We start from the raw sequence: 115,343 nt of genomic DNA on the forward strand, positions 1-115,343 counted from the left end.
CATGTCAGGGCCGCTCGGCGGGGCCCAAAAGCGGGCCCAGCCCGGTCGACCGAGCGCGGCCGGGCAGCAAGCACCATGTCCTCGTCGACGGGCAGGGCATCCCGCTCGCGGTGTCGTTGACCGGCGGAAACCGTAACGACGTCACCCAGTTGCTGCCGCTGCTGGCGAAGGTCCCGTCCGTGGCCGGCCTGGTCGGCAGGCCGAGACGGCGGCCGGACACATTGCTGGCGGACCGGGGCTACGACCACGACAAGTACCGTCGCCTCGTCCGGGCTCAGGGCATCAAGCCGGTGATCGCCCGCCGCGGCGTCCCGCACGGCTCCGGCCTCGGCGTCCACCGTTGGGTCGTCGAGCGGACGATCGCCTGGCTGCACGGATTCCGACGTCTACGCGTCCGCTGGGAACGACGCGACGACATCCACGAAGCCTTCCTCGGCCTCGCCACCTGCCTCATCACCCACCGACACGTCCAACGCCTTTGTTAGGACCTCTTAGCCCTGCCTCAGCAGTCAAACGCCTCGCCGTCGAGAGAATCGGCATGCCAGGCTCTGAGCCGAAGTGCCGCGCGCGTCTCCGACAGCTCCGTTGCAGCGTCCATGGCCGCGACTGAGCCAGCCACCTTCACTTCTCCTGCCGAGCTGCGTCAGTAGCGGCGCGGCAGGAGCGAGGCTGATGTTCGGGACTGCTGCACGGATAAGTGACACCTGACCTGGCTTACTGAGAGGCGGCCTGGAAGGATGTTGCAGTGCCCAAGCCGTATCCGAAGGAGTTCCGCGAGGACGTCGTGCGGGTCGCGCGCAACCGTGAACCCGGCGTCACGCTGGAACAGATCGCCGCCGACTTCGGCGTCCACCCGATCACGCTGTCGAAGTGGCTGCGCCGTGCCAACACCGATGAGGGCGGCAGGCCCGCGACAGCGTCGGGTGAGTCGGCCGAGCTGCGCGAGGCCCGCAAGCGCATCCGGCTGCTGGAGCAGGAGAACGAGGTTCTGCGCAGGGCTGCGGCGTATCTGTCGCAGGCGAACCTGCCGTCAAAATGATGTACCCGCTCGTCCGCGAGCTGGCCGCCGCCGCTGCCCCTCACCGGGTGCCGGTGGCGGTGACGTGCCGGGTGCTCGGGCTGGCCCGCCAGCCCTACTACCGGTGGCTGGCCTCACCGGTCACCGTTTCCGAGCTCGCCGGGGCATACCGGGCCAACGCCCTGCTCGACGCGCATCGCGGCGATCCCGAGTTCGGTCACCGCTTCCTTCTCGACGAGGCCCGGGCCGCCGGTGAGCCGATGGCTGAGCGGACCGCCTGGCGGATCTGCAGGGACAACGGCTGGTGGAGTGCCTTCGGCAAGCGCAGGGGCCGTGGGAAGAACGCCAAGGCCGGGCCGCCTGTCCATGATGATCTGGTGCGGCGGGACTTCACCGCAGCCGGGCCGAACCGGTTGTGGCTGACGGACATCACCGAGCACGCAACCGGCGAGGACAAGCTGTATCTGTGTGCCGTCAAGGACGTGTAATCCAGCCGCATCGTGGGCTATTCCATCGACGTCCGGATGCAGTCCAGCCTCGCGGTGAGAGCCCTTGAATCCGCGGTGGCCCGTCGCGGCCAGGTCGCGGGATGCACTGTTCATTCCGATCGCGGGCCGCAGTTCCGCTCACGGAAGTTCGTGTCCGTTCTCGCACGTCACCACCTGGTCGGCTCCATGGGCCGGGTCGGTGCGGCCGGCGACAACGCGGCAATGGAGAGCTTCTTCGCGCTGCTGCAGAAGAACGTCCTCGACCGCCGTACCTGGGCCACCCGCCAGGAGCTGCGTATCGCGATCGTCACCTGGATCGAACGCACCTACCATCGACGCCGGCGTCAGAGACGCCTGGCCCGATTGCCCCCCCGTCGAGTACGAGACCATCATGACGCCAGCCGCAGCCCTGGCTGCATAAACCCCACTGTCACCCAACCCTGCAGCAGTCCCTTCTACACGACCGTTGCTGTTCTGGGTGACACGGTGATCTACTGCATGCTCCGAAGTGGCTTTGGGGGGAACTGTGCGTGCAGGCCATTTTGCCGTGAATCGAAGGTCCAGTGCCGTGGGCCAGTGCACACGAGGCGGCCGTGACTCTCGCGCCTGCTGACGGCGGTCGCCGGAGCAGGCGGGGGTTCGCATATCAGGATGCCGTCACGTTGTTGGACTGCCTGGACATGCTTGAGGGGCAGTGGACGGCGATCTCGTGGGAGGACCTGGAGGACATCCTGTGTCATCGAGACGGCGCACCTGTGTACCGGCAGGTCAAGACGATCGAGGAAGCCGGGACGCGCCACAGTATCGCCAACGTCTGCCGACCGGAGGAGAAGAAGGCCGCAGACAGCAGCTACCTGGGCAAGCTGTTTCTGGGCAAGCCGCTGCCGGACGGCACTCGGTTCACCTTCATCGTCAACGAGACGCCTCAGCGGGACCTTTATGAGTTTGTCGCGGAACGTGATCGTCCTCGCGGCCCTGTAAGCGCGTCCGCCCGCGCGGACATCGTCAGGAGACTCGTAGGGATACAACTGCCGGACAGCAGGGACATCGGGTGGTGTGTCGACCGTCTGGACGTTCTGGTGGAGGCGCGCACCATCGACCAGGTCGAGGCCGAGGCCATGACGAGACTGGCACCACTGGTGGAAGCATGCCTGGGCGAGAAGCCGCTGTACGAGGAAGTCGAGGAGGTCATGATCTGGCTGATCTCCCGGTACATAGCCCGCAGCGCACTTGAGCTGCGACCGAAAACCTTCACTGTGGACGAGTTCGGCCGCGCCCTGGACGACAGCGTGCGCAGAGCAACTGGGCGACGGCGAGACGGTTCCACCGAACTGTTGATGCAACTCAAGTTCAAGCTGCGGGCTGCCGAAATACCTGAGCCCGAGGCGGAAGCCCAGCACGATGCCATGCTCGCCTACCGACGGACCTACCGCGCCAGTGTCGGTACCCGGCGCCGCGCGTACGACAATTTGGCCGATCAGATCAACGCCATCTGCACGCTCACGATGGCGAAGCGACGCGCCGGACGTCTCGACGCCGGCTCGGCGGCGTACTTCGAGACGCTGGTGGCGGTGAGCGAGCTGCCCGAGGTGACCAGCCGGCAGTTCACCCTCGCTGAGGCCCACGCAGTGCTTTCCGACATCACGGCACGCTGCCTGAACAGGTACGCCGATGCCTCATAAGATCGGCAGCAGCGCGGTGCCCCCGCCGTATCGCGCCTGGGACCCGGACGACTCCCCCGACTTTCACGCAACACGGCTGCTGCTGCTCATCTACCTCTGTGGTGAGGAGCCCGGTCCCTACATCGAGGGACGGACAAAGTTCGCCAAGCTTGATTTCTTCGTGCGCTACCCAGGATTCCTGGAGCGGGCCCACACCGCGATGCCGGAAGCCGTCGATACCGAAACCGCGTTTCTCGCCCCCGACTCGTCCGAGGTCGAGGCACCGATGATCCGCTACCGCTACGGGCCCTGGGACCAGCGCTACCGGCAGTTCCTCGCCTTCCTCGTTGCCAGGGACCTCGTGACCATCACAAGCCACCGGGTTGAACGAGTGAAACTCAAAGCCGCCGGCAAGAGGACCGCACAACGCCTCACCGAGGCGGCCCAGTTCCAGCCACTCGTGCGGCGCTGTCAGGCCATGCGAGGAAATCTGGCTGCGATGTCGGGTACTGACCTGAAGAACCTGATCTACGACCTGTTCCCAGACGAGGTCGGCAACGCGCCCTTCCGGCAGGAGATCCGGCCATGACAAAACCCGTGACCGCCCACCCCGACCGCGGGATCAGGATCGACTCCGTCAAACTCGTCCACAACACCGCAGAGATCGACGAGTACGCCTTCGGAACCGGCGGGCTAAACATCCTCAGCGGCCCACGCAACAGCTCCAAGACGACCACGCTGAAGATCATCGACTACTGCTTCGGCGACCGTGGCGGGATGATCGATGCTCTCGGCGCCGCCGTATCCGACGAGTACATCGAGGTCTCCACCGCGATACGGCTCAACGGCCACCCTCGCGTCCTGACCCGTCTCCTCCAGCACGGGCGCATGAACAAGGTGTACGTCGACGGAGACGAGCTGACCGACGCCGACTTCTCCGACTGGATCCTGCGCGAACTGGGCTGGCCCAACCTGCGCATACCCAAGGGCCTCCACCCGGCCACAGCCAGTGAACTGATGCCCCTTTCCTTCCGGAATCTGCTGCGCCACTTCTATCGCAACGAGGAATCCTGGACGACCTTCGCCAACAAGGAACAGGAATTCATCCGGCGCGGCGTCGTCAGCATGCTCCTCGGCTTCGCCCGCTCCCGCTACGACACCAAGGACTTCGCCGTCGCCCAGGCCAAGCGGCGCCTTGCCGTAGCCCAGACAGTAGAGCGCGACGTGCAGGACAGCACCTTGCAGGCCGTCACCGCCATCTCTGAACGGCTCGGCATCCCCATCGCCCGCGCCCTCGACCAAGTAGCGGCCGCACGGGAAGAGGTCACTTCCCAACTCGACGGGGTTCGCCAACGACGTCACGAACTGACGCAGGAAATCAACAGCCTCTTGCAGGGAACGTCTACTACCGAGACGGCAGCCGGATACGACTCGTCCCTGACGAGCTTGTACGAAGACATATCCAGGCGGCTGCAACTCGCAGTGGACGAAGTCGTCGCGCTCGAACAACTCGGCAGCGAACACGCCTACTCCGCCCAGACGGTCACCTCCGAGGTAACCCGCATGGAACGCCTCATCGCTTCCGTGGAGATCTTCGACGCCCTCCCCGTACGGCTATGCCCGGCGTGCGAGCAACGGGTCAACCCACACCGAGAGCACGACGAGAGCGCCTGCTACCTGTGCTTCCAACCGGTCAACGACGACCAGCGTCGCCGGCGGGCACAAGTGGAGATCCGGTCACTCAAGTCGGAACTCGCCGACCTCGAAGACGTCACCGCCCGCACTGCCGTCGATCTGCACACAGCCCGCGCCCGCCGAGCGGAGCTTCAAGAGGAACAGACACGACTCGCGCACCGCATCAATGAACAACGCGCCGCGCAGCTGGCGCCTTTCATGGCCACTCTCGAGAATCTGGCCGGCCAGATCGCCCAGCTCGAACAGAAGATGACAGCCTTTCCCGCTATCGAGGAAATCCTACAACGCCGCTTGGTAGCCAGTCAGGCCGTCACCGCTGCACAACAAGCCGTCGACGCGCTCGACCAAGAGCCAGCCACCGTTACCACGGCTTCGCTCACCTCTATCGAACGATGCGCCGTGTTCGCCGAGCGCATGAACGAATTTCTTCACCGCTACCGTGAACGTGGCTGGGTCAAGGGCGCCATCACCATCAATGACAGTGACCTCACCTTTTACGTCGGCACCCGCCCCTGGGATCAAGCCCTTGGGGCAGAGACAAAGGTGCTCTTCTTCTTGGCCTACAGCTACGCCACTCTCTTCCTGGCATCTGACCTCGACGAAGAAGCCGCTTTCCCCGGCCTGCTGCTCCTGGACAACCCATACCAGCAGGGCATCGGCAACACCGTGATCAACGACGTCCTGCGAGACCTGGCAAACGCTGCTCAGGCCACGGGCACCCAGGTCATCAGCACCCAGGCCGTTCCGGTACCGCGGGACCCGGCGAACACACACGTAATCCGCATGCCCACGGAGCATGAAGCGCCGTAGACAGACTTGCAGCAGTGTTGATGGCTTCGCGGTCGACCTGCCGGATACTTCCGGGTCCTGCGACGCCTCCGGCTGCGTTGACCGCGAGTTCCGGGCGCGATGCTCGGGCGTAGCCCTACGACGCCGAAAGTTGCTGAACCGTGTGATAGGCCCCATCGGTGCAGCTCAGAGGGGATCCCTGGTTGCCGTGGTCGAACGCGCAAAGAAGAGAAAGCGCGGAGCGACCGAGAGGTGACGCATTCGCCGCTCCTCTGCCGTGTCGCTCGCGGACTGGTGACGCCGTGCTGCGGGAGACATGCAGACCCGCCGCAGGTCAGTTGGCGCCAAGGTTGTCGTCCGTCACGTCGTAAGGGCCTTCGTCCAGGTCTTCGACGGCCCGCATGGAGCTGTCGGAAAGTTCGGGCATCTCGAAGGCGTATCGGCCCTTCATGTGGATGTGCCGATAGAGGAAGGGGGACAAGCTCCTGACGACTTCGTCGGGAACGGGCCGCAGGTGGCTGGCCTTCTTCTGAAGAAACAGGTCGATGTAGGCGGTGTTGAAGAGCACCACCATGTTGACGATCAGTCCGAGTGCGCTGAGTTGTTCCTCCATGCCGGTCTGGTAGCGGTGGATGCGGTCTTCGGTACCGTGATAGATCTTCGCGGCCAGCTCGTGGCGTTGGGCGTGGCGGAGGCTCTGTGTTTCGATCTGACGGCGGTAGTTAGGGTTGTCCATGAGATCCAGGATGTGTGCGGTCTTGAAGATCTTCCCGTAGTGGGCGAGCGCCTTACCCAAGGGGGTGGGGGTGCCGTTGCGGACCACCATGCGGATCGCGTCCGCGGATCGCACACGACCGAGGTGGACAGCTCCGACGAGACGGAGCATGTCGTCCCAGTTTCGTTCGATGAGTGCAGAGTCGATCTTGTTGCGGGTGGCATGCTGCAGGGGGCCATAGTCCTCGCCAGAGGCGGTGTCCATGCGAGCGAGGGTCATGCCGGTGACGTCGGCGGCTGTGGGGGTGTAGGTGTAGCCGGAGAGCGCGAGCAGGCCGAAGATGATCTCTTGGTGTGGCCCGGCCTCGGCGACGATCTTCCGTTGGCGGTTCTCATTTTGGGTGCTGGTGGCTTTGAGGGCGCTGGTGCGTCGGTCGTTGAGGACGTCGAGCACGTGCAGGCAGGTGTGGACGGATCCGGCAACGACCTTATCCGTGAGTCCCATGGCCTGATCCGACAGAAGAGTGAGGTGGGTGACGTGGGCGGTGCCGTGGGCAGACAGGCGCGCCTTGATGGCGGTCGGGGGCGCGACCATACGCTGGCCCTCTACGGATGCCATGTGGCCGCCGTCCCATGTGGCGGCAACAGAAAGCTGTGACTGCCGTGTCAGCAGGCGGTGGTTCAGTGCTTCCAGACGGTCCGGTCGCAGGAAGTTGTCGATGACGTAGGTGATGTGCCTTCGGTCCAGGGCAGGGAAGTTGCTGGCGACGGCCTCGACACCGACGTTGCAGCCGAGCGCGACCAGTGCGGCGGACAGAGTGATGTCAAAGTCGCGTTGGCGTGGGGTCGATCCGCCTGGTGTCATGAACACCTCGGTGCCCTTGGTCCAGGTGAGGACTTCCAGGATGAGTTGGGGAAGGTCGCCCTTGGGCAACCAGCCCGCGAGTTCCGCGGTCACTTTGCGCAGCCTGGGATCTGGCGAAAGAGGTGCCGTGGACAGGACGAGCCGACCGCCGTCACCGACTTCGACCTGTCGGTCTTTCGGCAGGCGCTCTGCGATCGCATGGGTCTTGGTGTGGAGCTCGTGGCCCAGTCGCTTCAAGTGGGCGACCGCATCCAAGGGAAGCCCCAAGCTCTTGGCCACTGAGACCCGCAACGCCGCCCACTCTGCCGACGACGGCAGGCCCGCTTCCGGGTTACCCCACTTCGATGCCCCCTCGACAAAGATTTCACGCCGCAGGAGGCGAGAGTAGAACCTCTCCACCACGCAGAACGCGTAGGCGGCGGTGTCGACCGTATCGGGCGCCAGGTGCGGCGCGTAGAGCGCCAGCTCTTTCCAGGACCCGGTCAACAAGCGCTCATCGACCTCGGCGCGGCTGATCGCGGGTCGGGCAATCAGGTCCGTCAAAGACCACAGGGCGTCCAGCACATGTCTGGCTTCCTGTGTGCCGGACCGGTACGGCAGCCCTCCGACGATGTGTGGCAGGTAGGTCTTCAGGAGATCGATCCGTTTGATCATTTTGGCGCGGCGAGCCTCCTCTGAGTCCGATCCCGCCGCGGGGGCCAGCTCGCCGGCCACCGTAACGGCTGCCTCGAACGCGGGCAGATCCTCGAGTTGGTCGAGGAATTCGCGCACCGTCAAGGTGTCTGCCGCAGGGGGGATGATCTCTCCCGTCGCAGTGTCAACCTGTTCGTGCCTCGCGTCGAGAAGGTCTTTGCCTACCTCCCTCATGACAGCGGCAGCATGGGCCAGGTCGGGGAAGATCGCGGAACGCTCCTTCTCGGTCTTGCGTCGCGCTCGTCCGATGAGGTCGTTGGCGATCAAGTGCACCAGCATGTCGACCGCGTCGTCCGCAGCAGTCTCGGTAAGGCGGCCCACTGCTGCGACGGTCGCGGCGCGCCGCTTCATCCTCTGCGTCTCTTGGTCTGCGGCGAACCGGGCGAGATGCGAAAGGCGTCGCGGGGAGAAGGCCCGGGTGTCGACGGGCTGCAGTTCTAGAGAGAGGACTTCGTTGTTCCGCTCGATGGCGCGCACGAGGTTCGCCCAGGCGGGCTTGCCGGGCCCTCGCTGCATCTCGGCCAGCGGCGACTTTCGTTCATCATCCGGGACTGCCGTCAGCCGATCGAGTTCGGACAGCTGGTCAGCGTACGGGGCCAAGAGCGCCTGCCACATACCTTGGTCGGCTTCCGCCCGTACCGATCGCACCAGGTCGGTGAGAGTGCGCTCGCCGGGCAGCTCGATACGTTGCTTCCGCAGCCAGTCAATTGCGCGCCGCAGGAGGGCCTTGACTCCTTCCTCCGTGAACGTGGCGCGGGACATCACCATGCTTTTCAGTGCGGCCTCGCCCTTGCTGTACGGCTTCCAGCCACATACCGACCTGATCTCCTGCGCATGCCGCCGCGTCAGCCCGTCGTGCGCGCCGTACACGGACAAGACCGCCATGCCGTCGCTGATGTCGAGCTGGGTCGCCAGGTGCTCCACGACCGGTCGCGGCAGGGAAGCAATCTCCTGGGGTTTGGGGAGCCGGCCCAGGGACCGCAGGCAGGTGAGCTGGATGGCGAAGCCCAACCGGTTCTGCGGCCCGCGTTTCTTCAGGATCAGTTCGGTCTCGGCCTCGGTGAGGTCGAAGAGAGCCAGCAGGCCGTCTGGCAGGTCTCCTTCGGGAATTGACGGGTAATCCCGGCCCAGGGGAAAGCTCGGGCTCGTGCTCATCTTGTACGCCTCGCTGCAAATCCGACTACGACGACGTGCAGATTCGAGGCATACGGTGCTACCAGTCAAACGGCTGCCTCCCCGGTACGGCGCCTAACACACGGTTCTGCAATCTTCGTCGTCGAAGAGATTTCGCCTGGTCCGATCCGGGGATACGCCGCTCCTGCGGCAGCTGGGACCACCTACGGTCCTCGGCCATGGAGAACGTATGGATCAAGCCGGGCGGGATTACCGATCCCGGCTACACCGACGATCAGCTCAGACGCGCGAGAACTTTCGCCGAGACGGACCTCCGGGCCTCACGGGCACAGCTGGCGGCTCGCTTCGGCCTCGGTGACGTCTGCGCCGAAATCACCGACGGGTCGCCTCCAGGCGCAAGCCTCGCCTTGGAGCAGCTGGCCCAGCAGCTCGGGTACGCGACAGAGACACTGGAGCGATACCTGCGGGTTACCCGCCTCGCGGGAACCGCACTGCGCGAACGTCTGCTCGCCTCTGCCGTCCAGGTCCCATGGAGGTGCGTGACCACCGCCTGCGTCACCGACTCCCAAGAGCGTTCCCGACGTGTCAGTTTGCTGCTGGAACGACTCGACAGCGCGGAACGGGCGGGATGGCCCATGGCTCTGGATGCGGCGCAGTACCGCAGGGCATTGAGCCTGGCGGCCGGAGCGGAACCGCCCGGTGAGATTGTTGCGCAGCTCGACCGAGAAGAGGTCCGGGAGGCGCTCCTGGCCGAGCTGACGAAGAGTCCGGCGGCGGTGCTGGCCGTGCTGCGGGAACCTGCAGTGCGGGAGGTCCTGAAGGACAAGGGCGTCGCCCGCTATGTCCGCGCACAGATGCGACCGGCTCCCAGCCCGGACGAAGCCCTGCTCGACGAGCTCATCGGCAGTGACGAACGCGACCCGCACGCCGACTGGACCATCCGCTACTTCGGCCTGGCCCACAAGGCCAGGGAAATCCTGCTGCTCGGTCCTGAGGACTTCGCGAACGTCAACGACCCCGAAGTGTGGGAGTCCGTCGAGTCCATCCGTGACTCGGTCACTTCCTGGGCCGACCGGGTCTTGCAACAGCGACCCCGTACCATCCGACTCCTGACAGGAAAGTAGAAATCCATGCCCAGCGCCGCAGGCCGCTATTCGAACACCGTGCGCGACGTCCTCGACCGTGAAGCCCTCCGCTGCATCCTCGCCGGCGGGAGCGAGAATGAGCAGTTTGCCCGGCTTCAGGGGATCGTCCGATCCAAGGTCAAGGTGCTGTCGGCCGAGTACCACGCGGTCTTCGACCGCGCGGTGAAGTCGATGTGCACCACGTCCTTCAACAAGGTCACCAAAGAGATCCGAATCGCTGCCATGGCCGGACCGCCCGGCCCAACGCCCACCGAACCGACCCTTCAGGGCCCCGGCTGCGGTGCCACCCCCACCGGCCCGGACGAGGCGAGCGTTCCCGGTCCACGCGCCGGAGTCACCGACGAAAGGGTCGTCGCGAAGGTCGTGCTCGGCGAGGGCGGCGAACTGACGGAGAAGACCGCCCGGCAACTCGTGTTGCAGGACCTCGACCGCATCATCGACGTTCTTCCCCCACTCGCCGAACGCGATTTCAGAGAGGCCGACCGGCTCGACCAGCAGGCCAAGGAGTCCACTCAAGGAGCAAAAAGGCACCGAGCCCGCGGAAACCGCATCATCGCCCTGGTTGAACGCTACGACCGCCTGATCGCCGGCATCGACAACCTCCCCGGCATCTTCACCGTCGCAGACCTGCTCACGGAAGTCGGGCCGCAGGCCCTCGGCCTGGACGAGGACGACGCCGAACTCCTCCGCTACGCAGGTGCCCTGTGACCGAGTCTGCCTGGCACAAGGAGATCAAGGGCTGGGGTGTGGCCACCGAGATTCCCCTCGGCAACCGCCGCGCCGACTGCCAACTACGCTGCGGCAAGCGGGCTGAGGTACAAGCCCGCCCGCTTCCCCCCGGCGAAGTCGCCGGCCGGGAAGCGCACGCCGACTTGTGGTTCCTGGATTGCCGTGCCGCTCACCGCTCGCGGCGCCTGATGGTCTGGAGCGACCCACAGTTCGGCACACTGTTACGCTGGGAGCGGGCCTGGCAGGGGTTCGCCATCTCCAAGCGCCCCATCTTCCTCAACCTTGAGTTCGATCTGCGAACCGGACAGGGCACCTTCCTGGAGGTGACCGGCTGGACCTTCGACGGATACCGTGCCACGGGCACCGGCCAGATCCACACCGCGGCTTCCCTCCAGTCATGGATGCGCTACGGTCTCCCGCTCGCGGGCCACCAGGCAGTGGCGCTATGACCCTCTACCTCCTCCTCCGCCAGCGACACCGCACCGTCACGATCGAACTCGACGGCCTCCTGCAACAGCTGCCCGCCGAGTACCACCCCACCGGTCCGCTGGTGGGACGCATAGTGACCACCCCGGCCTTCCACGCCCAGTGTGTGTTCGGCGAGTGTCCAGTGCCGGTAGCCATGCCCCTACACCGCCCCACCGCTCGCACCGACCCACGGCTGATCGTCGTAGACGACCTGTCCGAGGAGTGGGTCATGGGCTTCCGAGTCCACTACCAGCAACAGCTTTACCGCATCACCGGCTTCTACCCGCGATAGTCCGCACCGCCGTCGCAAACCCCGGCACAACGGAATGCCACACGCTCTGGAGCGCATCCTCAGCACCGGCCTCGCCACTTCGCCCATGCGCATTGCGTGCTACGTGCGCGCCCTGACGCACGTTGGTCCGTCAGGGCGTCGCGCAGCATCCGTCAGCAGTGGGAGCCCTCTGGGACTTCCGATCCCGTCAACCTGACGAACATGAAACAGCTGAATGGCCATTCGCATAGGTCAGCAGCCACCAGCCACTCATCGCGGCAGGTCACCGCGCTGGCTGGTCTCTTCCGCGACATCTGATCTGCAGGACCCGGCGACTCTGGATTGAGCGTCACCAGCCCTTGGCGTTGCATCGTCACTCGCAGGCTTGACGCCGCCTGACCTGCCCAACGTGCTCCTGACAACCCATCAGAACGAGCGTCAAATGAGCGTCACGAGCGTCATTTCAGCGTCAAGATATCGCCCGTAACGCCCACACCGCACATAATGCGCACACGCAAAACCGCAGGTCAGGAGCCCTTCGCGACCGGCTCCAGGATGGCAACGCACTCCACGTGATGCGTCATCGGGAACAAGTCGAACGCCCGAAGCGTCCGCACCCGGTAGCCGCCCTCGCGGAAGTACGCCAGGTCGCGGGCGAGGGCGGCCGGGTCGCAGGCGACGTAGGCGATGCGGCGGGCGCCGAGGGTGGAGAGGTGCTTGACCGTGGCCTTGCCGGCGCCGGCGCGGGGCGGGTCGAGGACGATCAGGTCGCATTCGGTGATGCCGGTGCGCGGGAGGATCTGGTCGACCTTGCCGTGTTCGATGCGGACGCGGTCCAGGTCCTTCAGGTTGTGGCGGGCGTCCTCGACCGCGCGCTTGCCGGACTCGATGCCGAGGACTGCGCCCTTCTCGCCGATGCGCTGGCCGATGGCGCCGGCGAACAGGCCGACGCCGCAGTAGAGGTCGAGGGCCGTGTCGTTCTTGCGGGGCAGGAGGCCCTGCATGACCGCGCGCACCAGGGTGTTGGCGGCCTGCGGGTGGACCTGCCAGAAGCCGCCGGAGCCGACCCGGTAGGTGCGGTCGTCGGCGCGTTCACGGACGAAGGCGCGGCCGTGCACGCGGTGGACGCCGCCGTCGCGCTCGTCGACGCGCATCACCGAGACCGGCTTGTCCAGCTCGACGAGCGGGAGCCGGGCCCCCGGGCGCGGAGTGAGGATGACCTGGCGGTCGTGGGAGCCGGTGGCGGAGATCGCCTCCACCGAGGCCATGCCCGGCCACTCCCGCTTCTCGATGCCCAGCTCCGTGACGCCGGGCGCCGCGATCAGGCAGCGCTCGACCGGCTCCACGTCGTGCGAGCGGTGCTTGCGCAGGCCGACCCGGCCCTCCTCGTCGATGGCGTACTGGACCCGGGTGCGCCAGGCGGGGACCTCGCCCGCCGGGAGCTTGTCGCCCTCGGCCGGCATGACCGTGCCGTCCCAGCCCGCCTCCTCCGGGGTGAGGCCCGCGAGGCGCTGGAGCTGCTCGGCGATGACCTCGCCCTTGAGGCGGCGCTGGGCGCCCGGCTTGGCGTGCTGCCAGTCGCAGCCGCCGCACTTGCCGGGGCCGGCGTACGGGCACGGTGCCTCGACGCGGTCCTTGGACGCCTCGATGATCCGCACCGCGTCGGCGCGCAGGAAGCGGGAGTCGCTGTCGCCGTCGGTGACCCGGGCGACGACCTTCTCGCCGGGGAGCGTGTGCCGTACGAAGAGGACCCGGCCCGCCTCGGTACGGGCGATGCAGTGACCGCCGTGCGCGACGGGGCCGACCTCGACCTCGTACTCCTCCCCGACCAGCGACAACGTGGGTTCGTTCTGCATGACGGGGTGGCTCCAGGGATCAAGGGGGAAACGGCCGGACAACGACCCACCAGTCTACGTGGGTGTCGTCCGGCCGTTCACCACGAGCGGGCGGGCAGGCAGGCGGCGGGGGTCAGCCCTTGGTGCTGGGCTCCTTGGGCCGGCGTTCCACCGGGCCGCGGCGCACCGAGCCCGGCGCGTTCCACTCGGCACGCTTCCTGGCCCGCTTCTTGGCGGCCTCGGAGGACTCCAGCTGGTACGGCACCGAGGTCACCATGACACCCGGGGTGAACAGCAGCCGCCCCTTGAGGCGCAGCGCGCTCTGGTTGTGCAGCAGGTGCTCGTACCAGTGGCCGACCACGTACTCCGGGATGTACACGCTGACCACGTCGCGCGGGCTCTCCCGGCGCAGGCTCTTCACGTAGTCGATGACCGGGCGGGTCACCTCGCGGTACGGGGAGTCGAGGATCTTCAGCGGGATGTCGATGCCGCGCCGCTCCCAGTCGTCCTTGAGCGTCTTGGTCTCGGCCGGGTCGACGCTGATGGAGAGCGCCTCCAGCTGGTCGGACCGGATCAGCTTGGCGTAGGCGAGGGCGCGCAGGGTGGGCCGGTGGAGCTTGGAGACCAGGACGATCGAGTGGACCCGGGAGGGCCTTATCGTCTCGTCGGACGGGGTCTCCTCGGCGGCGATCTCCTCGGCGACCCGGTCGTAGTGGCGGCGGATCGCGGTCATCGTGCCGTAGAAGATCACCATGCCGAGGAGGGCCACCCAGGCGCCGTGGGTGAACTTGGTCGCGAGCACGACGACCAGGACCAGTCCGGTGAAGAAGGCCCCGAAGGTGTTGATGGCGCGGGAGCGCTTCATGTGGCGGCGCTTGGCGGCGTCCTTCTCCGTCCGCAGATGGCGGTTCCAGTGCCGGACCATGCCGGTCTGGCTGAGGGTGAAGGAGACGAAGACGCCGACGATGTAGAGCTGGATCAGGCGGGTGGAGTCCGCCCCGTAGATCCAGGTCAGCAGGATCGCCGCGCCGGCCAGCAGCACGATGCCGTTGGAGAAGGCGAGCCGGTCGCCGCGGGTGTGCAGCTGGCGGGGGAGGTAGCGGTCCTGCGCGAGGATCGAGCCGAGCAGCGGGAAGCCGTTGTACGCGGTGTTCGCGGCGAGGAAGAGGACGAGCGCGGTGGCGGCGGCGAGGACGACGAAGAGGAAGCTGCCCTTGCCGAAGACGGCCGCCGCGACCTGCGAGATCACCGGGTCCTGGACGAAGGCGGAGCCGACCGGGACACCGTGGTTGATCAGGTCCCGGGCCGGGTTCTCGGCCATCTTCACGTCGGTGGCCATGGCCAGGGTGATGATGCCGCAGAACATGGTGACGGCCAGCAGGCCCATCATCGCGAGCGTGGTCGCCGCGTTCTTGCTCTTCGGCTTGCGGAACGCGGGGACGCCGTTGCTGATCGCCTCGACGCCGGTGAGGGCGGCACAGCCGGAGGAGAAGGCCCGCAGCAGCAGGAAGACGAGTGCGAATCCGGCGAGTCCCTGGTGTTCCGCCTTGATCTCGAAACCGGCGGTCGGCGCGTTCATGGTGTCGTTGAGAACGAGTCCCCGGAACGCGCCCCAGGCGATCATGACGAAGACGCCGGCCACGAACAGATACGTGGGGATGGCGAAGAGTTTTCCGGATTCCTTGACGCCGCGCAGATTCATCAGCGTCAGAAGCACGATGGCGACGGTCGCGCAGATCGTCTTGTGCTCGACGACGAACGGGATCGCGGAGCCGAGGTTCTCCACCCCGGAGGCGATCGACACCGCCACGGTCAGCACGTAGTCGACCAGCAGCGCGCTGGCCACGGTGAGGCCGGCCCTGGGCCCGAGGTTGGTGGTGGCGACCTCGTAGTCGCCACCACCGCTCGGGTAGGCGTGCACGTTCTGCCGGTACGAGGCGACGACGGTGAACATCAGCACCGCGACCGCGAGCGCGATCCACGGGCTGAAGTGGTACGCCGACACGCCCGCGACGGAGAGCACCAGGAGAACTTCTCCTGGTGCGTACGCCACCGAGGACAGCGGGTCGGATGCGAAGACGGGAAGTGCGATGCGCTTGGGGAGGAGCGTTTCTCCCAGCTTGTCGCTGCGCAGCGCCCGCCCGATCAGAATCCGTTTGGGCAGGTCGGTCAGTTTGGACACGCAGAGGATCGTAAGCGTTCCGTTCAGCGGCTTTCGCCGCCCCACCGCCACTACCCTGCAAACTCCTGCACTCGGCCGAAAAAGCCACGAAATCCTTAACGAAATCCTTGCACTCCGTCCGGGCTTCGAGACCGCGCGGGAAGATCACCGGAAGATCGTCGGAAGACCGCGGAACAGGGGCTCAGGAGTCGGCGAAAAGGGCGCTGTATCCGTTGAGCGCGGGCTGCCCGCCGAGGTGGGCGTAGAGGACGGTGGAATCGCGGGCGATCTCGCCACGGCCCACGAGATCGACCATTCCCGCCATCGACTTCCCCTCGTACACGGGGTCGGTGACCATGCCCTCGGTACGGGCGGCGAGCCGCATCGCGTCGAGGGTGGCGGCGTCGGGGAGGCCGTAGGTGCCCGCGTGGTAGCGCTCGTCCAGTTCGATGTCGGCCTCGGTCACCTCCCGGCGTACGCCGACGAGCCGCGCGGTACCGGCCGCGATCCGGGCGATCTGCGCGCGGGTGCGGGCGGGCTCGGCGGAGGCGTCGACGCCCAGTACGCGCCGGGGGCGTCCGCCCGCCTCCTCCAGCGCGGCGAAGCCCGCGACCATCCCCGCCTGGGTGGAACCGGTCACCGAGCAGACCACCACGGTGTCGAAGAACACGCCGAGCGCGCGTTCCTGCTCGGCGACCTCGTACGCCCAGCCGGCGAAGCCGAGCCCGCCCAGCGGATGGTCGGAGGCACCGGCGGGGATGGCGTACGGCTTGCCGCCGCTCTCCTCCACCTCGCGCAGCGCCTGCTCCCAGCTCTCCTTGACGCCGATGCCGAATCCGGCGCGCACCAGTCGGACGTCGGCGCCCGCCAGTCGGCTGATGAGGATGTTGCCGACCTTGTCGTAGACGGCGTCGGGCCACTCGACCCAGCTCTCCTGGACCAGGACGCAGCCGAGTCCGGCGCGGGCGGCCACCGCCGCGACCTGGCGGGTGTGGTTGGACTGGACGCCGCCGATGGACACCAGGGTGTCGCAGCCCTGCGCGAGGGCGTCGGCGACCAGGTATTCGAGCTTGCGGGTCTTGTTGCCGCCGTAGGCGATGCCGGAGTTGCAGTCCTCCCGCTTGGCCCAGATCGCGGCGCCGCCGAGGTGCTCGGTCAGGCGGTCGAGCCGGTGGACCGGGGAGGGGCCGAAGAGCAGGGGGTAGCGCGCGTGCCCGGGGAGGGACGGCACGGCGGACGGGTACGGGGCGGACGGCGAGGTGGACGGTGCGGCGGTCACGGGGGCTCCCTGGCTGGTGGGTAGAGGGTCTGTGCTTGCTCTGCTCTGTGCTGTGCTGTGCTGCTGCCTGGCTCGGGGGTACGGGGGCGGGTGGGGCCGCGGCTATGTGGAGGGCTCGTCCGGCCCGTCCGGGTCGTCGGCGAGTTCTTCGAGGGTCCGCCAGATCTCGGCGGTGATCCGGGCCGCCGCCCCGGCGTCGCCCGCCTCGCACGCCTCGATGAGCCGCTCGTGCAGCTCCGCGGAGCCGTGCGCGGTTCCGGCCGTGCCGAACCGCCGCCACTCCAGACGCCGGATCAGAGGGGTGTAGCGCTCGATCGTGGCGGTCACCGCGTGGTTGTCACAGGTGGCGACCAGGACGTCGTGGATCGTGTCGTCGGCGTGCAGCGCGGCCGCCACGTCGCCGCGGTCGACGGCCTTGCGGAAGTGGCGGTTGGCCGTGCGCATCACGGTGATGTCCGCGCCGACGAGGCGGGGCACCGCCACCCGGGCGGCCAGCTCGTGCATGGCCCGTACGACGGCGGCCGCGTCCCGGACGTCGCGCGGTACCAGCCGGGTCACCCGCGTGTAGCTCTGTGGCTTGGATTCGACCAGGCCCTCGGCACTGAGCCGGGCGAGGGCGTCGCGGACCGGGGCCCGGGAGAGCCCCAGCCGCTCGGCGAGATCGGCGTCGCGCACGGGGGCACCGGGCGGGAGGTCGCCGCGGACGATGGCGTCGCGGATCGCCTCGTAGGCGGTGTCCCGCAGCAGTGTCCGGCGGACGGGGCGCAAGGTCTCCATGAACTGACATGTTAGATGTCTGTCGGTCCCGTACTCAAGGGCCGGCACCGTAAGTCCCGCGAGGCCGGTACGGGGAGTCGCCGGGCCGCCGCCCGGGGGCGCGGGACGCGTCGAAGCCCCACTCGGATGAGGCATCGCATCCCGGTCCGCATAAGCTCATCCTGGGCAACGGGACAGACCGTTGCCCCGTTGTTTGCCCGGCAAGCTGAGAAAGAAGTGTGAGCAGGGTGTTTTCGCAGGTCAGCCGGACGACCAGGACTGCGAGGTAGGCGCAAGGTGCACATCGTCATCATGGGCTGCGGGCGCGTGGGGGCCGCCCTCGCGCAGACCCTGGAGCAGCAGGGGCACACGGTCGCCGTGGTCGATCAGGACCCCACGGCGTTCCGGCGCCTCGGATCGGGCTTCGGCGGACGGCGGGTCACGGGGGTCGGTTTCGACCAGGACACCCTCCGCGAAGCGGGCATCGAGGAGGCCGGCGCGTTCGCCGCGGTGAGCAGCGGCGACAACTCGAACATCATCGCCGCCCGGGTGGCCCGCGAGATGTTCGGCATCGAGAATGTCGCGGCGCGGATCTACGACCCCCGGCGCGCCGAGGTCTACCAGCGGCTGGGGATCCCCACCGTCGCCACCGTGCGGTGGACGGCGGACCAGATGCTGCGGCGGCTGCTGCCCTCGGGCGCGGAGCCGCTGTGGCGCGATCCGAGCGGTGGGGTGCAGCTCGCGGAGGTGCACACGACCCCGTCCTGGATCGGCCACAAGATCAGCACGCTCCAGGAGGAGACGGGCGTCCGCGTGGCGTTCCTCACCCGGCTGGGCGAGGCCATACTGCCCACGTCGCAGACGGTGCTGCAGGAGGGCGACCTGGTCCACGTGATGATGCGTACGGACGAGATCGCGAAGGTCGAGGCGGCCTTCGCCGAGGGGCCCGAGGAGGGCGGTCACTGATGCGTGTCGCGATTGCCGGGGCCGGTGCGGTGGGACGTTCCATCGCGGGCGAGCTGCTGGAGAACGGCCACGAGGTGCTGCTCGTCGACAAGGCGCCGACGGCCATCTCGGTGGAGCGGGTGCCGATGGCCGAGTGGCTGCTGGCGGACGCCTGCGAGATCACCTCGCTCGACGAGGCGGCGCTCCAGCGCTGCAACGTCGTGATCGCCGCGACCGGCGACGACAAGGTGAACCTGGTCGTGTCGTTGCTCGCCAAGACGGAGTACGGCGTACCGAGGGTCGTCGCCCGGGTCAACAACCCGAAGAACGAGTGGCTGTTCAACGAGGCCTGGGGCGTCGATGTGGCGGTCTCGACGCCGCGGCTGATGTCGGCCCTGGTCGAGGAGGCGGTGAGCGTCGGCGATCTGGTCCGGCTGCTGCGCTTCAGCCACGGTGACGCCAACCTCGTCGAGCTGACGCTGCCGCCGGAGTCGGCGCTGGCCGGCACCCAGGTCGGGGACGTGGCCTGGCCGGAGGACACCTCGCTGGTCACGATCATCCGGGGGCAGCGGGTGCTGACGCCGAGCACCGAGGAGACCCTGGAGGCCGGTGACGAGCTGCTGTTCGTGGCCGCGCAGGCACGCGAGGAGCAGCTGGAGGACCTGCTGTCGGTGCGCCGGGGCGATTCCGGGAGCTGAGACGACGTGAAAGGGGGCCCGCGACCGTGTGACACGGTCGCGGGCCCCCTTTCACGTGGCTTCGCGTCGCCGATCCGTCCGCGCTCAGAACTCCTGGTTGCGGGCGGCGGCCGCTGCCTCGGCGGCGGCCTTGCGCTTCTTCTCGGCCTGCTCCTCGGCCTCCATCTCGGCGAAGACGTCGATGGGCGGCGGCGCCTTGGCCAGGAAGACCCAGGTCAGGTAGACCGCGAGCAGGAACGGCGGGATCTTCAGGGCGACCAGGACCCAGCCGAACTGGGTGGTGTCGGCCCACAGGTAGAGCGGGAAGAGGATCGCGCACTTGGCGAGGAGGATCAGCCCCCAGGCGTAGCTGGCCTTGGCGTACGCCTTCTTGCGGCCCGGGTTGCGGGTGCGCCAGGAGAGGTTCTCCTTGAACACCGGCCCCAGGATCAGGCCGATCAGCGGCATCCCGGCGAGCGTGGTGATCAGATAGGCGAGGGCCAGGCCGAGCGTGTAGAGCATGCCCGGCAGGTAGAAGTCCTTGGCGTTGCCCGTCATCCTCGCGAAGACCACGCCGAAGGCCACGCCGAAGACACCGCTGAAGGCGTGCTTGACGGTGTCCTTGCGGATCAGCCGTACGACGACCAGGACCAGGGAGACCGCCAGGGCCGCGACGGCCGAGGCTGTCAGGTTCTTGTTGATCGTGAAGACGGTGACGAAGAGCAGTCCGGGAACGACCGTCTCCACCATGCCCCGGACGCCGCCGAACGCCTCGAAGAGCGCTGCCTCGGTGACCGCTTTCGCGTCGGCGTCCTCCTGGTCGGTGCGGGTGGTGCGGTCCGTTTCGGACGTCGGCTTGTCGAGAGACGTCACCGGCTACTCCTTGCCGAGCGGTCGGAGTTCGTATATGGGATTGAACAGCACCCGCCGCCCGTGGCTCATGGCGATGCGCCCGGAGACGATGAGCCGACGGCCCGGCTCTATGCCCACGATGGAGCGACGGCCCAGCCAGACGATGTCGAGCGGCGCGGTGCCGTCGAAGAGCTCGGCCTCCAGGGCCGGCACTCCGGCGCGCGGCCGCAGGGTGACGGTCCGCAAGGTACCAGTCACCTTCACGATCTGCCGGTCGGCGCAGTCGGAGATCCGGGAGCATCCGGAAGCCTGCGTGTCCTCCTGCAGCTCCTCGGACTCCAGGTCCTCCTGGGAGCTGGACAGCCGGTCGAGCATCCGACGGAAGCGGCCGGACGGCTTCTCCGCCCTGCCCGGCCTGTCGGATCGTGGAACAGCACTCATACCCGAAGGGTACCGGTCCCCGCTGCTCCGGGCGGGTGTCCCCCGTCTCACCCGCGCCCCCGCACGGAGCTCACACGGAGCTCCCCCGAATCTCACTCGAACGAGTGAGCAGGCCAGGGCTGGTGGGGCCCGGCCCGGGGCGTCTCCCCCGGGCCCCCGCCACCCCGTTCAGCCGCGCTCGAAGCGGTAGCCCATGCCCGGCTCGGTCACGAAGTGCCGGGGGTGCGAGGGGTCGGTCTCCAGCTTGCGCCGGAGCTGGGCCATGTAGACCCGCAGGTAGTTGGTCTCGGTGCCGTACGAGGGCCCCCAGACCTCCTGGAGCAGCTGCTTCTGGCTGACCAGCCGGCCGCTGTTGCGGACCAGGACCTCCAGCAGGTGCCATTCGGTGGGGGTGAGCCGTACGTCCCGCCCGTCGCGGTGGACCTTCTTCGCCGCCAGGTCGACGGTGAACCCCTCGGTCTCGACGACCACGACGTCGTCGGTGCCCTGCTGCCCCACCGGCTCGGCGCGGCGGACGGCGGCGCGCAGCCGGGCCAGCAGCTCGTCCATGCCGAACGGCTTGGTGACGTAGTCGTCGGCCCCGGCGTCCAGCGCCTCGACCTTCTCGTCCGAGGTGTGGCGGGCGGAGAGCACCAGGATCGGCACCCGGGTCCAGCCGCGCAGCCCCTTGATCACCTCGACGCCGTCCATGTCCGGCAGCCCGAGGTCGAGGACGACGACGTCGGGGTGGCGGGCGGCGGCGAGCTGGAGGGCGGTCGCGCCGTCGGGCGCCGCGTCCACCTCGTACTTGCGCGCCTTCAGGTTGATCACGAGGGCGCGTACGATCTGCGGCTCGTCGTCGACCACAAGCACCCGGGTCATGGGGGCCCTGCCTTTCTGCTGTACGGCGATCTCCCGGGGCGTTCCGGTGATCATGGTGGTGGTGAGGTGACCCGCGCGGTCACGGGACGGCCCGGGCGGTCATGAGACGACCTGTTCGGGCAGGTCGGGCCCGACCGGAACGTATCCCGGCGCCGCCCTGAGGGTCAGCACCATGGTGAGGCCGCCGCCGGGGGTGTCCTCGGCGTCCAGCGTGCCGCCCATGGACTCGACGAAGCCGCGGGCCACCGCGAGCCCCAGCCCGACGCCCGCGCCGCGCGGGGCGTCCCCGTAGCGCTGGAAGGGCTCGAAGATGCGTTCCTTGGCCTCGTCGGGCACGCCGGGGCCGCGGTCGGCCACCCGCAGCTCGACGCGTTCGCCGAGCGCGCTGGCGGCGACGGTGACGCGCTCGGCGTGGCGGCTGTACTTCACGGCGTTCTCGACGATGTTGGCGACGGCCCGCTCCAGCAGACCGGGGTCGACCGCGACCATCGGCAGGGTCTCGGGGATGTCCAGGTCGACGCTGTCCTCCGGGACGCCGCCGAGCGCCATCGGGACCACCTCGTCGAGGTCGATCTCGCGGATCAGCGGGGTGACCGTGCCGGTCTGGAGCCGGGACATGTCGAGGAGGTTGCCGACGAGGTGGTCGAGGCGGTCGGCGCCGTTCTCGATGCCCTCCAGCAGCTCGGCCTGGTCCTCCTCGGACCAGGCGACGTCGTCGGAGCGCAGGGAGCTCACGGCGGCCTTGATCGCGGCGAGCGGGGTACGCAGGTCGTGGCTGACGGCGGCGAGGAGCGCGGTCCTGATCCGGTTGCCCTCGGCGAGGCGTCGGGCCTCCTCCGCCTCGCCGACCAGGCGCTGGCGGTCCAGTACGACGGCGGCCTGCGCGGCGAAGGCGCCCAGCACCCGGCGGTCCTCGGCGGGCAGCACCCGGCCCGAGAGAGCCAGCGCCATGTGGTCGCCGACCGGCATGTCCACGTCGGCGTCCTCCGGCCGGGCCACCGGCGCCGGGCCGACACTGCCCGCGCAGGTCCACGGGTCCACGTCGCTGCTCCGCTCCAGCAGGGCGACGGACTCCATGCCGAAGGTCTCGCGGACCCGGTCCAGGAGCGCGTCCAGCGTCGTCTCCCCGCGCAGCACGCTGCCGGCCAGGAACGAGAGGATCTCCGACTCGGCGCGCAGCCGGGCCGCCTGATGGGTGCGGCGGGCCGCCAGGTCGACCACCGAGGCGACCGAGACCGCCACCGCGAAGAAGATCACGATGGCGACGAAGTTCTCCGGGTCCTGCACGGTCAGGGTGTGGGTGGGCGGGGTGAACCAGTAGTTCAGCAGCATCGAGCCGACCGCGGCCGACGCCAGGGCGGGCAGCAGCCCGCCGAGCAGCGCGGCCGCCACCGTCAGGAAGAGGAAGAGCAGGACGTCGTTGGCGAGCCCGGGGCCGCTGTCCACGCAGGCGAGGAGCAGGGTGAGCAGGGCCGGGCCGCCGACGCCGACCACCCAGCCCCAGATGATCCGGGCCCGGCCGAGCCGGGCGCCGCGCGCGATGGGCAGGCCGCGTCCCTTGGCGACCTCCTCGTGGGTGACGATGTGGACGTCGAGGTCGGGGCCGGACTCCCGGGCGACGGTGGCGCCCACGCCGGGCCCGTAGATGTACTGCCAGGCCTTGCGGCGGCTGGAGCCGAGGACGATCTGGGTGGCGTTCACGCCACGGGCGAACTCCAGGAGCGCGGAGGGTATGTCGTCGCCGATGACGTGGTGGAACGTGCCGCCGAGGTCCTCGACCAGGGTGCGCTGGACGGTCAGCTCCTTGGGCGAGGCGGACGTCAGGCCGTCGCTGCGGGCGATGTAGACGGCGAGGATCTCGCTGCCCGAGCCCTTGGCCGCCATCCGGGCCGCGCGGCGGATGAGCGTACGGCCCTCGGGGCCGCCGGTGAGGCCGACGACGATGCGTTCGCGGGCCTGCCAGGTGGTGCGGATGTTGTGCTCGCCGCGGTACTGCTGGAGGTACTCGTCGACCCGGTCGGCCACCCAGAGGAGGGCCAGCTCGCGCAGGGCGGTCAGGTTGCCGGGGCGGAAGTAGTTGGAGAGCGAGGCGTCGATCCGGTCCGGCTTGTAGATGTTGCCGTGGGCCATCCGGCGGCGCAGCGCCTGGGGCGACATGTCGACCAGTTCGATCTGGTCGGCCCGGCGGACGACCTCGTCGGGGACGGTCTCGCGCTGCCGGACGCCGGTTATGGACTCGACGACGTCGCCGAGGGACTCCAGGTGCTGGATGTTGACGGTGGAGATCACGTCGATGCCGGCCTGGAGCAGCTCCTCCACGTCCTGCCAGCGCTTGGCGTTGCGGGAGCCCGGCACGTTGGTGTGGGCCAGCTCGTCCACCAGGGCGACGGCGGGGGCGCGCTCCAGCACGGCGTCGACGTCCATCTCGGTGAAGACCGCCGAGCGGTACTCGATCTCGCTGCGCCGGATCTGCTCCAGGCCGTGCAGCATGACCTCGGTGCGGGGCCGGTCGTGGTGCTCGACGAAGGCGACGACGCAGTCGGTGCCCCGCTCCACCCGCCGATGGGCCTCGGAGAGCATCGCGTACGTCTTGCCGACGCCGGGTGCCGCCCCCAGGTAGATCCGAAGCTTGCCGCGTGCCATGGCCCCATTGTCTTCTCTTGAACCGGCCGCGTCCGATGCGGCGGCCGGTTCGAAGCTACCCCGCGGATCGGGGGCGGGGCGGACGAGGGCGGGGTGGAGGGACCGAATTGACAGGATTCTGACGCCCCGGGCGGCGCGCCGGGGTGCCGGCCGGGCCGCCGGGGGTCACCCGTGGTCGACGATGTTCCCGTCGCGCAGCTCCAGGACCCGGTCCGCCAGCCCGAGCAGCTGGCTGTCGTGCGTGGCCACCAGCGCGGTGACGTTCTCGCTGCGCACCACCGCACGCAGCAGCTCCATCACCGCGAGCCCGGTCTCCGCGTCGAGCTGGCCGGTCGGCTCGTCGGCGATCAGCAGGGCGGGCCGGTTGGCCAGGGCGCGGGCGATGGCGACGCGCTGCTGCTGGCCCCCGGAGAGCTCTCCGGGGCGCTGGGCGGCGTGGTCGGCGAGGCCCACCAGGGAGAGCAGCAGCGCCACCCGCTCCTCGCGTTCGCGCGGGTCCGCCCTGCGCAGCCGCAGGGGTACGCCGACGTTCTCCGCCGCCGTCAGGATCGGGATCAGGCCGAACGACTGGAAGATGAAGCCGACCCGTTCCCGGCGCAGCTCCAGGAGCCCGTCCTCGCCCAGCCCGGAGAGGTCCGTGCCGTCGACGGTGATCCGGCCGGCGTCGGCGGTGTCGAGCCCGCCGAGGAGGTTGAGGAGGGTGGTCTTGCCCGAGCCGGAGCGCCCCTTGAGCGCCACCAGCTCGCCGCGCGGCACCTCGAAGGAGACCCCGCGCAGCGCGTGCACCGCGCCCGGCCCGGAGCCGTACGAGCGGCGCAGGTCCTCGACCCGCACCATCGGGCCGTCGGCCGGTCCCCCGGCGACCGCGGTGCCGCCCTGGCCCTCGGTGCCCGCCCGGCCGGTGCTCTCGGTCATGTCTCTCCCCCGTACGTGATCGATCCCGTGGACCGACAGTATGGGTAATGCGCCCGGGCTGGGACAACGGCCGAGCCCCGCGTACCGCGGGGGAGCGCGGTGCGCGGGGCTCGGGGCGGGGCCGTCAGCTCCGGCCGGTCAGCTGCCTCAGCCCGATGTTCAGCTGGAGGACGTTGACCGTGGGCTCGCCGACGAAGCCGAGGATCCGGCCGTCGGTGTGCTGGGCGACGAGCTTCTCCACCCGGTCGACGGGCAGGTGGTTGCGCTCGGCGACCCGGCGGACCTGGAGCTGTGCGTACGCCGGGGAGATGGCCGGGTCGAGGCCGGAGCCGGAGGAGGTGACCGCGTCGGGCGGCACCTGCGAGGGCTTCACCGGGTGGCCGGGGACGGAGTTGTCCTTGACCACGGCGGCCTTGGCGGCGGTGACCCAGTCGATCAGCTCCTTGTTGTCGGCGGAGCGGTTGGTGGCGCCGGAGAGGATCAGCTTGTACTGGGTGTTGACGGTGTTGGTGCCCAGTCCGTTGGAGGGGCGGGGCTGGAACCACTTGAGGTCCGGGGCGGGCGTCTGCTGCCCCTTCTTCAGCGGCAGGTCGTAGCGCTGGCCGATGAGTTCGGAGCCGACGACACGGCCGTTCTCGGTGATCTCGGAGCCGTTGGCCCGGCCGGGGAGGATCCCCTGGGCCACCCCGGTGACGGCCAGCGGGTACAGCACGCCGCAGACGACGGTGAGGACGAGCAGGGCGCGCAGCCCGGCCCAGAGCAGCCGGGTGGTGTTCGCTACGGAGTTGTTCATGGCGGGTCAGCCGTTTCCTGGTGTCAGTGCAGACCGGGGACGAGGGAGATGATCATGTCGATGATCTTGATGCCGATGAACGGGGCGATCAGGCCGCCGAGCCCGTACAGCCCGAGGTTCCGCCGGAGCATCGAGTCGGCGCTGCTGGGCCGGTAGCGCACGCCCTTCAGGGCGAGCGGCACCAGGGCGACGATGATCAGCGCGTTGAAGACGACCGCCGACAGGATCGCGGACTGCGGCGAGGACAGCTGCATGATGTTCAGCTTCGCCAGGCCCGGGTAGACCGTGGCGAACATGGCCGGGATGATCGCGAAGTACTTCGCGACGTCGTTGGCGATCGAGAACGTCGTCAGCGCGCCCCGGGTGATGAGCAGCTGCTTGCCGATCTCGACGATCTCGATCAGCTTGGTGGGGTTGGAGTCCAGGTCCACCATGTTCCCGGCCTCCTTGGCGGCCGAGGTGCCGGTGTTCATGGCCACGCCGACGTCGGCCTGGGCGAGCGCCGGGGCGTCGTTGGTGCCGTCGCCGGTCATCGCGACGAGCTTGCCGCCCGCCTGCTCCCGCTTGATGAGGGCCATCTTGTCCTCGGGGGTGGCCTCGGCGAGGAAGTCGTCGACGCCCGCCTCCTCGGCGATGGCCTTCGCGGTCAGCGGGTTGTCGCCGGTGATCATGACCGTGCGGATGCCCATCCGGCGCAGCTCGTCGAACCGCTCCCGCATGCCCTCCTTGACGACATCCTTGAGGTGGATGACGCCGAGGACCCGGGCGCCGCGCCCGTCCTCCAGGGCGACCAGCAGCGGGGTGCCGCCGGCCTGGGCGATGGTGTCGGTGAGCGCCGCCACGTCCTGCGGGACGGTGCCGCCGCGCTCCTTCACCCAGGCGGTCACCGATCCGGCGGCGCCCTTGCGGATCTTCCGTCCGTCCACGTCGACGCCGGACATCCGGGTCTGCGCGGTGAAGGCCACCCACTCCGCGCCGGCCAGTTCGCCCTGGTGGCGCTCGCGCAGCCGGTACCTCTCCTTGGCGAGGACGACGACCGAGCGGCCCTCGGGCGTCTCGTCGGCCAGCGAGGAGAGCTGGGCGGCGTCCGCCAGCTCGGCCTCGGTGGTGCCCTTCACCGGGACGAACGCGGCGGCCTGCCGGTTGCCGAGCGTGATGGTGCCGGTCTTGTCGAGCAGCAGGGTCGACACGTCCCCGGCGGCCTCGACCGCCCGCCCCGACATCGCGAGCACATTGCGCTGGACCAGGCGGTCCATCCCGGCGATGCCGATGGCGGAGAGCAGCGCCCCGATGGTCGTCGGGATGAGGCAGACCAGCAGCGCGGTCAGCACGATCATCGACTGCCCCTGCCCGGCGTAGAGCGCGAAGGGCTGGAGGGTGACGACGGCGAGCAGGAAGACGATAGTGAGCGAGGCGAGCAGGATGTTCAGCGCGATCTCGTTGGGCGTCTTCTGCCGGGCGGCGCCCTCGACCAGGGCGATCATCCGGTCGATGAAGGTCTCGCCCGGCCTGGTGGTGATCTTGACGACGATCCGGTCGGAGAGCACCTTCGTACCGCCGGTGACGGCGCTGCGGTCGCCGCCGGACTCCCGGATGACCGGGGCGGACTCGCCGGTGATCGCCGACTCGTCGACGCTGGCGACGCCCTCGACGACGTCCCCGTCGCCGGGGATGATGTCGCCCGCCTCGCAGACCACCAGGTCGCCGACGCGCAGTTCGGTGCCGGGTACGTGCTCCTCGTCGCGGCCGGACAGCCGCCGTGCGACGGTGTCGGTCTTGGCCCGGCGCAGCGTGTCGGCCTGGGCCTTGCCGCGTCCCTCGGCGACCGCCTCGGCCAGGTTGGCGAAGATCGTGGTCAGCCAGAGCCAGGCAGCGATCGCCCAGCCGAACCACTCCCCCGGGTGCAGGCAGGCCAGCACGGTCGTGAGGACCGAGCCGATCAGCACCACGAACATCACCGGGGACCTGACCATCGACCGGGGGTCGAGCTTGCGGACGGCGTCGGGGAAGGAGCGGATCAGCTGCTTGGGGTCGAACAGGCCGCTGCCGACGCGTCCTTCGCCCTGGTGGCCGGTGGGCGCGTCCTGGTGCGGTGCCCGGGTGGGGGTGACAGTGGACATCGAGTCCTCTTGCTCGGTACGAGTGGTCATGACGCCAGTCCTTCGGCCAGCGGGCCCAGGGCCAGGGCCGGGAAGAAGGTCAGCCCGGTGATGATCAGGATCGTGCCGACCAGCAGTCCGCTGAAGAGCGGCTTGTGCGTGGCCAGCGTGCCCGCGGTGGCCGGTACGGGCTTCTGCTCGGCGAGCGAGCCGGCCAGGGCGAGGATGAACACCATCGGCAGGAACCGGCCGAGCAGCATCGCCAGACCGATCGTGGTGTTGAACCACTGGGTGTCGGCGTTGAGCCCGGCGAACGCCGAACCGTTGTTGTTCGCGCCCGAGGTGTAGGCGTAGAGGATCTCGGAGAATCCGTGCGCGCCGGTGTTGGTCATCGAGTGCGGCGGGGTGGGCAGGGCCATCGCCAGGGCGGTGAAGCAGAGCACCAGCGCCGGGGTGATCAGGATGTAGCAGGCCGCGAGCTTGATCTCGCGGGTGCCGATCTTCTTGCCGAGGTACTCGGGCGTGCGTCCGACCATCAGCCCGGCGATGAACACGGCGATGATCGCCATGACGAGGATGCCGTAGAGGCCGGAGCCGACACCGCCGGGCGCGATCTCGCCGAGCTGCATGTCCAGCATCGTGATCCCGCCGCCGAAGCCGGTGTACGAGTCGTGGAAGGAGTTCACCGCGCCGGTGGAGGTGAGGGTGGTGGCGACCGCGAAGAGCGACGATCCGGCGATCCCGAACCGGGTCTCCTTGCCCTCCATCGCCCCGCCCGCGATCTGGTACGCGGGCCCGTGGTGGGCGAACTCGGTCCACATCATCAGCGCGGTGGCGCCGATCCAGATGACGCCCATCGCGGCGAGGAGCGCGTACCCCTGCTTGAGCGAGCCGACCATCCGGCCGAAGGTCCGCGTCAGCGCGAACGGGATGACCAGGATCAGGAAGATCTCGAACAGGTTGGACAGCCCGTTGGGGTTCTCGAAGGGGTGGGCCGAGTTGGCGTTGAAGTAGCCGCCGCCGTTGGTGCCCAGCTCCTTGATGGCCTCCTGGGAGGCGACGGCGCCGCCGTTCCACTGCTGCGAGCCGCCCATGAACTGACCGACCTCGTGGATGCCGGCGAAGTTCTGGATCGCCCCGCAGGCCACCAGCACCACCGCACCGACGGCGGCGATCGGCAGCAGGATGCGGACGGTGCCGCGCACCAGGTCGGCCCAGAAGTTGCCGAGCTCACCGGTGCGGGACCTGGCGAAGCCGCGGACCAGGGCCACCGCGACGGCCATGCCGACGGCGGCCGAGACGAAGTTCTGCACCGCGAGGCCGCCGGTCTGCACGACGTGGCCCATGGCCTGTTCGCCGTAGTACGACTGCCAGTTGGTGTTGGCCACGAAGGACGCCGCGGTGTTGAACGCCTGGTCGGGGTCGATCGAGGAGAAGCCGAGCGAGCCGGGCAGGGCGCCCTGGAGCCGCTGGAGCAGGTAGAGGAAGAGGACACCCACCACGGAGAAGGCGAGCACCGCGCGGAGATAGGCGGGCCAGCGCATCCCGGTGTTCGGATGGGCGCCGATGGCCTTGTAGATCCACTTCTCGGCACGGAGGTGCTTCGTCGAGGAGTAGACACCGGCCATGTAGTCGCCGAGCGGTCGGTACACCAGTCCCAGCGCCACGAGGAGCGCGAGCATCTGGAGCACACCGGCGAGGACGGGACTCATATCGCGCTCAGAACCTCTCCGGGTAGAGAAGGGCGAGGACGAGGTAGCCCAGCAGGGCGACGGCCACGACCAGGCCGACTATGTTCTCGGCGGTCACAGCTTCGCCACCCCCTTGGCGACGAGGGCCACCAGCGCGAAGACCGCGATCGTGGTGACGACGAAGGCCACGTCGGCCATCGTGTGCTCCTAGATGAGGTACGGATTCTCGGACCTCTTGAGCAAACCTCCCGCCACGACCGTCCTGGCCTGCGTTGATGGCTTCCTTACGGGGATCGGCGGGCCCTTGACGGCGCGCATACGTGCCTCATACGCGCCCCATACACGCCCCCTCGCGTACGCGGTCGCCCGCGCCGCCGCGCGGTGTCCGAAAACCTGCTCCCGCCCTTGCCCGGACGCGAAAAGACCGGTGGGCCGCACCCCTCGGAAAGGGGTGCGGCCCACCGGCCGGAAGCGGTCGCGTCAGCGCACCTCGGTGATCTCGGGGCCGCGCTGGAGCTGGCCCATCCCACCGGAGAACCGCGAGTTCTCCTGGCTCTCCTGCTGGACGCCCTCGGGCACCATCTGGGCGTCGTTGGGCAGCTTCAGGACGATCGGGTCACGCGGAGCCATCGGCCCTTCGCCGCGGACGACCACGGTGTCCCGGAAGATCGTCTCCAGCAGCCCGGCGGCCTCCGGCTGGACCGCGCCCTGGCCGGAGATCACTCCGCGCAGGAACCAGCGGGGCCCGTCGACGCCGACGAAGCGCACCAGCTGCACGCCGTTCGTCCCGTCCGGGAGCTGTACGGGGACCTGGGCCCGCAGCTCCCAGCCCAGCGGGCCCTCGACCTCGTCGATGATCCCGCCCTGCTGGGTGATGCCCGCGGCGATCTCCTCGCGGACCTCGCCCCAGATGCCTTCCTTCTTCGGCGCCGCGAACGCCTGGAGCTGGACGGCACTGTCGTTCAGCACGACCGTGGCGGCGACGATCGCGTCACCGGCCACCTCGACCCGCAGCTCCATGCCCTCGACACCGGGCACGAAGATCCCGCCCAGGTCGACCCGGCCCTCGCCGGGCTGGGAGACCTCGGAGATGTCCCACGGCCCGTCCGGCCGCGGCGCCGGCGGAAGATTCACCCGGCGTGCGCCGGCACCGTCGGTGTCATCGAGCTCGTCGACGACCTGCTCGGCCTCGCGCGCTTCGTCCGCCACGTCCTCGGCGGAACCACTCTTCTTGCGACGTCCGAACACGTCACTGTCCTTCCCGGTCGGGTACGACCGAAGCGTAGCTGTTCCCGCCCTGGGTAATCCCGCCCCTGACACCATCGACATCACCGGAACGATGTCCTCCGGTGGACCCGAAGCCCCCTTCGCCGCGGGCCGAACCGGGCAGCTCCGACACTTCGTGGAACCGCACCTTCTCGACCTGCTGGACGACCAGCTGGGCAATCCGGTCGAACCGGTCGAACCGCACCGGTTCGCGCGGGTCGAGGTTGATGACGATGACCTTGATCTCTCCACGGTACCCGGCATCGACCGTCCCGGGGGCATTCACCAGGGCGACTCCGCACCGTGCGGCGAGTCCGGAGCGCGGGTGCACGAACGCGGCGTACCCGTCGGGCAGTGCGATCGACACCCCGGTGGGCAGCACCGCCCGCTCGCCCGGGGCCAGCTCGACGGCCTCGGTGGTGACCAGGTCGGCCCCGGCGTCGCCCGGGTGCCCGTAGGCCGGGATCGGCACGTCCGGGTCGACCCGGCGGATCAGTACGTCGACGGGCCGGCGCATCAGGGGTTCACCTCGAAGGCGCGGGCCCGGCGGACCTGGTCCGGGTCGGCCATCGCCGCCCGGATCTCGGCGGGGCGGCCGTTCTCGATGAAGTGGTCGACCTTGACCTCGATGAAGAGCGCCTCGGCCCGGACCGCCACCGGTCCGTCCGGACCGCCGATCCGGCCGGTCGCCCGGGAGTAGATCTTCCGGCCGTGCACCGCGGTGATCTCGGCGTCCAGGTGCAGCACGGTGTCCACCGGCACCGGGCGGACGAAGTCCGTCTCCAGCCGTCCGGTCACCGCGATCACCCGCAGCAGCCAGTTCAGCGAGCCGAGCGTCTCGTCCAGCGCGGTGGTCAGGATGCCGCCGTGCGCCAGCCCAGGGGCGCCCTGGTGGGCGGCCTGCACGGTGAACTCGGCGGTGACACTGACGCCCTCGCCGGCCCGCGCCTGGAGGTGCAGCCCGTGCCGCTGTCCGTCACCGCAGCCGAAACAGTGCTCGTAGTGCGCGCCGAGGAGCTCCCCGGGGGCCGGGGCTTCGGGGTGCCGGACCGGTTTCACCGCGTCGGCCGGGGGCTTCAGGGCCTCAGATGTTCCACTCACAGGCGCAGACCTTACCCGCGCGCCTGTCCGCGGGTCGCGCCGTGCCAAGCTTGGGCGCATGCAGCCTTCCACCCCGCCTTTCGACGAACGACTGACCGCGCCGCGTTCCTGGTGGTTCATCGCGCTCCTGATCGGCATCGCCTGCGCGCTGATGCTGCTGCCGCTGGGCGGCCTGCCGCTGCTGGCCGGTCTGGTGGGGGGCACGGCCCTGTCCGCGGTCGCGGTCAGCTCCTACGGCTCGGCCAGGATCCGGGTCGTGTCGGGCGCCCTGGTGGCCGGCGACGCCCGGATCCCGGTGACGGCGCTCGGCGAGGCCGAGGTGCTGGAGGGCGAGGAGGCCCGCGCGTGGCGTACGTACAAGGCGGACACCCGCGCGTTCATGCTGCTGCGGAGCTACATCCCGACGGCGGTCCGGGTACCGGTCACCGACCCGCAGGACCCGACGCCGTACGTGTACCTGTCGACGCGCGAGCCGAAGGCCCTGGCGGCGGCGATCGAGGCCGGTCGCGCGTAGCGGGGTGCTTCCGGGGCCTACGCCTCCGGTCCGTCCCGCGGCCCCTCCAGCTCGGCGGGCGGGTCCTCCAGCTTCTTCAGCAGCCCCTTGCGCAGGCCGGGCTGCCGCTCCAGCGGAGGCAGCTCGGGAAGCCGGTCCCAGGGCACCTGGCGGCGGCGCAGGTCCTTCCTGATCCGCTCGGCGAGCTTCCTGGTGTCGCGCCGGTTCATCAGCGCGCCGACGGCTGCGCCGACCAGGAACGGGGCCAGGCTCGGCAGATCGCGCGCCATGCGCTTCATGATCTGCTGGCGCAGCTCGCGCTTCATCTGGCCGCCCAGCGCGGCGTTGACCGTCGTGGGCTGCGACACGTCGATCCCGCGCTCCTCCGTCCAGGACGTGAGGTACGCGGTGGAACGCCTGCCGAGGCCGCCCGGCGGGCGCAGCCCGTAGACCTCGTGCAGTTCGGCGACGAGCTTCATCTCGATCGCGGCGACGCCGGTGATCTCCGCCGCCAGCTCGGCGAGCATGGCGGGCGGTACGGGCATCATGGCCGCCGCGCCGATCCCGGCGCCGACGGTGGCGCTGGACCTGCCCGCCCCCGCGACGAGCCGGTCGGCGAGCTCCTCCGGGCCGAGCCCGGGAAACTGCCTGCGCAGAGTGGCGAGATCACGCACAGGGATGCGGGGAGCGTTATCGATGATCAGGTCGGCGATCTGACCTACCGCCGCCTTGGCACTCTCCCCGCCCTTGCGTACGCCCCGTTTCACTGAAGTCAGACGGCCTGCCCCGGTCACGGGCTCCGTCCTGTCGACCTCGGCCCTGTCGGCCGCGTCGACCTCCGCGGTGGTGGCCGTTTCCTGCCCGGCCGCTGCCGCTGCCCCGGCCGCCGTCGCGACGACCGCTTCGGGCGGGACCCCGGGGCCCCGTCCGCCGTCCCGCTCACCCGCGGAGGGTGGCAGGGCGGACCGCTCGGCGGGCGCTGTCGCGCCCTCTGCCGGGCCTGTACCGCCCTGATACGCCTCCGACGACCTCTTGCGCCGGAAGCGGCGCTTCCGGGACGGCGTGTCGCCTGCCACGGCCGGACCTGCCTAGTCGCAGTCGCGGCAGATCGGCTGGCCGTTCTTCTCCCGTGCCAGCTGGCTCCTGTGGTGCACGAGGAAGCAGCTCATGCACGTGAACTCATCGGCCTGCTTGGGCAGGACCCGTACGGCCAGTTCCTCGTTGGACAGGTCTGCGCCGGGCAGCTCCAGCCCTTCGGCCGCGTCGAATTCGTCGACGTCGACGGCGGAGGCCGTCTTGTCGCTCCGACGGGCCTTGAGTTCCTCAAGGCTGTCCTGATCGACGTCGTCGTCGGTCTTGCGTGGGGTGTCGTAATCCGTTGCCATGTCGCTCTCCCCCTCTGGGTGTCTGCGGGTGTCTCAGCGCACGTAACGCGTGAGAGGCCGGACTTGTGCCCGACCTGAGGCGGAGATTTTGCCTCACATCAAGGTCTGTTACTCAATCGACACCCAAAAGGACCGCTCAAGAGCGGCCGGCTTGGGTGGCGAAGGGGACCGTACACGGTCCCGGCGTCGTGCTCCACGGGCGCCACCCCGTGTACTTCCCGTGATGCTCGACCCCGAAAACCCCGACTTTTACGGGCTTTCCCCTGGGGTCGGCGATCACGGAGCGTCGCTGGCGGGAGATTCGCTCCTGTGATCGATCACACACGGATCACCTGGGTCCAGGTCCCGAAAATTCCGCCCAAAGCGAACAATCGTCTGTGTGTCCTCATCGCTTCACCCGGCCTCTCACACCGGAAGTGAGACGCGCATCACAAGGCCACCGCCCTCGCGGGGCTCCGCGATGATACGGCCGCCGTGTGCGCGCGCCACGGACCGCGCGATCGACAGGCCGAGGCCGACCCCCTTGTCGCTGCCCGTTCGCTCCGTACGCAGCCGCCTGAAGGGCTCGAAGAGGTTGTCGATCTCGTACGCGGGCACCACGGGGCCGGTGTTCGAGACCACGAGCAGGGCCTGGCCGCCCTGGAGCTCGGTGGTGACCTCCACCCAGCCGTCCTCGGGGACGTTGTACCGCACGGCGTTCTGCACCAGGTTCAGCGCGATCCGCTCCAGCAGGACGCCGTTGCCCTGGACCACGACGGGCGCCCGCTCGCCGCGGATCGCCACCCCGCGCTCCTCCGCCTCGCCGCGCGTCTGGTCGAGCGCCCGGGAGGCGACCTCCGCGAGATCGACCGGTTTGCGCTCGACGATCTGGTTGTCGCTGCGGGCCAGCAGCAGCAGGCCCTCCACCAGCTGCTCGCTGCGCTCGTTGGTGGCCAGCAGGGTCTTGCCCAGCTGCTTGAGCTCCGGCGGGGCCTGGGGGTCGGAGAGGTGGACCTCCAGCAGGGTGCGGTTGATCGCGAGCGGTGTACGCAGCTCGTGCGAGGCGTTCCCGACGAACCGCTGCTGGGCGGTGAAGGCCCGCTCCAGGCGGTCCAGCATCTCGTCGAAGGTGTCGGCCAGCTCCTTCAGCTCGTCGTCCGGACCGTCCAGCTCGATCCGGCGGGACAGATCGGTTCCGGCCACCCGACGGGCGGTGCGGGTGATCCGGCCCAGCGGCGACAGGACCCGCCCGGCCATCGCGTAACCGAAGGCGAAGGCGATGACGCTCAGGCCGACAAGGGCCAGCAGCGAGCGGTTGAGCAGCGTGTCGAGCGCCTGCTGGCGCTGATGGTTGACGCAGGCGTTCATCGCCGCGTTGAAGGTGTCCGGGGACGCCTTCTCCGGCAGGTTGCAGACAGTGCTGGTGACCTGGCCGTTGACGATCTTGAACGGGAGCTCGCTGCCCACGTGCAGGGCCTGTGCGGCCAGCATGTAGATGATCGACAGCAACAGGATGCCGGCGATCAGGAACATGCCGCCGTAGAGCAGCGTGAGCCGTATCCGGATGGTCGGACGCAGCCAGTAGGGGGGATCCTGCTGCTTGGGCTCCCAGTGGGGCTTCGGAGGCGCCGCTGGCGGCGCGGGTACCGCGGGCATCGGCCGTCAGATCCGGTAGCCGGAGCCGGGCACGGTGACGATCACCGCGGGCTCGCCGAGTTTGCGGCGCAGGGTCATGACCGTCACCCGGACGACGTTGGTGAACGGGTCGGTGTTCTCGTCCCAGGCCTTCTCCAGCAGCTGCTCGGCCGAGACGACCGCGCCCTCGCTGCGCATCAGGACCTCCAGCACGGCGAACTCCTTCGGCGCGAGCTGGACCTCCGTGTCGCCCCGGAAGACCTCCCGCCGGTTCGGGTCGAGCCTGATGCCGGCCCGCTCCAGGACGGGCGGCAGCGCCACCGTCGTACGCCGGCCGAGCGCCCGCACCCGGGCGGTGAGCTCGGTGAACGCGAACGGCTTGGGCAGATAGTCGTCGGCGCCCAGCTCCAGGCCCTCGACCCGGTCGCTGACGTCCCCGGAGGCCGTGAGCATCAGGACCCGGGTGGGGACGCCCAGCTCGACGACCCGGCGGCAGACGTCGTCGCCGTGGACCAGGGGGAGGTCGCGGTCCAGCACCACGACGTCGTAGTCGTTGACCTCGATGCGCTCCACGGCCGCCGCGCCGTCGTACACGACATCGACGGCCATGGCCTCGCGGCGCAATCCGGTGGCCACCGCATCGGCGAGCAGCTGCTCGTCCTCCACGACGAGTACGCGCACGGCGCTGTCCTTCCTTAGAAACTTCATGATGTGACGGAGTGCCCACGGTCCGTGTCCGGAGCGCCCGTGGGCAGGGAACTGTGCGGCTCCATCCTGCCCGCAACACGCATAAACCGGCGGTAAGGCGACGCCACCCTGGCCCGGCTCACGGGAATTCACCGGATTTTCCGCCCAGTTGAGGTTTCTCGGGTCCAAGGCCCGGGGAGGACGAATGCACACCCGAGATCACGCCTTGAATGTGGCGTGCCACAGGCCACTCCGTCCCCGGAGAGCGCGTGATCACCCGCCCTACCGCCACCGCGCGGAGGGAAACCCCGGGCACACCCCCGTGCCACCGACCCACGATGAGGGGGCGCATTATGGACGCTTTCACCGCAGGTCTGCTGCAGCGGATCAGGACCACCGAGCACGACCTCACCCGGGCCCGCGAGACGGGCGACGACTTCCTCGCGGACGTCGAACAGAGCGAACTGGACGACCTTCACCGCCTCGCCGCCGAGCACGGCGTCGAGATCGGCGCCAGCAGCGTCTGAGCACGTCGGCGGGCAGGGCCCCGACACCGGTCACCGGTGTCGGGGCCCTGCCCGTGCCGGACACCCCCAGGGGTTGTCCTAGTCGTGCCAGGCGCCGTGCTCCTCCAGGAGGGCCTGGAGCGGCTCGAAGACGCCCGGGGTGGCGGCGACCGCCAGATCGCCGTCGGCGGGCCGGCCGGGGCGTCCGCCGGTGTACGCGCCCGCCTCGCGGGCGATGAGGTCGCCGGCCGCCAGGTCCCAGGGGTGCAGCCCGCGCTCGTAGTAGCCGTCCAGGCGCCCCGCGGCCACGTCGCAGAGGTCCACGGCGGCCGATCCGCCGCGCCGGATGTCGCGCAGTCGCGGGATGAGCCGCCGCGCCACCTCCGCCTGGTGGGTACGGACCTCGGCCACGTAGTTGAAACCGGTCGAGACGAGTGCCTGGTCGAGCGGGGGTGCGGGGCGGCAGCGCAGCACGGTGCCCTCGCCGAAGGCGCCGCCCGAGGCGTGGGCCCCGGAGCCGAGCACCGCCCAGTAGGTCTCCCCGCGCATCGGGGCCGCCACGACGCCCACCAGCCGCTCGCCGTCACGCTCGGCGGCGATGGAGACGGCCCAGGTGGGGAGGCCGTAGAGGTAGTTCACCGTGCCGTCCAGCGGGTCGATGACCCAGCGGACGCCGCTGCGGCCCTCGGTGCCGCCCCCTTCCTCGCCGAGGAAGCCGTCGTCCGGGCGGTGGTCCCGCAGGAACGTGGTGATCAGCTTCTCGGCGGCGATGTCCATCTCGGTGACGACGTCGATCGGGCTGGACTTGGTCGCGGCCACCCCCAGGTCGGCCGGGCGGCGGTCACGGAGCAGCGCACCCGCGCGGGCGGCGGCGTCCAGGGCGAGATCGAGCAGCGCGTCCAGGTCGTGTTCGTACACGGCTCTCCAGGGATCGGCGGGCGTGGGGCGGGCTGTCAGGCGTACGGGCTGTCGGCGCCCGCGGCGGCGGGCCGGGCGGCGCGGGCCGGGCAGCACCCGACCGGGCAGAGGTCGTGGGACGGCCCCAGCGCGCCCAGCGCGCACCGCTCCACGCTCTGTCCCCGCTCGGTCGCGGCCCGCTCCAGCACCAGTTCACGCACGGCGGCGGCGAACCTCGGGTCGGCGCCCACCGTCGCGGAGCGCCGCACCGGCAGGCCCAGCTCGGCGGCGCGGGCGGTGGCCTCGGTGTCGAGGTCGTACAGCACCTCCATGTGGTCCGAGACGAAGCCGATGGGGGCCATCACCACGGCGGGCACCCCGTCGGCGTGCAGCGCCTCCAGGTGGTCGCAGATGTCGGGTTCCAGCCACGGGATGTGCGGGGCGCCGCTGCGCGACTGGTAGACGAGCCGCCAGGGGTACTCGATGCCGGTCTCCTCGCGCACCGCGTCGACGATCAGCCGGGCGACGTCGAGGTGCTCGGCGACGTAGGCGCCGCCCTCGCCGTGCGCCTCCGCCGGACCGGAGGTGTCCGCGGCGGAGGTGGGGATGGAGTGTGTGGTGAAGGCGAGGTGCGCCCCCGCGCGTACGTCCTCGGGGAGGTCGGCCAGCGCGGCGAGGACCCCCTCGGCCATGGGCGTCACGAACCCGGGGTGGTTGAAGTAGTGCCGGAGCTTGTCGACCCGGGGCACGGGCAGCCCCTCGGCCTCCAGGGCGGCCAGCGCGTCGGCCAGGTTCTCCCGGTACTGCCGGCAGCCGGAGTAGGAGGCGTAGGCGCTGGTCGCGAGGACCGCGATCCGGCGGTGACCGGCGGTGACCATCTCGCGCAGGGTGTCGGTGAGGTACGGGGCCCAGTTGCGGTTGCCCCAGTGGACCGGCAGGTCCAGCCCGTACTCGGCGAAGTCCTTGCGCAGGGCGTCCAGCAGCGCGCGGTTCTGGGCGTTGATCGGGCTGACGCCGTCGAAGAGGAAGTAGTGCTTGCCGACCTCCTTGAGCCGCTCCTCGGGAATACCCCGGCCCCGGGTCACGTTCGCGAGGAACGGAACCACGTCGTCCGGGCCTTCGGGGCCACCGAAGGAGAGCAGCAGCAGGGCGTCGTAGGGGGCGGGATCACGCAGATCGGACATGACACCGATCCTGCCACTCCCGCCGGGCCGCCCTCCCACCGACATCGATTCCAGGCATCCCCCGATGCCCGGCCGATCCGCCCGACCGTAGGCTGTATCGGTTGAAAGCGCGCCGTTTCCGCGCGTATGCCCACGCCGCCCCGGAGCACCCCTTGCCCAGTCCCTACCGCGCGATATTCGCCGTCCCCGGCACCAAGAGGTTCTCGGCGGCCGGATTCCTCGGCCGGATGCCGCTGTCCATGATGGGCATCGGCGTCGTGACCATGATTTCCCAGATCACCGGCCGGTACGGGCTGGCCGGCGCGCTGTCGGCGACGCTGGCGATGTCGGCGGCGGTGCTCGGGCCCCTCATATCCCGGCTCGTCGACCGGCACGGGCAGCGCCGGGTGCTGCGCCCCGCCACCCTCGTCGCGCTGGCGGCGGTGGCCGGGCTCCTGTTCTGCGCGCAGCAGGGGCTGGCCGACTGGACCCTCTTCGTCTTCGCGGCGGGCGTCGGGTGCGTCCCCAGCGTGGGGTCGATGATCCGGGCCCGGTGGGCGGAGATCTACCGCGGCTCGCCCCGCGAGCTGCACACCGCGTACGCCTGGGAGTCGATCGTCGACGAGGCGTGCTTCATCTTCGGGCCGATCATCTCGATCGGCCTGTCCACCATCTGGTTCCCGGAGGCCGGGCCGCTGCTGGCGGCGGTGTTCCTCCTGGTCGGTGTCGTATGGCTGACCGCCCAGCGGTCCACCGAGCCGGTTCCGCACCCGCGCCGGGCCCAGGGTGGCGGCTCCGCGCTGCGCTCCCGGGGGCTCCAGGTCCTCGTGGTGACCTTCGTGGCCACCGGGATGGTCTTCGGCGCCGTCGACGTGGTCACCGTGGCCTTCGCCGAGGAGCAGGGCCACAAGGCCGCGGCGAGCCTGGTGCTGGCCGTCTACGCGCTCGGTTCGTGCCTGGCGGGAGCGGTCTTCGGGCTGCTCCACCTCAAGGCCCGGGCGAACATCCGGTGGCTGGTGGGCGTGTGCGCGATGGCCGTGAGTATGATCCCCCTCCAACTGGCCGGGAACCTGCCGTTCCTGGCCGCGGCGCTCTTCGTCGCGGGCCTGGCCATCGCTCCCACGATGGTCACCACCATGGCTCTCGTCGAGCAGCACGTACCGCGTTCCGAGCTGACCGAGGGCATGACCTGGACGAGTACCGGGCTGGCCGTCGGGGTCGCGCTCGGTTCCTCGGCCGCCGGCTGGGTGGTCGACGCCTCGGGGGCGAGGGCGGGGTACGTGGTGCCCCTGGTGGCGGGAGCGCTCGCGGCCGCGGTGGCGTTCCTGGGGTATCGCCGGCTCAGCGGGCCGGTCCCTAGCGAAGGGCACGCGGAAGATGACCGACGCACGGACGAAGACGAACGCGTGGCGTAACTGGGCCGGGAACGTCACCGCCCGTCCGGTACGGACGGTGACGCCCGCGTCCGTCCCCGAGCTCGCCGAGGTGCTGCGCCGGGCCTCGGAGGACGGTCTGCGGGCGAAGCCGGTCGGCACCGGGCACTCGTTCACCGCGGCGGCCGCCACCGACGGCGTGCTGATCCGCCCGGATCTCCTCACCGGCATCCGGAGCATCGACCGCGAGGCGATGACGGTGACCGTCGAGGCCGGCACCCCGCTGAAGCGGCTGAACGCCGCCCTGGCCCGCGAGGGCCTCTCGCTCACCAACATGGGCGACATCATGGAGCAGACGGTCGCGGGCGCCACCTCGACGGGCACCCACGGCACCGGACGGGACTCGGCGTCCATATCCGCCCAGATCCGCGCCCTGGAGCTGGTCACCGCCGACGGCACGGTGCTGACCTGCTCGGAGAAGGAGAACGCCGACGTCTTCGCCGTGGCCCGGATCGGGCTCGGCGCGCTGGGCGTCGTCACGGCGATCACCTTCGCCGTGGAGCCGGTCTTCCTGCTGACGGCCCGCGAGGAGCCGATGGGCTTCGACCGGATCATGAGCGACTTCGACGAGCTGGTCGCCGAGAACGAGCACTTCGAGTTCTACTGGTTCCCGCACACCGGGAACTGCAACACCAAGCGCAACAACCGCAGCGCCGGCCCCGCCGCCCCGCCCGGAAAGGTCAGCGGCTGGATCGAGGACGAGCTCCTCTCCAACGGGATCTTCCAGGTGGCCTGCTCGCTCGGCCGGGCGGTCCCGGCGACCATCCCGTCGATCGCCAGGCTCTCCAGCCGCGCCCTGTCGGCCCGGACCTACACCGACATCCCGTACAAGGTCTTCACCAGCCCGCGCCGGGTCCGCTTCGTGGAGATGGAGTACGCGGTACCGCGCGAGGCTGCCGTGGAGGCGCTGCGGGAGCTGAGGGCGATGGTGGAGCGCTCGCCGTTGCGGATCAGCTTCCCGGTCGAGGTCCGCACCGCCCCCGCCGACGACATCGCGCTCTCCACGGCCTCGGGCCGCGAGAGCGCGTACATCGCCGTCCACCTCTACCGGGGCACGCCGTACCAGGCGTACTTCACGGCGGTGGAGCGCATCATGACCGCCCATGCCGGGCGCCCGCACTGGGGCAAGGTGAACACCCGCGACGCCGAGTACCTGGCCGGGGTGTACCCGCGCTTCGGCGAGTTCACCGCGGTCCGCGACCGGCTGGACCCGGACCGGCTCTTCGGCAACGACTACCTGCGCCGGATCCTGGGCGAGTAGGCCGGGTCCGGCCCCGGGCCGGTCACCGACCGGCGCCGGTGCCGTCGCCCTGGGCCGGGGCATCGCCGACCGCGGGGGCCGCCGGTTCGGTGGTGGAGCCTCCGCCGGACGCCCCCGGGGAAGGGGTGGTCTCCGGGGCCGGGTCCGTGGAGCCGCCGGTGGAACCGGACGGCGCGGGGTCGGCCGTCGGACCGGTGGAGGGCCGGCCGCTCTGTGCGGGGTCCGGGGTGCGGCTCGCGCCGCCCTGCTGTTCCGTCCCGGGCGTCGTGCCGCCCTCCCGGTCCGGGGCCCCGTCCCGGCCGGTGCTCGTCGACGACGGTGCCGGGACGTCCGTACCGGAGTCCCGCTCGCCGCCGCCGCGCACGACGGAGCCGACGGTCGTCCCGTGGCCGCCGCTCAGGTCGCCGCCGGAGACCAGCTCGTACGTGGTGATCCCGGCCATGGCGAGGACGAAGACCACGGCCGCGCCGAGCGCCGAGCGCCTCCAGCCGCGCAGTCGGGTGCCGTGCGTGGTGGCCTCGGAGAACTCCCCGTCCGGGACGGGGTGCGCGGTGGTGAGCAGCTGGGTCGCGTCCGGCGCCCGGAGCATCCGGGTACGGTCCGGGTCGTCCGCCGCGGGCAGCACCGCGGTGGCGTCCGCCGCCCCGGCGCCGTACGGGGCCCGCGGGCCGTGCCCGGGCGTCCTCGCCGCACCGCCCCCGCCCGATCCGCGCGCCTGCACGGTCACGTCGCGGATCTGCTCCCCGGTACGCCGGAAGAGGTGCTGGAAGACCGAGCCGCCGCAGGTGGCGACGATGCTCATCACCCCGGCGCCGAGGATCGTTCCGTACACGCCCAGCTGGGAGGCGGCCACCGCCGCCGCGACCGCCGCGACGGCGCTGCCCGCCACCTGCGGCAGGCTCAGATCGATACGCCTTTCCTTGGGTTCTATGTCATTTTCCGGCTTCTGCACTGTTTTCCGCCCTCTATTGACATCTCCCCCACCATGCACCAGGAAGGGACATATGAGCGAAGCGCTTAGTTCCGCTTCGGGGGATTGTGTGAAGCAGGACACCTGACAAGCGCCCACTCACCCCGGCCCGGCATCCAACTCCCGCACCTCGCGACAACTTCGACGGCGCGGCGGTCCACCCTGATGGCCCGAATGGAGTACTGTGTCGAGCCCTGGGGCCGGATGCCCGCGAGGGTGTTCCGGATCTTCAAAAAGGGAGCCGAAGGAGGCACTCGATCCGGCGGCGCCGCGGCATTACACGGAGACCGACTACATGAAGTGACCAAAAGTCACTTTCTGTTGCAGAATAGGTTCCTGTGTCACACCGGCGGTCAAGGGCTCGCGCCCGACACACCGGGCAACACAGCAATGTTGTGGCAGGCTGCACCCGGGCAGGCCACACTCGACTAGCGGAAGCAGCGACGCAGGTGACGTCGGCAGGCACCACCCGGGAGGTCCCCATGCCCGAACTGCGTGTCGTGGCCGTCTCCAACGACGGCACACGACTGGTGCTCAAGGCTGCTGACAGCACGGAGTACACACTCCCGATCGACGAGCGGCTGCGGGCCGCCGTGCGCAACGACCGCGCGCGCCTCGGCCAGATCGAGATCGAGGTGGAGAGCCACCTCCGCCCCCGCGACATCCAGGCCCGGATACGAGCCGGCGCCTCCGCCGAGGAGGTCGCCCAGTTCGCCGGGATCCCGGTCGACCGGGTCCGCCGCTTCGAGGGCCCCGTGCTCGCGGAGCGCGCCTTCATGGCCGAGCGTGCCCGCAAGACCCCCGTGCGCCGCCCCGGCGAGAACACCGGCCCCCAGCTCGGCGAGGCCGTGCAGGAGCGGCTGCTGCTGCGGGGCGCCGACAAGGAGACCGTCCAGTGGGACTCCTGGCGCCGGGACGACGGCACCTGGGAGGTCCTCCTGGTCTACCGGGTCGCGGGCGAGCCGCACTCGGCCAGCTGGACGTACGACGCCCCGCGCCGCCTGGTGCAGGCCGTGGACGACGAGGCCCGTTCGCTGATCGGCGAGACCGACGACGTCGCCGCTCCCGAGCCCAGCTTCCCGTTCGTGCCCCGGATCGCCCGGCTGCCGCGCGACCGGCCGCTGGACCGCGCCCTGGACCGCCAGATCGAGCGGCCCGCGGTTCCGCCGCCCCCGCCCGAGCCGGAGGAGCACATCGCGTCCGTCTCGGCCGGTGAGCGTGATTCGCTGACCAGCCTGCTGGAGGCGGTGCCGAGCTTCCGCGGCGACATGGTGGTGCCGGAGCGGCCGTCGCAGCCGGAGCCGCCCGCCATCGAGCCCGCCGCGCAGGAGCCGGAGGCGGACGAGCCGCCCGCCGCGGCGTCCGCGGGCGCCGGTTCCGCCTACGCCGATGTGCTGATGCCGAGGGCGGTGGCGGGCCACCGCGACCGGCTGACCGGCACGACGGACCGCCAGGCCGAGGCGGACGGCGTCCGGCCGGGCCGCCGGGCCGCCGTTCCGACCTGGGACGAGATCGTCTTCGGCACCCGCCGCAAGAAGCAGGACTGAGCGGGGTTCACCACAGCATGAGGAAGGCCCGTACGCCCTCGCGTACGGGCCTTCGTGCCGATCCCCCGTTACTGGGGCCCGGGCCCCGTGGCGACCGGGCGGGACTCGTCGCCGGACCACTCGGACCAGGAGCCCGCGTACAGCGCGGCGGGCAGACCCGCGACGGCCAGGGCCAGCACCTCGTGGGCGCCGGAGACCCCGGAGCCGCAGTAGACGCCGATCTCCGCCGCCCGGTCCGCTCCGAGCGACGAGAAGCGTGCCGCCAGCTCCCCGGGGGCCAGGAAGCGGCCGTCGGCACCGGTGTTCTCGGAGGTCGGGGCCGATACGGCGCCGGGGATGTGGCCGCCCACCCGGTCGATCGGCTCCACGTCGCCCCGGTAGCGCTCGGCGGCCCGCGCGTCGAGCAGCAGGCCGGAACGGGCGAGCGCGGCGGCCCCGTCCGCGTCGAGCAGCGGCAGCGCTCCGGGGACGGGGCGGAAGTCGCCCTCGGCCGGGGCCGGGGTCTCCTTCTGGAGCTCGCCCGGCCATGCGGCGAGGCCGCCGTCCAGGACCCGGACGTCCTCGTGCCCCGTCCAGCGCAGCAGCCACCAGGCACGCGCCGCCGCCCAGCCCTGGCCGCCGTCGTACACGACCACCGGGGTGTCCCCGGAGACTCCCGCCCGGCGCATGACCGCGCCGAACTCCTCCGGATCGGGCAGCGGGTGGCGGCCGCCGCGCCCGGCCGGACCGGCCAGCTCCGCGTCCAGGTCGACGAAGACGGCGCCGGGGATGTGCCCGGCCTCGTAGTCGGGCCGGCCGTGCGGGCCGCCCAGCTGCCAACGTACGTCCAGGAGCACCGGCGGACGTGGCCCCGCCGACTCGTCGGCGTATGCGGATGCGCTGATGATGGGCTTCATGGGGGCCATCCTCGCGCAGGAGCCGCCCGTGCCGTAGCACCTTCCAAACGGTCGCACCGTGGCAATCCGGTCTCTCTGCGTCGAGTTCCGGAACGACGCGGCGCGGCCGGACGCTTCGTGCGCCGGGTGGTGCCACCATCTGCACGGGGCGTCCACATCCCGTTCCGCATGACGGCACGCCGGCTCCGTCCCCGTACGGCCACCCCGATGGTCCGAGGAGAGTGACGATGACCGAGGCTGCCGCTCCGCGTACGCCCGGAAGCCCGTGCTGGGTGAGCCTGCTCGTGCACGGATTGGGCACCACCCAGGACTTCTACGCCGACCTGTTCGGCTGGGAGTTCGTGCCGGGACCCGACCAACTGGGCCCGTACGTCCGGGCCCTGATCGGTGGGAAGGTGGTGGCCGGGATCGGGCAGTTGCCGCCCGACCGGCATCTGCCGGTCGCCTGGACGACGTATCTGGCCAGTGACGACGTGGATCTCACCGCGGAGGCCGTCCGGTCCTGCGGGGGCACGGTCGCCGTGGGGCCGCTCGACGCCGGTGAGTCGGGCGAGGCGGGCCGGATGGCCATCGCCTCCGACCCGGGCGGCGCGGTCTTCGGGATCTGGGAGGCCGCCGCGCACCTCGGCACCGCGCTCGCCGGGGCCCCGGGCACACCGGTCTGGAACGAGCTGGTCACCAGGGAGACCTCGACGGTCTGCAAGTTCTACCAGACGGTCTTCGGCTACGAGGCGGAGGCAGAGGTCTCCGCCGACTTCGACTACCAGACGCTGCGTCTGGACGGCTGCCCGGTGGCCTCGTTGCACGGGGTCGGCCATGCGCTGCCGCGTGACCGGGGGCCGCACTGGATGACGTACTTCGAGGTCGCCGACACCGACGGGGCCGCCCGTCGGGTGGTGGAGCTCGGCGGCCAGGTGCTGCACCCGCCCCGGGACGGGGCGAGCGGGCGGGTGGCGACGGTTGCGGACCCGGAGGGCGCGGTGTTCGCGATCGTGCGCTCGGCGGCGGCCGGTTAGGGCCTGTCCGGCAGGTCAGCGGGCCCGGGTCCGTTCGACGTGGCGGCGGGCGGGTCCGGCCAGCCGGGCGTGCAGCTCGTCGAAGAGCTCGGAGGCGTACGTTCCGCTCCACTCCTCGGGGAGCAGTTCCCGGGCGAGGCCGGGGTCGAGGTAGACGAGCCTGCGCCAGTCGGTGAGGAGTCCGATGTACGCCGTGAACGCCTGGCGGTCCGTCACCGCGGCGCCGCTCGCGATCCGTTCGGCCACCGGGCGGTGCGCGGCCAGGAACGCGACGTACAGCCGTTGCAGCCGGGCGGTGTCCCACCAGGAGCGGACCTTCGTGGCGAGTTCGGCGGCGTCGCCCCCGGCGGCGGCCAGGTAGTCGGCCCGGAAGAGGTCGGTGTAGGCGCGCAGTCCGTGCCGGGCCAGCATGGATTCCGCCTCGTCGTGGACGTGGCCGGGGGCGATCCACACCCCGGCGGACACGGAGCCGAAGCCGAGCCGGGTGAGCTCGGTGCGCAGGGTGTGCCGTCTGGCCCGTTCGGACTCCGGCACCGAGAAGACGACCAGTACCCAGCCCTCCTCGACGGTGGCCCGGCGGGCGGCGAAGATGCGCGGGTCGCCGTCGCGCAGGATGCGTTCGGTCGCGGGCGAGACGCGGTATCCGGCCGCCCCGGAGACCGACCGGGCCTCCAGCAGTCCGGCCCGCTTCAGCCGGGAGACGCTGGACCGCACGGTCGGTGCCTCGACGTCGAGATCGGCGAGCAGCTGGATCAGCGAGGCCACCGACATCCAGCCGTCGGTGTCGCGCGCGTACAGCCCGTAGACGGTCACGATCAGCTGCCGGGGCTGCACCTTGGCCAGCGGGCCCGGTCCGGACCCGGCTGATTCTCCGCTCGCCATGTTCACGCCGTCATCCTAAGCAGCCCGTCGGGGACGGCGGCCGGACGGCCCGGGTACGGCGGTTCAGGCGGGGCCGACCGGCAGCACGTCCGGGGAGAGCGTGGCGGCGCGGGCGCTCGCGCTGGTGGTGCGGCGCTGGTGGTGACGGCGGCACAGCACCTCGTAACCGACCTCGCCGACCTGCTGGTTGACGTCGCCCACGACCACCTGGGCTCCCTCGACGACCATCTGACCTCCGACCGTCCGGGCATTGTGCGTGGCGCGGGCGCCGCACCAGCAGAGCGCCTCGACCTGGAGCGTCTCGACCCGGTCGGCCAGCTCGATGAGCCGCTGCGAGCCGGGGAACAGCTTGGTCCGGAAGTCGGTGGTGATGCCGAACGCGAAGACGTCCAGGTCGAGGTCGTCGACGACACGTGCGAGCTGGTCGATCTGGCCGGGCGCCAGGAACTGCGCCTCGTCCACGATCACGTAGTCCGCCCGGCCGCCCCGGCTTATCCGGTCGACGAGATGGGCGAAGAGGTCCATCCCCTCGTCGGCCTCGACGGCTTCGGTGACCAGGCCCAGCCGCGAGGAGAGCTTGCCCTCCCCCGCCCGGTCGTCGCGGGTGAAGATCACGCCTTGCAGGCCGCGTGCCGAGCGGTTGTGGCCGATCTGGAGGGCCAGCGTGCTCTTTCCGCAGTCCATCGTTCCGGAGAAGAACACAAGCTCGGACATGAGAGGTCCAGCACCTTTCGGGCGGGGAGGGGACGGGTGGGAAAAAGAGGTTACGAGCGTACTTCGAGCAGCGGGACGAGCTGCTCGACGGGGGTCATCGAGCCGTGCACACCGACCATCGCGGACTCGTTCGGCTCGTTGACGGAGGCGGTGATGATCACGTCGTCGTGGGCCGCGGCGACGACGTCGCCGATCCGGCCGTGGACCCGCTCGTCGATCCTCGGGCCGAACCAGCCGGCCGCGATCGCCTCCTCACGGCTCGCCACCCAGAACTGTTCGCCGAGCACGTCCCGCCAGACGGCGAGGACGTCGTTCTCGGCCCCTGGCACGGCGTACACATGGCGGGCCCGGCCCTCGCCCGCGAGGAGGGCGACGCCCGCGCGCAGCTCCCAGTCCTCGTCGAAGTCGATCCGGGACTGCTCGTCGAACGGGATGTCGATCATGCCGTGGTCGGCGGTGACGTACAGCGCCGAGCGGGGCGGGAGCTGCTCGGCCAGGCGCCGGGCCAGTCCGTCCACGTACATCAGCTGGCCGCGCCAGGCGTCGGAGTCGACGCCGAAGCGGTGGCCCTTGCCGTCGACCTCGCTGTAGTACGTGTAGACCAGCGTCCGGTCGGCGGCGGCGAGCTGGGCGGCGGCGGTGTCCATCCGCTCCTCGCCGGAGAGCCGGCCGAGGAAGGAGCCGCCGCTGAGCGCGACCTCGGTGAGCGGGGTCCGCTCGAAGTCGGGGGCGGAGACCTGGGCGGTGCGCACCCCCGCGGCGTCGGCGAGCCGGAAGACGGTGGGGTACGGCTGCCAGGCGGCCGGGGGGACCCAGGGGCGCCAGCGGAGCTGGTTCATCAGCTCGCCGGTCTCCGGGTTGCGCGCGGAGTAGCCGGGCAGGCCGTGCTTCCCGGGCGGCAGCCCGGTGCCCACGGAGGCCAGCGAGGTGGCCGTGGTGGCGGGGAAGCCCGCGGTGATCGGGCGGCCGGTGCCGCCGCGCGAGGTGGGGAGCAGGGAGTGCAGGAAGGGCGCCTCGTCGGGGTGGGCCTTGATCTGCTCCCAGCCCAGACCGTCGATCAGGAACACGCAGTTCCGGTCGGCGGGGGTGAGCTCGGGGATCGCGGCGGTGAAACCGGGCACCCCCTGTCCGGCGACGAGCGTGGGCAGCAGGTCGGCGAGCGAACCGCTGCCGTACTCGGGGACCGGGGCGCTCTCCACCGTGAGCGGATCGGGCTCCTGCCAGGCCGGCTGAGCCATCAGCGGCCGGTCGCCGCGGTCGCGGCCGTGGCCTCGGAGAGCGACTGGGCGAAGGCGAGGGTCTGGCGCACGGTGTCCGGGCCGTCACCGGCCTCGCTGACCCGCAGGCTCAGATCGTCGGCCGTCGTGTTGCCGGTGTAGCCGTGGTCGGCCTCGCAGTTGGGGTCGCCGCAGGCGGCCGGCTCCAGGTCGATCCGGGAGACCGCGCCCCAGCCGATGGTGAGGACGACCTCGCGGGGCAGCGTGCCCGGCACGTACTTCTCCGGGTTGGCCACGACCCGGCTGACCACGACCGACGAGATCCGGTCGAGCTTGACCGACTCGGTGGAGGTGGTGGCGTACGGGGTCGGGGAGCTGGTGTCCGCGTTCTGCTCGTCGGTGTGGCTGACGATGAAACGGTTGTCCGTCAGGACCAGGACCGTGACATGGCGGCGCACCTCGTTGGAGTCGAAGGTGGTCTCCTGGTGCACCAGGTACGAGGCGACCGGCTCGCCGCCCACGGCGGCCTCCACCGCCTCGGCCACGAGGGCCGGGTAGTAGCCACTGCGCTCGATAGCCGCGCGCAGCCCCTGGGTCGTCGTACCGGTCTTTGCCATGGGCACCATCCTACGGGGGCCCGGTGACTGCCGGGGACGGCGTGCGGCGGGGCGGAGCGCCGTCGTGTCCGGGTCAGTAGTTGGGCAGGCGGCGCGGGCCGAGGTCGGTACGGGCCGGGGGCGGCGAGAGGCGGACGCTCGCGCCGAGGACGGTCAGTCCCCGGGTGGCGACCACCACCGGTTCCAGGGCGACGGAGACCACCTCGGGGTGGTCGTCGACCAGCCGGGAGACCCTCAGCAGCAGCTCTTCGAGCGCCGCGGTGTCCACCGGCGCGGCCCCGCGCCAGCCGAACAGCACCGGGGCGGCCCGGATGGACCGGATCAGCTCCGCGGCGTCGCGGTCGGTGGCCGGGACGAGGCGGTGGGCGGTGTCGCCGAGCAACTCGGAGGGGGCCCCGGCGAGCCCGAAGGAGAGGACCGCGCCGGCCGCCGGGTCGATCGTGGCCCGTACGACGGTGTCGACCCCGCGCGGCGCCATGGACTGGACGACCGGCTGGAGTTCGGCGGGCCCGCCGAGCAGCCCGGTCAGCTCGCCGTAGGCCCGGCGCAGCGCGTCCTCGTCGGCGAGGTCGAGCCGGACGCCGCCGAGGTCGGCGCGGTGGCGCAGGTGGGGGGCGGTGGTCTTGAGCGCCACGGGGTAGCCGAGCCGGGCGGCCGCGGCGACGGCGGCGTCCGGGCCGGGGGCCGGGAGCGTCGGCCGTACGGTGATGCCGTAGCCGGCCAGGAGCTCGCGGGCCTCCTCCGTGCCGAGCTGCCGGCCCCGGGGGTCGGGGTCGGGGCCGAGGAGGGTGTCGATGAGCTGGGCGGTGCCCGGCCCGTCGATGGTGTCGTCGAGGAATTCGGGCACCTTGCCGGGGACGGCGGACTGCCGCCGCCACTGGGCGTACCGCACGGCCTCGGCCAGGGCGCGGACCGCCCGCTCGGCGGCGGGGTAGGCGGGGATGCGGCCCGGGGCGCCGCTCTCCTGCGGTGGTGGTGTCTGCGGGTCCCGTTGGTCCGCCGGGGCGGTCCGGGGCGCGGACGGGCGGGCGACCGTGCCGCTGGCGGCGGCCAGGGCCTTGGCGAGTCCGCCGATCTCCACGTGCACGACGGCCACCGGCTTGGCCGGGCCCGTGGCGGCGGCCGCGCGCAGCGCCTCCGCCAGCACCTCCCCGTCGCCCGCCTCCGCCTGTCCGTCCTCGCCGACCCAGGGGATCGCCGTCACGATCACGGCGTCGCAGCCGTCGTCGGCCAGCGCCTCGGTCAGGGCGTTCCGGAAGTCCTGCGGGGTGGCGGCGGTGGTGAGGTCGAGGGGCAGGCGCGGGCGCAGCCCTTCGGCGAGGCAGGCGTCGTACGTGAGGAGGCCGAGCGATTCGGAGTTGCCGAGGATCATGACCCGGGGGCCGGCGGGCAGTGGCTGGTCGGCGAGGAGGAGGCCCGCGTCGACCATCTCCGTGACCGTGTCGACCCGGATCACGCCCGCCTGCCGCATCAGAGCCGAGACCGTCGCGTCCGGGATCCGCCTGGTCGGCACCGCGTGGCCGGGCGGGGTGGAGCCGCTGTGCCGGGCGCCCTTGACCACGACCACCGGTTTGACGGCCGCGGTACGGCGGGCGAGGCGGGTGAACTTGCGGGGGTTGCCGATCGACTCCAGGTACAGCAGGGCCACGTCGGTGTCGGGGTCCTCGTACCAGTACTGGAGGAAGTCGTTGCCGGAGATGTCGGCGCGGTTGCCCGCGGAGATGAAGGTGGACAGGCCCGCGCCGCGCCGGTAGAGGCCGGAGAGCAGGGCGATGCCGATCGCTCCGGACTGGGTGAACAGGCCGATCCGGCCGCGGGCGGGCGGCTCGGGGGCGAGCGAGGCGTTCAGCCGGACCGGTTCCGCGGTGTTGATGAGGCCGAAGGCGTTCGGGCCGATGATCCGCATGCCGTACGAGCGGGCCTGCCGGACCAGTTCGCGCTGCCGGTCCCGGCCCTCGGCGCCCCATTCGGCGTAGCCGGCGGAGAGGACGACCAGGCCCTGGACCCCGTGCTCGCCGCAGTCCGCGACGGCTTCCGGGACGCGGTCGGCGGGCACGGCGACGACCGCGAGGTCGACCGGTTCGCCGATCCCGCCGAGGGAGCGGTGGGCGGGGACGCCGTCGATCGTCTCCTGTCCGGCGGCGAAGGCGTTGTTGACGGCGTAGGTCCGGCCGGTGAAGCCGGCGGCCAGGACGTTGCGCAGGACGGTGCGGCCGACGCCGCCGGGGGTCCGGCCGACGCCGATGACGGCGACGGAGCGGGGGGCCAGCAGGCGTTGTACGGAGCGGGCCTCGGCCCGGTGCTCACGGCCGCGCTGGACGGCGAGGGACTCCTCGGTCGGTTCGAGGTCCAGGGTGAGGTGGACGGAACCGTCCTCGAAGCTGCGCCGCTGGGTGTATCCGGCGTCCCGGAAAACCTTGATCATCTTCGTGTTGGCGGGCAGCACCTCGGCGGCGAAGCGGCGGATGCCGCGCTCGCGGGCGACGGCCGCGATGTGTTCGAGGAGGGCCGAGGCCACGCCCCGGCCCTGGTGCGCGTCCTGGACCAGGAAGGCGACCTCGGCCTCGTCGGCGGGGGCGGAGGCGGGCCTGCCCCGCTCGTCGATCCGGTCGTAGCGGACGGTCGCGATGAACTCGCCGCCGACCGTGACGGCGAGCCCCACCCGGTCGACGTAGTCGTGGTGGGTGAAGCGGTGCACGTCCCGGTCGGACAGCCGGGGGTACGGGGCGAAGAACCGGTAGTACTTCGACTCGTCGGAGACCTGCTCGTAGAAGCTGACCAGCCGCTCGGCGTCGTCCGTGGTGATGGGCCTGATGCGCGCGGTGCCGCCGTCGCGGAGCACCACGTCCGCCTCCCAGTGGGCGGGGTAGGCATGAGGCGGGCTCTGCTCCTGGGCGGGCTCCATGGGCAAAGCGTACGACTCCGTCAGCGGTCGCGTACGTACCGGGGCCGGGGCAGTCTGGGAGAGCCGATCAAGGGGCACCGCGCACGTCACGGGCGTCCTGGGGTCCGGCCGGAGCACCGCGCACCACGTGCGAGAATGGTCTAGACAACTAGTGATTCCTGAAGGGCAGAACCATGGCTGAGCGCCGCGTCAACGTCGGTTGGGCCGAGGGCCTGCACGCCCGCCCCGCTTCCATCTTCGTCCGTGCCGCCACGGCCTCCGGCGTCCCCGTGACGATCGCCAAGGCCGACGGTTCCCCGGTGAACGCCGCGTCCATGCTCGCGGTGCTCGGGCTCGGCGCGCAGGGCGGCGAGGAGATCGTGCTCGCTTCCGAGGCGGACGACTCCGAGGCCGCTCTGGACCGTCTGGCGAAGCTGGTCGCCGAAGGGCTCGAAGAGCTCCCGGAGACCGTCTGAGGCTTCCTCCCCGAGAGAGCCGCGGCACCTTGAACCGGAGCCGCGGCTTTTTCATGCCCCGAAGAATTCCACCGGAAAAGAAAGGGACAGCGGGGAAGCCCCCCCCCTTTCACCGGCAGAGGAATTCCGCCCCGGACACCGGGAAGAATCACTCTCCGCCCGCCGGGGAAATGCCCCGGCCGGACCGGAACACCTCTCTTTCTACGGTGCGCTTGTTAAGTGCGGACACCCGTACTGTTTACGGAATGTTGCGGGCCCCTCACCAGGTTTCCCGCGCGGGGGCCGGGCGGACGGGGCCGCAGCCGGTGCGCGGCGGCGGCCCGCTCCGCGTGATGGGCCGCCAGCGCCCTGGCACGGTCCGCGTCGCCGCGTGCCACCGCGTCCACGATGGCCCCGCGTTCGGCCCAGGAGTCCACCGGCCGGTCCGGCGGCTCGACCACGTACATCCAGGCGATCTTGTGCTGCAACTGGCCGAGCAGGGCGATCAGACCGGGACTGCCGGACGCCTGCGCCAGCGTCTCGTGGAACCAGCCGCCCAGCGGGCGCAGGTCCTCGCCCTCGCCTCGCAGCGCCCGGTCGTGGCCGAGGCGGACGAGGCCGCGCAACACCTTGAGGTGGGCCTCGGTGCGACGGCGCGCCGCGCGGGCGGCGCCCAGCGGCTCCAGCAGCGTCCGGACCTCCAGCAGGTCGGCCGCCTCCAGGTCGGTGGGCTCGGCGACGCAGGCGCCCGCGTGCCTGCGGGAGACCACGAAGCCCTCGGACTCCAGGGTGCGCAGCGCTTCGCGGACCGGGACGCGCGACACCCCGTACCGGCGCGCCAGCACCTCCTCCGTGAGCCGGCTGCCGCGCGCGAAGACCCCGGAGACGATGTCGTCACGAATCGCTGTGCTTACCGAATGCGCGGGAATGCGCATGCCCGAACCTCCGCCTCAATGCCCGCGAAACGCGGCCGCCCGACACCTGTTCCGTGACTCTATTGCAATGCGGCGGCATTTCCGATGCCGGGCGGGAATTCATGAATATCTTCCGGCCGCGGACCGGTCGCGCTGGAGAGCGGCCACGTTGGAGAGCGGTCACCCGCACCGTGCGGCAGGCACGCCGAAGGCCCCGGACGCGCGGCGCGGGTCCGGGGCCTTCGGTGGAGCGTCCGTCAGAGGGCGGCGCCGTGGGCGCGCAGGTACGCGACCGGGTCCAGGTCGGAGCCGTACGACGGCGTCGTGCGGGCTTCGAAGTGGAGGTGCGGGCCGGTGGAGTTGCCGGTGGAGCCGGAGAGGGCGATCTGCTGGCCGGCGGCGACGCTCTGGCCGACCGAGACCCCGATCGAGGAGAGGTGGCCGTACTGCGTGTACGTGCCGTCCGTCATCCGGAGCACGATGTTGTTCCCGTACGCGCCGCCCCAGCCGGCCTCGACGACCGTACCGGCGCCGACGGCGACGACGGAGCTGCCGGAGGCGGCGTGGAAGTCGACGCCCGAGTGGCTGCCGGAGGACCAGAGCGAGCCGCCGGACTTGTAGCCGGTGGTGACGTACGAACCGGCGACCGGGAGGCGGAAGGCGCCCAGCACGGTGCGCTCGGCGGACCGGCCGACGCGGGCCGTACCGGTGCGGGACTCGGCGGCGCGCTCCGCCGCCGCCCTGGCCTCGGCCTTCCTCTTGGCCTCGGCCTTCTTGCGCGCCTCGGCCTTGGCCTTGGCCTTCGCCGTGGCGACGGCCTGGCTCGCCTGCGCGTCGGCCTGGGCGCCGATCCGCTCGGCAAGGGTCTTCTCGATGGTGAGGACCTGGGTGAGGCCGGTATCCTCGACGGCGGCGGACTCCGGTTCCGCGGCGACGGCCGGGGCGGCCAGACCGCCGATGACACCGGTGGTGGCGAGGGTCGCGACGCCGACGACCTTCGCGCCCCTGCGCGTCAGTCGGCTCGGGGCACGGTGCTTCCCCGTGACACGGGTGAACGCCATGAAGTGGCTGGTCCTTTCCTTCCTTCTCGCCTACCGGGTTAGCTGACGGGTTCGGAGCAGGAAGGTCTCCTACGGACACCCCGGCCCCTCGGGGCTCAGGCGTCCGATTCACCCCAGGGACTACGTGGGTCCCCGGCTCCCCGGGCTCGCGCCGGACGGGGACTCGGCGATGACTGTCCGGTACGCCCCTGATGCGGCATACGAGTGACGAACAGTCGAGCCGACGCTAAACGGCGGCACTTACATCCACCAAACGGACAGGCCGTTTTGTAGCGCATCCCACAGGGCAGACGGGCAACCTCCCCACGGAACGGACAAAAGGGGCGAATCCCGCAAGATCTTGCTTGCGGGATTCGCCCCCATGCCCTGCTGTCCGCCGATTCCCCCTGCCTCGTACCGGTCCGTGGCAGAGGAGAGCCGAGGAGGGCGAGGAGCCGGCGGGTCAGCCGGTGACCACCGACACCTCGCCGATGCCCAGGGCCCGGACGGGCTCCTCGATCCGCGCCGCGTCACCGACCAGGACGGTGACCAGCCGGTCGACCGGGAAGGCGTTGACGACCGCCGCGGTCGCCTCGACCGTGCCGGTCTCCGCGAGGCGGGCGTACAGCTGCGCCTGGTAGTCGTCCGGCAGATGCTGCTCGACCTGGTCGGCGAGGGTGCCCGCGACGGAGGCCGCCATCTCGAACTTCAGGGGCGCGACACCCACCAGGTTCTGCACCGCCGTCTCGCGCTCCGCGTCGGTGAGCCCCTCGGCGGCCAGGGTCCGCAGGACCGTCCACAGGTCCTTGAGCGCCGGCTCGGTGGACTCCGTGTCCACCGAACCGCTGATGGCCAGCATCGCGGCGCCGGTGGCGCCCGAGGCGGAGTCCGGAGCCGTCGAGCGCAGCACCTGGGCGAAGGCCCGCACGCCGTACGTATAGCCCTTCTCCTCGCGCAGCACCCGGTCGAGGCGGGAGGTGAGCGTGCCGCCCAGGCAGTAGGTGCCGAGCACCTGGGCCGGCCACACACTGTCGTGGCGGTCGGCACCGATCCGGCCGATCAGCAGCTGGGTCTGCACCGCGCCCGGACGGTCGACGATCACCACCCGGCCGGTGTCGTCGGCGGTGATCGGCGGCACCGGACGGGGCGCGGCGGCCTCGCCCGACCAGTCACCGAGGGTGTCGGCGAGCAGGGCGTCCAGGTCGATGCCGGTGAGGTCGCCGACGACCACCGCGGTCGCGGCGGAGGGCCGGACGTGGGCGTCGAAGAAGGCCCGGACGGCCGCCGCGTCGATCCGCTCCACCGTCTCCTCGGTGCCCTGGCGCGGGCGCGACATCCGCGCCTCGGCCGGGAAGAGCTCCTTGGAGAGCTGCTTGGCGGCGCGACGGGCCGGGTTGGCCTGCTCGTGCGGGATCTCGTCGAGCCGGTTGCGCACCAGCCGCTCGATCTCGCTGTCGGCGAAGGCGGGCGCCCGCAGCGCCTCGGCGACCAGCCCGAGCGCCTTGGCCAGCCGGGAGGCCGGGACCTCCAGGGAGACCCGGACGCCGGGGTGGTCGGCGTGCGCGTCGAGCGTGGCACCGCAGCGCTCCAGCTCGGCCGCGAACTCCTCCGCGGTGCGCTTGTCGGTGCCCTCGGACAGCGCCCGCGACATGATCGTGGCCACGCCGTCGAGCCCCTCGGGCTCGGCCTCCAGCGGGGCGTCGAGGAAGATCTCGACCGCCACGACCTGCTGGCCGGGGCGGTGGCAGTGGAGCACCGTGAGACCGTTGGGCAGGGCACCCCGCTCCGGCGCGGGGAAGGCCCAGGGGCGGGCGACGCCCGGGGCCGGCTGCGGGTGGTACTGCATCGAAACTCCAGTCGCGGCGTCGGTCACTTGCCGGCTCCTTCCTGCGCGTCGGTGTCGTCGCTGTCCCCGGGCTCGGCCGCCTCGACCGGCTCGTAGACCAGCACCGCCCTGTTGTCGGGGCGCAGCCGGGCCTTGGCGACCGCCTGGACCTCCTCCGCGGTGACGTCGAGCACCCGCTGCACCGCGGTCAGGGCGAGCTGCGGGTCGCCGAACAGCACCGCGAACCGGCAGAGTTCGTCGGCGCGGCCGGCGACCGTACCGAGCCGGTCCAGCCACTCGCGCTCCAACTGGGCCTGCGCGCGCTCCATTTCCTCGGGCGTGGGGCCCTCGGCGGCGAACCGGGCGAGTTCCTCGTCGACCGCGGCCTCGATCTCCGGCACCTCCACACCGCCGGACGTCTTCACGTCCAGCCAGCCCAGCGAGGGCGCGCCGGCCAGCCGCAGCAGTCCGAAGCCGGCCGCCACCGCCGTACGGTCACGGCGGACCAGACGGTTGTGGAGCCGCGAGGACTCGCCGCCGCCGAGGACGGTCAGCGCGAGGTCCGCCGCGTCGCACTCGCGGGTGCCGTCGTGCGGCAGCCGGTAGGCGGCCATCAGGGCACGCGCCGGAACCTCCTCGCGGACCTCCTCGCGCAGCTGCTCGCCGATGATCTCCGGGAGCGTGCCGTCGCGCGGCGGCTGCTTGCCGTCGTGGGACGGGATGGATCCGAAGTACTTCTCGATCCAGGCGAGGGTCTGCTCGGGGTCGATGTCGCCGACCACCGAGAGCACCGCGTTGTTCGGCGCGTAGTAGGTACGGAAGAAGGTGCGCGCGTCCTCCAGGGTCGCGGCGTCCAGATCGGCCATCGAGCCGATCGGGGTGTGGTGGTACGGGTGGCCCTCCGGGTAGGAGAGCGCCGTCAGCTTCTCGAACGCCGTGCCGTAGGGCACGTTGTCGTAGCGCTGGCGGCGCTCGTTCTTGACGACGTCGCGCTGGTTCTCCATGGACTCTTCGTCGAGCGCGGCGAGCAGCGAGCCCATCCGGTCCGCCTCCAGCCACAGGGCCAGCTCCAGCTGGTGCGTGGGCATGGTCTCGAAGTAGTTGGTGCGCTCGAAGCTGGTGGTGCCGTTGAGCGAGCCGCCCGCCCCCTGCACCAGCTCGAAGTGGCCGTTCCCCTTGACCTGGCCGGAGCCCTGGAACATCAGGTGCTCGAAGAGGTGAGCCAGGCCGGTGCGCCCCTCGACCTCGTGGCGCGAGCCGACGTCGTACCAGAGGCAGACCGCGGCGACCGGGGTCAGATGGTCCTCGGAGAGCACCACGCGCAGGCCGTTGGCCAGGCGGTGCTCGGTCGCTGTCAAGCCGCCGGAGCCGGCCTGAGCGGTGGCCGTGTGACCCATGGGCATGTACGTCCCTTCGATCGCGATACTGGATTCCTGCGAGACCTGCCACTTTAAGCAAGCGGACGGACACCTGGCGAAGTTCCCGTTCCGCGGAAGTTCGCGGGAAAGTGGGTCGCTGCCCGCCTCCAGCGGGTCGGAGGACCCTTCCGGCACGGTCCGGGACACCCTTTGGGACGGGTCGAGGTCGGGGTTGTCAGTGCGGCGGTCCACAATGGTCCGCGTCAGAACCTGAGGTTGCCCGAACAGAATCCGTGAAGGAGTCGCAGCAGCGATGGCCCGCCGCAGCACGAAGACCCCGCCGCCGGACGACTTCGAGGAGAAGATCCTCGACATCGACGTCGTCGACGAAATGCAGGGCTCCTTCCTCGAGTACGCGTACTCCGTGATCTACTCGCGGGCCCTGCCCGACGCCCGCGACGGTATGAAGCCGGTGCACCGCCGCATCGTGTACCAGATGAACGAGATGGGCCTGCGCCCCGATCGCGGCTTCGTGAAGTGCGCCCGCGTCGTCGGCGAGGTCATGGGCAAGCTGCACCCGCACGGCGACGCGTCGATCTACGACGCGCTGGTCCGTCTGGCGCAGCCGTTCTCGATGCGGCTCCCCCTGGTCGACGGCCACGGGAACTTCGGCTCGCTCGGGAACGACGACCCGCCCGCCGCCATGCGGTACACCGAGTGCCGGATGGCCGACGCGACGTCCCTGATGACGGAGTCGATCGACGAGGACACCGTCAATTTCCAGTCGAACTACGACGGCCAGGAGACGGAGCCGTCCGTCCTCCCCGCCGCGTACCCGAACCTCCTGGTCAACGGGTCGTCCGGGATCGCGGTCGGAATGGCGACCAACATGCCGCCGCACAACCTGGGCGAGGTCGTCGCCGCCGCGCGGCACCTGATCAAGCACCCGGCCGCCGACCTGGAAACGCTGATGCGGTTCGTGCCGGGACCCGACCTGCCCACCGGTGGCCGGATCGTGGGCCTGGGCGGCATCAAGGACGCGTACGCCCGCGGGCGCGGCACGTTCAAGATCCGCGCGACGGTCTCCGTGGAGAACGTGACGGCCCGCCGCAAGGGTCTGGTCGTCACCGAACTGCCCTTCGCCGTCGGCCCGGAGAAGGTGATCGCCAAGATCAAGGACCTGGTCTCGTCGAAGAAGCTCCAGGGCATCGCGGACGTCAAGGACCTGACCGACCGCGAGCACGGCCTGCGCCTGGTCATCGAGGTGAAGAACGGTTTCGTGCCGGAAGCCGTCCTGGAGCAGCTCTACCGGCTCACGCCGATGGAGGAGTCCTTCGGCATCAACAACGTGGCGCTGGTCGACGGGCAGCCGCTCACCCTGGGGCTCAAGGAGCTCCTGGAGGTCTACCTCGACCACCGCTTCGAGGTGGTGCGCCGGCGCAGCGAGTTCCGCCGGACCAAGCGCCGCGACCGGCTCCACCTGGTAGAGGGCCTGCTCGTCGCGCTGATCGACATCGACGAGGTCATCCGGATCATCCGGTCCAGCGACAATTCGGCGCAGGCGAAGGAGCGGCTCATCGAGCACTTCTCGCTGAGCGAGACGCAGACGCAGTACATCCTGGACACTCCGCTGCGCCGGCTGACCAGGTTCGACCGGATCGAGCTGGAGAGCGAGCGGGACCGGCTCAACAGCGAGATCGACGAGCTGACCACGATCCTCGAATCGGACAACGCGCTGCGCAAGCTGGTCTCCACCGAACTGGCCGCGGTCGCGAAGAAGTTCGGCACCGAGCGGCGTACGGTCCTGCTGGAGTCGGCCGGTGCGCAGGTCGCCTCGGTGCCGCTGGAGGTCGCGGACGACCCGTGCCGCGTGCTGCTCTCCTCGACCGGCCTGCTGGCCCGTACCGCCAACGACGAGCCGGTGGTGCTCGCCGAGGACGCCAAGCGTGCCAAGCACGACGTGATCGTGTCGGCCGTCCCGGCGACGGCCCGCGGCGACGTGGGCGTGGTGACGTCCGCGGGGCGGCTGCTGCGCCTCTCGGTGATCGACCTGCCCCAGCTGCCGGACACCCACGCGGCGCCCAATCTGTCGGGCGGGGCGATGGTCACCGAGTTCCTCACGCTGGAGAGCGACGAGTCCGTCGTCTGCCTCACCACGCTCGACGAGTCCTCCCCCGGCCTGGCGATCGGCACCCTTCAGGGCGTCGTCAAGCGGGTGGTGCCGGACTATCCGGCCAACAAGGACGAGCTGGAGGTCATCGCGCTCAAGGAGGGCGACCGGATCGTCGGCGCCGCCGAGCTGCGTACCGGCGAGGAGGACCTGGTCTTCATCACCTCCGACGCCCAGCTGCTGCGCTACCCGGCGGCGCAGGTGCGGCCGCAGGGCAGGCCCGCGGGGGGCATGGCGGGGGTCAAGCTCGCCGCGGACGCGGAAGTGCTCTCGTTCACCGCGGTGGACCCGGCGGCGGACGCGATGGTGTTCACGGTCGCCGGCTCGCACGGCCTGCTCGACGACTCGCTGCTGACCTGCAAGCTCACCCCGTTCGACCAGTACCCGCGCAAGGGCCGGGCCACCGGCGGGGTGCGCTGTCAGCGGTTCCTCAAGGGCGAGGACAGCCTGGTGTTCGCCTGGGCGGGTGCCACACCGGCCCGCGCCGCGCAGCAGAACGGGGCTCCGAGCGAGCTGCCCGCCCCCGACCCCCGGCGCGACGGTTCGGGTACGCCGCTGCCCAAGCCGGTCGCGGTGATCGCCGGCCCCGTGTAGCCGCCCGTCCGGCGTCGGGCGCGTGTCCTACGCGTCGTCGTCGCCGGGCTGTCGTACGTACCGCAGGACGCCCCACATGCTCCGTTCATGTGCGGCGTCCTGCGTCGTTCCCGGGCCCCCGCTCTCCCGGCAGTCGGCCAGCTCCTTGCCCAGAGCCTCAGGAGCGATGCCCGAGCCGATCAGCACCAGCTGGGTGGCGCGCCGCTCGCCGCGCTTCCAGGGCTGCGGCTCGAACCGCAGGAACCGGCCGACCGCGTGCAGGACGTACTTGTTGGCCCGGTCGCCGCTCCCGAAGTCGACGAAGCCCTTGATCCGGTAGAGCCCCTGCGGCCGGGAATCGAGGAACTCCATCAGCCGGCGCGGGTTCATCGGCACGTCCGCGGTGAAGGACACGCTGTCGTACGCGGCGTGGAGGTGGTGCGCGTGTCCGTCGCCGCCCTCGTCATCCCCCTCCGCCAGGAGCAGGTCCTCGAAGCTGAGCTGACGTGTCTTCTCCTCACCGTCCGGCCGCAGCGCCGGGTCGAAGAGCAGCTCGGGGTCGATCCGGCCGTACGTCGCGGAAACGACGGCGGGGGCACCGCCGGCGCGGGCACCGGCGGCGGCGACGGCCTCCCGGACGCGGTCCTGCTCCTCGCCGCCGACCCGGTCGGTCTTGTTGAGCACGACAAGGTCGGCGACGGCGAGGTGGCGGTCGAGCTCCGGATGGCGCACCCGGGTGGCGTCGAACTCCGCGGCGTCGACGACCTCCACCAGTCCCCCGTACACGATGTGCGGATTGTCGCTGGCCAGGAGCATCCGTACGAGTTCCTGCGGCTCGGCCAGCCCGCTGGCCTCGATGACGATCACATCGAGCCGGGCAGCGGGCCCGGTCAGCGTCTCCAGGAAGGTGTCGAGCTCGCTCGCGTCGACCGCGCAGCACAGGCAGCCGTTGCCCAGCGAGACCGTGGAGCCGACCTGCCCGGAGACGGTCATGGCGTCGATCTCGATGGCGCCGAAGTCGTTGACGATCACCCCGATCCGGTTCCCTGCACGGTTGCGGAGCAGGTGGTTGAGGAGCGTCGTCTTGCCCGATCCCAGGAACCCCGCGAGGACGATGACCGGGATCTGCTGCCTGCGGGGCTGGGACGACGGGTTCAACGGGTACCTCTCTCAGGCGCCTCGGAGTGCGGGGACCGGCTGCGGCGGGCGCGTACCGACGTAGCGGGCCGCCGGGCGGATGATCTTGGAGTCCTCCGCCTGCTCCAGGATATTGGCGCTCCAGCCGACCACTCGCGCCACGCAGAACGTCGGGGTGAACATCTCGCGCGGCAGCCCGCACAGCTCCATGACGACTCCGGCGTAGAACTCGACGTTGGTGTGCAGCTCCCGGCCGGGCTTGAGTTCGGCGAGGATCGCCTCGACCCGGCGCTCGACCTCGACGGCGAGGTCGACGAGCGGGCCGCCGAAGCTCTGGGCGATGCCCCGCAGCATCCGTGAGCGGGGGTCCTCGGTGCGGTAGACGGGGTGCCCGAACCCCATGATCCGCTCGCCCGCGAGCACCCGCTCCCGGATCCAGCCGTCGATCCGGTCGGGGGTGCCGATGGCGTCCAGGGTGTCGAGCGCCCGGCTCGGCGCCCCGCCGTGCAGCGGCCCGGAGAGCGCGCCGACGGCCGCCACCAGGCAGGCGGCCACATCGGCGCCGGTGGAGGCGACGACCCGGCCGGTGAACGTCGAGGCGTTGAAGCCGTGGTCGACGGTCGAGATCAGGTACTGCTCCACGGCCCTGGCGCGGGCCTCGTCCGGTACGGAGCCGGTGAGCATGTACAGGTAGTTGGCCGCGTGCGGCAGGTCCTCGCGCGGCTCCACCGGTTCGAGGCCCCGGCCGATCCGGTGGAGGGCGGTGAGCACGGTGGGTACGGCGGCGCAGAGCGCCAGCGCGTCGGCCCGGCGCTCGTCGGGACCGATGTCGTACACCGGCCGCAGTCCGGCCGAGGCGCCCAGCAGCGAGAGGGCGGTACGCAGACCGGCCAGCGGCCCGCTCGCGGCTCCGGCCCGCGCCAGGGCGGGCAGCATCTCCCACACCTCGGCGGGCAGCCGCCGCAGCGCGGCGGTGCGGGCGGCGAACGCGGTACGGGCCTCGGCGTCGGGCAGCGTGCCCTCGGACATCAGGTACCAGACGTCCTCGAAGCCCCGGGCCCGCGCCAGCTCGATCGCGGAGTACTGCCGGTAGTGGTAGAAGCCCTCGCGCCCCCGGACGTCCCCGAGGGCGGTGTCGGTGACGACGACACCCGCGAGCCCGCGGGGCACGTCGAGAGGCGGGGTTCCACTGGTCGTGGTCGACATTTTTTCCTCCATGTGCACCTGGCGGGTCTTTCTGGGATTGATTTCGACCATCCATGATTGACTTCAATCCTGTCAATGTTGATTGAATCAATATGGATAGGGTTGACGACATGAAGGATCGAGCAGCGTCCGGCAGTGGTCCGGATACGGTGGCCGCCCAGCGCCTCAGCACCCGGGAGGCCGCCGAACGGCTCGGGGTGAAGCCGGAGACGTTGTACGCGTACGTCAGTCGGGGCCAGCTGAGCAGCAGACGCGCTCCGGGCGGGCGCGGCAGCACGTACGACGCTGCGGAGATCGACGCACTGGCCCGGCGGACGAACCGGAAACCGCCCTCCCCCGCCACCGGCGATCCGGTCTTCCGCACCGGCATCACGCTGATCGAGAACGACCGCTACTACTTCCGCGGCGTCGACGCGACCGAACTGGCCCGGCACTACGGCTGCGAAGAGGTCGCCGAGTGGCTCTGGACCGGCGAGCTACGGCCCGGCATCCGCTTCACGGCACCGGCCGAGGCCCTGGCCGCGGCCCGTCGGGCGGTCGACGCGCTGCCCGCGCACAGCGGATCGACGGACCGGCTGCGGGTGGCCGTGGTCGCCGCGGCCACCACCGATCCGCTCCGCTTCGACCTCTCGCGGGAGTCGGTGCTCGCCGCCGCACGAGGCCTCGTCCCGACCCTGGTCGCCGCCCTGCCCGTGGTCCCGGGTGGACAGCGGGACGCCGGGACGGCCGACGGACCGCCCTCCGGAACGGGCGGTCTGGCCAGGCAACTATGGCCGAAACTCACCGCCCTGCCCGCCGACGAGGCGGCGCTCTGCGCGCTGGACGCGGCGCTCGCCCTGCTGATCGACCACGACCTCGCGGCATCGACGCTGGCCGCCAGGGTCGCGGCGTCCGCCCACGCCCATCCGTACGCGGTGGTCTCCGCGGGTCTCGGGGTCCTGGAGGGTCCGCTGCACGGGGCGGCGAGCGGGCTGGCGCACCGCATGCTGATCGAGGTCCTCGAACGGGGCTCCGCCGCCCCGGTGATCGCGGACCATCTCCGTACCGGACGCCGGGTTCCCGGACTCGGTCACCGCCTCTACACCTCGGAGGACCCGAGGGCACGGGCACTGTTCGCCCTGCTGGACCGGGTGCCCCGGGCCGCTGCCGCGCTCGCGGCAGCACGTGACGTGGTCGCCACGACCGCCCGGCACCCCCCCTTGCATGCCAATGTCGACCTGGCGCTCGCCGTGCTCTCGGTCTCCTGTGGCATGCCCGCGGAGGCCGGTGAGACGGTGTTCGCCGTCTCCCGCACGGCCGGATGGATCGCCCACGCCCTGGAGGAGTACGGGGAACGGCCGCTGCGCATCCGCCCCAGCGGCCAGTACAACGGCCCCCGTCCGCCGCAGCCACTGCCCGTCGCGGTGGCGGACGGGCCGCCGCGTTGACCGGCGGTGGTGACGGACGGAGGGGGCCTTCGGCGGACCGTTGCGTGCCGGGCTACACCGCGCCCGCGCCGGTCAGCGCGCGGACCTCGGTCTCCGCGTGCTTGGCCTCGTCCGGCGGATCGACGGAGGTGACCGTTCCGATCCACCCCGCCAGGAAACCGAGCGGAATAGAGACCAGCCCGGGGTTCTCCAGCGGGAAGAACTGGAAGTCGGCCCCCGGGAAGAGCGAGGCGGGGCTTCCGGACACCACCGGCGAGAACACCACGAGCAGGACGGCCGGGATCAGCCCGCCGTAGACGGACCAGACCGCCCCCCTCGTGGTGAAACTCCGCCAGAACAGCGAGTACAGCAGCACCGGAAGGTTGGCCGAGGCGGCGACGGCGAAGGCCAGCCCCACCAGGAACGCGACGTTCAGCCCCTGGGCGAGCAGGCCGAGGGCGATGGCGACGATCCCGATCCCCGTGGCGGCCACCCGGGCCACGACGACCTCGCTGTGCTGCTTCGCGCCGGGACGCCGGAACGAGGCGTAGAGATCGTGGGCCACGGAGGCGGACGAGGCGAGCGTGATCCCCGCGACGACCGCGAGGATCGTCGCGAAGGCGACCGCGGCGACCACGGCGAAGAGGATCGCCCCGCCGGTGGAGCCCTCGCCACCGCCGAGCTCCAGGGCCAGCAGCGGAACGGCCGTGTTGCCCGCGGCGTTGGACGCCCGCACCTCGGCGGAGCCGACCAGGGCGGCCGCCCCGAACCCGAGCGCGATCGTCATCAGGTAGAAACTGCCGATGAGCCCGATCGACCAGACGACCGAACGGCGCGCGGCGCTGGCGGTGGGCACGGTGTAGAAGCGCGACAGGATGTGCGGAAGACCGGCCGTACCGAGCACCAGCGCCAGGCCCAGACTGATGAAGTCGATACGCGCGGTCCACGTGCCTCCGTACAGGAGCCCGGGCGAGAGGAACCGGCTTCCGTGCCCGCTCCGTCCGGCGGCGGAGTCGAGCACCGCGTTGAAGTCGCCGTGGAACCGGACCAGGACCAGAACGGTCAGCACGACCGCCCCCGCCATCAGCAGCACGGCCTTGACGATCTGGATCCAGGTGGTGGCGCGCATACCGCCGAGCGACACGTAGATCACCATGAGCGCCCCGACCCCGATGACGGTCCAGGAGCGGGCGGCGCCGCTCGTCCCGCCGAGAAGCAGCGCCACGAGACTGCCCGCGCCCACCATCTGCGCCACGAGGTAGAGCACAGAGACGGTGACGGAGGACGTGCCCACCGCGATCCGCACCGGCCGCTCGGCCATCCGCGCCGCCACCACGTCGGCGAGCGTGAACCTGCCGCAGTTCCGGACGAGTTCGGCGACCAGGAGCAGCACCACGAGCCAGGCGACGAAGAAGCCGACCGAGTAGAGCATGCCGTCGTAGCCGAAGAGTGCGATCAGACCGGAGATGCCGAGGAACGAGGCGGCCGACATGTAGTCGCCCGCGATGGCGAATCCGTTCTCCATCGGGGAGAACAGCCGCCCGCCCGCGTAGAACTCCTCCGCCGAGCCATGGCGGTTGCGGCTCACCCAGGTGGTGATGGCGAGTGTCACCGCGATGAAGACGCTGAACAGGACGAGCGCCAGCGTCTGGTGGTTGCCGTTCAACGTCCGGCCCCCCGCGTCATCTCCTGCGTCTGCCAGCGCAGATCGAGCGCCGCACGGTCCCTGCGCAGCCGGGCATGACGCGCGTACGCCCAGGTGAGCAGGAAGGTGGTGAGGAACTGTCCGATCCCCGCGAGCATCGCGACGTTCACCGCCCCGACCACCGGTCGGTCCATCAGCCCCGGCGCCGCGACCGCGGCGACGACGTAGACCAGGTACCAGAGGAAGAAGGCGAGGGTGGCCGGGACGACGAACCGCCGGTACCGTCGGCGCACTTCCTGGAACGCCTCGCTGCGCTGCACCTCCACATAGATCTCGGCCGCGCTGAGAGCGCGCCGCGGGTCCGCCGCCCCGGGCGCCCCGGCGTGAGCGGCACCGGCCACGCCGTCCGGCTCGCCCCATCCGGAGGCCAACGCGTCGTACCACGGGTCGTCGAGACGCATCGCTGCGGCCTCACGCCCTGCTTCCTTCTCCACGGAACAACTCCCCTAGTCCACGGACCACTTCGGCCGTGTACTCAAGAATGTGCGGATCGGGAAGGACGCGGACGAGCCATTTGCCGGACTTCACCACTTCAGGTGATATCCGACCCGGGCGGCTGTGCGAGCCCCCGAACGTACGCGTAACGAACCGCCTTCGCCCGGTCGCGCACCCCGGTCTTGGCGAAGAGATTGTTGATGTGGCTCTTCACCGTGGCCTGCGAGATGCACAGCCGGCGGGCGATCTCCGGGTTGGACAGGCCCTCCGCGATCAGCACCAGCACCTCCAGCTCGCGCGGCGTCAGACCGTCGGGCAGATACCCCTCGGACACCGGCGGAGGTGACGGCGGGGACGGTGGCGGGGTCTCGGTCACGCGCTCCAGCAGACGCCGCTGCACACTGGGCGAGAGGCCGACGTCGCCCGACAGCACTGCCTGAACGGCCCGTACGATCTCCTCGCCTCCGGCGTCCTTGGTCAAGTACCCCCGGGCCCCGGCCCGCAACGCGGGGAAGAGCGAATCGTCGTCCTCGAACGTCGTGAGCACCACCACCTGGGTGCCCGGATAGTCCCTGCGGATCCGCCGCGTGGCCTCCGCACCGTCGCACCGGGGCATTCTCAGATCCATCAGCACGACGTCCGGTGACAGCTCCGCCACGAGTGACACGGCCTCCTCCCCGTCCTTCGCCGCCCCCACCACCTCGATCCCGGGCAACAGCCCCAGCAGCATCACGATTCCTTCGCGCACCACCGACTGGTCGTCGGCGACAACGACCCGCGCGTTCACGCGGGCACCCGCAGAGACACCACGAACCCCTCCTCACCCGGACCGGCCTCCAGCGCCCCGCCCATCAGCTCGGCCCGCTCCCTCATCCCCAGCAGACCGTATCCGGAGCCGCTGGCCGACAGCTCACCCTCAGGCTTTCTTCCACCCGAATCCCTGACCTCCAGCACGACTTCGTCCGGCAGGTACTCCAGCCGTATACGCACGTCGGCCCCCGGCGCGTGTTTGCGCACATTGGTCATGGCTTCCTGCGCCACTCGCCGGACCGTCTGCGAGACCTCGGGCGCCAGTCTCCGCTTCTCGCCCTCCACCCTCACCCCCGCCGGCTCGGCGGCCAGCAGTTGCCGCAGGAAGTCCTCCACGGGAGAGACCTCCCCCCGGAGCGCGGAAAGGGCCTGCCGGGTCTCCGCGAGGCCCTCGCGGGCCATGGAACGGGCGGCCACGACCCGGTCCAGCACCTGGTCCCGGAACTCCCCCGCGGGCTCCCGTTCGATCAGCAGCCGCGCCGCCTCCAGATGCACCAGCTGGGCGGAGAGGCTGTGGGCGAGCACATCGTGGATCTCGCGCGCGATCCTGGACCGCTCGTCCAGCGCGGCTCTCCCGGCCTCCGCCTCACGGGCCGCGCGTTCCTGCACGAGGAGTCTCTGTGCGTTCCCCCGGGCCTCCGCATCGAGCCGGAGCACATAGCCCCCCAGCGAGAGACCCGCTGCGGACATGAATATGGCGAGCCAGCCGTCGGTACTCATGAGGGCATACCCGCCGAGCGCCACGACCAGCGCCGGAAGGCCCGCCGTGAGCGGCAGCCGCTCCAGCGCGGTGACCGCGCAGCCGCACCAGAGGATCAGCGCGGGCGTGTCCGCCCCCGCCCGTTGCGCGCCGAAGGCCGCCAGCATCAACAGGGCCAGCAGGCCGAGAGAAGGCCACAGCCGGTGTTCGAGGCTGGTGCGGAAGAACGCCCACCCGACGAAGCCACACCCCGTCACACCCAGCAACCCGAGCACCACCGCCCAGGGCCCGAACCGCCCACCGCCGAAGGTGCCCCACAGCATGACGGCTGCCAGCGCCCCCCGCACCGACCAGGTGATCACCCTGCGGGGCAGCGCGTAGCTCGCCCCCGACAGGGCTTCCCGGGTCGGCCAGTCGGTCCAGGCCGCAGGCGTCACACGCGCTATTTCCCGCCCCGGCCCGGACATCGCCCCGCCCGGCGAACCGGCGTGTGGCGCAGCGGTCGCGCCGACGAACCCTGACATGGCGGCCTCCGAGGTGCGGGAAGGTGGACGCCTTCGACGCTACGGAATCGGCCGGGCCCAGGTCATCGGCCCAGGGGTTGATCGCGGGTGGAGAGGCTGTCTCCACCCGCGGGTGGAGACAGCCTCGAACCGCGAAGACGTAGCCTCCGTCCGGCTCAGACGTCGATGCGCGAGCGGTCCAGCGTCGCGGCGGAGCTGGTGATGAACTCCTTGCGGGGGGCCACTTCGTTGCCCATGAGCAGATCGAAGACCTGCTCGGCCGCGTCCAGATCACCGATGTTGATCCTCCGCAGGGTGCGGTGGCGCGGGTCCATCGTGGTCTCCGCCAGCTGGTCGGCGTCCATCTCGCCCAGACCCTTGTAGCGCTGGACCGAGTCCTTGTACCGGATGTTCTTCCGCTGGAGCTCCAGCAGCCGCTGGCGCAGCTCGTTGTCCGAGTACGTGTAGATGTACTTGTCCTGGCCCTTCTTCGGCTGGACCAGCTCGATCCGGTGCAGCGGGGGCACCGCGGCGAAGACCCGTCCCGCCTCGACCATGGGCCGCATGTACCGCTGGAACAGCGTCAGCAGCAGGACCCGGATGTGCGCGCCGTCGACGTCGGCGTCCACCAGCAGGACGATCTTCCCGTACCGGGCGGCGTCGATGTCGAAGGTCCGGCCCGACCCTGCTCCTATGACCTGGATGATCGCACCGCACTCGGCGTTCTTCAGCATGTCCGAGACGGAGGCCTTCTGGACATTGAGGATCTTGCCCCGGATCGGCAGCAGCGCCTGGAACTCGCTGTTCCGGGCGAGCTTCGCCGTGCCGAGCGCGGAGTCCCCCTCGACGATGAAGAGCTCGCTGCGGTCCACGTCGTCGCTGCGGCAGTCGGCGAGCTTGGCCGGCAGCGAGGAGGACTCCAGCGCCGTCTTGCGACGCTGCGCGTCCTTGTGCTGACGGGCCGCGATGCGGGTCCGCGCGGCCGCGACCGCCTTGTCCAGGACCGCCCTGGCCTGGGCCTTCGCATCCCGTTTGGTCGAGGTCAGGAAAGCCTTGAGCTCCTTCGACACGACATTGGCGACGATGCGGTTGGCCGCCGAAGTGCCGAGCACCTCCTTCGTCTGGCCCTCGAACTGCGGCTCGGCCAGGCGCACGGTGACCACCGCGGTCAGCCCCTCCAGCGCGTCGTCCTTGACGATGTCGTCCTCGGCAACGCGGAGCAGCTTGGCGGAGCGCAGCACCTCGTTGACCGTCTTGGTCACGGAGCGCTCGAATCCGGTCACGTGCGTACCACCCTTGGGGGTGGCGATGATGTTGACGAAGGACTTGACGTTGGTGTCGTACCCGGTGCCCCAGCGCAGTGCGACATCGACGGCGAGCTCGCGGGTGACCTCGGTCGCCGTCATGTGGCCGCGCTCGTCGAGCACCGGCACGGTCTCCTTGAACGTGCCCTGACCGCTCAGGCGCAGGACGTCGCAGACCGCCTTGTCCTGGGCCAGGTACTCGCAGAACTCGCTGATCCCGCCGTCGAACCGGAAGGTCTCCTCGGTCCGCTCCTCACCGTCCAGCCCGCGTTCGTCGCGGACGACGATGGTGAGCCCGGGAACGAGGAAGGCCGTCTGCCGGGCCCGCTGGTAAAGCGTCTCCAGGCTGAGCTTGGCGTCCTTGAGGAAGATCTGCCGGTCCGCCCAGTAGCGCACCCGGGTTCCGGTGCGCGTCTTCGGCACCCGCTTGCCCTTGAGCAGGCCGTTGGCCGGATCGAACGGGCTGTCCGGCCCCGATTCGGTGAAGATGCCCGGGACACCGCGCCGGAAGCTGATCGAGTGCGTAGCGCTGTTGCGGTCGACCTCGACGTCGAGCCGGGCGGAGAGCGCGTTGACGACCGAGGCGCCGACACCGTGCAGACCGCCCGACGCGGCGTACGAGCCGCCCCCGAACTTTCCGCCCGCGTGCAGCTTGGTCATCACGACCTCGACGCCGGACAGGCCCGTCTTGGGCTCGACGTCGACCGGAATGCCCCGCCCGTTGTCCCGGACCTCCACGGAGTTGTCGTCGTGGAGGATGACCTCGATCCGATCGCAGTAACCGCCCAGGGCCTCGTCGACGGAATTGTCGATGATCTCCCAGAGACAGTGCATGAGGCCACGGCTGTCGGTCGACCCGATGTACATCCCGGGGCGTTTGCGAACCGCTTCGAGCCCCTCGAGTACGAGCAGATGCCGCGCGGTGTAGTTGGAGCCGTCTTGGTCTGCTCCGGTCAGCAGCGCAGTGGACGGCACGGACGTATCGGCGGTCACGCGGTTCGCTCCTCGCTGAATTTCAAATGAGGCCCAGTGGGTAACGGGCTCGGCTTCGGTCGCCGCTGAGAGGGTACCGAGGCCTGGTAGAGCGGTTGTCACGCCACCCTTCGTCACCCCTCACACTAGTCCAGCCTCGCATACACGTTCGATGCCTTGTGGGAGTGACGCGAACATCACGTTCCCTTCCAGGCATGAACCATTTAGGCTCCGGGCACGTCCTCATGAACGAACCGGCAAGCCAGCCGGGAGGGCACCACCAAGACAAGCAACGCGAAATCCGTAGCGCTACGCAATACGGCACATTCGCCGCCAACCGGCAACAGACAGCCATCCAGAGAAGAAGTTTCGAAGAAAAGCCACGAGCGGGAACGTTTTCGGCCTGGTTGGATGTTGACCCTGGTACGACAGCTCGTCGAGCTAGAGAAGAGGCGACGTGACTACTGTTCTGACCCCCGCGAGCCCGCTGACCGCAGCAGACCGCTGTGACCGTTGCGGCGCCCAGGCATATCTGCGCGTCGTCCTGATCAGCGGTGGTGAACTGCTCTTCTGCGCCCATCACGGGCGGAAGTTCGAGCCGGAACTCAAGAAGATCGCCGCGGAAATACAGGATGAGACGGACCGGCTCACGGCCGTACAGGCCCAGGCCGCCGAAGAGGAACGGCACTGACACCTCGCATCCACGACGAGCGCGGGCCAGGTCCCGGACCGGCCGACGGGCGGCACCCCCCATGGGGTGCCGCCCGTTCTCGCGTCCGTACGAAGATGCCGTTCAGCCGGTTTTCGGCATCCAGCCGATAGCGGCGGAGATCCGGGTGTAGACGCCGGGGTATCCCGCCCGCGCACAGCCGTTCCCCCAGGAGACCAGCCCGATGAGCCGCCCATGGGCCACCAGCGGGCCGCCGCTGTCGCCCTGGCAGGCGTCGTACCCGCCCAGCGGTTCGCCCGCACACAGCATCGAAGAGGCGTCGTACGTGCCGTTCCTGCCACCCGGGTAGGCCTGCGCGCATGTGGCGTCCGACAGCACGTTCACCTTCGCCGAGCGCAGTGACGACGCGTAGTCGCCGTTCCCCGTCGTGTCACCCCATCCGTAGACCACCGCGTCAGTACCCGGCGTGTACGCCGGATCACCGGATTCGGCCATCGGAATCACGCTTTTCGCGGGAAGGGCGTCGGCGAGAGTGAGCACGGCCAGGTCGCCCGTGTTCGTGGCAGGGTCGAAGCCGGGGTTCGTCCACGTCTCCCGTACCGCGATCTCCTGGCCGCCGGTGCCGAGCAGAGTGTCCCGGCCCGAGATGATCCGCAGGTCGCGCACGCTGCCGACATCGACGCCGAGTGCCTCCCTGCTGAGGCAGTGCGCGGCGGTCAGCACCTTCTTCGGCGCCACCACGACCGCCCCGCAGAACTGACCGGCACGCGCGTTGCCGAAGCGGCTGCGGCTGGACAGCGCCACCATCCAGGGGCTGTCCTTGACATGAGCCGGCTGGCCGCCGACGACTATGCCGTCCTCGGCGGCCCTCGCGGGCGATCCAAGAGGTATCAAGGCCGTGGCGGCGGCCAGGGCGAACACCCCGGGCAGGGCACGGAAGACAGTACGGGACATGCGCACTCCTGACTCTCTGGTGAACCTTTCCCACCCAGAGTCGTCCCACCCGTCGTCGACCGCACGTGCTGATAGGCCGAGGGCCCGGCTCCCCCATGGGGATCCCGGACCCTCGGTCCATGTACTGCGGCGACCTAGTCGAGGTAGTCGCGCAGCACCTGCGAACGTGACGGGTGCCGCAGCTTCGACATGGTCTTCGACTCGATCTGGCGGATGCGCTCACGCGTCACCCCGTAGACCTTGCCGATCTCGTCCAGCGTCTTCGGCTGACCGTCGGTGAGACCGAAGCGCATCGAGACCACGCCCGCCTCGCGCTCAGAGAGCGTGTCGAGCACCGAGTGCAGCTGCTCCTGGAGAAGCGTGAAGCTGACCGCGTCGGCCGGAACGACCGCCTCGGAGTCCTCGATCAGGTCACCGAACTCGCTGTCCCCGTCCTCACCCAGCGGGGTGTGGAGGGAGATCGGCTCACGGCCGTACTTCTGGACCTCGATGACCTTCTCAGGGGTCATGTCGAGCTCCTTGGCCAGCTCCTCCGGCGTGGGCTCGCGACCCAGGTCCTGGAGCATCTGGCGCTGCACACGGGCGAGCTTGTTGATGACCTCGACCATGTGCACCGGGATACGGATGGTGCGGGCCTGGTCGGCCATCGCGCGGGTGATCGCCTGACGGATCCACCAGGTGGCGTACGTGGAGAACTTGTAGCCCTTGGTGTAGTCGAACTTCTCGACCGCGCGGATCAGACCCAGGTTGCCCTCCTGGATGAGGTCCAGGAAGAGCATGCCGCGGCCGGTGTAGCGCTTGGCCAGCGAGACCACGAGGCGGAGGTTGGCCTCCAACAGGTGGTTCTTGGCGCGGCGGCCGTCCTCGGCGATGATCTCCAGCTCACGCTTGAGCTTCGGGGCGAGCTTGTCGCTGTTCGCCAGCTTGTCCTCGGCGAACAGACCCGCCTCGATGCGCTTGGCGAGCTCGACCTCCTGCTCGGCGTTGAGGAGGGGAACCTTGCCGATCTGCTTGAGGTAGTCCTTGACAGGGTCGGCGGTGGCACCGGCGACGGCGACCTGCTGGGCCGGCGCGTCGTCCTCGTCGTCGTCGGAGAGGACAAAGCCCTTGGCCTCGCCCTCGCCCTCCTCTTCCTCGCCCTTGCCGACCTTTACTTCCTCGATCGCCTCGTCGCCGTCGAGGAGCTCGTCGTCCTGCTTTCCGGACTTCTTCGTTGCTGTCTTCTTGGCCGCCGTCTTCTTGACGGCGGTCTTCTTGGCAGCCGTCTTCTTGGCTGCCGCCTTCTTCGCAGGGCCGGCCGTGGCGGCTTCCTCCGCCACCACGTTCACGGTCTCTGCCGACGGAGCGGCAGTGGCCGCGACAGTCCTGGTCACGGTGGTCTTGGCCGCGACGGTCTTGGTGGCGGTGCGCTTGACCGGGCTCTTCGCTGCGACGCTCTTACGGGCACGTTTGGACGGCTCCGCGGCACTGACCATCAGCGTCACACCCTCTTCCTCGAGGATCTGATTGAGGCTGCGCAGAACATTCTTCCACTGGGTTGGCGGAATCTGGTCAGCCTCGAAGGCCCGACGCACGTCATCGCCGGCGATCTGCCCATCAGCCTTTCCCCGCTCGATGAGCGCCATCACAGACTCGGACTCGGCGATCTCCGGCGGGAGCGTACGGGATGTGCTGGCCGACACGAACAACCTCTCGGAACGATGGAAACGGCTTCCGGCCCGGCCCTAAAAGGGCTTGAGCCGACGACCGCCGGGCTGGGAATGTACCGGCGGCGCGGGTTTGGCCTCAGAACTGCACAGCGCGCTCAAAGGCTGCTGTATTCCTTCCGTGGCGGTCACCTCTTAAGTCATCGCACTGCTTCGAGGAGTGTTACGCCCAATCCACGTGGCCCGAGTCACACCCCATTTGCGACGAACCCGACCAAGCGGGCGAAACTCCGCGACTGTGTCGCCGGACCGCGGCGGCCCGGCGACACGCGGCCCGCACGCCCCGGCCGTGCGATTTTCAGTGCTCGCGGGGCGCGGGCACCACACGCTCCACCTCGGGATGGACGACAAGCAGTTGACGCATGGCCGTTTCGGCGCCCACGGCATCACCGGACGTGAGGGCCTCGACGATCCGGGCGTGGTGACCGAGGGACGCCTCACCAGGCCGGTCACAGCCCGTGACCGGACCGCCGGACACCTGGAGCGCCGCGGCGACGATGCCGGAAAGGTGCTCCAGCATGCGATTGCCCGCGGCCTGGATGAGCAGGGCATGGAACTCCGCGTCGGCCCGGGAGCAGGTGATCATGTCGCCCTGCGTGATCGCGTGCCCCATGATCTCCACCATGTCGCCGAGGCGCTGACGGATGTCCTCACAGCCGTGCTCCGCGGCGAGGCGGGCGGCCAGGGGCTCGATCGTCCACCGGAGCTCGCCGAGCTCGCGCCGCTGGTCCTCACGCTGAGGGCCGAAGGCGCGCCATTCGATGATGTCGGGGTCCAGCAGGTTCCAGTCGCTCACGGGTCGGACCCGGGTGCCCACGTTCGGCCGGGCGCTGACCAGCCCCTTGGCCTCAAGGACACGCAGCGATTCACGTACGACGGTGCGGGAGACCTCGAAACGCTGACCGATCTCCTCCGGCACGAGGGGCCGGTCGGCACCCAGATCCCCCGAAACGATCATCTGTCCCAGCTGCTGGACGAGTTGCCCGTGGAGGCCGCGGCCCCGGCTGGCCGAGCCCCGTCGGCCCACTCGGCCGAGATCGGCCTCGGGGCCGTCCCAGGTGCGGGCGGCGGGACGCTCGCCGGCCGGCGCCTCCGCGTACGGGTAGCGGTCGAGTTCACCCGGGCCGGCGAGGCCGGAATCGGCGGAGCGGGCGGCGGTCATCATGGTGTGCGCAAGGGTACTCACGCATCCTTTGTCGGCGTAGCTCACGCAGCCCTTAAGGTCTTTGGTGAAAAGCACACGAAAGGGTGATCGCCGCCATCCACCCAATTGACGCTTTACCGCCATAAATCGGGCGCGATTATGGATGGTTACGAGGCGGAGCCGGGATTGGCGATCCGTCGGGACCGCCAACGGGCCCTGTTTTGAAGGCCGGTGAACAGATAGGCGAGGGCCAGGACCGACAGCGACAACGCCAGCGCCACTCCCACCGGGTGCGCCACGGCCCCGAGGGCGCCCGCCACCCACCGGTCCGTCTCGTAGGGCCAGCGTGGCCAGATCAGTTCGCGCAGCCCGGCCGGAAGGCCGGAGACCGGACGGGAACCCGGCGCCATCAGCATCCGCCGGACGAGCGGAACGACCAGTACCGGTACGGCAAGTACCGCTGCCACACCGGCCGTTGCCACCCGGAAGATCCCTGCGGCCAGCAGCCCCGCCCAGGCGCAACCGACGGTCATGGCCACCCAACTACCGGCCGACACGGCCAAGTCGGGCGGAAGATGCATCCACTCGGGGCCGTACACGAGGCGAACGGCTTCACCGGAGAGCAGCGCGGCCGCCAGAGCCAGGGCCGCGGCGACGCCTGCGGTCACCGCCAGCTTCGCCAGCAGCAGCCCCGGGCGGCGCTGGACGGCGCCGCGCCCCGCGGCCAGCGCGGGATAGCGGAACTCGTCGCCGTAAGAGAGGGCACCGAGCACTCCGGCCCCGACCGCGGCGGGCGGAAGGGGCAGCAGCGACGGCCAGGCCGTCAGGGCCTTCGGAAGCGGAGTGTGGCCGGAGCGGGCGAGAAGCAGCGAGAGCACGACGGAGACGACCAGACTGGCGCCTGCGATCAGGGCCGTGGTCCTGACACCGAGCAGGCGGTGCAGTTCGTAGCGGAGCGGGTGCAGGGGGCCTGCGTCGGGCCTGCGGTGCACGGCCGACCGTACCGGCGCCATCGGCCGTGCGATCGGTCGCACACCGCGTGGGGTTGCACCACCGGCTGCTCCAGCGGGGCCCGCGGAACCTCCCGGAGCGGCCGGATCCGGCGGAGGCGCCCTGTCCGGGGCAGGCGGAGCCGCTCCGTCACCGGACTCCTTGGAGCCAGCGTCGCCCACCTCGTCGGCCAGCCGGTGCACCGGGAGTCCGTGCCGGAACGCGATGTCGCCGATCTCCGCGCAACTGGATCCGTACACGGCGAGGCGCCCACCGTCCTCGGCCACCACCTCGATCGAACGCCGGGCGGCTCGGGCCTCACGGCTGACGGCCGCCGCGAGCCGGGCCGCGTGCGGACTCCGGACCGCGACCCGGGGGCGGAGCCTGGTCCGGGAGAAGTCGTCGGCTTCCTGGTCGGCGACCAGCCGGCCGCCTCCGATGGAGATCACCCGGTCGGCGGTCCGGGCAGCCTCCCTGGGGTCCGCGGTGGTGTACAGCACGGTTCCGCCTTGGGCCGCGTGGGCCCGGAGCATTCCGTGCAGCCATCGGCTCTCACGCGGGTCGAGGCCCTCCGCCGGATCGTCGAGGACCAGGGCGTGCGGATCGCCGAGCAAGGCCGAGGCGAAGGCGAGCCGACGGTCCATACCGAGCGAGAGCGTGCCGATGCGCCGGTCCCCCGAGTCGGCGAGTCCCACGAGGCCGAGCAGCTCGTCCGCCCTGGCCGCGGGCACTCCCGCAGCGGCGGCAAGCATCCGCAACTGCCCGCGGGTGGTCCGGGCGGGGTGGCCCGGCACGTCGCCGAGCAGCACCCCCACCTCGCGCGCAGGGTACGGGATCCGGTGCAGCGGCCTGCCCCGGAAGTAGGTGGCCCCCCGCCCCGGGTCGAGTTCGAGCATGAGGCGGAGAGCCGTGGTCTTGCCCGAGCCGGGGGCACCGAGCAGTGCGGTGACGCGGCCCGGCCGGGCCTCGAAGGTGAGATCGTCCACAGCGGCCGGAAGACCGCGGCGTGGGGCGCTGGTGATTCCGATGGCCTGGAGCATCGCTTCTCTCGCGGTAGGTGAGACCGCTCGGCGGCAGGACAGGTACCGCAGAAAGATAACGCGACATATCCGACTTTTTGCGCAGCGTCGGGACTGCGGTGTTCCGCGGGGTCAGACCTCCGGCCTCAGCATCGGAGGATTGAGCACGGTGGCGGCGCCGGCCCGGAAGAGCTGTGCCGGGCGACCGCCCTGACGTGTGGTCGTCCCGCCGGTGGGCATCAGGAAGCCAGGGGTTCCGGTGACCTTGCGGTGGAAGTTGCGCGGGTCGAGAACCACGCCCCACACCGCTTCGTACACTCTCCTGAGCTCGCCGACCGTGAACTCGGGTGGGCAGAAGGCGGTGGCCAGCGAGGAGTACTCGATCTTGGAGCGGGCTCGCTCGACCCCGTCGGCGAGGATCCGCGCGTGGTCGAAGGCCAGCAGGTCCTGACCCTCGTCGTCCCGGCCGAAGCCTCCCCCCGTCCCGAGCAGGTCATCGACCGGCGACCATCGCGCGCTGTGCGCGTCGCCACCCGCGCGCGGGGCGGGCAGGTCGGGGGCAAGGGCGAGATGGGCCACGCTGACGACCCGCATCCGCGGATCACGGCCGGGGTCGCCGTAGGTGGCGAGCTGTTCGAGGTGGGCGCCGTTGCCGATCGCCGGGGCGACCGGGTCCTGGGCGCACAGACCGGTCTCCTCGACGAGCTCGCGCGCCGCTGCGGCACCGAGATCCTCGTCGGCTCTGACGAATCCGCCGGGCAGCGCCCATCGGCCCTGGAACGGTGACTCACCACGGCGCACCACGAGCGCGCAGAGCGCATGGCGGCGCACCGTGAGCACGACCAGGTCGACGGTGACAGCGAAGGGCGGGAAGGTCGACGGGTCGTAGGGCGGCATGCGGTGATCATAGTCGTCTGCCTGACGATAAGCACTCCCCTCACCGTCCCCTTCACGGAGCTCTTCACCGGTGGCGCCCAGCCGGGGCGGGACGGTTCGCGGATCATCCTTCGTCACCGGGTGCACGCCGCCCGGGGACCGCCCGCCCGGCCCGGCGCCGGGTGGCCGCCGTTCCGGGGCGGGCGGGGCCGGACGGTGCCCGCTTCCGACGCGCGGGCGTCGGCCTCGCCGCGCGGAACCGTGCGCCGCGATCCGGCCGGTGGCCGCCCCGCTCCGTACGGGCGTCGCGCTCCCCGCGCAGGCAGCGGCGCAGTGTCTCCGGATCGAGGCCCTGGTTGCACGCCTCGTGCAGAAGCTGGGCGAAGGTGTACCCGGGATCCAGCCGCAGGGCGAGCCCCAGCGCGACCCGTGCGGCCGGTTCGTCACCTGTCGACCACAGGACCCAGCCGGCCAGGGTGAGCGGTGCCGCGGCATGCTCCTCGTAGGGCGCCACACAGCGGCGGGACAACGCACGCCAGAGCCGCAACGCCGCGTGCGCCTCGGGGCCTTCCATCCATTCCGCGGCCCGGTCGCGGGTCTCGCGGTCCTGCAGACCGAGAATCATCGCCGCGGCCTCGTCGGAGCTGATCAGCCGGTCGTCACCGAGGTCCGAGACGGAGGGCGTCGCGGCCGGGGCACCACCGAACCGCTCGACGAGCCGCCGGGCGAGGTCCAGGGTGTTCCGGGCCACTTCGCGGCGCCCCTCCTCGTCGAGGAGCCTGGGCATCAGCTCGGCTCCCGCCTCGTCGAGCGCCCGCTGCTGGCCCGGCACCACGGAGGTCTTCAGCGGAGCGAGCCGCGCCTCCATCTCGCGCAGCGATCCGCGCACTTGGATCCCCGCGTACGTGGCGGCGGCCGCCATCACCGACGTGCCGGGCATGGCCATCTGGTTTCCCTCCGCCGGACAGCAGCGCTCGTCCGGACAGCAGTAGGACCAGTAACGGCCGTCGGCGATGCAGAGGGCTTCCAGCACCGGCACGTCCAACGCACCACAGGCCCTGCGCAGATGCTGGGCGAGTGGCCGCAGCCGCTCCATGACCCGGTTGCCGGACTCGCCCTCGGCGGGATCCTGGCAGAGGAAGACGACGATCGCGTCCGGCCGCTCCCCGCGCCGTTCGCTCCCCTTGATCAAGCACTCGGCCAACTGCTCGGCGACGGGCTCCCACTCCTGGGGCGACCGGGGAATGCCGAGCCGGAGGCGTCCGCCGAAGCGGCCCCGGCCGCCGTGCAGAGCCACCATGACCACGCTGTCGTTCGGGTGGAATCCCATGAGGTAGGGGAGGGCGTCGGCGAGGTCCGCGGGGCCCCGCAGGGTGATCTGCTGGGCCTCGTCCGGACCGGTGGATTCGTGGTGTTGGTTCATGGCACGACCGTCCCGCGTACGGCGAAATTCCGCGACCCCTGTGGATAACTTTGTCCACAGGGTCGCGGGGGTGCTCGCCGGATCCGTGTCCATGATGTTCCATGGCGGAGGACGACGGGCCCCGGCCGGACGCCAGGCCCGGGCCGGAGGGCGAGGCGCCGACCGTGGCCCGGGACGCGGGTGCCGTTGCGCGAGCGGTCTCAGCCCGTCGCAGCGAGAACCAGCGGCAGTACCTGCTCGGCGCCCGCGCGCCTGAGCAGCCGGGCTGCGACGGCCAGGGTCCAGCCGGAGTCGGTCGCGTCGTCCACGAGCAGGACGGGGCCAGGGGTACGGGCCAGGGCGTCGGCCAGCTCCTCGGGCACGGCGAAGGCACCGGACAGCTCCTTGAGGCGCTGGGCCGAGTTGCTGCGCCGTGCCGCGTGCGCGCCGTCGGGTCCGGTGTACGCCAGAGTGCCGAGGAAAGGGAGGCGGCCGACGGAGGCGATGCCCTCCGCGAGGGAACCGACCAGTCGCGGGCGGGCCAGGGACGGGACGGCGACGACGCCGACCGGCCGGGCGGCCGCGTCCGGCACGCCCGGCGCCCACCCGCCCGGGGAGCGCGCCCAGTCGGCGAGGACCGCCACCGCGGCCCGCAGTACGTCGTCGGGCACCGGCCCGTCCGGTGCGTGCTCCGCCAGGAGCGGGCGGAGCCGGTTGCCCCAGCCGATGTCCGAGAGCCGCCCGAGGGCGCGCCCGGTGGAGCACTGCTCCTGGGCCGGGATACGGCCCTTGAGCTCGATGCCCAGCGCGGGCATCCCCGTCGGCCACATGCGACGCGGCTCGATCTCCGCACCGGGACGGTCCAGCTCCTTCGTGGCCCCCGTCAGCGCCTCGGACGACACCGCCGTGTCGGCCCAGGCTCCCGCGCAGTTGTCGCAGCGGCCGCACGGCGCCGCCCCTTCGTCGTCCAGCTGGCGGCGCAGGTACTCCATCCGGCACCCGGCCGTGCTCGCGTAGTCGCGCATGGCCTGCTGTTCGGCCGCCCGTTGCCGCGCCACCCACGCGTAGCGCTCGGCGTCGTAGACCCACTCGGCGCCGGTGGCCGTCCAGCCGCCCTTGACGCGCTTGACCGCACCGTCGACGTCCAGCACCTTCAGCATCGACTCCAGACGGGTGCGCCGAAGGTCCACCATGGCCTCCAGGGCCGGCACGGAGAGCGGTCGTCCCGCCCCGGCCAGTGCCGAGAGGGTCTGCCGGACCTGCGCCTCGGGCGGAAAAGCTGTATCGGCGAAGTAGCGCCAGATCGCCTCGTCCTCCTTGCCCGGCAGCAATAGCACATCGGCGTGCGCCACCCCGCGTCCGGCACGCCCCACCTGCTGGTAGTAGGCGATCGGCGAGGACGGCGAGCCGAGGTGGACCACGAAACCCAGGTCGGGCTTGTCGAAGCCCATGCCCAGGGCCGATGTCGCGACCAGTGCCTTGACCCGGTTCTCCTGCAGGTCCGTCTCGGCCTGGAGCCGGTCGGCGTTCTCCGTCCTCCCGGTGTACGAGGCGACGGCGAAGCCGCGCTGCCGCAGGAACGCGGTGGCCTCCTCCGCCGCGGCGACGGTGAGGGCGTAGATGATCCCGGACCCCGGCAGCTCGTCCAGGTGCTCGGCGAGCCAGGCCAGCCGGTGCGGGGCGTCCGGCAGCCGGACGACGCCCAGCCGCAGGCTCTCCCGGTCGAGCGGGCCTCTCAGCACCAGGGCCTCGCCCGCGCCCGTGCCCAGCTGCTCGGCCACGTCCGCGGTGACCCGCTCGTTCGCGGTCGCGGTGGTGGCCAGGACCGGGACGCCGGGGGCGAGCTCGGCGAGCATCGCCCGCAGACGGCGGTAGTCCGGCCGGAAGTCGTGTCCCCAGTCGGAGATGCAGTGCGCCTCGTCCACCACCAGGAGGCCGGTGGTGGCCGCGAGTCTGGGCAGCACCTGGTCCCGGAAGTCCACGGAGTTGAGCCGCTCCGGGCTCACGAGCAGGACATCGGTCCCGCCGCGCTCGACCTCCTCGTAGATGGCCTCCCACTCCTCCGGATTGGCGGAGTTGATGGTGTGCGCCCGGATACCGGCGCGGGCCGCGGACTCGACCTGGTTGCGCATCAGCGCCAGCAGCGGCGACACGATCACCGTGGGCCCGGATCCGCGCCGCCGCAGCAGCGCGGTGGCGACGAAGTACACCGCCGACTTGCCCCAGCCCGTGCGCTGCACGACCAGCGCCCGGCGGCGCTCCTGTACCAGGGCCGACACCGCCTGCCACTGGTCTTCCCGCAGCCGCGCCGAACCTCCCGGGTCGCCGACGAGTTCGGCGAGGATGGCATCGGCTTCGGCTCGGAGCTCCAGGTTGTCCATGCCTCCATGCAACCCGATGGCTCGGACAATCGGCGAATCCGCCCCGTACCCCCGGTACGGTCCCCGGGACGGCAGAGGTGCCCCGACCGGCCGGGGCGGACGGGATGTTTCCGCTGGTCCCCGGTGTTCGGACGGGACGGGAGGCATCGGCCGGGCCTGACGTGGGCAGGGATATCGGAGTCATTCCGACGCATTCCCGTCAGCCGCGCCAATTGCTCGTTGCCGCCCGCCGGTACGCCAGGAAGAATCGGAGGTGCTCCCCGCACCGTCCCTTCCGCGGCCCGGAAAGGCTGTGCCGAGGTGCGCCCTCACTCGACCCGCCCGCACCACGGGCGCGTATGCGAAGGGAGGATCGTGACCTTCGGATTCGCTCCGTCCGCCGCCACCTCGATATCGGCGTCCGCCACCCCGGCCAACCGTCTCTCCAGGATGCTGGAGCCGGCCGAGTGGGCCGAAGCGGGCATACCGCTGCTGCGCAGCCCCCGTGAGGTCGTCACCGGCCTGCACTCCCGGCACGGTCCGGCCCCGGCGACCGCCGTGGTGGCCGTGCTCGACCATGAGGAACGCGTCACCGCCAGCGCCTCGTTCACACACCGGACCTCGGCGGCGGACGGCTGGGAGTTCCGTAACGCGCTGCTGGCCCATCTGCGCCAGGTCATCCCGCACGACCTCCGCCTCCGCACCCCCGTCCGTACCGCGGTGCTCCTCTACTGCCGCGAGGGGGACGAGCGTTGGACGGAGGAGGACGGGGCATGGATGTGGGGCCTGCGCGACGCCTGCACCTTGCACGGGCTGCGGTGCGGGGCCTACATCACGCTGACCCGGAACGGCTGGCGGGTGCTCGGCGAGGGCCGGGGCGGGCGGCGCCCGGACTCCCTGTCGCCCCCCGCCGCCCTCGGTGACACCTCGCTCGGCCAGGAGCCGGCTGCCCCGCTGCGGACCGGCGGCGGTGCGGCGCACGCGCTGCGCCGCACGGCGGCCCGCTGACCCGCGGCCGCGCGCCCGGCCGTCCTCTCGGACCGCCGGACCGCCACGGCCCCGGGTGTCTCGCTGATCGGCGAGGTCAGACGGCTGCGCCGAGCACCGCGTTGACCCGCTCCGGATCACCACAGACGATCAGCAGCGCTCCGGCGCGCTCCCGCGCGGCGGTCAGCACGTCGGCGACGGTGTCACCGCCGTTGACGGCGACGATGACCACCGGCCGGGTCCGCACCCGGCCCACGGTCGCGGCACCGGCGAAGAAGACATCGTCGCCGGCCTCGTGGTGGGCCCAGTAGCCGGCCTCTCCGAAGGAGAGTTCGTGGGTGGCCCACGGGTGGTGCTCACCGGTGGTGAGCACCAGTACCTCGTCCGGCGCACGGCCGGAGTCGAGCAGCAGGTCCAGCGCTTCGTCGGCGGCGTCGAGCGCGCCGGCCGCCGAGGCGGGGATCAGCTGGATCTGCGGTGCGGAACGATTCTCCGCCCGGGGGTGGTCGGAGGCCGGCTGCGGGCGCGGTGCCGGGGGTGCGGGCCTCGCGGGGCCGGGTCCGGGGCGACCGGGGCGCGGCGTGGCCGCGGAACGCGGGCCGGGTACGGGACGGGGGGTCGACGCGGTACGGCCGGTGGCCGGAGTGGTGCGAGGACCCTGGGCGCTCTCGTGAATCTGAGGCTCCTCGGGGGTGAGAGGCATGGGTGGTTGTCTATCGAACGCCGGTGCGGCGGGCATCGGCGGGTGGGCACTTGCGCGCGATCAGAAGTCGAAGCCGAGCTGGCCCCCGCTTTCCAGTGCTGCCGCCTCGGCGGAGAAGCGGACCTTCTTGAGGTGCCGCCACCTGGGCAGCGCGTCGAGATAGGACCACGAAAGCCGGTGGTGGGGTGTCGGCCCCCGCTCCTCCAGCGCGACCCGGTGCACGGGAGACGGGTATCCGGCGTTCGCCCCGAAGGCGAAGTCCGTGTACTCGCCGGTCTCCGCGCCCAGTTCGGCCATCATCGTGTCCCGGTGGACCTTCGCGATCACCGAGGCGGCCGCGACCGCGATGCAGGACTGGTCGCCCTTGATCACGGTGCGGACCTTCCACGGCTGTCCCAGGTAGTCGTGCTTGCCGTCGAGGATCACCGCGTCCGGTCGCACCGGCAGGGCTTCCAGCGCACGTACGGCGGCCAGCCGCAGCGCGGCCGTCATCCCGAGCTCGTCGATCTCCTGCGGGGAGGCGTCGCCGAGGCCGAACGCGGTGACCCAGCTCTCCAGCACGGGTGCCAGCTCCGCGCGGCGCTTGGGGCTGATCAGCTTGGAGTCGGTGAGTCCGGCGGGAGGCCGGCGCAGGCCGGTGACGGCCGCGCACACGGTGACCGGTCCCGCCCATGCTCCGCGTCCGACCTCGTCTACGCCGGCGACGGTCCTGGCACCGGTGGTGGCGCGCAGTGAGCGCTCGACGGTGTGCGTGGGTGGTTCGTACGGCATGGCGCCTGTCAGCGTACGCCGACGGGGACTTCGGCGACACCCCGGGGCCGTCAGTACGGGTCGTAGGGGTCGTACGGATCGCTCGGGTCGCCATCGCGTCCGTCGCCGGTGCGCAGGGGGGCGCAGGACTCCTCCGTGCTGTGGACGCTCCGCTTCCTCAGGATGTCCCGGGCGCGGGCCTCGCCCCAGCTGGTGGCGTACCAGGGGGCTTCGCCGTCGTTCAGTGTGCGCTCGATGTCGCGGAGCGCACAGGAACGCAGTGGCTCGGGCAGCGTGTCCAGGGCCGGTACGGCGTCCGCCGACAGACCGCTGAGGTAGTCGATGTCGATCGCGTGGTCGGCTCGGTACCGCTGGACGTTCTGCTCCGCGATCAGCCCGTCCGGCGAGAGCAGCCCGAACGCGAGGACGCCCACGGCCGCACTCGCGGCGACGGCACGCGGCAGCAGTCGGGCACCGAAGAACCCGGCGGCCATGATCAGGACGATCACCACACCCAGCCAGAGCTCCACGGCGGCCACGGAGATGCGCAGCCGGGTCAGGCCGTAGGCGTCGACGTAGAGGTCCATGCGCCTCAGCGCGGAGGCCACGACGGTCAGGGTGAGCAGGCACAGCACGCCGAGCACGGACCGCACCAGCGTGCGGTCGCCGCCCCGCCCGCGCGGGGCCCAGCGCAGTGCGAGCGCGATCACCAGCAGGGTGAGCACGGTGGCCCAGAGAAGTTGCCAGAAGCCCTGCCGGGCGTAGGCGGAGTAGCTGAGGTCGGTCTCGGCCATCACCTTGTCGTACCCGCCGAGCAGCACGGTGAGCTGGACGGCGACGAAGACGGCGAACAGCAGGTTCAGCACGATGAGCGGCAGGGCCCATTCCAGCCGTCCGCGAGCCTTCCCGGGGCGTACCGCGATGCCGTCCCAGCGCACGGGCGCGGCCGCGGCGTACCCGGCGGCGAGTGCGCCGACCAGGCCGGTCATGAAGAGGAGCAGCCGCCACGGGCCGTCGCTGACCGACACGTCGGGTATCAGGCTGCCGAGCACATCGGCGAAGGCGGCGTCGGCGCTCGCGAACAGCGCGCCGAACACGACGAGGAGGACGACGGCCACTCCCGCGCTGCGGACCACGCCGCCCAGCCGCTTCCGGGGACCGTTCATCCGGGCACGCACGCCGCGCCCGCCCCAGGCCAGCCCGTCGGCGACGGCGCAGAGCAGCCCCAGCGAGCCGAGGAAGACACCGAGCCAGCCTCGGCTGCCGTGCAGGGCGAGGGAGCCGAGCGCGGCGGCCGACACCACGGCCAGGAAGACCGGCCAACCGGCGTCCCGGAGCGCCGGGACGGCGAGCAGCGCCAGTCCACCGAGTGCCCAGAAGGCCGTCCAGGGTCGCAGGCGCCGGCCGGTCGGCCGCACCGCGAAGAAGGCCCCGAGCGCCGCCGGGACCGCAACGATCAGCGCGTTCACCCCGAGGCCGTCGCCCAGCAGCAGGGCGCTGAGCAGTGCGGTGACGACGGCGCAGCAGAGCGTGGCCGTGCCGATGGTGGCGGGCTCCGCCGGGCGCAGCGTCGACAGCGTGGAAGGACCGGGCTGCTGGCCGGGGCGCTGCCAGGGGTTCGCCGGGTGCTGCGGCGGCCCGTCGCGCTGGACGTACGCCAGTGTCTTCGGCGGTTCGGCTCCGGCGCCGGGAAATTCGGACGGCGTCCCCGACGCAGCTTCGGGCCCGGGTGTTCCGGTTCCGCCCGGCGGACCGGACGGGCCGGAGCCCTGGGATGCCCCGGGCTCCGGTGATACGTGTTCGGACATGGGAATCCTCCCCCCGCCGGGGCACCGCGCGCATCGCCCCGTACGCGCGTCGTGCAGGGCGGCGTCTGGGGCACCCCGGCATATCTCTTCGGCGCGCGCCCGTCTGGATGATCATCGGCGGCGGCGTGGCCGAAAGAGTAGCCCTCCCCCGCTGCTCGGAACCCGGGACGGGAGAGCTGTGGCCGTACCGTGACAGTCGGCGGCGCGGCCGGGGTCCGCGTCCGCCTGCCTCGGCCAGTGCCCGGGGCCGTCCTACCGGAGGAGCCAGTCCGGCAGTTCCTCGGTCCGGGCCGTCCAGTCGGCGGGCGGTGCGCCCGCCCTGCCCGCGGCGACGACACCGCCGACGATCGCGCAGGTCGTGTCGACGTCCCCGCCGGCCTGAGCGGTGGCCCAGAAGGCCTGTTCGAAGTCACCGAGGCTCCGCGCGGCCGACCAGAGGGCGAACGGGACGGTGTCGTGCGCGCTGGTGCGGCGGCCGTTGCCGAGCACGGCCGCGACCGTCCCGGTGTCGTCGTAGTCGAGCATGTCGCGGGCACGGCGCAGCCCGGCGCCGACGGCGCTGCGCGGGACGAGGGCGATGACGCCGTCGAGCAGCTCTCCGGGGGCGGGCGGTCCGGCCGGTGCCGCGGCCAGTGCGGCGGCCGCGGCGACGGCCATCGCCCCCATCACCGCCTCGCGGTGCTGATGCGTGGTGTACGAGGAGATCTCGGCCTGGTGCGTGGCCTGCTCAGGGTCGTCGGCGTACCAGGCGCCGAGCGGGGCGATGCGCATCGCCGAGCCGTTGCCCCAGGAGCCCTGGCCGTTGAAGAGCGCGGAGGCCAGCTCGCGCCAGTCCTCGCCCTCCCTGACCAGTCTGAGCAGGCGGTTCACGGCCGGGCCGTATCCCCGGTCGAAGTCGTGGTGGTCGGCGAAGGAGCGGGCGAGCGCGTCCTGGTCGATCCGCTCGTGCCGTGCCAGGACGGCCAGTACCGAGCACGCCATCTCGGTGTCGTCCGTCCACTGCCAGGGAGCGGGCGGGAGGGTCCGCTGCTTGAGCAGCGGGTAGTTGGCGGGCACGAAGAACTGGGAACCCAGCGCGTCTCCCACACAGAGCCCGCGCAGACTGGCGAGGGCTCGTTCGAAACGTTGGCCGGAGGCCGATTCAGCGGTTGTCATCGCCTTCCCACTCTATCCGGTGATGCCGTACGGCTCAGGGGTTCGCCAGCGCTCGAACGGCCGGTCAAGGGTGTAGCGCCCGTCCGCTCCGAGGGTCAGTGTCCGGGTCTCCCCGTTGCCCGGGTTGGACAGTGATTCGAACTCGGCGACCGACCAGTGGAACCAGCGCATGCAGAACAGACGCATGGTCAGGCCGTGCGTGACCAGCAGGACGTTCTCCGGATGGTCGGGGGCCTCGAAGCTCCGGTGCAGGCTCTCCAGGAAAGCCCCCACCCGGTCGTACACATCGGCCCCGGACTCGCCCTGGGCGAAGCGGTAGAAGAAGTGGCCGTACGCGTCCCGGTACGCCTTCTGCAGGCGTACGTCGTCCCGGTCCTGCCAGTTGCCCCAGTCCTGCTCCCGCAGGCGCGGCTCCTCTCGCACCCGTACCCGCTCCAGGTCCAGGTCGAGGGCGCGGAAGGTCTCGTGGGTGCGGCGGTAGGGCGAGACGTAGACACTGACCCGCTCGCCCGCGAACAGCTCGCGCAGCCCGGCACCCGTCTCCCTGGCCTGCCTGCGCCCTGCCGAGGTGAGCCTCAGCGCGTGGTCGGGTTCGCGCTCGTACACCGTGTCGTCGGCGTTGCCCTCGGACTCCCCGTGCCGGACGAGGACAATGCGTTGCGGTCGTGCCATGTACCCGACCCTAGGGGGTGTCGCCCCGGTGGGCGGGTGGCCGGGGTTCTGTCGAGCGGCCGGCCCGCCTCCATCCAGATGATGTCGCCGGTGAAACGGTGGCACAGCTGCCGGTCGTGCGAGACCACGACCAGCGCGCCCGGCCAGCGTGTGAGCGCCTCCTCCAGTTCCTGTACGAGTCCGAGCGCCAGATAGTTCGCCGGTTCGTCGAGCAGCAGCAGATCCGCCGGGCGGGCCAGGAGCCGGGCGAGGGCCAGTCGTCTGCGCTGACCGGCCGAGAGCGATCCGACCGGCACCCGGAGATCGCGGGAACGGAACAGCCCGTACGAGAGGATCAGGTCGGCCTGCTCGTCCTCGGCGAGCGACAGGCCCCGGCCGAATGCCGCGAGCACGGACTCCGCGGGCCGGTGCACCGGGATCTCCTGGGCGAGGTAGCCGATCGCGCCCCGGCGGGACACGCGGCCCGCGTCCGGTTCGAGCACTCCGGCCATGACCCGGAGCAGTGTGGACTTTCCCGCGCCGTTGCCGCCCCGGATCAGGAGCCTGTCACTGGCTGTCACGGAGAGCCGCTCGACCGCGAGCCGGTCACCCACCCGGACATCCGTCAGGGAGACCAGCTCGCCCGCGGTGGCACCGGCCGCCGGCAGGGTGGAGAACGTGAGGGGATCGGGCGGTCTGGGTACGGGGTGCGCCCGCAGCCGGTCCAGTCGCTTGCGCGCGTTGCGGACCCGGCCGGAGACCGAGGCCTGGACCCGGCCTCCGGCGCGGTCGTACGCCATTTTGTTGTTGTCCTTGATGGGACGGCCCATGGCGATGCCGTGGGCCGTCGTCTCCGCGTACTCCTCCAGCCGCCCGGCCTCCTCGCACCACTGGGCGTAGGACTGCTCCCAGCGCTGCCGCGCGGCGCGCTGCTCGGCGCGGAATCCGGCGTAGCCCCCGCCGTAGCGCACGACGGTCCGCCGGCCGGCGTCCACTTCCAGGATCGCGGTGGCGACACGCTCCAGGAACGTCCGGTCGTGGGACACGGCGATCACCGTGCCGGGGTGGGCGCACAGCTCGCCCTCCAACCAGTCGAGCGCGGCCTCGTCCAGATGATTGGTGGGTTCGTCAAGCAGCATCACTTCGGGGCGGGCGGCCATCAGGCAGGCCAGGCCCAGCCTCGCCCGCTCCCCGCCGGAGAGACTGCCGAGCGTCCTCGAAAGCCCTATGTGCGCGAGGCCCAGGCCGTGCATCGCCCTGTCGACGCGGGCATCGGCCTCGTATCCCCCGCGCAGCTCGAAAGCGGTGAGCAGATCGCCGTACGCGGCGAGCGCGGCGCTGTCCGCCTCGCCGAGCAACACCTCGGCAGCCCGCAACTCCTCTTCCGTCGCGCGCAGTTCCGCGAGCGCGTCGTCGACGGCGTCCTGGACCGTGCGCCCGGGCGGGAGTCCAGGGGTCTGCGGCAGCAGCCCGGCGCCGCGACCGGCAGCGGTGAACGCACTCCCGGAGTCAGGGGGTTCGAGCCCCGCGAGGAGCCGGAGCAGGGTCGTCTTCCCCGCCCCGTTCTCCCCCACGACGCCGATCCGCTCCCCCGGACGCACGGTCAGCGACACGTCGTCGAGCAGCAGCCTGTCACCACGGGACAGGGTCACCCCGCGCAGAACGATCTGGGTGGGCACGAGAACACCTCCAAACTAATGCATATCTTGTTGCGTTAATGCGAGCGTGACACACTGGAGACCACTAACGCAACCGGAGTAGCAATTGAATGAGCGACGAACCACCCCCGAAGCCGCCCCGCCCGCCGCGGAGACAGGGCCGAAGCCCCCTCCCTCCGCCGACACCGCCGACACCGCCGACCCTGCGGCCCCCGGCACCCGCCGCCCCGGAGGAAGGACCGCCCGCACCCGGGCCGCGGTGCGCGACGCGGTCCTCACGGGCCTGGCGGAGCACGGCTATCCCGGGCTCACCGTCGAGTACGTCGCGGAGCATTCCGGCGTCCACAAGACGACGCTCTACCGCCGCTGGGGAAACCTCGAAGGGCTGGTCGCCGACGCCCTCGACCTGGCCGGCGAGGACAGCTGGACCCCACCCGACACCGGATCGCTGGAAGGGGATCTCCGCGCCCTGGCCCGGACGACGGCCGACTCCTTCGCGGACCCGGCCGCGGCGGCCGCGCCCACCGCGTTCATCGCCGCCGCCTTCCAGTCCGAGCGCGCCGCCGAGGCACTGCGCGCCTTCTACACCGAGCGGTTCTCCCGCTGCGAGGCCGTCGTCGCGCGCGCCGTCGCCCGGCAGGAGCTGGACCGGGGCACGGACGCGGGGGCGCTGGTCAGAGCGGTGGTATCGCCTCTGTTCCTCGGGTTGTTCATCACCCGAGAGCCGGTCGGGACCGAGCTGGCCGACCAGTCCGCGGCGGCGGCCCTGGCGGCCGCCCGCACCGGAGTCTTCAATTCCCCGGCGAGACCCACCTGATGGACCAGGAGCGGCGCCACCGGCTCACCGGTCCCGCCGGACCGGCGCGGCCCGGCCGGCCATACGGCCCGCGGCCGTTCGACCGGTCAGACCGTCCACGACGGTTCCAGCTGGACGACGTCGCCCGCCAGCTCCGCCACATCGTCCTCGGTCCGCGCCCGCTGCGTCAGCCGGTCGATGCTCCCGGCCCGGTACTTGCCGCGCTCGGCGCTCGACTGCCACATCGACAGCACGAGGAACTCCCGCCCCGGCGCCTCTCCGAACACCCCGCGCAGCATGCCCGGGGATCCGGCCATCGCCGGATTCCACACCCGCTCCTGCATCAGCGCGAAGTGCTCCACCCGGTCCTCTCGCACCCGGCTGTGCGCCACCCGGACCACGTCCGCGTCGGTGAACCGCGGTTCGAAGCCCGTCTTCACATCGAATCGATGCTCGAAGAGCTTGACCTGCGCGGCGCTGTACGTACCGGACTGCTCGGCCGCCAGGGCGTCGTGCGCCCGCGCCATGAACGAGTCGTAGAAGACACGGCTGTCCCAGAAGGAGAAGACATGGGCCACCTCCGGGTGGAGGCGGCTCCATCCGCCGCCCTGCCCCCGGAATCCGGGCTCACCGAGCAGCCCCGCCCACTCCCGCTGCCCCCGCTCGAATCCTCGACGGTCCATCACGGTGCAACGAATCCACTTCACCAGCACCGCGCCATCGTACGGCGCCGGACGTGGTACGGGTCACTTCCGGACGGAGCACCCCCACGAACCGGCCGCCCCGAGCCGCAGAATGACCTCCATGGCCTCGTTGCACACCAACCCCCTGTTCACCCGGCCCGAATCCGCGGAGCGCGTCCTCGTCGCGGGGGCCGGTGGCGGTTTCGACATCTACGCGGGGCTTCCCCTCGCGCTCTCGCTGTTCCACCAGGGCAAGCACGTACAGCTCGCCAATCTGTCGTTCAGTGCCCTCGAAGGACTTCCCACCGCGTCCTGACTCGCCCCCGACGTCGCCGCGATCACTCCCGAAACCGCGCCGCACCAGGCGTACTTCCCGGAGCGGACGCTCGCCCAGTGGCTGAGGCTGCACGGCTACCCGTGCACGGTCCACGCCTTCTCCCGGGTCGGCGTACAACCGCTGCGCGCCGCCTACCGGGCGCTGATCGAGCGGTACGACATCGACGCGGTCGTTCTGGTCGACGGCGGCACGGACATCCTGATGCGCGGCGACGAATCCGGGCTCGGCACTCCCGAGGAGGACCTGACCAGCGTCGCCGCGCTCGCCACGATCGACGTACCGGAGCGCTTCGTGGTGTCCGTGGGCTTCGGCGTCGATGCCTACCACGGGGTGAGCCACGGGCTCGTCCTGGAGAACATGGCCGCGCTCGAACGCGACGGCGCCCACCTCGGCGCGTTCTCCGTTTCCCGTTCGACGCGTGAGGGCGCGCTCTTCGTCGACGCAGTCGCACACGCCCAGCACCACACCCCCGACCACCCCGGCATCGTGAACGGTTCCATCGCCGCCGCCGTCCAAGGTGCCTTCGGAGACGTCCGGTTCACCTCACGCACCCGCGGCAGTGAGCTCTTCATCAACCCGTTGATGACGCTCTGCTTCGTCTTCGAACTGGAGGGCGTGGCCCGCAACTGCCACTATCTCGACCGGATCGAGCACACCCGGCTGATCCGTCAGGTCAGCAGCGTCATCGAGGAGTTCCGTGACGAGACCACGCAGCGGCCGCCGCGCCGGATCCCGCACTGACCGCCGATGCCCGCCCCGGTCACTCCCGCCCGTCCCGGTGGCCCGATCACGTCGCTCCGCGCCGATGCGGTTGGCTCCACGGCCTGTTGCGGACATGATCGGGCAGTGTCAACGGTTCGACGGTCCAGTGGGAAGCCCGGGAGGCATGTGTGATGAGCAGCCCCAACAAAGACGTGGACAAGGTCGTGATCAGGCTCAAGTGGGATCCCAGCCCAGCGGGATCCCCGGCCCACGATCTCGACATCATCGCCGCGACCTACCCCGCCGAAGCCCCGTACGGCGCCCCGGCGTATCTCGTGCACTTCGACAGCCGCTCGCCGGACGGCACCATCACCCTCAACCGTGACAGCCGGACCGGCCAGGGCTTCGGCTTCGACGAGGAGATGACGCTGGAGCTGGACCGCGTGTCGAGCGCGTACTCCCGGGTGCTCGTCGGTGTCGCCATCCAACAGCGCGACGGGCACCTGGCGTTCGCGGAGGTGGCGGGCACGGGGATGCAGGTCCGGGAGGGCTACACGGTCCTGGCGGAGGACGACTTCTCGTCGGTCGGCGCGGCCACTGCGGCCGTCGTGGCCGAATTCGCCCGCGACGCCTCGGGATCGTGGGTCTTCCACCCCGGTGTCCGGGGCTTCGACGGCACCCCCGGCACGTTCGCCGCGACGATGGGGAACCGTACGCCCGAGGCATGAGGCGGCGGATGCCGTACGCCCCGTGCGCGCCACGTGGCGGCGGGGGACGGCGCGGCTCCGCCGGGGCCCCGACCCGGGCGGAGGACCTGGTCGGGGCCCCGGCGGGTGGGGCGTCAGGCTCCGACGTACTGCGCCAGGTGTTCGCCGGTGAGGGTGGAGCGGGCGGCCACCAGCTCGGCCGGGGTGCCCTCGAAGACGATCCGGCCGCCGTCGTGACCGGCCCCGGGACCCAGATCGATGATCCAGTCCGCGTGCGCCATGACCGCCTGGTGGTGCTCGACGACGATGACCGACTTGCCCGAGTCGACGAGCCGGTCCAGCAGGCCGAGCAACTGCTCCACGTCGGCGAGGTGGAGTCCGGTGGTCGGCTCGTCGAGCACGTACACCCCGCCCTTGTCGGCCATGTGCGTCGCGAGCCTGAGCCGCTGGCGCTCACCGCCGGAGAGCGTGGTCAGCGGCTGTCCCAGGCCGAGATAGCCCAGCCCGACGTCGACGAGCCGCTCCAGGATGCGGTGTGCCGCCGGGATGCGTGCCTCGCCCTCGGCGAAGAACTCCTCGGCCTCGGCCACCGACATGGCGAGCACCTCGCTGATGTCCCGGCCGCCGAAGAGATGGTCGAGCACCGACGACTGGAACCGCTTCCCCCCGCACTCCTCGCAGGGCGTGGCGACCCCTGCCATCATCGCCAGGTCCGTGTAGATCACACCCGCCCCGTTGCAGGCCGGGCAGGCGCCCTCGGAGTTGGGGCTGAACAGCGCGGGCTTCACACCGTTGGCCTTCGCGAACGCCTTGCGGATCGGATCGAGCAGCCCGGTGTACGTCGCCGGGTTGCTCCGCCGGGAGCCCCGGATGGCGCTCTGGTCGACCGCGACCACCTCCGTGCCCTCGGGCATCGACCCGTGCACGAGCGAGCTCTTGCCGGACCCCGCGACACCGGTCACGACCGTGAGCACGCCGAGCGGGATATCGACGTCGACACCCTGGAGGTTGTGCGCGCTCGCCCCCCGGATCCTCAGCGCCCCGGCGGGCTCGCGCACCGATTCCTTCAGCGCCGCGCGGTCGTCGAGGTGGCGTCCGGTGACCGTGTCACCGGCCCGCAGCCCCTCGACGGTGCCCTCGAAGCAGACGGCACCGCCGCCCGGACCGGCCCCGGGGCCCAGGTCGACGACATGGTCGGCGATGGCGATCGTCTGCGGCTTGTGCTCCACGACGAGCACCGTGTTGCCCTTGTCCCGCAGCCTCAGCAGCAGGTCGTTCATCCGCTGGATGTCGTGCGGGTGCAGGCCGATGGTGGGCTCGTCGAAGACATAGGTGACATCGGTGAGCGAGGAGCCGAGATGGCGGATCATCTTGACGCGCTGGGCCTCGCCGCCGGAGAGCGTGCCCGAGGGCCGGTCGAGCGAGAGGTAGCCGAGCCCGATCTCCACGAACGAGTCCAGGGTCTGCTGCAACGCGGCGAGCAGCGGGGCCACCGAGGGGTCGTCGAGGCCGCGCACCCACTCGGCCAGGTCGCTGATCTGCAGGGCGCAGACATCGGCGATGCTCAGCTTCCCGATCTTCGAGGAGCGGGCCTCCTCGCTGAGTCGGGTGCCCTCGCACTCGGGGCAGGTGGTGAAGGTGACGGCCCGCTCCACGAACTCCCGGATGTGCGGCTGCAACGCCTCCTTGTCCTTGGAGAGGAAGGACTTCTGGATCTTGGGGATCAGTCCCTCGTAGGTGAGGTTGACACCCTCGACCTTCACCTTGGTCGGCTCCCGGTGGAGGAAGTCCCGCATCTCCTTCTTGGTGAACTCCCGGATCGGCTTGTCCGGGTCGAGGAAGCCGGACTCGGCGTAGACCCGTACGGTCCAGAAACTGTCCGACTTCCAGCCGGGGATGGTGAACGCGCCCTCGGAGAGCGACTTGGTGTCGTCGTACAGCTGGCTCAGATCGATGTCCGAGACCGTGCCGCGGCCTTCGCAGTGGGTGCACATGCCGCCGGTGCGGCTGAAGGTCCGCTTGACGGTCCTGGTCCGGTCGGCGCCCCGGTCGACCTTGAACGCGCCGCTGGCCTGGACCGACGCGACGTTGAAGGAGAAGGCCTGGGGCGAGCCGATGTACGGCTTGCCCAGCCGGCTGAAGAGGATGCGCAGCATCGCGTTGGCGTCGGTGGCCGTGCCGACCGTGGAGCGCGGGTCGGCGCCGAGGCGCTGCTGGTCGACGGTGATCACGGTCGTCAGCCCGTCGAGCACATCGACCTCGGGCCGCGCCAGGCTCGGCATGAATCCCTGCACGAAGGCGCTGTACGTCTCGTTGATCAGCCGCTGCGACTCGGCGGCGATGGTGCCGAACACCAAGGAGCTCTTGCCCGAGCCGGAGACTCCCGTGAACACCGTCAGACGGCGCTTCGGGATCTCGATGCTGACGTCCTTGAGGTTGTTCACACGCGCGCCGTGCACGCGGATCATGTCGTGGCTGTCCGCTGCGTGCCGCTCGGGCGACCCCGTGTCCGTCCTCTTGGCCATGCTGGTCGTGTCTCCATCTGTCGGGCGGGGCCTCCCGGGTGCGGCGGGAGGTTCAGGTGCTCGTGGATACCCACGCACCGCACGCTAGTCGCGGGCCGGTGGCCGCGCTTCTCGATTCCTGACCGGCCTGGTGACCTGCTTCGCCACGCATGCGGGCATCCCCTCCGTGGCCCGTGCGGCCTCCCGCCGGTAGGTGCTCGGCGCCATGCCCACCAACTCGGTGAAGCGCGTGCTGAAGGTACCCAGCGACGAGCAGCCGACCATGAAGCAGACCTCGGTGACACCGAGGTCGCCACGGCGCAGCAGCGCCATCGCCCGCTCGACGCGCCGCGTCATCAGGTAGCTGTAGGGGGACTCCCCGTACGCCTGCCGGAAGGCGCGGCTCAGATGCCCCGCCGACATGTGCGCGCCGCGGGCCAGCGTCTCGACGTCCAGCGGCTGTGCGAAGTCGCGGTCGATCCGGTCGCGGACGCGGCGCAACCGCGCGAGGTCGCCCAGCCGCTGTGCCTCATCGGGTCTGCTCGTCATCTGCGCGATGGTGCCACACGGCTCGGACAGTCGCCCCTCGCGAGCGGTGCGGCCCCGGGCCGTCCGGGTACGCCGGAGGGCGCCGGCCGCTGGCCGACGCCCTCCTCACCCGGTGACCGGGGGTACTTTGATGATCAGCTGCAACCGCTGGTCGAGCCGCAGCCCTCGCAGATGTAGCAGGAACCGGCACGCTGCATCTTGGTGCCGCAGGAGAAGCAGAGCGGCGCGTCCGCGCTGATCCCGAGCTGCATCTCGACGAGCTCCGCCGAGGTGTGCGCGGTCTTCGGGGCGGGCTTCTCCGCCTCCTGCACCGCGGCCACCGCCTTCAGCGGCTCCGTCCGCACCGGGGCCGACTGGGCCAGGCTCTCGACGTCCAGGTCCTCGTCGTCGAGGGAGGGCTCGTACGAGCCGGTGTCGAGGTGGCGCTGGCGCTCCTCGGCCGAGTGGATGCCGAGCGCGGAGCGGGTCTCGAAGGGCAGGAAGTCCAGCGCGAGGCGGCGGAAGATGTAGTCGACGATCGACTGCGCCATCCGCACGTCCGGGTCGTCCGTCATACCGGCCGGCTCGAACCGCATGTTGGTGAACTTCGAGACATAGGTCTCCAGCGGCACGCCGTACTGCAGACCGACCGAGACGGCGATGGAGAAGGCGTCCATCATGCCCGCGAGGGTGGAGCCCTGCTTGGACATCTTCAGGAAGACCTCGCCGAGACCGTCGTCCGGGTAGGAGTTGGCGGTCATGTAGCCCTCGGCGCCGCCCACCGTGAAGGAGGTGGTGATGCCGGGACGGCCCTTGGGAAGGCGCTTGCGGACCGGACGGTACTCGACGACCTTCTCGACCGCGGTACGGATGGTCTCCTCGGCCTTGGCCGTGACCTCGGCCTTCTCCTTCTCCTTGGTCTTCGCGGAGAGGGGCTGGCCGACCTTGCAGTTGTCGCGGTAGATGGCGAGCGCCTTGACGCCCATCTTCCACGCCTCGAAGTAGACCTCCTCGACGTCCTCGACGGTGGCCGTCTCCGGCAGGTTCACCGTCTTGGACAGCGCGCCGGAGATCCACGGCTGGATCGCGGCCATCATGCGGACGTGGCCCATCGCGGAGATGGAGCGCTCGCCCATCGCGCAGTCGAAGACCTCGTAGTGCTCGGTCTTCAGGCCGGGGGCGTCGATCACGTTGCCGTGCTCGGCGATGTGGGCGACGACCGCCTCGATCTGCTCCTCCGGGTAGCCCAGGCGGCGCAGGGCCTGCGGGACGGTGCCGTTGACGATCTGCATCGAGCCGCCGCCGACCAGCTTCTTGAACTTGACCAGGGCGAGGTCGGGCTCCAGGCCGGTGGTGTCGCAGGACATCGCCAGACCGATGGTGCCGGTCGGCGCGATGACCGAGGCCTGCGCGTTGCGGAAACCGTTCTTCGCGCCGAGGCGGAGGACGTCCTGCCAGGCCTCCGTCGCGGCGGCCCAGATCGGGTTGTCCAGGTCGTCCGTGCGGACGGCGGCCGTGTTGGCGTCGGCGTGCTGCTTCATGACGCGCTGGTGCGGCTCGGCGTTGCGGGCGTAGCCGTCGTACGGGCCGACGACCGCGGCGAGCTCGGCGGAGCGCTTGTACGACGTACCCGTCATCAGCGAGGTGATGGCACCGGCGAGGGCGCGGCCGCCGTCGCTGTCGTAGGCGTGGCCGGTCGCCATCAGCAGGGCGCCGAGGTTGGCGTAGCCGATGCCGAGCTGGCGGAAGGCGCGGGTGTTCTCACCGATCTTCTGGGTCGGGAAGTCGGCGAAGCAGATGGAGATGTCCATCGCGGTGATGACCAGCTCGACGACCTTGGAGAAGCGCTCGACGTCGAACGACTGGCTGCCCTTGCCGTCGTCCTTGAGGAACTTCATCAGGTTCAGCGAGGCGAGGTTGCACGAGGTGTTGTCCAGGTGCATGTACTCGGAGCAGGGGTTCGAGCCGTTGATCCGGCCGGACTCCGGGCAGGTGTGCCAGTGGTTGATCGTGTCGTCGTACTGGATACCGGGGTCGGCGCAGGCCCAGGCGGCCTCGGCCATCTTGCGGAAGAGCGACTTGGCGTCGACCTCCTCGATGACCTCACCGGTCATGCGGGCGCGCAGCCCGAACGTGCCGCCGGACTCGACGGCCTTCATGAACTCGTCGTTGACCCGGACCGAGTTGTTGGCGTTCTGGTACTGGACGGACGTGATGTCGTCGCCGCCCAGGTCCATGTCGAAGCCCGCGTCGCGCAGGGCGCGGATCTTCTCCTCCTCCTTCACCTTGGTCTCGATGAAGTTCTCGATGTCGGGGTGGTCGACGTCGAGGATGACCATCTTGGCCGCGCGCCGGGTGGCACCGCCGGACTTGATCGTTCCGGCGGAGGCGTCGGCACCGCGCATGAAGGAGACCGGACCGGAGGCGTTGCCGCCGGAGGAGAGCAGTTCCTTGGAGGAACGGATACGGGAGAGGTTCAGGCCGGCGCCGGAGCCGCCCTTGAAGATCATGCCCTCTTCCTTGTACCAGTCGAGGATCGACTCCATGGAGTCGTCGACGGACAGGATGAAGCAGGCGGAGACCTGCTGCGGCTGGGGCGTCCCGACGTTGAACCAGACCGGGGAGTTGAAGCTGAAGATCTGGTGCAGGAGGGCGTACGCCAGCTCGTGCTCGAAGATCTCGGCGTCCTCGGGGGAGGCGAAGTAGCTGTAGTCCTCGCCGGCCTTGCGGTACGTCTTCACGATCCGGTCGATGAGCTGGCGCAGACCGGTCTCGCGCTGCGGGGTGCCGACGGCCCCGCGGAAGTACTTGCTGGTGACGATGTTGACCGCGTTCACCGACCAGAAGTCGGGGAACTCGACGCCACGCTGCTCGAAGTTGATCGAGCCGTCGCGCCAGTTGGTCATGACGACGTCACGACGCTCCCACGCCACCTCGTCGTACGGATGCACGCCGGGGGTGGTGTGGATGCGCTCGATACGCAGCCCCTTGCTCGACTTGGCTCCCTTGGTACGGGAACCTCGTGCCGGGCCGCTCGCCGTCTCTGTCATGCCGCCTCCCATATGTGGGCAAAAACACCCTGAAGTGCCCAGAACTTCCCGGGCACTGTCTGTCTCTGATGCCTCGAACGCCACCCAGGACGCCCGAAGCAGGTCTATGAAGCCGCCCCGCGGCCGGCCTCGCGCGATCGCGACGACCGGCCGGTGCCGATCAGTCGGCGGCGCCGGCGGGAACGGGGACCTCCGCGGCCCCGCCGCCTTCTTCCGTGGAGGGCCGCAACTCGCGGAGTTCCGCGATCGCGGCCTCGAAGTCTTCGAGTGTGTCGAACGCCCGGTACACGGACGCGAAGCGCAGGTACGCGACGAGGTCGAGTTCCCGCAGGGGGCCGAGGATGGCCAGGCCCACGTCGTGCGTGGTCAGCTCGGCACTCCCGGTGGCCCGTACCGCCTCCTCGACCCGCTGGCCGAGCTTGGCGAGGGCGTCCTCGGTGACCGGCCGCCCCTGGCACGCCTTGCGCACGCCGGAGATGACCTTGGTCCGACTGAAGGGCTCGGTCACGCCGCTCCGCTTCACCACCATCAGCGAACAGGTCTCCACCGTGGTGAAACGGCGGGCGCAGTCGGGACACTGGCGACGGCGTCGGATCGACGTGCCGTCATCGGTGGTGCGACTGTCGACGACCCGGCTGTCGGGGTGCCTGCAGAAGGGGCAGTGCATGGCTCCGAACCCTCCTTCACAGCACGACTGAATAGCCTCACCAGGGCCCGCCGGGGCCCTTCGAAGCTGTCACAAGCATAGGCGATGGCCACACCCTCGATCGACCGAGGACCACAACCTCTGGGTGGCCGGAGCAATCCAACCACTAGATCTTGGGTTTGGCCCCGCATTCGGCCCTACCGCGTGTCGCCCGTGACGAGCGACCGGCAGGCAGCGTAGCGGCCGCATCAGAGGTTACGGGAACGGCGCGGCGGCCGGGATCGCGGGTCCCTCCCGACGGTCCCGGACGGGCACCCGGCCCCGCCCCGGACGGGGCATCCACCCACCCGGCGGGCCGGTCCGCGCGGGCCCGGCACACAGTTCTCGCACATACACCTGACCAAGAACACGCGACAGACTTTTATCCCTTTTTCACTCGAACGTGTGTTTGGCGCAACCTTTCGAAAGCCACTACCGTTGTCCAGCCAGGGAGACCATTCGAGAGGGGCCGACGTGACCACCACCGCAGACAGCGCCACCATCACCGCCCAGGACCGCTCCCAGGGCCGATTCGAGCCGGTGCATGCCATGAACGACTCAGTCACGAACATGGAGGGGCCGGATTCCGCGCGCCCAGCGCGCTCCTTGCCCGGCCGCCCTCCTGGAATCCGGGCGGACAGCTCGGGGCTCACCGACCGGCAGCGTCGTGTCATCGAGGTGATCCGGGATTCCGTGCAGCGGCGCGGCTACCCCCCCTCCATGCGGGAGATCGGCCAGGCGGTGGGCCTCTCCAGCACGTCTTCCGTGGCGCACCAGCTGATGGCCCTGGAGCGGAAGGGCTTCCTCCGTCGCGACCCCCACCGGCCCCGGGCGTACGAGGTCCGCGGTTCGGACCAGCCCAGCTCGCAGCCCACCGACACGACCGGCAAGCCCGCGGCGTCGTACGTGCCCCTGGTCGGCCGGATCGCGGCGGGCGGCCCCATCCTCGCCGAGGAGTCGGTCGAGGACGTCTTCCCCCTCCCCCGCCAGCTCGTCGGTGACGGTGAGCTGTTCGTTCTCAAGGTCGTCGGCGATTCGATGATCGAGGCGGCCATCTGCGACGGCGACTGGGTCACCGTCCGCCGCCAGCCCGTCGCGGAGAACGGCGACATCGTGGCCGCCATGCTGGACGGCGAGGCCACCGTCAAGCGCTTCAAGCGGGAGGACGGCCACGTCTGGCTGCTTCCGCACAACGCGGCGTACCAGCCCATCCCGGGCGACGAGGCGACGATCCTCGGCAAGGTGGTGGCCGTCCTGCGGCGGGTGTGAGGCCCGCCCCCTCCGACCGGGCCCCGGGATCCACTGCGCCGATCCCGGGGCTCGCTCATGTCCGGAGCCGGGCTCCCGGACGGAAGCCCGATGCGCTCTAGCGGCCGTCCGCCTTGGCCGCCGCGTCGATCGCCGCGAGCGAGCGACGCGCCTGGTTGCGATCGGTGGTGTACCAGAAGTCGGGCAGCGAGGCGCGCAGATAGCTCCCGTACCGGGCGTTGGCCAGACGGGGATCGAGCACGGCCACCACGCCCTTGTCCCCCGTCGCCCGGACGAGCCGGCCGGCGCCCTGGGCCATCAGCAGCGCGGCATGTGTGGCCGCGACGGCCATGAATCCGTTGCCGCCCGCCTCCTCGACCGCCTTCTGGCGCGCGCTCATCAGTGGATCGTCGGGGCGGGGGAAGGGGATGCGGTCCATGACCACCAGCTGGCAGCTGGCCCCGGGCACATCGACGCCCTGCCAGAGCGAGAGCGTGCCGAAGAGGCAGGTCTCGGGGTCGGCCGCGAAATTCTTGATCAGCTCGCCGAGCGTCTCCTCGCCCTGGAGGAGGATCGGCTTGTCCAGCCGGCCCCGTAGCTCCTCGGCCGCGGCCTGGGCGGCCCGCATCGAGGAGAACAGCCCGAGCGTGCGCCCGCCCGCCGCCTCGACCAGCTCGGCGAGCTCGTCCAGCATGTCGGTACGGGAGCCCTCCCGGCCCGGCGTGGCCAGATGCCGGGCGACGTAGAGGATGCCCTGCTTGGGGTAGTCGAACGGCGAGCCGACATCCAGCCCCTTCCACTGCGGGAGGTCCTCGCCCTCGACGCCCTCGGGGGACAGCCCGAGGGATGCACCCACCCCGTTGAAGTCGCCGCCGAGCTTCAGCGTGGCCGAGGTCAGCACGACGGACCGCTCGGTGAAGAGCTTCTCCCGCAGCAGCCCCGAGACGGAGAGCGGGGCGACCCGCAGGGAGGCGCCGAAGCGGTCGTGGCGCTCGAACCAGACGACGTCGTACTCCGAACCGTGGGTGATCCGCTCCGCGACGCCGTGGATCGACTCCACCGAGGCCAGGGCCTGCTTGCGCACGGCGTCCTCGTCCTGGACGGACTTGTCGCGGGTCGCGCCCAGCGCGGAGATCACCGTCCGCGCGGCATCGCGCAGGGCCAGCAGCGCGTAGTTCAGGTCCTCGGGGACCTCCTCCAGACGGCCGGGGAGCGCCAGCTCCATCACCCGCTCGAACCCCTCCGAGGCGGTCTGCAGCGCGTCGGCGGCCTTCTCGTTGACCAGCTTCGCCGCCCGGCGGACCGCCCGGTTGACCTGGCCCGGGGTGAGCTCGCCGGTGGCCACGCCGGTGACACGGGAGACCAGCTCATGGGCCTCGTCGATGATCAGCACCTCGTGCTGCGGGAGCACCGGGGCCCCCTCGATCGCGTCGATGGCGAGAAGGGCGTGGTTGGTGACCACGACATCGGCGAGCTTGGCCCGCTCGCGGGCCGCCTCCGCGAAGCACTCGGCCCCGTACGCGCACTTCGAGGCGGACAGGCACTCGCGCGAGGAGACGGAGACCTGTGCCCAGGCGCGGTCGGAGACGCCCGGGGTGAGATCGTCGCGGTCCCCGGTCTCCGTCTCGTCCGACCAGTCCCGCAGCCGGATCAGGTCCTGGCCGAGCTTGCTCGACGGGGCGGCGGCCTCGAACGGGTCGAAGAGTCCCTCCTCCTCGTCCTGCGGCACCCCCTCGTGGAGCCGGTGCAGACACAGGTAGTTCGACCGGCCCTTGAGCATGGCGAACTGGGGGCGCCGTCGCAGCAGCGGGTGCAGGGCGTCGACCGTACGCGGAAGATCGCGCTCCACCAGCTGGCGCTGGAGCGCCAGGGTCGCCGTGGCGACCACGACCCGCTCCCCGTGCGCGAGCGCGGGCACCAGGTAGCCGAGGGACTTTCCGGTGCCGGTACCGGCCTGGACGAGCAGATGGGATTGGTCGTCCACGGCCTCGGCGACGGCCTCGGCCATGGCGGCCTGACCGGGGCGTTCCGTACCGCCGACGGCGGTCACGGCGGCGTGCAGGAGCTCGGGGAGGGATGGCTTCGTCATAGCCCGACCAGCGTACGGGTCGCCACTGACAACAGCGGTCACTCCCGGACTCCGGCGGCGGGGTCGAGCGGGTTGGGCACGGTTCCGTGGCGGGCGGCGTGCGGGCGCTGCGGACGGTCCCGGTAGCCGTCCTCGTGCAGCCGGTTGCGGTTCAGACAGAGGCGCTCGATCTCGGGAGTGAGCAGGTCGAACATCTCGAACCGGTCCTTGAGCTCCGGGAAGCGGGCGTGGTGGCGCAGGATCTCGGCCCGGACGAGTGACCAGAATTCGTCCTCGGGAACCGCCAGCTGCTCCTCGCAGAGCGCCGACAGGAAGCGGAACACACCGACGAAGAGCCCGGAGTGGATGAACTGGGTGAGGAAGGAGGGGTCCTCGGTGAGCAGGATGCGGCGCACCTCCTCGGGCATCGTCTCGTGCTCCGGCAGCGGCTGGGAGCTGACGTTGACGTCGTCGACGAAGTCCTTGATCGCCAGGCGTACCGGCACGTCCCGCGCGTCGAAGACCACGATGGCGTTCTCGCCGTGCGGGGAGAAGACCGTGCCGTACCGGTAGAGGAAGTGGAGCAGCGGCGGGAGCAGGGCGGCGAAGAGGTGGGTCAGCCAGGCGGTGGGGGTCAGCCCGGAGCGGGCGACGAGCTCGGCGGTGAAGGCGCGGCCGTGCGGGTCGGTGTGGAGCAGCGAGGCGAGGGTCCGGGCCCGCTCACCGGGGGCGAGCCGGGGCAGCAGGGGCTCGCGCCAGATCGCGCCGAGGATCTCCTTGAACTGGTACGGAACCTCGGGAAGGCGGTCGTAGAGCGGATGCTCGACCGTCACGGAGGCGACCTCGCCGAGGAGGACGACCCGGCAGGTGTCGCGGAGGAAGGCGTCCTGGTCGCGCAGGCCGTGCACCCAGGTGGTGACGGCGGGGGCGGCGAGGGTCCGCTCGGTCGGCAGTCCGCGCCAGACCAGGGTGTTGAGGATCGACAGCGGCAGCTTGACGGAGTGCCGGTCCGGGCGGCTCACATTGGTGAAGGTGCGGATGGACTGCTGGGGCAGTCGGAGGTCCGGGTCGGTGTGGAGCGGCACGATCTCCCCGGCGGCGAGGGCGGGGGCGAAGAGCGGAACGATCCATTCGTCCCACTGCCAGGGGTGCACGGGGAGGAAGAGGTAGCCGCCGGGGTCGAGGCCCCGGGAGCGGAGCACGGCATCGAAGGAGGCGCGGACCGAGGGGGCGAGCTCATGGGCGTAGAGCTGCTCCGGGCCGGTCAGTCCGGAGGCGCCCCGGTAGGCGGCGATGGTGGTGGAGACGGCGATCCACGGCAGGGCGAGCGGGGTGCGGGCCTCGGGGGTGTAGCGCGCGGCGTCGGCGGCGGAGAGGCCGAGGCGGCCCTTGTTCGCGACGAGCCAGGGGTGGCCGGTCTGGTGCCCCTCCAGCTCCGCGTAGTCGAGGTCGGCCAGCTCGGCGGCGGTGAGCGCGGTGTGGTCGAGGCGGACGTCGGCGGCGAGGGTGGTGGTGATCTCGCGGATGAGGTGGCCGAGGGTGGCTCCGTCGATGCCGAGCAGCCGACGCGCGCGGACGAGGAAGCGGAGCGGATCGCGGAAGGGTGTGGCGCCGGTGGCCGGTCCCTCGCCGGGGGGCGGCGGCGGGGTCTCCAGGACGGAGTCCGGGACGATGTGCCAGCTCCCGTACGCCCCCCGCCGGGCACGGAAGGCGAGGCTGCCGCCGTCGTCGAGGGTGAGGGTGTACGTGTCGGCCCGGCGGACCGGCTCGACGACTCCCTCGTAGGCGAACTGTTCGAGCGTCTTGGCGAGAAGCCGGGCGGCGGCCCGGTCCCAGACCGTGCGGTCCAGTTCGGGCGTGCGGAGCGATGAGGCGGACTCCGCTGTTGGCTCATGGCTCTCGGGATATGTCGGCACGGGGACTCCTCGGGGTGGAACCCATGGGGTTCGAACGGGGCGAGTGGGGCAACGGTTCGTTCACAGGTGGGCACGGTGGATTCGGTCGCGGACCATCAGGGCGGCTTGCTTGTCGGGGAGTTCCAGCTCCGCGGAGAAGCGGAAGCCGGCGCTCAGGAACGCGGAGACGGACGGGGTGTTGCGGAGGTCGGGCTCGGCGACCACCCGCGCGCACTGGGGGCGGTGGTCGAGGACGAGATCGGCGACGGCCCTCAGCAGCGTGGTGCCGATGCCGTGACCGCGGTCGTTCACACCGCCGATGAGCAGGTGGATCCCGGTGTCGTGCGGGCGGGCCGGGTAGTGGCGGGCCAGCGGGTCGAGATCGGCGCGGTAGATCTCCCAGTAGCTCATGGGGACGCCTCCGAGCACGCCGAGGCAGGGCACGCTGCGCCCGTCGCCGTCGAGCTGGGGGCGCAGATGGGCGGCCGTGACGGCCTCGGACCCGGCCAGCTCCCAGAAGGCCGCGACCGCCGGGTCGTTCATCCACCGGCTAAGTACGGCCAGGTCGCGCTCCAGCCGTACGGGGACGAGCTGGAACACCCCGGCCGACGTGGCGACGGGGCGCCAGTCGGCCGGGCGGTCGAGCAGGTACGAGTGGGCCGCCGTCGGCTCCTCGCCGGCCCCCCGGTCCCGGTCGCTCCCGACGGCTCGGGCGTCCTCGCCGCACAGGGCGCGGAGTTCCTCGGGAAGTTCCAGGTCCAGGGTGTCGTCGGCGCCGGTGTCGGCCGGTGGGACGGGGCCGGTACCGGCGTCGGCGTACGCGTCGGCGGGAGCCACGGGGCGTTCTCCTCTCGGCGGTCGGTCGGTGGCCGGGCCCTCAGGCGTGCAGGGGGTTGGCCATGGTGACGTAGACGGACTGGGTGTCGACCGGCCCGACCAGCTCGTCCAGGCCGTGCATCCGGGTCAGCAGATTGGCCTTGCAGCGCAGGTGCGGCTTCTCCAGCAGGTGTGCGGTGAGCGGGGAGCCCAGACCGGCGGCCGAGCCGAGGAACCGGCGGAAGGCCGCGATCAGTACCCGCTCGTCGGCGAGGCGCTGGGCGCCGAAGGCCCCGATCAGGCCGAACACGTGGTTGATGCCGAGGTAGTAGGCGAACCGCTCGTCGGTGACCGCGTCGGAGACGAAGGTGTCGCTCAGCGTGCCGATGCCGGGGAGCCGCTCCTCCAGCGCGGCGCGGTGCGACTCGCGGAAGTAGTAGCCCTGGTTGTCCCGGTACCGGCCGCCGGCCGGCCACCCCTCCTGGTCCAGGAGGACCAGGGTGTTCTGCTGATGCGCTTCGAGGGCCACCCCGGCCCGGCCGTCGAGCCAGAGCACCGGGCGTACAACACGGTCCAGGTAGCGCAGGAACCACTCGGTGGCGACCGCGCCGGTGCCCCGGCCGGTGGCGGCGGCCAGCGCGTGCACGATCCCGGCGAGCCGCGAGCGCATGCCCGGCCGCCCCGGCCAGGGGCGCGGCGCGGTCAGGGCCGCGATGCAGACGGCGTCGTCCAGCGGCCCGAACGGGTTGTGCCGCAGGATCACGTCGAGTCCCCGGACAGGGGCGGCGTCGAGGCCGTCGACGGCGAGCCAGGCGGGGTCCCGGACGATGTCGAACTCCGGGTGGGCGGCGTGCCATTCGGTGGCGAGTCCGCTGCGGAGCAGCCGGTGGACCTCGACGCCGCGGTGGAGTTCCTTGCGGAGGTTCTCCCGGCGGGAGTTGGTGATGCGGACGCCCAGGGAGAGCTTGAGCATGACGTCGGCGCCGGGCTGGTGCACGGTGCGGACCGAGGAGGTGGGGTGCCAGCGCTCGCCGTGCGGTCCCAGGTCGTGGAGGAGCCCGGCGTCGAACAGGGCGGCCACCTCGGGGCGGTGGCGCAGCTCCCGGGCCTGCCAGGGGTGGAGGGGCAGCGGTGCGGTGCCGTCCGGGAGTCGTAGCCCTTCGGCGTGGGCGGCGACCAGTTCGGCGGCGGGCACCGGGCGGCCCTTGTCGGTCCAGGCGGAGTCGGTGGCCAGTACGGACCGGTCGACGGCCATCCAGTGGAGCGGGAAGGAGCCGTGCGACTCGGGCGAGTAGAGCCGGGACTCGGCCTCGGAGAGCCCCTCGCGGCTCTTGGGGGTGGGGTGCAGCGGGTGGCCGAGGAGCAGTGACTGTTCGGCGGTGAGGAAGAGGTCGACGCCGGCCGGGGGGTGCGGGGCGCCGCGCCGTTCGGCGATGAAGTCGGCGGTGCGGCGCACCGAGTCGGCCACCCGGGCCACCAGGTCGGCGCCGTGGTCGCGGCCGGCCTCGCGGCCCAGGAGGGTGGCGACGGTGACGGCGTCGGCGGGGGGTGCGCCCTCGGGCGCCCCGTCCAGGGCGGGCGGGCCGAAGCGGTGCCAGCCGGTGTCCGACCAGTGCAGGACGGGGACGAGCAGGGCCGTTCCGCTGGCGGGGAGGGCGACGCGGAGCACCGGTCCGTCCGGGCGGTGCAGCCCGGTCTCCCGGACCCAGCAGCGCAGCAGGTTCTCGGTGCCCGCCGTGTCGGCGGCCCGGTGCGGGTCCGGGTGGTCGAGCGGGTCGGCCGGTGCCCCGGCGGGGACCGGGGCTCCGGCGGGGTGGCGCTCCTCGGGCGGGGCCGTCATCTGCCGCGGCACGAGGGACTGTTCGAGGACGAGCGGGCCGGCGGTCCCGGCCTGTGCGCGCTGCGGAGTGGGGGAGGCTCCGTCGATGTGGGGGGTGGGAGTGGGGGTGGGGGTGGGGTTCACGGTGGTCTTTCTCGTGAGGGCGTCCGGGGTCAGCGGACCGACCCGGTCGTGATCCGGCGGTGCGGCAGCCGCTCGGCGGCCGCCAGGGCGTCGGCGAGGCGGTCCACGACCGCGGTCGCCTGTTCATCGGTGAGGGTCAGGGGCGGGAGGAGGCGTACGACGGTGGAGTGGCGTCCGCCGAGCTCGACGATGAGGCCGCGGCGCAGGCACTCCTGCTGGACGGCCGCGGCGAGGGCGGGGGCCGGCGGGGGTTCGGGGCCGTCGCCGTCGGCTTCCGGGTCGACCAGTTCGATCCCGATCATCAGGCCGCGTCCGCGCACGTCGCCGAGGGTGGGGTGGTCGGCGGCCAGCGCCCGCAGGCGGGCGAGCATCCGGGCCCCGAGGGTGGCGGCGCGCTCGGCGAGGCGGTTCTCCCGTACGTAGGCGAGGGTGGCCGTGCCGGCGGCCATCGCGAGCTGGTTGCCCCGGAAGGTGCCGGCGTGGGCGCCGGGCTCCCAGGTGTCGAGTTCGGCCCGGTAGACGATCACGGCGAGCGGGAGGGAGCCGCCGATCGCCTTGGAGAGCACCATCACGTCGGGCACGATCCCGCTGTGCTCGACCGCCCAGAAGGCGCCGGTGCGGCCGACCCCGGTCTGGACCTCGTCGGCGATCAGCGGGACGGAGCGGGCCTCGGTGATCTCGCGCATCCGGCGCATCCAGCCGTCCGGCGCCGGATTCACCCCGCCCTCGCCCTGGACGGGTTCGAGGATCATCCCGGCGGGCAGGGGGGTGCCGGACTTGGGGTCGTCGAGGAGGTTCTCGGTCCACCGGGCGGCGATCTCGGCGCCGCGCTCCCCGCCGACGCCGAAGGGGCAGCGGTAGTCGCGCGGGAAGGGCAGCCGGGTCACCGCGACGTCCTCGGCGCCTCCGGACGCGGCGAGCGCTCCCGCCGTCATCCCGTGGTAGGCGCCGGTGAAGGCGAACAGGCCGTTGCGCCCGGTCGCGCCGCGGACCAGTTTGAAGGCCGCCTCCACCGCGTCGGTGCCCGCCGGTCCGCAGAACTGGATCCGGGCGTTCTCGGCGAACCGCCGGGGCAGCGTGGCGAACAGCTCCGTGGTGAAGGCGTCCTTGACCGGGGTGGCCAGATCGAGGACATGCAGCGGCGCCCCCGAGTCGATCACCTTCTTGATCGCCTCCAGGACGACCGGGTGGTTGTGCCCGAGCGCCAGGGTGCCCGCGCCGGAGAGGCAGTCGAGATAGCGCCGCCCGTCCGCTCCCTCGATGGTCAGCCCGCGGGCCCTTACCGGCACGATCGGCAGCGAGCGCGCATAGGTCCGGGCGGCGGATTCCCGCAGGGACTGACGGCGCAGAATCCCTTCGTGCACCGCCGGTGCTGCCACCGGGGCTGATTCGGTCACGGCCACGGCTTTCGGTCCTCCTGCTGTAACGGTTGCGTTGCACATCGGTTCGCCGGCGCACGGACAAAGTGCGGGAGTGAACGCTGTTCCCGGCGCTTCCGCACGTACCAACGACGCCGAACGCGGTGGATCACGGGTAAATCGGAAGATCCTTGCGGCCGCGGAACCACGGACCTGCCGGTCGCCGTCCCCATCGGCACCGGCATAGTGGGGGCCGCACAGGAATCCGGACACTCGTCCGATCGTCCTCGGAGGTGTTCGGAGCGGCCGGCTCGGAGCGCCGCCGAAGTGCTGTACGGAAGTGTTGGGTTACGGAAGTCCCAGGGGGATCACCACATGCGACTCGTTCGACCGGCTCTCGCCACACGTCAGGGAAGGGGGCGCCGTCGGCCGGTGCTCGCCGTGGCCGCCGTGGCCGCGGCCCTCGCACTGACCGCCACCGGCTGCGGGCCCGAGGAGGACAACGCGGACGGCGCGTCGAGCGTCTCCGCCGACCCGTCCGCGAACGGCAAGATCAAGATTCCCGAGGACCTGAAGAACCGCCTCAAGGAACACGGGATCGATCTCGACAAGTGGAAGAACGGCGAGTGGAAGAACTGGGACAAGGAGACCTGGCTGCGTGAGGCCAAGGACTTCGTCAACCCGATCATCGACGGGCTCTGGGACCCGGACCGCATGCGGGACGCGGACAAGTCCCCCGAGCAGCCGGTCGACAACGACATCTCCGGCGACGCGGGCGTGACGGACCCGACACCCGTGCCGGTCCGGGCCACCGGTGTCGCGACGCCGTACCACGACAGCGCCCCGGCGTCCGGGAAGCTGCTCTTCGACAGCCCCGAGGGCACCATGGTCTGCTCGGCAACCGTGGTCACGGACCCGGCGCACCCGGGGAAGTCCAACCTGGTGTGGACCGCCGGGCACTGCGTGCACGCGGGCAAGAAGGGCGGCTGGTACCGCAACATCGCCTTCGTGCCGTCGTACAACAACCAGGGCATGCCGACGTCCGCGCTGAAGAAGGCGACCAAGGAGCAGATCGCTCCCTACGGCGTGTGGTGGGGCGACTGGGCGCAGACCTCCGACCAGTGGATCTCGCAGGGGGCCTCGTCGGGCGGCCAGGGCGCGCCCTACGACTACGCGGTGCTGCATGTGACGCCGGAGAAGGGTGCGTCGGGCAAGTCCCTGGAGGAGACGGTCGGTTCGGCGCTGCCCGTCGAGTTCAACGCCCCGGCCGTGCCGAAGATCTCCGCCATGACGGCGACCGGCTTCCCGGCCGCTCCGCCGTACGACGGCCAGAGGGCGTTCCAGTGCAAGGACCGGCCGGGCCGGCTCTCGCTGACCGCGCAGGACCCGACGATGTACCGCATCGGCTGCTCCATGACCGGCGGCTCCTCCGGCGGCGGCTGGGTCGCCACGGGGCAGGACGGCAAGCCCGCACTGGTCTCGAACACCTCCATCGGCCCGGTGACCGCCGGCTGGCTGGCCGGTCCGCGCTTCGGTGATGTGGCCAAGGGCATCTACGAGTCGGTGAGCAAGAAGTACGCGGGACAGTGACACGGAATCGTCAACTCCGCCCAGAGCAACGGAATTGACGATCCATCAGGGCCCCCGGTGCGCGACTGGCGCGCCGGGGGCCCCTCGCTTCGTACCCGGTCCGCGATGGCGCAAAGCACACCCCGGGCCGTCATAGGGTGGCCCCTGCGCAGGTCGGCCGCCGAGCACAGGGCCGCCGACCCGTGTGACAAGTTCATGGCAATTCAGGTATTTCAGGGGGAATCGGCTCCATGCGATCCATACGTCCACTGCTCGCCGCGACCGGCCTCGTCGCCGCGCTCGCTCTGACGACGACGGCCTGCGGCCCCGAGGAGGACGGCGCGGCCGCCAAGCCCTCGGCGAGCGCCACGGCCGGCCAGGACGGCGGCGGTTCACTGCCCGGCGGGCTGGCCGACACGCTGAAGAAGCACGGCGTCGACCCGGAGAAGTGGAAGAACGGCGAGTGGAAGAACTGGGACAAGGACAAGTGGCTGCGTGAGGCCAAGGACTTCGTCAACCCGGTCATCGAGGGGCTCTGGAACCCCGACCGGATGAAGTCGGCCAAGGACCCGGCGAAGACGATGGCCGCGGGCGACGTCACCGGCGGCCAGGGCGTCTCCGACCCGGAGCCCAAGCCGGTGCAGGCCGAGCGGGAGAAGACGCCGTACCACAACTACGCGGCCCCGGTCGGCAAGGTGTTCTTCGACTCCCCCGAGGGCTCGATGGTCTGCTCGGGCACGGTCGTCAAGGACCCGCAGAACCCGGGCAGGTCCAACCTGGTGTGGACCGCCGGGCACTGCGTGCACGCCGGTTCGAGCGGCGGCTGGTACCGCAACATCGCCTTCGTGCCCGCGTACAACGACCAGGGCAAGTCCGCCGCCGCGCTGCGGAACGCGCAGCCTCAGGAGGTCGCCCCGTACGGCGCGTACTGGGCGGACTGGGCGACGACGTCCGGCGAGTGGATCAAGGACGGCGGCCCCACCGGCGGCGAGGGCGCCCCGTACGACTACGCGGTGCTGCACGTGAAGCCGGAGCAGGGCACCAAGTCGCTGGAGGAGACCGTGGGCAACGCCCTGGAGGTCGAGTTCAACGCCCCGGAGATCTCGCGGATCAGCGGCATGGGCGCCTGGGGCTACCCGGCCGCTCCCCCGTACGACGGCCTGATCATGCACAAGTGCGTCGACCGCCCGGGCCGGCTCTCGATCAGCCCGAACACCCCGGCGATGTACCGTATCGGCTGCACCATGACCGGCGGCTCCTCCGGCGGCGGCTGGTTCGTCGCGGGCCGGGACGGCAAGTCCGTACTGGTCTCCAACACCTCGATCGGCCCGGTGACCTCGGGCTGGCTCGCCGGTCCCCAGCTGGGCGCGGGCGCGAAGGCCGCCTTCGACGCCACCAGCAAGCGGTTCTCCGGCCGGTAGGTCCTGTCCGCCGAACGGCCCGAAGGCCCGCCCCCGGCAAGGGGCGGGCCTTCGGCTCGTTGTCGGACGGTGCCGTACGGGACGGTCAGTGCGCCACGGCGACGAACGAGGAGAGCTCGGCCGCCAGCTCCTCGTGCACCCGGGCCCGGATCAGCGTGCCCTCCGAGGTGTGCTCCTCGGAGACCAGCTCGCCCTCGGCGTGCACCCGGGAGACCAGTCCGCCCTGGATGTACGGCACGAGCGCCTCGATCTCGACCGACGGCCTCGGCAGCTCGGCGTCGATGAGCTGGAGCAGCTCGTCGATCCCGGCACCGGTGCGCGCCGAGACGGCGATCGCGTGCTTCTCGATGCGCAGCAGCCGCTGGAGCACCAGCGGATCGGCCGCGTCCGCCTTGTTGATCACCACGATCTCGGGCACGTCCACCGCGCCGACCTCGCGGACCACCTCGCGCACCGCGGCGAGCTGCTCCTCCGGCGCCGGATGGGCGCCGTCCACCACGTGCAGGATCAGGTCGGAGTCGCCGACCTCCTCCATCGTGGAACGGAACGCCTCGACGAGGTGGTGCGGCAGATGCCGTACGAACCCGACGGTGTCGGCCAGGGTGTAGACCCGGCCGCTCGGCGTCTCGGCCCGGCGGACGGTGGGGTCCAGGGTGGCGAACAGCGCGTTCTCCACCAGGACGCCCGCCCCGGTCAGCCGGTTGAGCAGGGAGGACTTCCCCGCGTTGGTGTAACCGGCGATGGCGACCGACGGCACCTTGTTGCGCTTGCGCTCCTGGCGCTTGATCTCGCGGCTCGTCTTCAGCTCCGCGATCTCCCGGCGCATCTTCGCCATCTTCTCGCGGATCCGGCGCCGGTCCGTCTCGATCTTGGTCTCACCGGGGCCACGGGTGGCCATGCCCCCGCCGCCGCTGGAGGAACCGCCGCCGCCCATCTGGCGGGAGAGCGACTGACCCCAGCCGCGCAGCCTCGGCAGCATGTACTGCATCTGCGCGAGCGACACCTGAGCCTTCCCCTCGCGGGACTTGGCGTGCTGGGCGAAGATGTCGAGGATCAGGGCGGTCCGGTCGACCACCTTGACCTTGACGACGTCTTCCAGGTGGATCAGCTGGCCGGGGCTGAGCTCACCGTCGCAGACGACGGTGTCGGCCCCGGATTCGAGGACGATGTCACGCAGCTCCAGCGCCTTGCCCGAACCGATGTAGGTGGCCGGGTCGGGCTTGTCGCGGCGCTGGAAGACGGCGTCGAGCACCTGGGCGCCCGCCGTCTCCGCCAGTGCGGCCAGCTCTGCGAGGGAGTTCTCCGCGTCACGCACCGTTCCCGAGGTCCAGACGCCGACCAGCACCACGCGCTCCAGGCGCAGCTGCCGGTACTCGACTTCGGTGACGTCGTCGAGCTCGGTGGAGAGCCCGGCCACACGCCGCAGCGCGGCGCGCTCGGAGCGGTCGAACTGCTCGCCGTCCCGCTCTCCGTCGATCTCGTGGCTCCAGGCGACGTCCTCTTCCATCAGGGCGTCGGCCCGGAGGCCCTCGGTGAGGCTCTCGGTCATGTTCTCCGTAGCGCTCTGCGCGTCCTGCGCGTCCTGGGGAAGGGAAGAAGAGGAGGTCATTGGATCCTTACGTCGTTGGAAACCCGTTGCATCAGTCACAACGCGTGACCCCTTCCGAAGATTCCCGAGGGGGATTCTCCGGTCCGGCCGCCGCGGCGACCCGTCGATAGTGGCACGCGCCGCTCCCGCCGGTCACCCCGTTTACCGGTGCCGGGCCGGGGCGTCGCTGTGCCAGTCCGGGTGGCCCGGCATGGGCGGGGTCTTCGTCCCGTACAGCCAGGCGTCGAGGAACGCGGTCAGGTCGCGGCCCGCGGCGCGCGACGCCAGCCGGACGAAGTCCGTGGTCGCGGCGTCGCCGTCCCGGTGCTCACGCACCCACTCCCGTTCCAGCAGGTCGAAGGCGCGCTCGCCGATCTCCTGGCGCAGCGCGTACAGGACCAGTGCGCTGCCGTCGTACACCACCGGCCGGAAGAGGCTGATCTTCTCTCCGGGGACCGGGGCGTCGGGGCGGGCCGGGGGGCCGCCCGCGGCGCGCCAGCCGTCGGACCGGGTGTAGGCCGCGCGCATCCGGCTCTCCAGGGACGGGCCGCCGTGCTCCCCGGCGTAGCGGGCCTCGTACCAGGTGGCGTGACCCTCGTTCTGCCACAGGTCGGACCAGCGCCGGGGGGCGACGCTGTCGCCGAACCACTGGTGGGCCAGCTCGTGGACCATGATCGAGTCGAGGTACCAGTCGGGGTAGCCGCTGTCGAGGAAGAGGGCCCGCTCGAAGAGCGAGAGCGTCTGGGTCTCCAGCTCGAAGCCGGTACGGGTGTCGGCCACCAGCAGCCCGTACGCCTCGAAGGGGTAGCGGCCGACCTTCTGCTCCATCCACTCCAGCTGGGCGGGGGTCCTGCTGAGCCGGGGTTCGAGCCGCTCGCGGTCGGCGGCGGGCACCACGTCACGGACCGGGAGCCCGTGCGGACCCGTCCGGTGCAGGACGGCGGAGCGCCCGATGGAGACCTGGGCCAGTTCGGTGGCCATGGGGTGGGCGGTGCGGTACGTCCAGGTGGTGTCGGTACCGCGCCGGACCTCCCCGGCGGGCAGTCCGTTGGCCACCACGGTGAGGTCGCGCGGGGCGGTGACCCGGAAGGTGAAGTACGCCTTGTCGGCGGGGTGGTCGTTGCTGGGGAAGACCCGGTGCGCGGCGTCGGCCTGGTTGGCCATCGCCAGTCCGTCGGAGGTGCGCACCCAGCCGCCGCTGTCCTCGGAGCCGGTCGGGTCGCTGGTGTGGCGGACGGTGATCCGGACCGGAACCCCGGCGGGCAGCCGGCCGGCCGGCTGGATGACCAGGTCCTCGTCCTTGAGCGCGAAGTCGGCGCTCAGGCCGTTGACCTCGACGGAACGGACGGTGCCCCGGGTGAAGTCGAGGTTGATCCGGTCCAGCGGCGCGGTGGTCCGGGCGTCGATCCTGGTGACGGCGTCGAGCGGCTTGCTGTTGTCGCCGTGGTAGGCGAACGAGATGTCGTAGGAGCGGACGTCGTAGCCGGGGTTGCCGAGCTCGGGGAAGAGCGGGTCCCCGATGCCGAGCGGCACGGGTGAGGGGAGGGTGGCTGCGACCAGGGTGGCGGATGCGGCGGCCAGCAGGACGGCCCGCAGCCGGCGGGAGATGAACGGCATGGACTACCGCTACCAGCGACTCCCCGCCGGACAGGCGCGGCGCGCGCCGCGCCACCCGAATGAGAACGGTGTGGCGGATGGCGGCGGGCCCGGGCCGTTCCTTTTCGGATCGGGCCGGCTCCGGACCCCGCGGGCCCCGCACGATCCGGACGGAACGGCCCGGGGCGTTCCGTCCGGGTCAGACCGTGGCGGGTCGGTGGGCGCGGCTCACGTCGTACACCCCGGGCACCTCGCGCATCGCGCGCATCAGGGCCGGGAGCCCGGCCGTGTCGGGCAGTTCCAGGGTGTAGGTGTG

General features: G+C 71.0%; 93 protein-coding genes, 2 pseudogenes and 1 riboswitch (1 of these 96 running past the window's edge). Of the genes and pseudogenes, 28 read left to right on the top strand and 67 right to left on the bottom strand.

Going from position 1 to position 115,343, the window contains the following annotated elements; all coding sequences use genetic code 11:
• From ACIQGQ_RS28230 to ACIQGQ_RS28250, 5 genes and pseudogenes are all read left to right on the top strand, one after another.
• Window positions 1-485, top strand: a 485-nt coding sequence (locus ACIQGQ_RS28230; protein ID WP_402400653.1) for an IS5 family transposase, incomplete at its 5' end; no start/stop codon positions are given.
• Between the two features lie 260 nt (window positions 486-745).
• Window positions 746-1,927: pseudogene (locus tag ACIQGQ_RS28235) on the top strand (IS3 family transposase).
• Window positions 1,928-2,099: 172 nt separating this feature from the next.
• Window positions 2,100-3,188: a dsDNA nuclease domain-containing protein gene (locus ACIQGQ_RS28240; protein WP_402400656.1), complete on the top strand. Its 1,089-nt coding sequence runs from the start codon at window positions 2,100-2,102 to the stop codon at window positions 3,186-3,188.
• Complete coding sequence (locus tag ACIQGQ_RS28245) at window positions 3,178-3,756, top strand: hypothetical protein (RefSeq protein WP_388998031.1); 579 nt, start codon at window positions 3,178-3,180, stop codon at window positions 3,754-3,756. The genes ACIQGQ_RS28240 and ACIQGQ_RS28245 overlap by 11 nt, the downstream gene beginning before the upstream one ends.
• Complete coding sequence (locus ACIQGQ_RS28250) at window positions 3,753-5,672, top strand: hypothetical protein (protein ID WP_388998034.1); 1,920 nt, start codon at window positions 3,753-3,755, stop codon at window positions 5,670-5,672. The genes ACIQGQ_RS28245 and ACIQGQ_RS28250 overlap by 4 nt, the downstream gene beginning before the upstream one ends.
• A 313-nt stretch (window positions 5,673-5,985) precedes the next feature.
• Here ACIQGQ_RS28250 and ACIQGQ_RS28255 read toward each other — a convergent pair whose 3' ends face one another.
• On the bottom strand, window positions 5,986-9,078 hold the full coding sequence (locus ACIQGQ_RS28255) for a Tn3 family transposase (protein ID WP_402400660.1): 3,093 nt from the start codon (window positions 9,076-9,078) through the stop codon (window positions 5,986-5,988).
• A gap of 197 nt (window positions 9,079-9,275) precedes the next feature.
• Here ACIQGQ_RS28255 and ACIQGQ_RS28260 point away from each other — a divergent pair, with 197 nt between their 5' ends.
• From ACIQGQ_RS28260 to ACIQGQ_RS28275, 4 genes are read left to right on the top strand one after another with little or no spacing between them, the layout of a single operon-like run.
• The gene (locus ACIQGQ_RS28260) at window positions 9,276-10,181 is read left to right on the top strand and encodes a hypothetical protein (RefSeq protein WP_388998040.1); all 906 of its coding nucleotides are present in this window, start codon (window positions 9,276-9,278) and stop codon (window positions 10,179-10,181) included.
• Window positions 10,182-10,187: 6 nt separating this feature from the next.
• Window positions 10,188-10,910, top strand: coding sequence for a hypothetical protein (locus ACIQGQ_RS28265; protein WP_388998043.1), 723 nt, complete (start codon window positions 10,188-10,190; stop codon window positions 10,908-10,910).
• Window positions 10,907-11,380, top strand: a complete 474-nt coding sequence (locus ACIQGQ_RS28270; RefSeq protein WP_388998046.1) for a hypothetical protein — start codon at window positions 10,907-10,909, stop codon at window positions 11,378-11,380. The genes ACIQGQ_RS28265 and ACIQGQ_RS28270 overlap by 4 nt, the downstream gene beginning before the upstream one ends.
• A complete protein-coding gene (locus ACIQGQ_RS28275; protein WP_388998049.1) occupies window positions 11,377-11,691 on the top strand; it encodes a hypothetical protein in 315 nt (104 codons plus the stop codon). Before ACIQGQ_RS28270 ends, ACIQGQ_RS28275 begins: the two co-directional genes overlap by 4 nt.
• Before the next feature lie 506 nt (window positions 11,692-12,197).
• On the opposite strand, the gene ACIQGQ_RS28280 is transcribed toward ACIQGQ_RS28275, so the two are convergent.
• The 4 genes from ACIQGQ_RS28280 to ACIQGQ_RS28295 all read right to left on the bottom strand — a co-directional run bounded on the left by ACIQGQ_RS28280 (window position 12,198) and on the right by ACIQGQ_RS28295 (window position 17,722).
• A complete protein-coding gene (locus ACIQGQ_RS28280; protein WP_402400665.1) occupies window positions 12,198-13,526 on the bottom strand; it encodes a class I SAM-dependent RNA methyltransferase in 1,329 nt (442 codons plus the stop codon).
• Between the two features lie 112 nt (window positions 13,527-13,638).
• A complete protein-coding gene (locus ACIQGQ_RS28285) occupies window positions 13,639-15,687 on the bottom strand; it encodes an APC family permease (RefSeq protein ID WP_402400667.1) in 2,049 nt (682 codons plus the stop codon).
• Between the two features lie 181 nt (window positions 15,688-15,868).
• Complete coding sequence (locus ACIQGQ_RS28290; RefSeq protein WP_402400923.1) at window positions 15,869-16,897, bottom strand: 1-aminocyclopropane-1-carboxylate deaminase; 1,029 nt, start codon at window positions 16,895-16,897, stop codon at window positions 15,869-15,871.
• A gap of 150 nt (window positions 16,898-17,047) precedes the next feature.
• On the bottom strand, window positions 17,048-17,722 hold the full coding sequence (locus ACIQGQ_RS28295) for a GntR family transcriptional regulator (protein WP_402400670.1): 675 nt from the start codon (window positions 17,720-17,722) through the stop codon (window positions 17,048-17,050).
• A gap of 276 nt (window positions 17,723-17,998) precedes the next feature.
• Between ACIQGQ_RS28295 and ACIQGQ_RS28300 the strand changes: the two genes are divergently transcribed.
• Both ACIQGQ_RS28300 and ACIQGQ_RS28305 read left to right on the top strand, forming a co-directional pair.
• A complete protein-coding gene (locus tag ACIQGQ_RS28300) occupies window positions 17,999-18,667 on the top strand; it encodes a TrkA family potassium uptake protein (RefSeq protein ID WP_124721011.1) in 669 nt (222 codons plus the stop codon).
• A complete protein-coding gene (locus tag ACIQGQ_RS28305) occupies window positions 18,667-19,344 on the top strand; it encodes a TrkA family potassium uptake protein (RefSeq protein ID WP_352273217.1) in 678 nt (225 codons plus the stop codon). The genes ACIQGQ_RS28300 and ACIQGQ_RS28305 overlap by 1 nt, the downstream gene beginning before the upstream one ends.
• Before the next feature lie 84 nt (window positions 19,345-19,428).
• On the opposite strand, the gene ACIQGQ_RS28310 is transcribed toward ACIQGQ_RS28305, so the two are convergent.
• From ACIQGQ_RS28310 to ACIQGQ_RS28365, 12 genes are all read right to left on the bottom strand, one after another.
• Window positions 19,429-20,196 (bottom strand): DUF3159 domain-containing protein, encoded by a 768-nt coding sequence (locus ACIQGQ_RS28310; protein ID WP_402400673.1) that lies wholly within the window; start codon window positions 20,194-20,196, stop codon window positions 19,429-19,431.
• 3 nt (window positions 20,197-20,199) lie between these two features.
• Window positions 20,200-20,616 (bottom strand): OB-fold nucleic acid binding domain-containing protein, encoded by a 417-nt coding sequence (locus ACIQGQ_RS28315; RefSeq protein WP_402400676.1) that lies wholly within the window; start codon window positions 20,614-20,616, stop codon window positions 20,200-20,202.
• A 168-nt stretch (window positions 20,617-20,784) separates the two neighbouring features.
• Complete coding sequence (locus ACIQGQ_RS28320) at window positions 20,785-21,477, bottom strand: response regulator (RefSeq protein WP_366296858.1); 693 nt, start codon at window positions 21,475-21,477, stop codon at window positions 20,785-20,787.
• Window positions 21,478-21,576: 99 nt separating this feature from the next.
• On the bottom strand, window positions 21,577-24,120 hold the full coding sequence (locus ACIQGQ_RS28325) for an ATP-binding protein (RefSeq protein WP_402400679.1): 2,544 nt from the start codon (window positions 24,118-24,120) through the stop codon (window positions 21,577-21,579).
• Window positions 24,121-24,285: 165 nt separating this feature from the next.
• Window positions 24,286-25,035 carry an ABC transporter ATP-binding protein gene (locus ACIQGQ_RS28330; RefSeq protein ID WP_402400681.1) on the bottom strand — a complete coding sequence of 250 codons (750 nt, stop codon included), beginning with the start codon at window positions 25,033-25,035 and terminating at the stop codon, window positions 24,286-24,288.
• A gap of 124 nt (window positions 25,036-25,159) precedes the next feature.
• On the bottom strand, window positions 25,160-25,828 hold the full coding sequence (locus ACIQGQ_RS28335; RefSeq protein ID WP_402400684.1) for a potassium-transporting ATPase subunit C: 669 nt from the start codon (window positions 25,826-25,828) through the stop codon (window positions 25,160-25,162).
• A gap of 23 nt (window positions 25,829-25,851) precedes the next feature.
• A complete protein-coding gene (kdpB, locus tag ACIQGQ_RS28340; RefSeq protein WP_402400687.1) occupies window positions 25,852-27,978 on the bottom strand; it encodes a potassium-transporting ATPase subunit KdpB in 2,127 nt (708 codons plus the stop codon).
• Window positions 27,975-29,639 carry a potassium-transporting ATPase subunit KdpA gene (kdpA, locus tag ACIQGQ_RS28345; RefSeq protein WP_402400690.1) on the bottom strand — a complete coding sequence of 555 codons (1,665 nt, stop codon included), beginning with the start codon at window positions 29,637-29,639 and terminating at the stop codon, window positions 27,975-27,977. The genes kdpB and kdpA overlap by 4 nt, the downstream gene beginning before the upstream one ends.
• Before the next feature lie 7 nt (window positions 29,640-29,646).
• The gene (gene kdpF, locus ACIQGQ_RS28350; protein ID WP_078075662.1) at window positions 29,647-29,736 is read right to left on the bottom strand and encodes a K(+)-transporting ATPase subunit F; all 90 of its coding nucleotides are present in this window, start codon (window positions 29,734-29,736) and stop codon (window positions 29,647-29,649) included.
• A 362-nt stretch (window positions 29,737-30,098) separates the two neighbouring features.
• Window positions 30,099-30,866: a DUF3710 domain-containing protein gene (locus tag ACIQGQ_RS28355; protein WP_366296736.1), complete on the bottom strand. Its 768-nt coding sequence runs from the start codon at window positions 30,864-30,866 to the stop codon at window positions 30,099-30,101.
• A gap of 1 nt (window position 30,867) precedes the next feature.
• Window positions 30,868-31,401: a dUTP diphosphatase gene (gene dut / locus ACIQGQ_RS28360; protein ID WP_366296737.1), complete on the bottom strand. Its 534-nt coding sequence runs from the start codon at window positions 31,399-31,401 to the stop codon at window positions 30,868-30,870.
• Window positions 31,401-31,985, bottom strand: coding sequence for a PaaI family thioesterase (locus tag ACIQGQ_RS28365; protein ID WP_352273229.1), 585 nt, complete (start codon window positions 31,983-31,985; stop codon window positions 31,401-31,403). The genes dut and ACIQGQ_RS28365 overlap by 1 nt, the downstream gene beginning before the upstream one ends.
• A 58-nt stretch (window positions 31,986-32,043) precedes the next feature.
• Here ACIQGQ_RS28365 and ACIQGQ_RS28370 point away from each other — a divergent pair, with 58 nt between their 5' ends.
• Window positions 32,044-32,499, top strand: coding sequence for a DUF3093 domain-containing protein (locus ACIQGQ_RS28370; RefSeq protein WP_352273230.1), 456 nt, complete (start codon window positions 32,044-32,046; stop codon window positions 32,497-32,499).
• Between the two features lie 17 nt (window positions 32,500-32,516).
• On the opposite strand, the gene ACIQGQ_RS28375 is transcribed toward ACIQGQ_RS28370, so the two are convergent.
• The 4 genes from ACIQGQ_RS28375 to ACIQGQ_RS28390 form a co-directional block, all read right to left on the bottom strand.
• Window positions 32,517-33,554 (bottom strand): hypothetical protein, encoded by a 1,038-nt coding sequence (locus tag ACIQGQ_RS28375; RefSeq protein ID WP_402400695.1) that lies wholly within the window; start codon window positions 33,552-33,554, stop codon window positions 32,517-32,519.
• 12 nt (window positions 33,555-33,566) lie between these two features.
• A complete protein-coding gene (locus ACIQGQ_RS28380) occupies window positions 33,567-33,863 on the bottom strand; it encodes a DUF4193 domain-containing protein (RefSeq protein WP_003965732.1) in 297 nt (98 codons plus the stop codon).
• Window positions 33,864-34,268: 405 nt separating this feature from the next.
• Window positions 34,269-35,498 carry a sensor histidine kinase gene (locus ACIQGQ_RS28385; protein ID WP_402400698.1) on the bottom strand — a complete coding sequence of 410 codons (1,230 nt, stop codon included), beginning with the start codon at window positions 35,496-35,498 and terminating at the stop codon, window positions 34,269-34,271.
• 6 nt (window positions 35,499-35,504) lie between these two features.
• On the bottom strand, window positions 35,505-36,158 hold the full coding sequence (locus ACIQGQ_RS28390) for a response regulator transcription factor (protein WP_352273233.1): 654 nt from the start codon (window positions 36,156-36,158) through the stop codon (window positions 35,505-35,507).
• 359 nt (window positions 36,159-36,517) lie between these two features.
• Between ACIQGQ_RS28390 and ACIQGQ_RS28395 the strand changes: the two genes are divergently transcribed.
• The gene (locus tag ACIQGQ_RS28395; RefSeq protein WP_352273234.1) at window positions 36,518-36,691 is read left to right on the top strand and encodes a hypothetical protein; all 174 of its coding nucleotides are present in this window, start codon (window positions 36,518-36,520) and stop codon (window positions 36,689-36,691) included.
• A 78-nt stretch (window positions 36,692-36,769) separates the two neighbouring features.
• Here the strand turns inward: ACIQGQ_RS28395 and ACIQGQ_RS28400 are convergent, their stop codons facing one another.
• Together ACIQGQ_RS28400 and ACIQGQ_RS28405 are read right to left on the bottom strand one after the other, a co-directional pair.
• Window positions 36,770-37,588 (bottom strand): inositol monophosphatase family protein, encoded by an 819-nt coding sequence (locus ACIQGQ_RS28400; RefSeq protein WP_402400702.1) that lies wholly within the window; start codon window positions 37,586-37,588, stop codon window positions 36,770-36,772.
• A gap of 35 nt (window positions 37,589-37,623) precedes the next feature.
• Complete coding sequence (locus ACIQGQ_RS28405) at window positions 37,624-38,751, bottom strand: ferrochelatase (protein ID WP_366296746.1); 1,128 nt, start codon at window positions 38,749-38,751, stop codon at window positions 37,624-37,626.
• Between the two features lie 152 nt (window positions 38,752-38,903).
• Here ACIQGQ_RS28405 and ACIQGQ_RS28410 point away from each other — a divergent pair, with 152 nt between their 5' ends.
• Complete coding sequence (locus ACIQGQ_RS28410; protein ID WP_402400706.1) at window positions 38,904-40,145, top strand: MFS transporter; 1,242 nt, start codon at window positions 38,904-38,906, stop codon at window positions 40,143-40,145.
• Complete coding sequence (locus ACIQGQ_RS28415; RefSeq protein WP_402400709.1) at window positions 40,108-41,424, top strand: D-arabinono-1,4-lactone oxidase; 1,317 nt, start codon at window positions 40,108-40,110, stop codon at window positions 41,422-41,424. Before ACIQGQ_RS28410 ends, ACIQGQ_RS28415 begins: the two co-directional genes overlap by 38 nt.
• A gap of 22 nt (window positions 41,425-41,446) precedes the next feature.
• Here ACIQGQ_RS28415 and ACIQGQ_RS28420 read toward each other — a convergent pair whose 3' ends face one another.
• Complete coding sequence (locus tag ACIQGQ_RS28420) at window positions 41,447-42,322, bottom strand: hypothetical protein (protein ID WP_402400925.1); 876 nt, start codon at window positions 42,320-42,322, stop codon at window positions 41,447-41,449.
• A 554-nt stretch (window positions 42,323-42,876) separates the two neighbouring features.
• Here ACIQGQ_RS28420 and sepH point away from each other — a divergent pair.
• The gene (gene sepH / locus ACIQGQ_RS28425; RefSeq protein WP_352273239.1) at window positions 42,877-43,941 is read left to right on the top strand and encodes a septation protein SepH; all 1,065 of its coding nucleotides are present in this window, start codon (window positions 42,877-42,879) and stop codon (window positions 43,939-43,941) included.
• 68 nt (window positions 43,942-44,009) lie between these two features.
• Here the strand turns inward: sepH and ACIQGQ_RS28430 are convergent, their stop codons facing one another.
• Complete coding sequence (locus ACIQGQ_RS28430; protein WP_402400711.1) at window positions 44,010-44,837, bottom strand: sulfurtransferase; 828 nt, start codon at window positions 44,835-44,837, stop codon at window positions 44,010-44,012.
• 227 nt (window positions 44,838-45,064) lie between these two features.
• Here ACIQGQ_RS28430 and ACIQGQ_RS28435 point away from each other — a divergent pair, with 227 nt between their 5' ends.
• Window positions 45,065-45,853: a VOC family protein gene (locus ACIQGQ_RS28435; RefSeq protein WP_402400714.1), complete on the top strand. Its 789-nt coding sequence runs from the start codon at window positions 45,065-45,067 to the stop codon at window positions 45,851-45,853.
• 15 nt (window positions 45,854-45,868) lie between these two features.
• Here the strand turns inward: ACIQGQ_RS28435 and ACIQGQ_RS28440 are convergent, their stop codons facing one another.
• The 5 genes from ACIQGQ_RS28440 to ACIQGQ_RS28460 form a co-directional block, all read right to left on the bottom strand.
• Window positions 45,869-46,735, bottom strand: a complete 867-nt coding sequence (locus tag ACIQGQ_RS28440) for a PaaX family transcriptional regulator C-terminal domain-containing protein (RefSeq protein ID WP_402400928.1) — start codon at window positions 46,733-46,735, stop codon at window positions 45,869-45,871.
• A 63-nt stretch (window positions 46,736-46,798) separates the two neighbouring features.
• Window positions 46,799-47,449: a thymidine kinase gene (locus tag ACIQGQ_RS28445; protein WP_402400717.1), complete on the bottom strand. Its 651-nt coding sequence runs from the start codon at window positions 47,447-47,449 to the stop codon at window positions 46,799-46,801.
• Between the two features lie 50 nt (window positions 47,450-47,499).
• Window positions 47,500-48,687, bottom strand: a complete 1,188-nt coding sequence (locus tag ACIQGQ_RS28450; protein ID WP_402400720.1) for an alkaline phosphatase family protein — start codon at window positions 48,685-48,687, stop codon at window positions 47,500-47,502.
• Window positions 48,687-49,283 (bottom strand): DUF5998 family protein, encoded by a 597-nt coding sequence (locus ACIQGQ_RS28455; protein ID WP_352273245.1) that lies wholly within the window; start codon window positions 49,281-49,283, stop codon window positions 48,687-48,689. The genes ACIQGQ_RS28450 and ACIQGQ_RS28455 overlap by 1 nt, the downstream gene beginning before the upstream one ends.
• Before the next feature lie 73 nt (window positions 49,284-49,356).
• Window positions 49,357-52,188 (bottom strand): GNAT family N-acetyltransferase, encoded by a 2,832-nt coding sequence (locus ACIQGQ_RS28460; protein ID WP_402400723.1) that lies wholly within the window; start codon window positions 52,186-52,188, stop codon window positions 49,357-49,359.
• 173 nt (window positions 52,189-52,361) lie between these two features.
• Here ACIQGQ_RS28460 and ACIQGQ_RS28465 point away from each other — a divergent pair, with 173 nt between their 5' ends.
• Window positions 52,362-52,643, top strand: coding sequence for an HPr family phosphocarrier protein (locus ACIQGQ_RS28465; protein WP_352273247.1), 282 nt, complete (start codon window positions 52,362-52,364; stop codon window positions 52,641-52,643).
• 215 nt (window positions 52,644-52,858) lie between these two features.
• Here the strand turns inward: ACIQGQ_RS28465 and ACIQGQ_RS28470 are convergent, their stop codons facing one another.
• The 4 genes from ACIQGQ_RS28470 to ACIQGQ_RS28485 all read right to left on the bottom strand — a co-directional run bounded on the left by ACIQGQ_RS28470 (window position 52,859) and on the right by ACIQGQ_RS28485 (window position 57,804).
• Complete coding sequence (locus ACIQGQ_RS28470; protein WP_402400727.1) at window positions 52,859-53,557, bottom strand: GntR family transcriptional regulator; 699 nt, start codon at window positions 53,555-53,557, stop codon at window positions 52,859-52,861.
• Window positions 53,558-53,793: 236 nt separating this feature from the next.
• Complete coding sequence (locus ACIQGQ_RS28475; RefSeq protein ID WP_402400730.1) at window positions 53,794-54,597, bottom strand: M23 family metallopeptidase; 804 nt, start codon at window positions 54,595-54,597, stop codon at window positions 53,794-53,796.
• A gap of 13 nt (window positions 54,598-54,610) precedes the next feature.
• A riboswitch (cyclic di-AMP (ydaO/yuaA leader) is annotated at window positions 54,611-54,776 on the bottom strand.
• Between the two features lie 263 nt (window positions 54,777-55,039).
• Window positions 55,040-56,422, bottom strand: a complete 1,383-nt coding sequence (locus ACIQGQ_RS28480; RefSeq protein ID WP_402400931.1) for a M16 family metallopeptidase — start codon at window positions 56,420-56,422, stop codon at window positions 55,040-55,042.
• 23 nt (window positions 56,423-56,445) lie between these two features.
• Window positions 56,446-57,804, bottom strand: a complete 1,359-nt coding sequence (locus ACIQGQ_RS28485; RefSeq protein WP_402400733.1) for a M16 family metallopeptidase — start codon at window positions 57,802-57,804, stop codon at window positions 56,446-56,448.
• Between the two features lie 268 nt (window positions 57,805-58,072).
• Here ACIQGQ_RS28485 and ACIQGQ_RS28490 point away from each other — a divergent pair, with 268 nt between their 5' ends.
• Window positions 58,073-60,523, top strand: a complete 2,451-nt coding sequence (locus ACIQGQ_RS28490; RefSeq protein ID WP_402400735.1) for a DNA topoisomerase (ATP-hydrolyzing) subunit A — start codon at window positions 58,073-58,075, stop codon at window positions 60,521-60,523.
• 27 nt (window positions 60,524-60,550) lie between these two features.
• On the opposite strand, the gene ACIQGQ_RS28495 is transcribed toward ACIQGQ_RS28490, so the two are convergent.
• Together ACIQGQ_RS28495 and ACIQGQ_RS28500 are read right to left on the bottom strand one after the other, a co-directional pair.
• A complete protein-coding gene (locus tag ACIQGQ_RS28495; RefSeq protein ID WP_402400738.1) occupies window positions 60,551-61,660 on the bottom strand; it encodes a CobW family GTP-binding protein in 1,110 nt (369 codons plus the stop codon).
• A gap of 12 nt (window positions 61,661-61,672) precedes the next feature.
• Window positions 61,673-62,845 (bottom strand): citrate synthase/methylcitrate synthase, encoded by a 1,173-nt coding sequence (locus tag ACIQGQ_RS28500; protein WP_402400741.1) that lies wholly within the window; start codon window positions 62,843-62,845, stop codon window positions 61,673-61,675.
• Between the two features lie 110 nt (window positions 62,846-62,955).
• Here ACIQGQ_RS28500 and ACIQGQ_RS28505 point away from each other — a divergent pair, with 110 nt between their 5' ends.
• On the top strand, window positions 62,956-64,272 hold the full coding sequence (locus ACIQGQ_RS28505; RefSeq protein ID WP_402400744.1) for a citrate/2-methylcitrate synthase: 1,317 nt from the start codon (window positions 62,956-62,958) through the stop codon (window positions 64,270-64,272).
• A 52-nt stretch (window positions 64,273-64,324) separates the two neighbouring features.
• Here ACIQGQ_RS28505 and ACIQGQ_RS28510 read toward each other — a convergent pair whose 3' ends face one another.
• From ACIQGQ_RS28510 to ACIQGQ_RS28530, 5 genes are all read right to left on the bottom strand, one after another.
• Window positions 64,325-65,917 carry a cation acetate symporter gene (locus ACIQGQ_RS28510; protein ID WP_366296775.1) on the bottom strand — a complete coding sequence of 531 codons (1,593 nt, stop codon included), beginning with the start codon at window positions 65,915-65,917 and terminating at the stop codon, window positions 64,325-64,327.
• Window positions 65,914-66,357 carry a DUF485 domain-containing protein gene (locus tag ACIQGQ_RS28515; protein WP_402400934.1) on the bottom strand — a complete coding sequence of 148 codons (444 nt, stop codon included), beginning with the start codon at window positions 66,355-66,357 and terminating at the stop codon, window positions 65,914-65,916. The genes ACIQGQ_RS28510 and ACIQGQ_RS28515 overlap by 4 nt, the downstream gene beginning before the upstream one ends.
• A 131-nt stretch (window positions 66,358-66,488) precedes the next feature.
• Window positions 66,489-67,178: a response regulator gene (locus tag ACIQGQ_RS28520; protein ID WP_402400747.1), complete on the bottom strand. Its 690-nt coding sequence runs from the start codon at window positions 67,176-67,178 to the stop codon at window positions 66,489-66,491.
• Window positions 67,175-68,338, bottom strand: a complete 1,164-nt coding sequence (locus ACIQGQ_RS28525; RefSeq protein ID WP_402400750.1) for a sensor histidine kinase — start codon at window positions 68,336-68,338, stop codon at window positions 67,175-67,177. Before ACIQGQ_RS28525 ends, ACIQGQ_RS28520 begins: the two co-directional genes overlap by 4 nt.
• A gap of 242 nt (window positions 68,339-68,580) precedes the next feature.
• Window positions 68,581-70,701, bottom strand: a complete 2,121-nt coding sequence (locus tag ACIQGQ_RS28530) for a type IIA DNA topoisomerase subunit B (RefSeq protein WP_402400753.1) — start codon at window positions 70,699-70,701, stop codon at window positions 68,581-68,583.
• A gap of 436 nt (window positions 70,702-71,137) precedes the next feature.
• Here ACIQGQ_RS28530 and ACIQGQ_RS28535 point away from each other — a divergent pair, with 436 nt between their 5' ends.
• Window positions 71,138-71,371, top strand: a complete 234-nt coding sequence (locus tag ACIQGQ_RS28535) for a hypothetical protein (protein ID WP_366296780.1) — start codon at window positions 71,138-71,140, stop codon at window positions 71,369-71,371.
• A gap of 102 nt (window positions 71,372-71,473) precedes the next feature.
• Here ACIQGQ_RS28535 and ACIQGQ_RS28540 read toward each other — a convergent pair whose 3' ends face one another.
• The 7 genes from ACIQGQ_RS28540 to ACIQGQ_RS28570 form a co-directional block, all read right to left on the bottom strand.
• Window positions 71,474-72,304, bottom strand: coding sequence for a S1 family peptidase (locus ACIQGQ_RS28540; RefSeq protein WP_402400757.1), 831 nt, complete (start codon window positions 72,302-72,304; stop codon window positions 71,474-71,476).
• 134 nt (window positions 72,305-72,438) lie between these two features.
• Window positions 72,439-73,986: an RNA polymerase sigma factor gene (locus ACIQGQ_RS28545; RefSeq protein WP_402400760.1), complete on the bottom strand. Its 1,548-nt coding sequence runs from the start codon at window positions 73,984-73,986 to the stop codon at window positions 72,439-72,441.
• A gap of 322 nt (window positions 73,987-74,308) precedes the next feature.
• Entirely contained in the window at window positions 74,309-75,175 is an 867-nt protein-coding gene (locus ACIQGQ_RS28550; protein WP_402400936.1) for a FadR/GntR family transcriptional regulator, read from the bottom strand.
• A gap of 146 nt (window positions 75,176-75,321) precedes the next feature.
• Complete coding sequence (locus tag ACIQGQ_RS28555; protein ID WP_402400763.1) at window positions 75,322-77,184, bottom strand: ATP-binding cassette domain-containing protein; 1,863 nt, start codon at window positions 77,182-77,184, stop codon at window positions 75,322-75,324.
• Window positions 77,185-77,295: 111 nt separating this feature from the next.
• On the bottom strand, window positions 77,296-78,060 hold the full coding sequence (locus ACIQGQ_RS28560; RefSeq protein WP_402400766.1) for an NUDIX domain-containing protein: 765 nt from the start codon (window positions 78,058-78,060) through the stop codon (window positions 77,296-77,298).
• Window positions 78,061-78,163: 103 nt separating this feature from the next.
• Window positions 78,164-79,462 (bottom strand): DUF4192 domain-containing protein, encoded by a 1,299-nt coding sequence (locus ACIQGQ_RS28565; protein WP_402400769.1) that lies wholly within the window; start codon window positions 79,460-79,462, stop codon window positions 78,164-78,166.
• 200 nt (window positions 79,463-79,662) lie between these two features.
• Entirely contained in the window at window positions 79,663-81,822 is a 2,160-nt protein-coding gene (locus ACIQGQ_RS28570; RefSeq protein ID WP_402400772.1) for a RecQ family ATP-dependent DNA helicase, read from the bottom strand.
• 354 nt (window positions 81,823-82,176) lie between these two features.
• Here ACIQGQ_RS28570 and ACIQGQ_RS28575 point away from each other — a divergent pair, with 354 nt between their 5' ends.
• The gene (locus ACIQGQ_RS28575; protein ID WP_402400775.1) at window positions 82,177-82,809 is read left to right on the top strand and encodes a hypothetical protein; all 633 of its coding nucleotides are present in this window, start codon (window positions 82,177-82,179) and stop codon (window positions 82,807-82,809) included.
• 76 nt (window positions 82,810-82,885) lie between these two features.
• On the opposite strand, the gene ACIQGQ_RS28580 is transcribed toward ACIQGQ_RS28575, so the two are convergent.
• The 6 genes from ACIQGQ_RS28580 to ACIQGQ_RS28605 all read right to left on the bottom strand — a co-directional run bounded on the left by ACIQGQ_RS28580 (window position 82,886) and on the right by ACIQGQ_RS28605 (window position 89,534).
• Complete coding sequence (locus tag ACIQGQ_RS28580) at window positions 82,886-83,491, bottom strand: hypothetical protein (protein WP_402400778.1); 606 nt, start codon at window positions 83,489-83,491, stop codon at window positions 82,886-82,888.
• 60 nt (window positions 83,492-83,551) lie between these two features.
• On the bottom strand, window positions 83,552-84,262 hold the full coding sequence (locus ACIQGQ_RS28585) for a ribonuclease HII (RefSeq protein WP_402400780.1): 711 nt from the start codon (window positions 84,260-84,262) through the stop codon (window positions 83,552-83,554).
• Between the two features lie 50 nt (window positions 84,263-84,312).
• Window positions 84,313-86,049 carry a DUF4153 domain-containing protein gene (locus ACIQGQ_RS28590; RefSeq protein WP_402400783.1) on the bottom strand — a complete coding sequence of 579 codons (1,737 nt, stop codon included), beginning with the start codon at window positions 86,047-86,049 and terminating at the stop codon, window positions 84,313-84,315.
• 252 nt (window positions 86,050-86,301) lie between these two features.
• Window positions 86,302-87,204, bottom strand: a complete 903-nt coding sequence (locus tag ACIQGQ_RS28595) for an ADP-ribosylglycohydrolase family protein (RefSeq protein ID WP_402400786.1) — start codon at window positions 87,202-87,204, stop codon at window positions 86,302-86,304.
• A gap of 12 nt (window positions 87,205-87,216) precedes the next feature.
• Complete coding sequence (locus ACIQGQ_RS28600) at window positions 87,217-87,876, bottom strand: histidine phosphatase family protein (RefSeq protein ID WP_392280946.1); 660 nt, start codon at window positions 87,874-87,876, stop codon at window positions 87,217-87,219.
• Window positions 87,780-89,534: an ABC-F family ATP-binding cassette domain-containing protein gene (locus ACIQGQ_RS28605; RefSeq protein WP_402400790.1), complete on the bottom strand. Its 1,755-nt coding sequence runs from the start codon at window positions 89,532-89,534 to the stop codon at window positions 87,780-87,782. Before ACIQGQ_RS28605 ends, ACIQGQ_RS28600 begins: the two co-directional genes overlap by 97 nt.
• Window positions 89,535-89,619: 85 nt before the next feature.
• Here ACIQGQ_RS28605 and ACIQGQ_RS28610 point away from each other — a divergent pair, with 85 nt between their 5' ends.
• Window positions 89,620-90,330, top strand: coding sequence for a TetR/AcrR family transcriptional regulator (locus ACIQGQ_RS28610; RefSeq protein WP_402400793.1), 711 nt, complete (start codon window positions 89,620-89,622; stop codon window positions 90,328-90,330).
• An 86-nt stretch (window positions 90,331-90,416) separates the two neighbouring features.
• On the opposite strand, the gene ACIQGQ_RS28615 is transcribed toward ACIQGQ_RS28610, so the two are convergent.
• Window positions 90,417-91,022, bottom strand: coding sequence for a YdbC family protein (locus ACIQGQ_RS28615; RefSeq protein WP_402400796.1), 606 nt, complete (start codon window positions 91,020-91,022; stop codon window positions 90,417-90,419).
• A gap of 91 nt (window positions 91,023-91,113) precedes the next feature.
• Here ACIQGQ_RS28615 and ACIQGQ_RS28620 point away from each other — a divergent pair.
• Together ACIQGQ_RS28620 and ACIQGQ_RS28625 are read left to right on the top strand one after the other, a co-directional pair.
• Window positions 91,114-92,070 (top strand): annotated as a pseudogene (locus tag ACIQGQ_RS28620) (DUF1152 domain-containing protein).
• A 152-nt stretch (window positions 92,071-92,222) separates the two neighbouring features.
• Window positions 92,223-92,759, top strand: a complete 537-nt coding sequence (locus ACIQGQ_RS28625) for a TerD family protein (protein ID WP_402400799.1) — start codon at window positions 92,223-92,225, stop codon at window positions 92,757-92,759.
• A gap of 113 nt (window positions 92,760-92,872) precedes the next feature.
• On the opposite strand, the gene ACIQGQ_RS28630 is transcribed toward ACIQGQ_RS28625, so the two are convergent.
• From ACIQGQ_RS28630 to nrdR, 4 genes are all read right to left on the bottom strand, one after another.
• Complete coding sequence (locus tag ACIQGQ_RS28630; RefSeq protein ID WP_402400802.1) at window positions 92,873-95,263, bottom strand: ATP-binding cassette domain-containing protein; 2,391 nt, start codon at window positions 95,261-95,263, stop codon at window positions 92,873-92,875.
• 84 nt (window positions 95,264-95,347) lie between these two features.
• On the bottom strand, window positions 95,348-95,791 hold the full coding sequence (locus tag ACIQGQ_RS28635; RefSeq protein ID WP_402400805.1) for a helix-turn-helix transcriptional regulator: 444 nt from the start codon (window positions 95,789-95,791) through the stop codon (window positions 95,348-95,350).
• Window positions 95,792-95,925: 134 nt separating this feature from the next.
• Window positions 95,926-98,820: a vitamin B12-dependent ribonucleotide reductase gene (locus tag ACIQGQ_RS28640; protein WP_402400808.1), complete on the bottom strand. Its 2,895-nt coding sequence runs from the start codon at window positions 98,818-98,820 to the stop codon at window positions 95,926-95,928.
• A gap of 160 nt (window positions 98,821-98,980) precedes the next feature.
• Entirely contained in the window at window positions 98,981-99,487 is a 507-nt protein-coding gene (gene nrdR, locus ACIQGQ_RS28645; RefSeq protein ID WP_366296814.1) for a transcriptional regulator NrdR, read from the bottom strand.
• Between the two features lie 492 nt (window positions 99,488-99,979).
• Between nrdR and lexA the strand changes: the two genes are divergently transcribed.
• Window positions 99,980-100,774, top strand: coding sequence for a transcriptional repressor LexA (lexA, locus tag ACIQGQ_RS28650; protein WP_402400812.1), 795 nt, complete (start codon window positions 99,980-99,982; stop codon window positions 100,772-100,774).
• Window positions 100,775-100,871: 97 nt separating this feature from the next.
• Here lexA and ACIQGQ_RS28655 read toward each other — a convergent pair whose 3' ends face one another.
• The 5 genes from ACIQGQ_RS28655 to ACIQGQ_RS28675 are packed head-to-tail and all read right to left on the bottom strand — an operon-like array spanning window position 100,872 to window position 108,898.
• Entirely contained in the window at window positions 100,872-102,842 is a 1,971-nt protein-coding gene (locus ACIQGQ_RS28655) for an ATP-dependent DNA helicase (protein ID WP_402400815.1), read from the bottom strand.
• Window positions 102,843-102,880: 38 nt separating this feature from the next.
• Window positions 102,881-104,737: an IucA/IucC family protein gene (locus ACIQGQ_RS28660; RefSeq protein ID WP_402400818.1), complete on the bottom strand. Its 1,857-nt coding sequence runs from the start codon at window positions 104,735-104,737 to the stop codon at window positions 102,881-102,883.
• A 60-nt stretch (window positions 104,738-104,797) separates the two neighbouring features.
• Entirely contained in the window at window positions 104,798-105,553 is a 756-nt protein-coding gene (locus ACIQGQ_RS28665) for a GNAT family N-acetyltransferase (protein ID WP_402400820.1), read from the bottom strand.
• A gap of 40 nt (window positions 105,554-105,593) precedes the next feature.
• Complete coding sequence (locus tag ACIQGQ_RS28670; RefSeq protein ID WP_402400823.1) at window positions 105,594-107,495, bottom strand: IucA/IucC family protein; 1,902 nt, start codon at window positions 107,493-107,495, stop codon at window positions 105,594-105,596.
• 29 nt (window positions 107,496-107,524) lie between these two features.
• A complete protein-coding gene (locus ACIQGQ_RS28675) occupies window positions 107,525-108,898 on the bottom strand; it encodes a diaminobutyrate--2-oxoglutarate transaminase family protein (protein ID WP_402400825.1) in 1,374 nt (457 codons plus the stop codon).
• A 330-nt stretch (window positions 108,899-109,228) separates the two neighbouring features.
• Between ACIQGQ_RS28675 and ACIQGQ_RS28680 the strand changes: the two genes are divergently transcribed.
• Complete coding sequence (locus ACIQGQ_RS28680; protein ID WP_402400828.1) at window positions 109,229-110,443, top strand: trypsin-like serine peptidase; 1,215 nt, start codon at window positions 109,229-109,231, stop codon at window positions 110,441-110,443.
• Between the two features lie 230 nt (window positions 110,444-110,673).
• A complete protein-coding gene (locus ACIQGQ_RS28685; protein ID WP_402400830.1) occupies window positions 110,674-111,843 on the top strand; it encodes a trypsin-like serine peptidase in 1,170 nt (389 codons plus the stop codon).
• A gap of 85 nt (window positions 111,844-111,928) precedes the next feature.
• On the opposite strand, the gene hflX is transcribed toward ACIQGQ_RS28685, so the two are convergent.
• The 3 genes from hflX to ACIQGQ_RS28700 form a co-directional block, all read right to left on the bottom strand.
• Window positions 111,929-113,452 carry a GTPase HflX gene (gene hflX / locus ACIQGQ_RS28690; RefSeq protein WP_402400832.1) on the bottom strand — a complete coding sequence of 508 codons (1,524 nt, stop codon included), beginning with the start codon at window positions 113,450-113,452 and terminating at the stop codon, window positions 111,929-111,931.
• A gap of 141 nt (window positions 113,453-113,593) precedes the next feature.
• Window positions 113,594-115,048, bottom strand: a complete 1,455-nt coding sequence (locus tag ACIQGQ_RS28695; RefSeq protein ID WP_402400834.1) for a M1 family metallopeptidase — start codon at window positions 115,046-115,048, stop codon at window positions 113,594-113,596.
• Window positions 115,049-115,226: 178 nt separating this feature from the next.
• On the bottom strand, window positions 115,227-115,343 hold the 3' end of the coding sequence (locus ACIQGQ_RS28700; RefSeq protein WP_402400835.1) for a RelA/SpoT family protein. It continues 2,028 nt past the right edge of the window; 117 of the gene's 2,145 nt are visible here — the last part of the coding sequence; its start codon lies off the right edge, out of view — the gene reads right to left on this strand; the stop codon is at window positions 115,227-115,229.

The organism is Streptomyces sp. NPDC092952 (assembly GCF_044754785.1).
Taxonomy (GTDB): Bacteria; Actinomycetota; Actinomycetes; order Streptomycetales; family Streptomycetaceae; genus Streptomyces.

Excerpts from the sequence above, each read along its gene's own strand:
- ACIQGQ_RS28245 (WP_388998031.1), top strand. The coding sequence starts at position 3,178 with ATGCCTCATAAGATCGGCAGCAGCGCGGTGCCCCCGCCGTATCGCGCC.
- ACIQGQ_RS28250 (WP_388998034.1), top strand. The coding sequence starts at position 3,753 with ATGACAAAACCCGTGACCGCCCACCCCGACCGCGGGATCAGGATCGAC.
- ACIQGQ_RS28255 (WP_402400660.1), bottom strand. The coding sequence starts at position 9,078 with ATGAGCACGAGCCCGAGCTTTCCCCTGGGCCGGGATTACCCGTCAATT.
- ACIQGQ_RS28260 (WP_388998040.1), top strand. The coding sequence starts at position 9,276 with ATGGAGAACGTATGGATCAAGCCGGGCGGGATTACCGATCCCGGCTAC.
- ACIQGQ_RS28265 (WP_388998043.1), top strand. The coding sequence starts at position 10,188 with ATGCCCAGCGCCGCAGGCCGCTATTCGAACACCGTGCGCGACGTCCTC.
- ACIQGQ_RS28275 (WP_388998049.1), top strand. The coding sequence starts at position 11,377 with ATGACCCTCTACCTCCTCCTCCGCCAGCGACACCGCACCGTCACGATC.
- ACIQGQ_RS28280 (WP_402400665.1), bottom strand. The coding sequence starts at position 13,526 with ATGCAGAACGAACCCACGTTGTCGCTGGTCGGGGAGGAGTACGAGGTC.
- ACIQGQ_RS28295 (WP_402400670.1), bottom strand. The coding sequence starts at position 17,722 with ATGGAGACCTTGCGCCCCGTCCGCCGGACACTGCTGCGGGACACCGCC.
- ACIQGQ_RS28305 (WP_352273217.1), top strand. The coding sequence starts at position 18,667 with ATGCGTGTCGCGATTGCCGGGGCCGGTGCGGTGGGACGTTCCATCGCG.
- ACIQGQ_RS28315 (WP_402400676.1), bottom strand. The coding sequence starts at position 20,616 with ATGAGTGCTGTTCCACGATCCGACAGGCCGGGCAGGGCGGAGAAGCCG.
- ACIQGQ_RS28320 (WP_366296858.1), bottom strand. The coding sequence starts at position 21,477 with ATGACCCGGGTGCTTGTGGTCGACGACGAGCCGCAGATCGTACGCGCC.
- ACIQGQ_RS28325 (WP_402400679.1), bottom strand. The coding sequence starts at position 24,120 with ATGGCACGCGGCAAGCTTCGGATCTACCTGGGGGCGGCACCCGGCGTC.
- ACIQGQ_RS28330 (WP_402400681.1), bottom strand. The coding sequence starts at position 25,035 with ATGACCGAGAGCACCGGCCGGGCGGGCACCGAGGGCCAGGGCGGCACC.
- ACIQGQ_RS28335 (WP_402400684.1), bottom strand. The coding sequence starts at position 25,828 with ATGAACAACTCCGTAGCGAACACCACCCGGCTGCTCTGGGCCGGGCTG.
- kdpB (WP_402400687.1), bottom strand. The coding sequence starts at position 27,978 with ATGACCACTCGTACCGAGCAAGAGGACTCGATGTCCACTGTCACCCCC.
- kdpA (WP_402400690.1), bottom strand. The coding sequence starts at position 29,639 with ATGAGTCCCGTCCTCGCCGGTGTGCTCCAGATGCTCGCGCTCCTCGTG.
- dut (WP_366296737.1), bottom strand. The coding sequence starts at position 31,401 with ATGCGCCGGCCCGTCGACGTACTGATCCGCCGGGTCGACCCGGACGTG.
- ACIQGQ_RS28370 (WP_352273230.1), top strand. The coding sequence starts at position 32,044 with ATGCAGCCTTCCACCCCGCCTTTCGACGAACGACTGACCGCGCCGCGT.
- ACIQGQ_RS28380 (WP_003965732.1), bottom strand. The coding sequence starts at position 33,863 with ATGGCAACGGATTACGACACCCCACGCAAGACCGACGACGACGTCGAT.
- ACIQGQ_RS28385 (WP_402400698.1), bottom strand. The coding sequence starts at position 35,498 with ATGCCCGCGGTACCCGCGCCGCCAGCGGCGCCTCCGAAGCCCCACTGG.
- ACIQGQ_RS28395 (WP_352273234.1), top strand. The coding sequence starts at position 36,518 with ATGGACGCTTTCACCGCAGGTCTGCTGCAGCGGATCAGGACCACCGAG.
- ACIQGQ_RS28405 (WP_366296746.1), bottom strand. The coding sequence starts at position 38,751 with ATGTCCGATCTGCGTGATCCCGCCCCCTACGACGCCCTGCTGCTGCTC.
- ACIQGQ_RS28415 (WP_402400709.1), top strand. The coding sequence starts at position 40,108 with ATGACCGACGCACGGACGAAGACGAACGCGTGGCGTAACTGGGCCGGG.
- sepH (WP_352273239.1), top strand. The coding sequence starts at position 42,877 with ATGCCCGAACTGCGTGTCGTGGCCGTCTCCAACGACGGCACACGACTG.
- ACIQGQ_RS28430 (WP_402400711.1), bottom strand. The coding sequence starts at position 44,837 with ATGAAGCCCATCATCAGCGCATCCGCATACGCCGACGAGTCGGCGGGG.
- ACIQGQ_RS28435 (WP_402400714.1), top strand. The coding sequence starts at position 45,065 with ATGACCGAGGCTGCCGCTCCGCGTACGCCCGGAAGCCCGTGCTGGGTG.
- ACIQGQ_RS28440 (WP_402400928.1), bottom strand. The coding sequence starts at position 46,735 with ATGGCGAGCGGAGAATCAGCCGGGTCCGGACCGGGCCCGCTGGCCAAG.
- ACIQGQ_RS28445 (WP_402400717.1), bottom strand. The coding sequence starts at position 47,449 with ATGTCCGAGCTTGTGTTCTTCTCCGGAACGATGGACTGCGGAAAGAGC.
- ACIQGQ_RS28450 (WP_402400720.1), bottom strand. The coding sequence starts at position 48,687 with ATGGCTCAGCCGGCCTGGCAGGAGCCCGATCCGCTCACGGTGGAGAGC.
- ACIQGQ_RS28455 (WP_352273245.1), bottom strand. The coding sequence starts at position 49,283 with ATGGCAAAGACCGGTACGACGACCCAGGGGCTGCGCGCGGCTATCGAG.
- ACIQGQ_RS28460 (WP_402400723.1), bottom strand. The coding sequence starts at position 52,188 with ATGGAGCCCGCCCAGGAGCAGAGCCCGCCTCATGCCTACCCCGCCCAC.
- ACIQGQ_RS28465 (WP_352273247.1), top strand. The coding sequence starts at position 52,362 with ATGGCTGAGCGCCGCGTCAACGTCGGTTGGGCCGAGGGCCTGCACGCC.
- ACIQGQ_RS28470 (WP_402400727.1), bottom strand. The coding sequence starts at position 53,557 with ATGCGCATTCCCGCGCATTCGGTAAGCACAGCGATTCGTGACGACATC.
- ACIQGQ_RS28475 (WP_402400730.1), bottom strand. The coding sequence starts at position 54,597 with ATGGCGTTCACCCGTGTCACGGGGAAGCACCGTGCCCCGAGCCGACTG.
- ACIQGQ_RS28480 (WP_402400931.1), bottom strand. The coding sequence starts at position 56,422 with ATGCAGTACCACCCGCAGCCGGCCCCGGGCGTCGCCCGCCCCTGGGCC.
- ACIQGQ_RS28485 (WP_402400733.1), bottom strand. The coding sequence starts at position 57,804 with ATGCCCATGGGTCACACGGCCACCGCTCAGGCCGGCTCCGGCGGCTTG.
- ACIQGQ_RS28490 (WP_402400735.1), top strand. The coding sequence starts at position 58,073 with ATGGCCCGCCGCAGCACGAAGACCCCGCCGCCGGACGACTTCGAGGAG.
- ACIQGQ_RS28500 (WP_402400741.1), bottom strand. The coding sequence starts at position 62,845 with ATGTCGACCACGACCAGTGGAACCCCGCCTCTCGACGTGCCCCGCGGG.
- ACIQGQ_RS28505 (WP_402400744.1), top strand. The coding sequence starts at position 62,956 with ATGAAGGATCGAGCAGCGTCCGGCAGTGGTCCGGATACGGTGGCCGCC.
- ACIQGQ_RS28515 (WP_402400934.1), bottom strand. The coding sequence starts at position 66,357 with ATGCGTCTCGACGACCCGTGGTACGACGCGTTGGCCTCCGGATGGGGC.
- ACIQGQ_RS28540 (WP_402400757.1), bottom strand. The coding sequence starts at position 72,304 with ATGTCCCGTACTGTCTTCCGTGCCCTGCCCGGGGTGTTCGCCCTGGCC.
- ACIQGQ_RS28550 (WP_402400936.1), bottom strand. The coding sequence starts at position 75,175 with ATGATGACCGCCGCCCGCTCCGCCGATTCCGGCCTCGCCGGCCCGGGT.
- ACIQGQ_RS28555 (WP_402400763.1), bottom strand. The coding sequence starts at position 77,184 with ATGCTCCAGGCCATCGGAATCACCAGCGCCCCACGCCGCGGTCTTCCG.
- ACIQGQ_RS28560 (WP_402400766.1), bottom strand. The coding sequence starts at position 78,060 with ATGCCGCCCTACGACCCGTCGACCTTCCCGCCCTTCGCTGTCACCGTC.
- ACIQGQ_RS28565 (WP_402400769.1), bottom strand. The coding sequence starts at position 79,462 with ATGAACCAACACCACGAATCCACCGGTCCGGACGAGGCCCAGCAGATC.
- ACIQGQ_RS28570 (WP_402400772.1), bottom strand. The coding sequence starts at position 81,822 with ATGGACAACCTGGAGCTCCGAGCCGAAGCCGATGCCATCCTCGCCGAA.
- ACIQGQ_RS28580 (WP_402400778.1), bottom strand. The coding sequence starts at position 83,491 with ATGCCTCTCACCCCCGAGGAGCCTCAGATTCACGAGAGCGCCCAGGGT.
- ACIQGQ_RS28585 (WP_402400780.1), bottom strand. The coding sequence starts at position 84,262 with ATGCCGTACGAACCACCCACGCACACCGTCGAGCGCTCACTGCGCGCC.
- ACIQGQ_RS28590 (WP_402400783.1), bottom strand. The coding sequence starts at position 86,049 with ATGTCCGAACACGTATCACCGGAGCCCGGGGCATCCCAGGGCTCCGGC.
- ACIQGQ_RS28595 (WP_402400786.1), bottom strand. The coding sequence starts at position 87,204 with ATGACAACCGCTGAATCGGCCTCCGGCCAACGTTTCGAACGAGCCCTC.
- ACIQGQ_RS28600 (WP_392280946.1), bottom strand. The coding sequence starts at position 87,876 with ATGGCACGACCGCAACGCATTGTCCTCGTCCGGCACGGGGAGTCCGAG.
- ACIQGQ_RS28625 (WP_402400799.1), top strand. The coding sequence starts at position 92,223 with ATGAGCAGCCCCAACAAAGACGTGGACAAGGTCGTGATCAGGCTCAAG.
- ACIQGQ_RS28630 (WP_402400802.1), bottom strand. The coding sequence starts at position 95,263 with ATGGCCAAGAGGACGGACACGGGGTCGCCCGAGCGGCACGCAGCGGAC.
- ACIQGQ_RS28635 (WP_402400805.1), bottom strand. The coding sequence starts at position 95,791 with ATGACGAGCAGACCCGATGAGGCACAGCGGCTGGGCGACCTCGCGCGG.
- ACIQGQ_RS28640 (WP_402400808.1), bottom strand. The coding sequence starts at position 98,820 with ATGACAGAGACGGCGAGCGGCCCGGCACGAGGTTCCCGTACCAAGGGA.
- nrdR (WP_366296814.1), bottom strand. The coding sequence starts at position 99,487 with ATGCACTGCCCCTTCTGCAGGCACCCCGACAGCCGGGTCGTCGACAGT.
- ACIQGQ_RS28655 (WP_402400815.1), bottom strand. The coding sequence starts at position 102,842 with ATGACGAAGCCATCCCTCCCCGAGCTCCTGCACGCCGCCGTGACCGCC.
- ACIQGQ_RS28680 (WP_402400828.1), top strand. The coding sequence starts at position 109,229 with ATGCGACTCGTTCGACCGGCTCTCGCCACACGTCAGGGAAGGGGGCGC.
- ACIQGQ_RS28685 (WP_402400830.1), top strand. The coding sequence starts at position 110,674 with ATGCGATCCATACGTCCACTGCTCGCCGCGACCGGCCTCGTCGCCGCG.
- hflX (WP_402400832.1), bottom strand. The coding sequence starts at position 113,452 with ATGACCTCCTCTTCTTCCCTTCCCCAGGACGCGCAGGACGCGCAGAGC.
- ACIQGQ_RS28695 (WP_402400834.1), bottom strand. The coding sequence starts at position 115,048 with ATGCCGTTCATCTCCCGCCGGCTGCGGGCCGTCCTGCTGGCCGCCGCA.